Below are 111,774 nucleotides of genomic sequence, written 5' to 3' on the forward strand. Positions count from 1 at the left end.
ACGATGTGGCCACGCGCCTGCGCGTCGCCGGCGAAACCTTAGACCTGAACGAGCGCGAGACCATCGTCTTTCGGCTGCACGGCGAACGCTGGCTGGCCTGTCACGAACACTTGTCGGTCATCTCGCCGGCCTGATTCCCTTTCAAGCGGCCCTGCCGCACTGCCATCGCACCCACAACAAGGCCGCCCGACGGCCGACAACATTCGCGCTGGAGCATCACCATGAGCCACTCGACCGGTATCGAGACCAATGGCGTCGAACAGATCCCCGACGATCAACGCGACGCCACCCCGCTGGACCTGTTCCGCCTGATCTTCGGCGGCGCCAACACCTTCGCCACCGCCGTGCTGGGCAGCTTCCCCGTGCTGTTCGGGCTGTCGTTCCAGGCCGGCGTCTGGGCGATTTTGCTCGGCGTCGGCGTGGGCGCGTTGATCCTTGCGCCGATGGGCCTGTTCGGCGCGCTCAACGGCACCAACAACGCGGTATCGTCCGGCGCCCACTTCGGCGTGCACGGGCGTATCGTCGGCTCGTTCCTGTCGCTGCTGACCGCCGTGGCGTTCTTCTCGCTGTCGGTGTGGAGCTCGGGCGATGCCCTGGTCGGCGGCGCCAAGCGCCTGGTCGGCCTGCCGGAAACCGACCTGACCCTGGGCCTGGCCTACGGCCTGTTCGCGGTGCTGGTGCTGGTGGTGTGCATCTTTGGTTTTCGTTTCATGCTTTGGGTCAACAAGATCGCGGTGTGGGCCTCGAGCCTGCTGTTCCTGCTGGGCATCTTCGCCTTCGCCGGGCCCTTCGACGCGGGCTACGCCGGCAGCGTCAACCTCGGCCAGGCCGGTTTCTGGGCGGCGTTCGTCGGCGCGGCGATCCTGGCCATGAGCAACCCGGTGTCGTTCGGCGCCTTCCTTGGCGACTGGTCGCGCTATATCCCGCGCGAGACCGCCAAGTCGCGCATCATGCTGGCAGTGATCCTCGCCCAGGCCGCCACGCTGATTCCGTTCCTGTTCGGCCTGTGCACCGCCACCCTGGTGGCCAGCCAGGCACCGGACTACATCGCCGCCAACAACTACGTCGGCGGCCTGCTGGCGATCTCGCCGGGCTGGTTCTTCCTGCCGGTGTGCCTGATCGCGGTGATCGGCGGCATGTCCACCGGCACCACGGCGCTGTACGGCACCGGCCTGGACATGTCCAGCGTGTTCCCGCGCCTGCTCAGCCGCGCCGCCGCCACCCTGCTGATCGGCGTGCTGGCCATCGGTTTCATCTTCGTCGGCCGCTTCACCTTCAACCTGGTGCAGAGCGTGTCGACCTTCGCCGTGCTGATCATCACCTGCACAAGCCCCTGGATGGTGATCATGATCCTCGGCCTGATCACCCGCCGCGGCTTCTACCACGCCGATGACCTGCAGGTGTTCACCCGCGGCCAGCAGGGCGGCCACTACTGGTTCGACCATGGCTGGAACTGGCGCGGCATGGGCGCGTGGATCCCCAGCGCTGTGGTCGGCCTGTGCTTCGTCAACCTGCCGGGGCAGTTCGTCGGCCCGCTGGGCGAGCTGGCCGGCGGCATCGACCTGAGCCTGCCGGTGACCCTCGGCATCGCCGCCGTGCTGTACCTGATCCTGCTCAACCTGTTCCCTGAACCCGCTGGCGTGTATGGCCCACAAGGCCCGCGCTGGGTGCGCTGCAAAAGCACACCCGTAAAGCCTGTGACCACCGCCGAAATGGCCTGACCGGAATCCGACCATGACCACACCTCACTACATCGACGGCCGCTGGGTCGAAGGCCTGGGCAGCGACTGCATCGTTGTCCACAACCCGTCCGACGGCCAGCCGTTCAGCGAACTGATGGCCGCCAGCAGCGCCCAGGTCGACCAGGCCGTGGCCGCCGCGCGTCGTGCCCTGGCGTCCTGGAAAACGGTCAGCGCCGCCGAGCGCGCCACCTACCTGCGCGGCTTCGCCGAACAGTTGGGCCAGCGCCGCGACGAGCTGATTGCCCTGCAGATGCGCAACAACGGCAAGCCGCGCCACGAGGCCGAGATCGACCTGGACGACGCCATCGCCACCTTCGCCTACTACGCAGACCTCGCCGAGCAACTGCCGGCGAAGAACCGTGACGTGCCCCTGGCCGCGCCCGGCTTCAGCGCCCGCACCCGCCTGGAGCCGGTGGGCGTGGTCGGCCTGATCGTGCCGTGGAACTTCCCGCTGGTGACCAGCGCCTGGAAGCTCGCCCCGGCCCTGGCGGCCGGCTGCACCGTGGTGCTCAAGCCTTCCGAAGTCACCCCGCTGATCGAGCAGGCCTACGGCCAGATCGCCGAGGTGCTGGGCCTGCCGGCCGGCGTGCTGAACATCGTGGGCGGCAAGGCCGAGACCGGCGCCGCCCTGAGCGGCCACAACGGCCTGGACAAGCTGTCGTTCACCGGCAGCAACGGCGTCGGCAGCCAAGTGATGCGCGCCGCCGCGGCCCAGTGTCGGCCGGTGACGCTGGAGCTGGGCGGCAAGTCGGCCATCGTGGTGTTCGACGATTGCGATGTCGACCAGGCGGTGGAGTGGATCGTCGCCGGCATCACCTGGAACGCCGGGCAGATGTGCTCGGCCACCTCGCGCCTGCTGGTGCAGGACGGCATCGCCGATGCCCTGTTGCCGCGCTTGCAGGCGGCGCTGGAGGCATTGCGCGTGGGCAACCCGCTGGCGGAAGAAGTGGACATGGGGCCGCTGACCAGCCAGGCGCAGTGGCTCAAGGTCGCCGGCTATTTCGCCACCGCCCGCGAAGAGGGCCTGACGTGCCTGGCCGGCGGCAAGGCGCTGGACCATGACGGCTGGTTCGTCAGCCCGACGCTGTACGTGGACGTACCAGTGAGCAGCCGCCTGTGGAGCGAGGAGATCTTCGGCCCGGTGCTCTGCGCACGACGCTTCGGCACCGAGGCCGAGGCCATCGCCCAGGCCAACGACAGCCGCTTCGGGCTAGTGGCCACTGTCTGCTCCGCCGACCTGGAACGCGCCGAGCGCGTGGCCGATGCGCTGGAGGTCGGGCATGTGTGGATCAACTCGGTGCAGGCGGTGTTCGTCGAGACCTCGTGGGGCGGGACCAAGGGCAGTGGGATTGGGCGAGAGCTTGGGCCTTGGGGGCTTTCGGGGTATCAGTCGGTGAAGCATGTGACGCGGTGTTTGGGGTGAGTAGCTGAGCCCTTTCACAGGGCGCGTGAGGCTGGCAGGTGTTCGACGGCAGCCTTGCAGCGCCTGCGAGATCGAGCGCCGCCCGCGCGACGCAAGGCCGCTCCCACATTTGTTGCAACGTACCGAACCTGTCAGGCCATGGTTGCCCGCCTTGGTGCCTGTCTTGAGACAGGTGAGGCGCCAGTGGTACCTACACTGAAACCGCGTCGTACCAGCAAGGCGGATCCGGTAATGGCACAGGTTTGACTGGCCCGAAACAGATGCAGGAGCGGCCTTGTGTCGCGAAAGGGCTGCGAAGCGGCCCCAGGGTCTGCGCCACAAGACAGATCGCCGGGGCCGCTTTGTGGCCCTTTCGCGGCACAAGGCCGATCCTACAAGAGCCGAGATAGCCTCACGCCGGCTCGTCGGCCGGTCGCCCATTCTCCTGCACCAACACCATGCTCTGCGGCGACGACAGGGCGATGCCCTCGTCACGCAAGCGCCCGAGGATGGTGAACAGCAGGTCGCTGCGCGTGCTCGACACCTGCCGCGGCGAGGCCACGTAACCGCTCACACCGATCACCATGCCACTGCTGGTCAGGTCCTTGAAGGTCACCGACGTGGCCGGCGCATCGAGGATCGACTCATGCTCCTTGTACGCCGCCAGCAACACCTCGCGCACCTTCGCCGGGTCAGTCTCCAGCGGCAGCGTCAAGGTAATGCCAACCACGCCCAAGGCATTGGCCATGGTCACGTTGCGCACGTTCTGCGAGATGAACTGCGAGTTGGGCACGATCACCGTCGAGCGGTCGGACATCTGGATCTCGGTGGCGCGCACGTTGATCCGGCGAATGTCACCCTCGACACCGGCCAGGCTCACCCAGTCACCCACCTTCACCGGGCGCTCGGTAAGCAAAATCAGGCCGGAGATGAAGTTCTGCACGATCTGCTGCAGGCCGAAACCGATACCCACCGACAGCGCACTGACCACCCAGGTCAGGCTGGTCAGGTTGATGTGCAGGGTGGACATCACCAGCATGGCCAGGAACAGGAAGCCCAGGTAGCCGACCAGGGTCACCAGCGAGGCGCGCATGCCGGCGTCCATGTCGGTCTCCGGCAGCAGGCGCTCGCTCAGCCAGCGCTTGACCACGCGGATGGCGAACCAGCCACCGATGAAGATCGCCACGGCCAGGAAGATGTCCTGGGGCACGATGTTCAGGTTGCCCAGCACCTTGCCGCCGGTGCCGTCCCAGTCCGCCAGGCTCAGCAGTAGCTCGCCTGGGCTGGTGCCCGAAGGCATGAACACCAGCAGCGCGGCGGCGAACAGCAACAGCGTGCGGCCGATGCCCGCCAGCACCGTGCTGGCCTGGGCCTGGTGGCGTTGCTGCAGGCCAAGCGCCGAGGCCAGCGCCAGGCCACCGGGCTGACGGGGCGACAGCAGGGTTTCGCACAAGTCGCCGAACACCGTCACCAGCAGGTAGGCACAGACCACCACCACGCTGATCCACAGCAGCTTGGCGGTAAGGAAGTAGGCCAGCGTCAGGTAGCCGGCCAGCAAGGTCAGCAGGATCGCCAGCACCCACACCACGATCACGAACGGGATCAGCCCGGCCAGGCCCTTGGGCCGCTCCAGGTCATGCTGGCGACGGGCGCGGCGGTAGCGCAGCAGGGCCACGACAAACAGCAGTGACACCACCAGCGCGGTCAGGCCGTTGGTGGCCAGGGTCAGCGCCAGGCTGGTGCCGATCACGCTGTTGATGCGCTCCTGGGTGAGCAGCACCATCAGCGCCAGGGCCAGGACCTTTGGGAACCAGCCCAGGGCGCTGGCCACTTCGTCGGGGATCGGCGGCAGGCGCCAGGACGGGCGCTGCAACATCAGCATGGCGCGGCCCAGGCCCGAGATGAAGGCGCTGAAGATCACCAGGGCGAGGATATGGTTGGTCAGGCTGGCGAGGTCCGTGCCCAGCTCCGCGCTGCTCTCCAGGCCCCAGCGCAGCAGCGACACCGAGCCGGAAATGGTGCCCAAGGTCGCCAGGCTGACGCTCAGCGCCAGGGCGCTGCGGCGCAGGCGGCCTTCGGGCAGCCAACGGATCATGGCGTCGGCCAGCAGGCGCTCCAGTACCCGGCGCACCAGGGTCCAGACCAGTACCGCCGCGACCAGCGCGGTAATGAACAGCCAGCGGTGCTCGGCGCTGAAAGCGCTGGCCATGGCGTCCGAGACCTCGCCCCGCAGGTCGCGCAGGCGCGCCACGTCGTCGTCGGTGGGGCGGATCAGGCTCGACCAGAACGCCGGGCTCAACGGGCTGGCGGCGCGGCTGGTGATCTGCGAGTTGAACAGGCTGCGGCGCAGGTTGACGATCTGTGTCGACAGGTCACGGGCCGACTGGGTCAGCGTGGTGGCGTCCTTCTGCTCGGCGACCAGCTTGTTCTTTTCGTCGTTAAGCTGCTTGCGCTGGCGGGTCAGGCTCTCGGCCTCCTCCTCCAGCGGCGGGCCAAGCACGTTGAGCTGGTCGTCCAGGCGCTGCACGTCGGCGGTGCGCTGGGTGGCCAGCACATCGGCCTGGCGTTGCACCTGCAGGGCCGACTGGCGCAGTTGCGCGAGCAGGTCGTCGTTGGCATTGCTGGTGACGCCCTGGCGGATCTGGTCGAGCCGTTCGCTCAACGCCTCCAGGCTGGCGTTCTCGTCCAGCACCTGCTGCTCGGCCACGGCCAGGCGCGATACCGGCGTGGCCGGCTGGGCCCATGCCGGCATGGCCAGGCACAACAGCAGGGCGAAAATCCCCGCATAGAATCGGTCAAGGCTGACACGCCTCATCGAAGGTTCCTCTACACAACTCGACAGGGCGTGGATTCTACGCGGTCTGGAGGCTCAGGAGAGTGCCGTCTCTCGGTCCAGCAGCTGGCGCTTGCGTTCGATGCCCCAACGGTAGCCGCTGAGGTCGCCGTCGCGGCGTACCACCCGGTGGCAGGGAATGGCCACGGCGATCGCGTTGGCCGCGCAGGCCTGGGCGACGGCCCGCACGGCCTTGGGCGCGCCGATGCGCTCGGCGATGTCGGTGTAGCTGACCGTGGTCCCCGCCGGCACCTCGCGCAGCGCCTGCCAGACCCGCTCCTGGAACGCCGTGCCCTGCACATCCAGAGGCAGCGCCAGACCCAGGGCCGGCGCCTCGACGAAGCCGATCACCTCGGCCACCAGCCGCTCGAAAGCGTCATCGCCGCCGATCAGCTGGGCCTTGGGAAATTTGTCCTGCAGGTCCTTGAGCAAGGGTTCGGGCTCGTCACCGAGCAGGATCGCGCAGATGCCCCGTTCGCTCTGGGCCACCAGGATCGCCCCAAGTGAGCATTGGGCCAGGGCGAAACGGATGGTCGCACCCTGCCCGCCAGCTCGGTATTCCCTCGGCCGCATGCCCAGGCGCTCGCCGGCGCTTTCGTAGAAGCGGCTGTTGGAGTTGTAGCCGGCGTCGAAGATGGCTTCGGTGACACTGCCGGCGGCGTCCAAGCGCTCGCGCAGGCGCTGGGCGCGGAAGGCCGAGGCGTAGGCCTTGGGGGTCAGGCCGGTCTCGGCCTTGAACAGGCGGTGCAGGTGGAACGGGCTGACGTTGAGCTTGCTGCCGAGCTGGTCGAGGTTGGGGGCGGTCTGGCTGGCCTCGATCAGGCGACAGGCGCGGGCCACCAGCTCGGTACGGCGGCTGCCCTGCCCGCCCTTGCAGCGCTTGCACGGGCGATAACCGGCGGCCTCGGCCTGGGCAGCGGCGCTGAAAAATTCGACGTTCTCGCGCTTGGCCAAGCGCGACTTGCAGGCGGGCTGGCAATACACGCCGGTGGTGCGCACGGCGTAGACAAAGTGGCCTGTGGCGGCCGTGTCGCGAGCCTGCACGGCGTGCCAGCGTTCGGCGTCGGTGGTGTAGGTGGTCGGGGCGGGCTTCATCAGGGGCCTCTCCTGGGAATCGATAACGTCAGCCTGGCAGGGTAATTGATGCGTGGAACTCCGATTCTTGCGGTGTTTTCACGGGGCCCACGACACTTCAAGCCCGCCACAGGTACCAGGCCGCCACGGTGCGATGAGGGCTCCACGCCCCGCCCAATGCCCGCATCTGCGCAGGCGTCGGCGCCTTGTCCAAGCCTTTCATGCGCCGATACCCCTCGCGCACGCCAAAATCATCCACCGGCAGGATATCCGATCGCTCCAGGCTGTAGATCAGCAGCATCTCCACCGTCCAGCGCCCGACCCCACGCAGCGCCACCAGACGCTCGACCAGCGCGGCGTCCGGCAGGCTCAGCGCCTCTTCCCGGCTGGGCACCACACCCTCCAATCGCGCCTGGGCGATCCCATGAACCGTGGCAATCTTGCTCGCGGAGAACCCACAGGCGCGCATCGCCTCAGGCGTCACCGCCAGCAGCTGTTCGGGCGCGGGAAACGCCCCATCCGGGAACAGCGCCAGCAACCGCCCGAGGATCGCCTCGGCCGCCCGTGCATGCAATTGCTGATAGGCGATGGCCCGCACCAGCGCCTCGTACGGCTCGCGCCCGGGCGTGGCACGGTGCAGGCAAGGCCCCACGGCGGCAATATGCCGCGCCCAGTCCGGGTCCTGCCCGGCCAGCCAGGCAGCGGCATCGTCAAAGGCCTGCGGGGATAGGTCTGCAAGGATCATCAAAGGCGTTCGCACAAGTCACGATCCCCTAGCCTAGCCCAACCGTTCATCGGTGAAACGCTCAATCTTGCTCATCGAGTCAGAGGCCTACCATTGATCCGCCCGCATTGCCCCGCATAGAATTGAGAACTATTAACAATCACATTATCCAGGCAGGCTCTCCAGACGATGCAGATCGAAGACACGCTGAAACCGGCCGAGGTCGATCTGCTCTATCAGGCACACCACCGCTGGCTACGCGGCTGGCTCGGCGCCCGGGTCGGCTGCCGGGAGCACGCCGCGGACCTGGCCCAGGACACCTTCGTGCGCCTGCTCAAGGCGCGCCAGGTTTCACCGCTCAAGGAGCCACGGGCCTACCTGAGCAGCATCGCCCGCGGCCTGATGATCGACCAGTTCCGTCGCCGCGCCCTGGAAAAAGCCTACCTCGAGAGCCTGGCCAACCTGCCCGAGCAAGAAGCCCCCAGCGAGGAACAGCGCCTGCTGATCCTCGACACCCTCGAACGCCTCGACCGCGCCCTGCAACGCCTTAAGCCACGGGTGCGCCAGGCGTTCCTGCTGGCACAGCTTGACGGCCTTACCCTCACCCAGGTCGCGCAGCGCCTGGACGTTTCCCGGGCCACCGTCGAGCGCGACCTGGCCAAGGCCTTGGGTGTCTGCTACCGGATCCGCTACGCCGATGCCTGACCAGAACCCGAGCCAGGCCCAGGTCGACCAAGCCATCGAATGGCTGGTGAAACTGCGCTACGACAGCCCCGGCCCACACACCGAACAGCAGTTCCAGCGCTGGCTGGCTGGCCACCCGCAGCATGCCCAGGCCTGGCAGCGGGTCAGTAGCCTCGGCGACGAACTGGCCAGCCTGCCCGCCGAGCTGAGCCGCCAGACCCTGGCCGGCAGCGAACGCCGCCGCATGAGCCGGCGCGACCACCTCAAGCTACTGTCGCTGCTCGCGCTCGGCGCCAGTGTCGGCTGGGCCGCGCGCGAGCCCCTGAGCCTGCCGGCGCTGATGGCCGACAGCCGCACCGCCACCGGCGAGCGTCGTGAGCTGCTGGGCAGCGACGGCAGCCTTATCCGCCTGAACACCGCCAGCGCCATCGACCTGCGCTACAGCGACGAGCAGCGCCAACTGACCCTGTTGCGCGGCGAGGTCAGCCTGGACGGCAACACCAACGACAACCGCCCGTTCACCATCGACACCCGCGTCGGCGCCCTGAGCACCCAGGGCGGTCAACTGCTGCTGCGGGAGAATGCCCAGGGCCTGCTGCTGGCCGTGCGCCGCGGCGAGGTGACGCTGTTCCCCGCTTCTGCCGCCGCGCATCGGGTCAAGCCCGGCGAAGTGCTGCAGGTGTTCGCCCAGGGCGACTTCCAGCCCGCCACCCTGCACGGTGACCCCTGGGGCTGGACCGATGGCGTACTCAGCGTGCAGCAGATGCCCCTGGGCGAGTTCACCGACGAACTGTCGCGCTACCGCCCCGGCCTGCTGCGTTGCGCGCCGGAAGTTGCCGGGCTCAAGGTTTCCGGCACCTTCCAGCTGGCCGACACCGACCAGATCCTGCTGCTGGTCGCCCGCAGCCTGCCGGTGCGCGTCGACTACCGCACGCGCTTCTGGGTGAGCATCGGCGCCGCCTGAAAACATCAAAAAATAAATGAGGTGGAATCTCATTCTCGTCCGGCCTGAAGGAAACAAGCCCGAACAGTGGTCTGCCAACCTTCAGGAGCGCTTCATGATCCGCCCGTGTTCCCCCCGCAACGCCCCCCTGCGCCATGCCATCCGCGCCGCCGCCCTGGGCCTGGGCGTGGCCTGCGCCGGCCTGCCGCCGACCCTCGCCCTTGCCGCGCCCACCAGCCAGAGCCAGCCGCGCGACTGGAACATCGCGGCCGGCCCGCTGGCCGCCGCGCTGGACCAGCTGGCGCGCCAGGGCGGGCTGAACCTGTCGTTCGACGCCGGCAGCCTGCGGGGCAAGACCACCCAGGGCGTCCAAGGCCGGCATGACAGCGCCCAGGCCCTGCAGATCCTGCTGCGGGGCAGCGATGTGCAGGTCCAGCAGGAAAGCGACAAGAGCTTCCTGCTGCTCCCTGCCCTGGACGTCGGCGACGCCCTGCAACTGGGCGCCACCAGCATCTCCAGCAACCGCCTGGGCGAGACCACCGAGCACAGCGGCTCCTACACCACCGGTGCGGTGACCATCGGCAAGACCCCGCAAAGCATCCGCCACACCCCGCAGTCGGTGACCGTGGTCACCCGCCAGCGGATCGACGACCAGAACATCACCAACCTCACCAACCTGCTCGAACAGACCCCCGGCGTGGTGGTCAACCTCACCGACAGCGAGCGGGTGCAGTACTTCTCGCGCGGCTACCAGATCGATGCCATCCAGTACGACGGCGCCACCGTGGTACAGAGCAGCGGCGGCGGCTCGTTCATCCAGAGCGACTCGGCGATCCTCGACCGCGCCGAGGTCCTGCGCGGCGCCACCGGCATGCTGCGCGGCGCCGGCAACCCCTCGGGCACCGTCAACCTGGTGCGCAAGCGGCCCACCTATGAGTTCCAGGGCGAAGGCAGCGTCACCCTCGGCACCTGGGACGCCCAGCGCTACGTCGCCGACCTCTCCGGGCCGTTGACCGAGACAGGCAACGTGCGTGGCCGGGTGATCGCGGTACACGACGAGAAGGACCACTTCCAGCAATCGCGTCAGGAGCGCAAGGACGTGCTGTACGGGGTGATGGCCTTCGACCTCGACGACAGCACCACCCTCACCACCGGCCTGGAATGGACCCAGCTCGACGCCACCGGTGCCTGGGGCAACCTGCCGGCCGACTACGACGGCTCGCCGCTGCCGTTCGGCCGCAGCACCTACCTGGGCGCCGACTGGAACCGCTGGAACCGCAGCAACCTGCAGACTTTCGCCGAGCTCGAACACCGTTTCGACAACGACTGGACGCTCAAGCTGATGGCCCAGCGCACCCACTTCGAGTTGGACGACAACGGCTTCAAGCAGACCTACTTCAGCCGTGCCACCGGCACCGCCAACCCGACCCGCAACCCTTACCTGATGAGCTACCAGGTGACCGAAGGCGATGGCGGCGAGAGCCTGCAGAACAACCTCAGCGCCACCCTCAATGGCCCGTTCGATTTGCTCGGCCGCACCCACGAGCTGATGCTGGGTGTCGAGCGCATCCGCAACGACTCCTACGCCTCGGCCACCAACAACGTGCAATCGGGCGTGTTCGACATCCGCACCTGGGACCCGAAAACCAGCCTGTCCAACCCGCACATCAACATCACCGCCCACCCGGTGCGCACCCGCACCACCCAGGAAGGCGCCTACGCCACCTGGCGCATCTCCCTGGCCGACCCGCTGACCGCGATCATCGGCGCACGCGCCAACGGGTACGACTACGAGCAGGAGAACAACACCAAGGCCAGCGGCAAGTTCAGCGTCGACAACGAGATCGTGCCGTACGCCGCGCTGATCTACGACCTCAACGAGAACTTCAGCACCTACGCCAGCTACACCGAGATCTTCAACCCGCAGACCAACACCGATGCCGCCGGCTCCGTGCTCGAACCGGTCACCGGCGAAGCCTACGAGACGGGGATCAAGGGCGAGTTCTACGAGGGCCGGCTGAACACCTCGCTGGCGTTCTTCCGCATCTACCAGGTGGGCAACGCGCTGGACGACCTCAGCGGGCCGAACCCGTGCCTGCCCAACTACACCAGCGGCTATTGCAAGGTCGCCGCGGGCAAGAACCGCAGCCAGGGCTTCGAACTGGAGATCTCTGGCGAAGTGCTGCCGGGCTGGAACGTGACCGGTGGCTACACCTACAACACCACCGAATACCTCAAGGACACCACCGGCAACAACGGCAACCCGATCCGCACCACCGACCCCAAGCGCATGCTGCGCCTGTTCACCAGCTATCGCCTGCCGGGCGAGCTGCAGGCCTGGACCGTGGGCGGCGGCGTGCAGGCGCAGAGCGACATCTACAACCGCAGCGGCAGCGCCGAAGCCTCGCAGTCGGGGTATGCGGTGTACAACGCGATGGTGAACTACCGCTTCAACGACAACTACTCGCTGCAGCTGAACGCCAACAACCTGTTCGACAAGCAGTACTACCGCCAGGTGGCGCCGACGCCGACCGGCTACTACTGGGGCGACCCGCGCAACGTGTCGGTGACCTTGCGCGGAACGTTCTGACCTGCCCCGCGATGGCTGGGGGTCAGTCCGCCACCGCCTGAAGCTTGCCCGCCCGGCGATAGGCCTGGCGGGCGAAGCACACGAAGAGTCCCGCCATCAGCGCCAGCGCCATGGGCAGGCCATGGGGCGCCACATCCATCGCCGCGCCGCTGACCAGCGGCCCGACCAGGCTGCCGACACCCCACAGCAGGCCAACACTGGCGTTGGCCGTCACCAGGTCCTGCCCCCTGAAGCGCTGCCCGATCAGCACCAGCGCCAGTGTGTAGATGCCGCCCGCCACCGCCCCGAGCACCACCAGCAACGGCCACAGCAGCCAGGTCATCTGCAGCAGCCAGGGCAAGGCGATGCCGATGCTCATCGCCACCAGCCCGCACACCAGGTGCAGCCCGGTGCGCTCGACCCGGTCGGCAAGCCAGCCCAGCGGCAGCTGGAAGATCATGTCGCCGGCGAACACCACGGTCACCATCAGCGCCGCCACGCCCACGGCAAAGCCGTGACTGCTGGCATACACCGGCAGCAGCGACAGCACCACGGCATCGAAGAACGAGAAGAACAGCACCGCCACGCACAGCGCCGGGGCGACGCGGAAGAAGCCGGCCAGGCCGAAGCTCTTCTCGCCTTCGTCGCCATGCTCGACATGGTCATTGGGCACGGTGAACAGGATGCACAGCAGCGCCAGGCCGTAACAGACCGTGACCACGCCGGTCAGCCACGGACTGTCGGCGCCGAGCAGCGCCAGCAACGCCGGGCCGAGCACCTGGAAGCCGGTGAAGCTGGTGGCGTACAGGGCCATGATCTTGCCGCGGTTATGCTCCGGGCACAGTTCGTTGACCCACGACTCGCCGAGGATGATCGCGATGCCCATGCCGATGCCGAGCCCCAGGCGCAGCAGCGCCAGCCACAGCATCGAGTCGAAGGCCCATTCCAGCAGGGCGATGCTCAGGGTGCACAGGCTGAAGCTGAGCAGGTAGATGACCCGGCGGGTCAGGTGCCGGCAGCAGGCGTCGACCATGAACGCCGAAAGCATCATGCCCGCCGCCGGGATCGCCGAAATGATGCCGATCTCCAGCGTCCCCGCCCCCGCTTCGTGCAGGCGCAACGACACCAGCGGCAGGCTCGCCCCGAGGCTGAAACCGACCACCGACACGGCGAACAACAGGCCCGCCAGCAAACGCATGTTCATGTACCACTCCTTGCAAGCCGGCGCGCAGGGGCTCTGGCCCTGGCCGACTGGAAAATCCGCTGAAAGATGTTCGAACGCAGGCGCCCGCGATCACGCCGCAAAGGCGCGGGATGCAGGGGCGCGGATCAGTTCAGGGCAAGGTGTGGCGAGAAAGTGAAGGCGAACAGCACGCTGCGCCGACGCTTGAGCACCGTGTCGCTTGGCCACGCGCGGCGCGCTGTCGGGGCGACAGGCTGGCGGTGTGGGCGGAGACTACGGGTACGGCGCATTGCATCGACTACGCAGAGATTGAGGAGGCGGCACTCTAGGCCAGGGGAGACGAGGTCGTCAATTAGATCGTTTACACACCGGTCGACTTAAGTCCGACCATCACAAAGACGCTATGGCGGAACTGGCATTTCTACCAGTTGCTCCTGTCCCGCCCTGAAAGCATAGTTATGTGCATGCAATTCCTCCGAGGAAAAGCCTGTGACACAGATACTCAAAGCACGTTCTGCGACTAAGCTGCTAGTCACTGACAGGCTCGGATCAATCCTTCGGCAACACTCCGAACAAGGAGCACTAAATTTCATCTACACCCCGTTCGGATACGACCAACTCAAAAAACCCTTGACATCAGTACTTGGGTTCAACGCTCAGCCTCGAGATTGCTCACGTTGGTATCTACTCGGTAATGGATATCGCGCCTATAATCCGGCACTAATGGTATTCATGGGTGCCGACCAACATTCGCCGTTTGGCAAAGGTGGGCTCAATGGCTACGCATATTGCAATGGGGATCCAGTAAACCAGCAGGATCCAACTGGAGAGGCTGGGGCCCCAATAATGAAGTTTCAAATCACACCCGAAACTATTCGTTATATTCCTGAGCTTGAGCAACCGTTACAAATAGGGCCGGTAGCTCTGCAACCTGCCCACCTGCAGATAAATCCTCCCGAGCAATTACCAGCAAATCGACCTTTGGCTCAAAATCGTTCCTCTATCAATCATCGTCAACAAGAACTGGCCGTTGCTCCCGCAAACATAGAGGAAAGCAATAATTCAACTTTAGCGACGCAGAGGATGGTCCGAAGCCCTTCTCGAAGAGAGCGATTTATAGAAGTATTTCGCTCCGGGTTCAGGAGAGTGACTCAGCGTGTTATTCCGAGGTTGCGTCCGTCCGCACAGATACCGACCGCTCCCCCCCATTTAGCATCACACTCGGCAGCACGTATGCACGCCCTTTTGCGACAGGCTCGGTCAGGCAATAACCGCAACATTTCGTGGTCAACACAAGGCGTGAACGGAGGGGTACGTACAGAAAACTGACGGCACTGCAGTGTTCATCGTTCAAAATACTACCACCTCAATCGCTCCTGAAACGTGCCCCCACTGTACACAGTGGGGGAATACTGCTTCAGCGCTTGCCAGTAGATGGCAAAAACACCGCCAGCAGCCCAAACAACGGCAGGAACGAGCAAACCCCATACACATACTCGATCCCACGTAGATCAGCCACATACCCCAACAGCGCCGCGCCGATGCCGCCGAAGCCGAACATCAGCCCGAAGAAGATCCCGGCGATCATCCCGACATTGCCCGGCACCAGTTCCTGGGCATACACCACGATGGCCGAGAACGCCGACGCCAGGACGAAACCGATCACCACGCTGAGCACGGTGGTCCAGAACAGGTCGGCATACGGCAGCGCCAGGGTGAACGGCGCCACCCCGAGGATCGAGAACCAGATCACCGCCTTGCGCCCGATGCGATCACCGATCGGTCCGCCGAAGAAGGTGCCCGCCGCCACCGCGCCGAGGAACAGGAACAGGTGCAACTGCGAACTGGCTACCGACAGCTGGAACTTCTCGATCAGGTAGAAGGTGAAGTAGCTGGTGAAGCTGGACATATAGAAGTACTTGGAGAACACCAGCAGGCCCAGCACCACCAGCGCCAGGATCACCCGCTGGCGCGAGATGCCGTGGGTGGCCGGCACCGCCTTGCGCGCCTTGGCCTGGTTGAGGTGCTCCTTGTACCAGCGGCGCAGCATCAGGGTCACGGCGAAGAAGAACAGCCCGGCCAGGCCGAACCAGGCGACATGGGTCTGGCCGAAGGGAATCACGATCGCCGCCGCGAGCAGCGGGCCGAGGGCGGAGCCGGCATTGCCGCCGACCTGGAAGCTCGACTGGGCCAGGCCGAAGCGCCCGCCGGAGGCCAGCCGGGCGATGCGCGAGGTCTCGGGGTGAAAGGTCGACGAACCGATGCCGACCAGCGCCGAGGCCAGCAGGATCATCGGGAAGCTGCCGACGAAGGCCAGCATCACGATACCCACCAGGGTGCACAGGGTGCCTAGCGGCAACAGGTTCGGTGTAGGCCGCTTGTCGGTGAAAAAGCCCACCCACGGCTGCAATAACGAGGCAGTGATCTGGAAGGTCAGGGTGATCAGGCCGATCTGGGCGAAGCTCAGGTCGTAGTTGGCCTTGAGCATCGGGTAGATCGCCGGCAGCACCGACTGGATCAGGTCGTTGATCAGGTGCGCCAGGGCGCAGAAACCGATGATGCGCATCACCAGCGGCGAGGCCTGGTTGGCCGGGTTGCCGGCGCTGGAGGTCGTGGTACTGCTGATGGCCATGGGCTGGATGTCCGTCCGCGGATTGGGATCCGATTATCGTGAAACAAATAGATACGAAGCTACCTTTTTATTTCGGCGAGCCTTCCATCCGACACGTACTTGTAAATAATTCTCAATATATTTAGCATCCTTTCTCCTCTTCCCTGTAAATGCGGGGCGAAACCGCCCTCCCCCTGCGAGCAGACCGATCCCATGAGCCCGATGCCCGCCTTGCAGCCAACGCCCGACCCCGAGCGGGAAGCCCTGGACTGGTTCTCGCGCCTGCGCCAGCCCGGCTGCGACGAGCCCCTGCGCCAGGCATTCGCCAGTTGGTGCCAGGACCCGCTCAACGCAAGGGCTTATGCCCAGCTCGAAGCCTACTGGCAGCAATTGCAGGTGCCGGCGGCGCGCCCGCGCCCACGCATCGCCAAAGTCCGCCGCAGCCGGGCCGGGTTGTGCCTGGCGCTGCTGTTTCTGCTGCTGGTGGGCGCATTGGCCTGGCTCTACTGGCCCGTGATGCAGCGCCTGGGCAGCGAACTGCACACCGACAGCGGCGAGCGCCGCAGCGTGCGCCTGGCCGATGGCTCGACCCTGCACCTGGACAGCGCCAGCGCGATGAATGTCGACCTGCGTGGCCGCACCCGCCAGCTGCACCTGGTGCAGGGGCAGGTCTACCTGGAGGTGATGCTCGATGGCCGTGCCCTGGAGGTGCAGGTCGATGACACCCGGATCCAGGTGTTCGGCACCCGCCTGCAGATCGCCCGCCATGCCGACTACGACGAGCTGGTGGTGTTCGCCGGCAAGGCTGCGGTGTTGCAGGGTGGCGACCAGCGCCTGGTCAATGCCGGCGAGCGGGTGACGTTCAGCGCACGCCGCATCAATCCGGTCGAGAAGATCGACGCCAAATTGGCCGATGCCTGGCGCAACGGCCAGTTGAAGGCCAGGAACCTGCCGTTGAGCGAAGTGCTCGAACGCCTGGCCGATTACCGAGGCCAGCGTGTCTTGATGCTGAACGAGCAGGCCACCTACCAGCGGGTCAGCGGCGATTTCGACCTCGACCACCCGGCGCAGAGCCTCGAGCGCCTGGCTGCCGATCAGCAACTGCGCCTGCACAACCTGCTCGGCCACTGGCTGGTCGTGCGCTGAAGCGCCCTGCCCGGCTAAGTTTTTGAAAGGTTGGAAATTTTTTTTGAAAACGTTGTTGACAGGATCGCGATTCGAGCTAATAATGCGCGCCAAGTTGGCTACATAGCTCAGTTGGTTAGAGCATAGCATTCATAATGCTGGGGTCCGGGGTTCAAGTCCCTGTGTAGCCACCACCTTTTAAAAGGGCTTATCGAAAGATAAGCCCTTTTTCTTTGCCTGCGAAAAATCTACTTCACACCCGCCACCACCACGGCCAGCCCCAGCCCGATCAACGCCACGCCGATGACCCGATCGACCACCACCTGTCGCTCGATCATCGCCCGACGCAACAGGTGATTGGAGAAAAACACCGCCACCAGGCTGAACCACACCCAATGGGCGAACGACATGAACGCGCCATAGGCGAAGTCCAGTGCCAGTGGGCTGCCGGGCTGCACCACCTGGGTGTAGGCACTGACCACGAAGAGCATGGTCTTGGGGTTCAGCGCATTGGTCAGAAAGCCCGTGCGTAATGCACTGGCCACACTGGCCTCGCTGTGCGCCAGACCTTCGAGGCTTATGCGCGTGGTGTTGGTCAGCGACTTGTAGCCCAGATACACCAGGTAGCCCGCCCCCACCACCTTCATGGCCAGGAACAGTGCCGGGCTCTGGCTGATGATCACGGCGATGCCGAACACGGTGTACAGCACATGCACCTGCACGCCCAGGGCAATGCCTACCGCCGCGGCGAGGCCGGCCTTGCGGCCCTGTGCATAACTGCTGCGGGTGACCATGGCGAAGTCGGCGCCGGGGCTGATGACGGCCAGGAGGGTGAAGAGGGCGACGGCGATGAGTTCGTTCACGAACAGGTATCCTCGATGAAAATTCACGGAAGATGGGATTATCCTGTTGCTTTGAACGAGTAAAAATCGATTTATAGTGAGGCTAATCTGCTAGTTTTCCTGACATATCATCATCACATCCAACGGTGCCCGCGATAGCGCCGGAACAGGCCAGCACATGAAACTGCCTCCCCTCACCGCCTTTCGCTACTTCGACATCGCTGCCCGAACCGAAAGCTTCGTACGCGCCGCCGAGCACCTGCATGTGACCCACGGCGCCGTCAGCCGCCAGGTGCGCCTGCTCGAGGAAAACCTCGGCGTGGAGCTGTTCGAACGGCGCAACCGGGCGATCTTCCTCACCCGCGCCGGGCGCGACCTGCAGGCCACCACCCAGGCGATCTTCGAGCAGTTGGAAGGCGCCGTGCAGCGCCTGCACCAGCAAGCCCACGATAACGTACTGGTGGTGTCCTGCGAGCCGACCATCGCCATGCGCTGGCTGATCCCTCGCCTGCCGCGCTTCCATACCCGGCACCCGGACCTGCAACTGCATTTGGTGGCCGCCGGCGGCCCGGTGGACTTCGCCCGCAGCGGCATCGACCTGGCCCTGCGCCGCGATGACTTCCACTGGGACCGCCAACTGCACAGCCTGAAGATCTGCGATGAATGGATCGGCCCGGTCGCCACGCCGGATCCCAAGGGCCAACGCCTGCTGCACAGCGCCACCCGCCCCGATGCCTGGGCCACTTGGCTGCGCCTGAGCGGCCAGGCTATCCGGCACCCGGCGCGCAGCGACTTCGAGCACTTCTACCTGTCGATCCAGGCCGCCAGCGCGGGCATGGGGCTGGCCATCGCCTCGGCGCTGATGGTCCGCGACGAACTGGACAATGGCCAGTTACAGGCGCCGTACGGCTTCCTGCGCGACGGCTCCGGCTACCACCTGCTCAGCCCGCAGCCACTGGATGACGGCAGCAAGCGCCAGCGCTTCGCGCAGTGGGTCGGCGACGAGTGCCGGGCCTGCCTGGCTCACCTGGGCTTGCTGCAGAACGACGAGCCGGCCCCACCGTCACCGCCCCAGGTGCGATAGCCGGCCGTATCGATATGGATGCGCCCCGATGGGTAACGGCCAAGGCCCATGTTCCAGGCCTGGCCGTGCTGCTGCCAGAAGCGGCACAGCGGGCTCGGGTCGACCCCGCGCGGTAGCAGCAGGTCGACGGCGAAGGCGCGCATGTGCGCACTGCTCGGCGCGCCGCCGGCACAGGCATTGAGCCGGGGATCGCGGTAGGCCGACACCACTTCGAACTGACGCAGGATGCCCTGGCGGTCCAGGGTCTGGATCAAGGCCAGCGTCGAGCGCACCGCCGGCCAGTGGCTCGCCGGTGGCACCGCGAAGGGCGAGGCCTTGCACAGGCGCCAGTCCGAGGCCGAGCGCAGCAACTGATGGATCGGCACCACGCCATATAGCCGGGCCTCCACCAGCATTTCACGAAACTTGCGGTTCTCGTGATCCCCGGCCCATTGGGCGAACATCCACACATCGCGCTCATCGGCCTGGACCGCACCCAGCCCGATCAGCGCGCTAGCCAATAGCCATGTCCTGGCGCTTTTCATTGCCCCACCTCTTCATCCACCATGGGCGCGCCCGCCATCCCGGCGGCCACTGACAAGGAGTTAAGCATGCACAAGATTGCTGTATCGGGCCTGGCCGCCCTCACCTTCAGCGGCCTGGCCATGGCCGACGCGCAGATCGACCTGGGCGATGCCCAACGGGTCACCCGCTTGTTCGCCTACCCCAACAACTGCAACGTGATCTGCTACCGCGACTGGACACTCGAACAGACGGTCGAGCACTACCTCACCCAGAGCGTGCAACGCGATGGCTACGCCAACGCCAAGGTCACGGTGAACCGCGACAACGACAAGCTGCACGCCAGCATCACCGGCGTGCCGGCCAGCTACACCGCCCCCTTGCGCAAGCTGCTCGACAGCGGCGAACTGGCCTACCAGGGCGCCACCCGCCTCAACCAGAAAGGCGGCTGGGACTACAGCTGGTACCTGTTCCTGCCCCTGGGCATGGCCCTGGAAAACCGCCGCAGCGTCGAGTTGCTGCACTTCCCGCCGGACTACTCGCTGACCCGCTACCAGGACTACCTGAAGTCCAACACCACCGACCGCTGGGCGCAGCTGCTGACCTTCAACGGCGTCGAGGCCACCCAGACCCCGGCCTACCAGACCATCGTCGACATCGCCCCGATCGCCGCGCCGGCCAGCGCGGGCAAGGATCTGGAAGGGGTCTACAGCTACTTCAACGACTACCAGGTGCGGATGGTCAAGGAAGTGGCCCTCACCCACGACGGCAAGGCCGCCTTGCCGATGGTCGCCTTCGGCGCGCCGGTGCGTGCGTGGATCCAGCAGCAGTACGGGCCAAAGGTCAACGTGCTGGGGCTGGTCAGCATCGCACCGGAGCCGGACAGCGCCAAGGTACCGGTGCTCGGCGCCAACCATCCGAGCGCGATCTGGTACGCGGCCGATCCGAAAAGCTACGACGGCGATCAGGACAAGGCCGACGCCGCCGGCTTGAAGATGATGGGCCAGGACCTCTCCGCCGCCTGCTGGCAGGCCGGCATGGGGCGCAACCCGCAGGCCGACGCCCAGCTCACCCTGCAGGCCTGCACCAGCAAGTGGCAGGTGACCCAGAAGAAGCAGACCTGCGAGCTGTTCTACCGCACCATCCGCGACATGACGCCGGAACAGGCGGCGGCCAAGTGCAATACCGGGACGGTGACGCGCAGCTTGCGAGATCTGCGCAAGCCGATCGAAGTGGAACCCCCGCAGATCTGAGCCGACTGCTCACGCGATCCCTGCAGGAGCGGCCCTTTCACGGCACAAGGCTGCTCCCACAGGGGATAGTTCCCTGCGCGACAGCGCATCCTGAAGGGCTGGTTTATCCCCTACAGGGCATAGCGCTCAGTCTTCGAGCAACGTACAGGCCATCACCAGCGCGTCTTCCCGCCCACCCGCCACCGGGTAGTAGTCACGGCGCCGGCCAATCTCGTTGAACCCATAGCGCTCATACAGGCGATAGGCCGACTGGTTGCTGGCGCGCACTTCGAGGAAACACTCGCGGCCATTGAGCTGGTAGGCCCGCGCCATCAGGTGCTCGAGCAGGCGCAAGCCCAGCCCGCAGCCCTGGTTTTCCGGCTTGACGGTGATGTTGAGCAGGTGCGCCTCATCGATGATCACGTTGATCACGCCATGGCCGACCTGCTGCTGGCCAACGAACATCAGCCACACTTCGTAGGACTTCAGCGCATCCTGGAAGATGCCGCGGGTCCAGGGGTGGCTGAAGGCGGCATATTCGATCTTAAGCAGGGCATCCAGATCCGCCTCGGTTGCCGGGCGGAAACTGATCGAGTCACTCATTCAACGCTCTTCCAGCGCGCCATCAGCTGGCGCATGGCTTTCCAGACGTCCGCCTTGCGTTGCGGTTCGTCCATCAACAGTTCAAGGCCGGGCAAGGCCCAGGCGCTGCCGAGCAGGTCGACCTCGAGTTCTTGGTAGTAGGCTTGGGCATCGGCCTGGCCGGCGAAGCGGATGGCCGGCAGACCGAGCAGCCACAGGCAGGTGCACGGTGCCTCTTCCAGGCGCGCGGCGATGAAACCCTGGACGAAGTCGCGAGCGGCGTCCGGGCCCTGGTCCATGTTGCCGCGCATCAGCAACGGCCAGCGCACCGGCTCGCCGATGATCTGGGGCGCATCCGGCAGGCCGGCGGCGCGCAGCATGTCCTTGAGCAGCAGGTACGACGGATCGCGGCTCTGGAACGGCTGGCCGGTGGCCAGCTCCACCAGCAGCAGGCAACTGCCGGCGCGCAGCAATTGCAGGGCAAAGCGTGGTGGCGGTACCGGCGCCGGGCGTGGCGCGGGGGCCTCCTGCTCGGCCTCGACCGGCTTGGCGGCCGGTTTCGGCACGCTGCCCGGGCGCGGGATTTCGATCTTCGGCCGCTCGGCGCGCGCCTGGGGAGCAGCCGGGGTGGCGCTCGGCGCAGGCGTGGGGGCGGCTGGACGCACCTCGAAGTCGACGTCCTCAACCGGCGCCACCGGCAACAGCAGCTCCGGCCGCGACGGGGCGGCGAACGGCAGTTCGGCGCGCGGCAGCCAGTGCACCACTTGCATGGCGGACAGGTAGGCGCGGCGGCGGGACTCGATCAGCAAGGCGCGGGTATCCGGTGGACGAAATCAGGCGGGCATTCTAACGCCGTTGCCCAGGATGCGCCGCAACAGATTGTCAGCCAGCGCGGGCCAAGCCCGCTCCGACGGGGTGAATCCCCCTTTGAGCATCAGGGTTATCCCCATAACAGACCAAGGGGTGAAATCCTCCCCCTTGGATGCAGTACAATCGCCCCTTTTATTTGGCAACGAGTCGACCCGCCAATGATCGAACCCAAGCGCGTCCTGCGCGCCCTAGCCGAACACTGGGCCCTGATCGAGCCGCTGTGCGAGCGCTTCGACCAGGGCACCCTGAGCCTGGTCGAGCTGCGCCAGCAGCTGGCCCGCCAGCAGGTGGAAAGCACCCCGCAGGACATCACCCAGCTGCTCGACGTGTGGATCCGCCTGGACATCCTGGTCCCGGTGGCCAAGAGCCCGAACCGATTCGAGCTCAACGCGCAGATCCACGACTTCCTCGCCTACCTGCGCCGCGAACACCGGCTGGGCCTGTGCCTGGAGATCGAGGCCTACCTGCGCCACCTGGAACGCCTGGCCGGGCATATCCAGGACGCCTTCGACAACCGCGACAGCGACGACCTGGCGCGCCAGTTGCGCCTGCTCGACATGCGCGTGCGCGACGTGCTGAAGAAGCTCGACAACGACGAGCAGGCGCTGGTGGCCGTGGCCGAGCGGGCCAAGACCAGCAACCGGCAGATCCCCCTGCGCCAGCGCTACGCCGAAGTACTGGCGACCTGGGACGAGTACGTCGAGCCGATGATCCAGCTGGTCAATGCCGACGGCGCCTTCGAGCAGGGCGTGCGCAAGGTCGAGACCGTGCTGCTGCGCCTTTTGGGCGAGCAGGCGCGCCTCGGCCACCTGGTCGACGACGACATGCTGCTGCGCACCCATGCGCGCATTCTCGAAATGCAGACCAGCGCCCAGCTGACCCTGCGTCACGCCCGCGAACTGCTGCTGCCGCTGCGTGAAGAAGCGCGCCGGCACAATGCCGTGACCCGTGGCGCTGCCCTGGCCTTGTCGGTGATCCGCAAGAAGGGTATCGACGCCGTGCCGCAGGCCGCCATGCCGCTGTTCACCCGTCCGCAGAGCACCTTCCTCGGCAGCGCCAGCCAGGTCGAGGCGTACGTCTACGCCCTGGCCCGCTTCGAGCCCAAGCCTGCGCGCTTCCCCAAGGCGCACAAGACGCAAAAGGGCCCGCTGCCCCGTGCCCCGCGCACGGTCAAAGAGATGCTCGAACGCTGCGAGGACGCCCTGCCGCTGCCGGACCTGATGGTCTGGCTGCTGGAGCAGGAGCCCGAGGGCGCCACCGACGAGTTGCTGTACTGGTTCTCGCGCCTGTCGCGCGAGAAGCGCTTCAGCCGCGAGCGCCTCGATCGCCAGCAATACCTTACCCGCGAACACTTGGTCAGCCTGCGCTCCTTCGCCCTGACCTCCAACCGCGACAACAAGCCGGCGACCCCGACCGAATCCACCGCGAGCCCCGTCCATGCATCTTGATCTTTCCGAACTCTCCCAGCTCGCGCCGATCTTCCGCGAGCTGTTCAAGGGCTTTCATATCAGCCGCCGCGATCCGGAGCTGTACGCCCAGCTGTCGAACTTCCAGGACCAGTACCGCACCCTGTTCAAGGCCCTGGGCTTCGAGCTGGTCTGCGACACCCGCGGCTTCTACTACTTCGTCCCCGAGCAGGCCGCCGCGCAGGTCAACAAGACCGCCCAGCGCCTGTCGCTGTTCACCTTCATCCTGGTCGAGCACCTGGCCGACCAGGGCCGCGACCCGATGGCCGTGCTCGACGGTGGCAGCATCGGCCGCGACGAACTGCCGTCGCTGCTCGACAAATACCGCGACCTGTTCCTGCAGGCCGAAGTGCAGACCGTCGACGAGCTCGAAGAAAAGATCATGCGCCGCATGACCCAATTGGGCTTCGCCTTCGAAGAGGGCGGCATCTACCGCTTCATGCCGCCGATGCACCGTTTCCTCGACGTGTGCCTGTCGGTCCAGCAGGACCGCGACCTGGCCGCCACCCTGCACAGCGACCTGCCGCTGCCGGTGCCCGTGCTGGTGGTGGAAGAAACCCCCGAGGAACTCAACCGCACCGACGACCCGCTCGACCTCACCCCGTTCGATGGCGAGGAAAGCGAAGAGGACGCCCTGGCCCGGGCGATCCGCGAAGAGCAACAGGAGATTGACGCATGAGCCAGGAACGCTACGGCATCCGCCGCTTCGCACTGCTCAACACCGCCGGCTACAGTCTCGGCCTGTTCCCCCTGGAACACCCGCTGTCGGTCTATGGCGCCAACAACCTGGGTAAATCGGCGTCGATCAACGCCCTGCAGTTCCCGATCCTGGCGCGCATGTCCGACATGAGCTTCGGCAAGTACAGCCTGGAACAGTCGCGCCGCTTCTACTTCGCCAGCGACACCAGCTACATCCTCACCGAGCTGAACCTGCCCCACGGCCCGCATGTGATCGGCGTGGTTGGCCGCGGCCCGGGCGGCGGCTTCGGCCACCAGTTCTTCGCCTACCAGGGCGAGCTGGACCTGGCCCACTACCAGAAAGACGACACCTGCCTGCGCCAGAAAGAGCTGTTCACCAACCTCGAGCGCCATGGCCTGAAAGCCTACGAGCTCAAGCCGGATGAACTGCGCCGGCTGCTGGTCGGCGGCCACACCTCGGTGCCGCTGGACCTGACCCTGATCCCGCTGCGCTCGACCAGCGAGCAGAGCCTTAAGACCTTCCGCGCACTGTTCATCAACCTGCTGCACATGCGCGAGATCACCGCCGCCAAGCTCAAGCAGCTGTTCCTCGATGCCTTCGAGCACAGCTTGCGCTCGGGCAGCGTCGACTACATCGCCGCCTGCGAAGAGGCCTTCCGCGACGTGCGCCGCATGGAGGGCGACTACAACGCCCTGGTGGCCGCAGGCCCCCTGGTCGAGGCCCTGGCCGGCGGCGTGGCCCAGCGCGACATCCTGCGCGGCAAGCTGCACCGCATCTCGCCCTTGCTCGACAACCTGCTGGGCACCTGGCAGGAATACGCCATGACGCGCAAGGAAGAGCTGACCATCCAGGCCGAGCACTACCGTGGCGAACAGGACCGCCTGCAGAACGACCAGCGCGGCGGCACCCAGGAACTGATGCGCCTGGAACGGGAGATCACCGGTATCCAGCGCTGGCTGGGTGAGCTGTCGGTGCTCAAGCACCGCTTCGCCCTGGTCACCGACGTCAAGGTGCTGGAACAGCAGCTGCTGGCCGCCAAGGACGCCCACGACGAACTGGCCGGTGCTCTGGCCCAGTCGCGTCAGTTCTCCGCCGAAGACCTCGACGAGCGCGTGCGCGACCTGGAAAAACGCGTCAAGGCGGTCAAGCAGCAACTCGACCACGCCGACAACAACAGCTATGCCCGCCTGCGCGAAGAGTTCTCGCAGCAGGACGTCGACCGCCTGATGCGCCTGTTCAACGGCGCGCTGTTCAGCCTGCCGCTGGGCGACCGTGGCATCGAGCTGGACGACAGCGATGTGTGGGTGAAGACCCTCGAAGGCGTGCTCGACCGCTTCAAGGGCGAACGCTTCGAAGTGCCGGGCCTGTCCATCGACATCTCGCACATCGACCCACCCGCGCTGCAGGCCCTGGCCGACCGCGCCGCCCTGCGCGACCAGAAGGAGCGCCTGGAAAAAGAGCTCAAGCAGCTCAAGACCCAGCAGGCCGTGGCCCTCGACCGCGCCGCCAGCAAGGCGCAGACCGAGGCCCTGTACCAGCAGGTGCTGGATGCGCAGAAGGCCCTGGAAGACTTCCGCCGTACCGAGACCCTGGCCGCCGAAGAGCCGGAGAAGATGGAGCAACTGGGCCAGCTGGAAGCCGCCCAGGATGAGCTCAAGCGCTCCAGCGACGCCTTCACCGAGCGCGTCCAGCAGCTGTCGGCCAAGCTGCAGCTGGTGGGTCGGCAGATCGCCGACCTCGAAGCCAAGCAGCGCACCCTCGAAGACGCCCTGCGCCGCCGCCAACTGCTGCCGGCCGACCTGCCGTTCGGCACGCCGTTCATGGAAGCCATCGACGACTCCATGGACAACCTGCTGCCGCTGCTCAACGACTACCAGGACAGCTGGCAGGCGCTGCAGCGCGTGGACAACCAGATCGAGGCGCTGTACGCCCAGGTGCGCCTCAAAGGCGTGGCCAAGTTCGACAGCGAGGACGACATGGAGCGCCGCCTGCAGCTGTTGATCAACGCCTACTCGCACCGCACCGAGGAAGCGCTGACCCTGGCCAAGGCCCGCCGCGCCGCGGTCACCGACATCGCCCGGACCCTGCGCAACATCCGCAGCGACTACGACAGCCTCGAGCACCAGCTGGCGCTGTTCAACCGCGAGATCAACAAGCGCCAGGTGTCCAACCTGGAGAGCTTCCGCGTGGTGCTGGCACCGAACAAGGAAGCGCTCCGGCACATCGACCAGATCATCCACAGCGCCGGCCAGTACGAAGAAGGCGAAACGCTGTCGGTGTTCGACCTGACGCAAAGCGCCGAACAGGATCACAAGAACGAAGAGGCCAAGGAGTACCTGGCGCGGCTGGTGGCGGCCAACCACAACCAGCTGGGTCTGAAGGACCTGTTCGAACTGGCCTTCGAGATCACCAAGATCAACAGCCAGCCGGTGATCCACGCCGACATCGACGGCGCCGCGTCCAACGGCACCACCATGACCATCAAGGCGCTGACCAACATGTACCTGTTGCTGCACCTGATGGACCGCGACCTGGCCGGGCGCATTCGCCTGCCGTACTACCTCGACGAGGCGGCGGACATCGACGAACGCAACCAGGCAGCATTGCTGGAGACCAGCCAGCAGCTGGGCTTCGTGCCGATCCTGGCGAGCGTGAAGCCGCAGGTGTCGGCACGGGTGGCGATCGACCTGGAAGGCGGCAGCGGGCCGAATGGCATCTACATCGACGAAGCGGACTGGAAGTACATCAGCCGTCGCGATGAGGTGAAGGCGATCGTGCGTGAGGATGAGGCCGAGGAACTGGCCTGACATCTGTGCACTGGGGCCGCGTTGCGGCCCTTGTGTCGCGAAAGGAGGCCGAAGGCCTCCCTGCTATCTATCGGGTTATTGCTGTGCCCAAGGCACGATCGGAATCGCCGTCACCGCATTTTGCGGGCTGCCTTCGATCAGGCGATCGCTATACACCAGGTACACCAGCGTATTGCGCTTCTTGTCGAGAAAACGCACCACCTGCATGGTCTTGAACACCAGCGAGGTGCGCTCCTTGAACACTTCCTCGCCATCCTTCAAGTCACCCTTGAAGTGGATCGGCCCGACCTGACGGCAGGCGATCGACGCCTCGGCACGGTCCTCGGCCAACCCCAAGCCCCCCTTGATACCGCCAGTCTTGGCCCGCGACAGGTAGCAGGTCACGCCGTCGACCTTCGGATCATCGAACGCCTCGACCACGATACGGTCGTTGGGCCCGACGAACTTGAACACGGTGGACACCTGGCCGATCTCCTCGGCCCCGGCCAGCATCGGCAGCAGCATCGCCGCCACGGCAAACATCCTTTTCAGCACGGTGATCTCCTTCAGACCAGGACCAGGTTGTCGCGGTGCACCAGCTCAGGCTCGGCGCTGTAGCCCAGCAGGCTCTCGATGGCGTCGGACGGCTGGCCGATGATCTTCTGCGCCTCCAGGGCGCTGTAGTTGGCCAGGCCACGGGCCACTTCCAGGCCGTCGGGACCGACGCAGACCACCATCTCGCCGCGACGGAAGCTGCCCTGCACGGTCTTCACGCCCACCGGCAGCAGGCTCTTGTTCGATTCGCGCAAGGCCTTCACGGCGCCGTCGTCGAGCACCAGTGTGCCACGGGTCTGCAGGTGGCCGGCCAGCCACTGCTTGCGCGCGGCGAGCATGCCGCGCTCGGGCGACAGCAGGGTGCCCAGGCGCTCGCCGGCCTTGAGGCGATCCAGCACGCGCTCGATACGGCCACCGATGATGATGGTATGGGCACCGGAACGGGCGGCCAGGCGCGCGGCGCGCAGCTTGGTCTGCATGCCGCCGCGGCCCAGGGCGCCGCCGGTGCCGCCGGCCACGGCATCCAGCGAGGGGTCGTCGGCACGGGCTTCGTAGATCAGCTGGGCTTCGGGGTTGTTGCGCGGGTCGGCGTCGAACATGCCGTCGCGGTCGGTGAGGATCACCAGCAGGTCGGCTTCCACCAGGTTGGCCACCAGCGCGGCCAGGGTGTCGTTGTCGCCGAAGCGGATCTCGTCGGTGACCACGGTGTCGTTCTCGTTGATCACCGGCACCACGCCCAAGTCGACCAGGGTGCGCAGGGTGCTGCGGGCGTTGAGGTAACGCTTGCGGTCGGAAAGGTCGTCGTGGGTCAGCAAGATCTGCGCGGTGTGCTTGCCGTGCTCGCCGAAGCTCGACTCCCAGGCCTGCACCAGGCGCATCTGGCCGATCGAGGCGGCGGCCTGCAGCTCGTTCATCGCGCTCGGTCGCGAGGTCCAGCCCAGCTGGCTCATGCCGGCGGCCACGGCTCCGGAGGAGACCAGCACCAGTTCCACGCCCGCTTCGCGCAGGGCCACCATCTGCTCGACCCATACCGCCATGGCGCCGCGGTCGAGGCCCTTGCCATCGGCGGTCAGCAGCGCGCTACCGATCTTCACGACCCAGCGCCTGGCGCCAGTCACCTTGCTTCGCATCTTCTCTTCCAACCTATGTCGAATCTGTAGATACCGTGGATACAAAAACGCCGCTCCAGAGAGCGGCGTTTAGTGTACTGCAACCGATCAGTCGCGCACGTAAATGATTTCCGGGCCGTCTTCGTCGTCCTCGAAATCATCCCAGTCGTCATCGTCGCCGATGTCGTGCACGCTCTTGACACCGGTGCGGCGCAGGGTGCGGGCATCGTCCAGGGCCTGCAGCTGGGCGCGGGCCTCGTCCTCAATGCGCTGGTCGAGCTCGGCCAGTTCCTCGGCGTAGGCCGGGTCGTTGGCCAGGCGGTCGGCGCGGTCCTCGAGGTAGCGCATCAGGTCGTGGCTGAGCTTCTCGGTGCCCTGCTTGGCGATAGCCGAGATCACATAGACCGGCCCCTCCCAGTTCAGACGCTCGACCACTTCCTTGACGCGCTCGTCACGCTCGTCGTCCATGATCATGTCGGCCTTGTTCAGCACCAGCCAGCGCTCACGGTCAACCAGTGCCGGGCTGAACTGCGCCAGCTCGTTGATGATGATCTCGGCGGCATCGGCCGGGTTGCTGCCGTCCAGCGGCGCCAGGTCGACCAGGTGCAGCAGCACGCGGGTACGCGCCAGGTGCTTGAGGAAGCGGATACCCAGGCCGGCGCCTTCGGAGGCGCCTTCGATCAGGCCGGGGATGTCGGCGATGACGAAACTCTTCCAGCGGTCGACGCTGACCACGCCCAGGTTCGGCACCAGGGTGGTGAACGGGTAGTCGGCGACTTTCGGCTTGGCGGCCGAGACCGAACGGATGAAGGTGCTCTTGCCGGCGTTCGGCAGGCCCAGCAGGCCGACGTCGGCCAGGACCTTCATTTCCATCTTCAGGTCGCGCTGATCGCCGGGCTTGCCCGGGGTGGTCTGGCGCGGCGCACGGTTGGTGCTGGACTTGAAGCGGGTGTTGCCCAGGCCGTGCCAGCCGCCCTGGGCGACCATCAGCTTCTGGCCCGGGGTAACCAGGTCACCGATGACTTCCTGGGTGGCTGCGTCGATCACGGTGGTGCCCACCGGCACCCGCAGGAACAGGTCGTCACCCTTCTTGCCGGTGCAGTCTGTGCTGCCGCCGTTGGAGCCGCGCTGGGCTTCGTGGTGACGGGTGTAGCGGTAGTCGACGAGGGTATTGAGGTTCTCGTCGGCCACCATGTACACCGAGCCGCCATCGCCACCGTCACCGCCGTTGGGACCGCCGTTCTCGATGAATTTCTCGCGGCGGAAGCTCATGCAACCGTTGCCGCCGTCACCGGCCTTAACCCGGATCGATACTTCGTCTACAAACTTCATTCAAAACCGCCTCTCGTCGGATGACGAGTCGAAAACCAGAAAACCATGAGGCTCTTGCGAAGATGAGCGCGGCGGCCCCGTACGAACCAGAAACCAACGCCGGCAGCCCATTCAAACAGCTTTGCAAGAGGCTCACCACAAACGAAAAAGCCCCGTCGCATGACGGGGCTTCTGGAGCGACGTCGCGATTAAGCGGCGACGATGCTCACGTAACGGCGCATGAACTCGCCTTTCTTCTCGAACTTGATCACGCCTTCGATCTTGGCGAACAGGGTGTGATCCTTGCCCATGCCAACGCCGTAGCCAGCGTGGAATTCGGTGCCGCGCTGACGGACGATGATGTTGCCCGGCTTGATCACCTGGCCGCCATACATCTTCACGCCAAGGCGTTTAGATTCTGAGTCGCGACCGTTACGAGTACTACCACCAGCCTTCTTGTGAGCCATGGTTCAATTCTCCAATAAATTCAGGGGATCGGGGCGATTAAGCCTGGATACCGGTGATTTTGATTTCGGTGAACCACTGGCGGTGGCCCATGCGCTTCATGTGGTGCTTACGACGACGGAACTTGATGATGCGAACCTTGTCGTGGCGGCCTTGCGAAACGACTTCGGCCACTACTTTAGCGCCAGCAACAACTGGAGCGCCGATGGTGACTTCTTCACCGTTGGCGACCAGCAGAACGCGATCGAAGGTCACGGATTCGCCAGTGGCGACTTCCAGTTTTTCGATCTTGAGGAATTCACCTTCAGCGACTTTGTACTGCTTGCCGCCGGTAACGATTACTGCGTAAGACATGGTATTTCTCCGATAATCCTGCTCACCCAGCGCTTTATATGATGAGTATTGGCTGGCATGGCTGCACAGGGCTGGAACGGCCCGGTGCAATTGCGTAAGGCAGGTGCTGCCCAGGAAAGTTAGGGTGCGCGATTGTACGCAACCCTATAAATGCTTGCAAGTGCCGGCCCGGGGCCACGGGCAGCGCGCCTTGACACACCGGTACCTGCGACCTAGCATGCCGCGCAACCTCAATGGAGCAGCCGATGCAACCCCAATCCTTCTACCGCGCGGTAGCTGACGATTTCAGCGCCGTCGACGAGATCATCAAGAAGCAGCTGACCTCGCGCGTCCCGCTGGTATCGAAGATCGGTGACTATATCACGTCCGCCGGCGGCAAGCGCCTGCGTCCCCTGCTGGTGCTGCTGTGCGGCAAGGCCCTGGGCCGCGAAGGCGACGACCTGCGTCTGCTGGCGGCGACCATCGAGTTCCTGCACACCGCCACCCTGCTGCACGACGACGTGGTCGACATGTCCGGCATGCGCCGTGGCCGCTCCACCGCCAACGCCCTGTGGGGCAACGCGCCGAGCGTGCTGGTGGGCGACTTCCTCTATTCGCGTTCGTTCGAGATGATGGTCGAGCTGGGCTCGATGCCGGTCATGCAGATCCTGTCCAAGGCCACCCGGGTGATCGCCGAGGGCGAGGTACTGCAACTGTCGCGGGTGCGCGACGCCAGCACCACCGAAGAGGTGTACATGGACGTCATCCGCGGCAAGACCGCCATGCTGTTCGAGGCCTCGACCCACAGCGCCGCCGCCCTCGCCCAGGCCAGCGACGAGCAGCGCGAAGCCCTGCGCACCTTTGGCGACCACTTGGGCGTGGCTTTCCAGCTGGTCGACGACCTGCTGGACTACAAGGGCGACTCCGAGACCCTGGGCAAGAACGTCGGTGACGACCTGGCCGAAGGCAAGCCGACCCTGCCGCTGATCTACACCATGCGCGAAGGCACCCAAGAGCAGGCCGCGCTGGTGCGCCAGGCGATCCAGAAAGGCGGCCTGGAAGACCTGGAGCAGATCCGCATCGCCGTCGAGGCGTCCGGTGCCCTGGACTACACCGCGCAGATGGCCCGCGACTACGTCGCCCGCGCCATCGCCTGCCTGGAAGTGCTGCCGGCCAGCGAGTACCGGGATGCCCTGGTCGAGTTGAGCGAGTTCGCGGTCGCGCGCACCCACTGATTCATCGCAACACCCTCATCGCGGGGCAAGCCCGCTCCCACGCCAGCACACATCATGGCGTGGGAGCGGGCTTGCCCCGCGATGCGTTTGTGCAGGAAATCACTAAACCCTATACAATGTGCGCCTTTACCCGCCTGTACTTGAAAGGAAAAGCCGTGAGCACTCTGCCACCCTGCCCCCAATGCAACTCCGAATACACCTATGAGGATGGCACTCAACTGATCTGCCCCGAATGCGCCCACGAGTGGTCGGCCAGCGGCGAAGCCGAAGCCGCCAGCGACGACGTGGTGAAGAAGGATTCGGTCGGCAACGTCCTGCAGGACGGCGACACTGTCACCGTGATCAAGGACCTCAAGGTCAAGGGGTCGTCCCTGGTGGTCAAGGTCGGCACCAAGGTCAAGAACATCCGCCTGTGCGACGGCGACCACGACATCGACTGCAAGATCGACGGCATCGGCGCGATGAAGCTCAAGTCCGAGTTCGTGCGCAAGGTCTGATCGCCAGCCCCTCGGGGCTGCCCAACGGGCGGCCCTGACAGATCCTGCAACAGGATCGGCTGCACCATTCGGAAGAATTCTTCCAATAGTCACTTGCTATTTTGATAATAAGAATTATTCTCATTGGAAACGCTATCCAAGGAGAATAGCCATGACCTATCTGATCGACGCCTGGCTCGACCGCCCCCACCCCTACCTGCGCATCCTGCATCGCGAGACCGGCGAAGTGTGCGCCGTGCTCGAAGAAGACGCGCTCGACGAACTGCGTGACCAGGGTGACCTGGACCTCACGGGGCTGAATTCGAGTGAACCCGGGGTGCTCAAGGAGCTGGTAAGAAATCTGTTTCTGTTCTGCTATGCGCGGGCGTTGCGCCCGGGGGGAACGGATTGGAACTGAAAGGCATCGCGGGGCAAGCCCGCTCCCACGAGGTAGCAGAGCACCAGTGGGAGCGGGCTTGCCCCGCGATCAGGCATTACAGAACGTCGAGCAGCTCGACGTCGAACACCAGGGTGCTGTGCGGCGGGATGCTGCCGACGCCTTGGGCGCCATAGGCCAGCTCGCTCGGCACGTACAGGCGCCATTTGCTGCCGGCGTTCATCAGTTGCAGGGCCTCGGTCCAGCCGGCGATCACGCCACCGACCGGGAATTCGGCCGGCTGGCCGCGATCGTAGGAGCTGTCGAACACGGTGCCGTCGATCAGGGTGCCGTGGTAGTGGGTGCGCACGTTGTCTTCGCGGGACGGCTTGGCGCCCTCACCTGCGGTCAGCACTTCGTACTGCAGGCCCGAGGCCAGGGTCACGATGCCTTCACGCTTGGCGTTTTCAGCCAGGAATTCCTTGCCGGCGGCAGCGGCGGCTTCGGCCTTGGCAGCGGCTTCGGCCTGCATCACTTCGCGGATGACCTTGAAAGCGGCCGACAGGTCTTCTTCGCTGACGCGGCTGTCGGCGCCGTTGAAGGCGTCGGTCAGGCCGGCAACGATGGCGTTCAGGTTGACGCCTGGTGGCGGGTTGTCACGCAGCTGGCCGCCCAGCTGGCGGCCGATGCCGTAGCTGACGCGGGATTCGTCGGTGGACAGGTTGAGTTCGGACATTGGCTTGCTCCGCTTAAGGGCGCACTGCATCCGCGCCCTAATGAAAAGGGCGAGCAGCCTAGCACACTGGTGCCGCGCGAAGCAGCTACCAGGCCGAACGCTGGGAAATCGGGACCTTGAGGTCTTCTTCCGGGTGCAGGCCCAGGCCACACATCTCATCCTGCACGGACCAGTGCACCAGGTTCATCGACAACAGGGGAATCGATTGCAGGAGCAAGCGGGCGTCCTCGACCGAGTGCACGCGCAAGCGCTTGCCACGCGTATCGTCCAGCGGATGGGCACGGCCCTTGACCCGGGCCTCGAGCAGGTAATCACCGCCTTCGATGGCGATCAGGTTGAGTTCGTCGACATGGCCAGCCCTGGCCTCGGTATTGAGCTGATGCAGGTTCATGGGCGCACCTCGCTGCGGGAACCAGGCATGAGTGCTCATTTTTTGTACGGCAACGGCGAAAGCACAAGCTGCCGCTGGTCAGAAAGATCGCGGGGCAAGCCCGCTCCCACGCAACCTTAAGGCCTGCGTGGGAGCGGGCTTGCCCCGCGATAGCGCCCAAACGAATCAGTGTTTGGTAATGCGATCCAGGTAACCCATGACGAATGCCGAGATGACGAAGGTCATGTGGATGATCACGTACCACATCAGGTAGTCGGTGGAGATGTTCTGGGCATCCATGAACACCCGCAGCAAGTGAATCGAGGAGATGGCGACGATGGACGCGGCGACCTTCATCTTCAGCGACGAGGAATCCATCTTGCCCAGCCAGTTGAGCTTTTCCTTGCTCTCGTCGATATCCAGTTGCGAGACGAAGTTCTCGTAGCCGGAGATCATCACCATCACCAGCAGGCCGCCGACCAGCGACATGTCGATCAGCGACAGGATCACCAGGATCAGGTCGGCCTCGGCGAGGGTGAAGACGTTGGGCAGGACATGGATGATTTCCTGGAAGAACTTCAGGGCCAGTGCCAGCAGGCCCAGCGAGAGGCCGAAGTAGATTGGGGCGAGCAGCCAGCGCGAGGCATACATCGCGTTTTCGAGGATACGTTCCATGGACAGTAGGGGGACTCGTGAAGTGACTGGAAAAGCGATCGCGAGTATAGCCAGCCACCTGTGACAGCAAAAGCCTGCGGCTGGTTGCCGCAGTGCATCGTGCGAGCAGACTTTGTGGAGGCGACTTCGTGGGAGCGGGCTTGCCGCGCGATGGCGCCAGCCGCCCTGTCACAATGGCCAGGCCGGGCCTTTATCGCGGGGCAAGCCCGCTCCCACGGGAACCTGGTTCCACAGGAAAAACGCTCAGGTTTCCGGATGGAACTGATAGTCCCCAAGATTGCGGCACCGCTCACCGTTGATTCGGCGCAACTGCGCCTGCAGGTGCAGGCACCAGATCTGCGGGTCTTCCGCGACCTGATAGCCATGAAGGGTGAGGCTGTCGACGATGGCGTTCATCACCGACTCGGCCACCATCGGCCCGTGGAACGGGCCCTGGGCCTTGATCGCCGAGGGTTGTTCACCGGCCATGCCGGCGGCGAACAGCAAGGTCCACATGCCGTTGTCCCCGGCCAGCGGACGGATGCTGCATTCGATGCGGGTCACCAGGCCCAGGCACTGGCGGGTGAGGCTGAGGTTGCGCATGGCGGCGTCCCCTCTGTAAAGCCCTGTTCAGCCTGAAACCCTCAGGCTGTTTCCATCCTGAACCCTGACAACGTCCTTAAGTTCCACTTTAGCCGACCTGAGTAAAAAGTTGGAAAACCGGCGCTGAACGGTAGCACATGGCCGCCAGCGCCGGTTTCTTGACTCAGGCAGGCTTGGCCTGGGCGATGACCTCCTCCATACGCTCCTTCTCGGCCTCCTTGATCTCTTCCTCGCTGATCATCTCGGCGATCACCCGCAGGCGCTCGACCACCCGGGCGTTGACGCTGCCCTCGGCAAACTCGCCCTTGTCGTCGACCGCGCCGGCTTCCTCGCCGACCAGCAGGCTCAGCGCCTCGTCGGCCTGGCTGACGGCGTAGACATGGAAGCGCCCGGCCTCGACCGCCTGCACTACCCGCTCGTCGAGCATCAACGTAGCGACGTTGGCCCGCGGGATGATCACGCCCTGCTCGCCGGTCAGGCCACGGGCCTCGCAGAGGCGGAAGAAGCCTTCGATCTTCTCGTTGACCCCGCCGACCGCCTGCACCTCGCCGAACTGGTTGATCGAGCCGGTGATGGCGAAGCACTGCTTGAGCGGGGTGCGCGACAGCGCCGAGATCAACGTGCAGGCCTCGCCCAGCGAGGCGCTGTCGCCGTCGACGTAGCCGTAGGACTGCTCCAGGGCGATGCTCGCCGAAATCGCCAGGGGAAACTCCTGGGCATAGCGGCTGCCCAGGTAGCCGGTGAGGATCATCACCCCCTTGGAGTGGATCGGCTGCCCGAGGTTGACCTCGCGCTCGATGTCGACGATGCCGCTGCCGCCCGGATAGACCGTGGCGGAAATCCGCGCGGGCATGCCGAACGCCGAATCACCGACCTCGAGCACGGTCAGGCCGTTGCACTTGCCGATTGCCGCGCCTTCGGTATCGATCAGGATGATCCCGGCGAGCATGTCGTCGAGCACCCGCTGCGAGACCCGCCCGGTGCGCTGGGCCTTGGCCTTGAGCGCCCGCTCGATATGGCCGGCGTCGGTCATGGCCTCGTTGGCCAGCTGGCGGATGAAGTCCGCCTCGCTGACCAGCTGGAACAGGTCGCCGATCCGCGCCGACAGCCGCGACTGGTTCTCGGCCAGGCGCGCGCTGTAGGTGGCCAGGCGCGCCACCGCGTCGCTGGTCAGCGGCGCCATGCCCTCTTCGTTGGTGCGGGTGCGCAACAGCTGGGCAAACTGCTCCAGGTTCTCGTCGACCATCGGCATGTCTTCGTCGAAGTCCACCAGCACCCGGAACATCTCCTGGAAGTCCGGGTCGTGGTCCTGCAGCGCGTAGTACAGCTGGCGCGAGCCGATGATCACCAGCTTGACGCTGAGCGGGATAACCTGCGGCGTCAGGCTGACGGTGGCGACGCGGCCCAGTTCGCCCAGCGGCGACTCCATCTTCAGCTTGCGCGATTGCAGCGCGCGCTTGAGGGCGTCCCAGACGAACGGCTCGCCGAGCATCTTCTCCGCTTCCAGGATCAGGAAACCGCCGTTGGCGCGGTGCAGCGCTCCCGCGCGCAGCTGGCGATAGGAGGTGTACAGCGCGCCCTGGTCGGTGCTGTATTCGATGCGGCCGAACAGGTTGTCGTAGGTCGGATGCGGCTCGAACACCACCGGCGCCCCGCCCTTGCCGGGATGGCCAACCACCAGGTTGGGCGCGTACTGCTCTTCGAGCATCTTGCGCGCCACGGCGTCGGTCTTGCTGTCGTCGACCAGCTGTTCGACCACGGTGCGCAGCAGGTTCAACTGCATCGATTGCAAGTAGGCGCACACCGCGGCGTTTTCCGCGTATTTCTCCGACAGCGGCGCCAGCAGCGGCTGCAGGGCGAGGGTGATGGTCTCTTCATTGAGCTGGCGCAACTGGTTGCTCGACTCGCGCTTCCACTGCGGCAGGCTGGACAGTTCCTCGTTCAGGCGGTCCTCGAGCGCGGCGATGTCTTCATGGAAGCGCTCGCGCACCTCCTCCGGCAGTTGGGCAAACTCGGCCTCGTCCAGCGCCTTGCCGTCGGCCATGGGGGTGAAGGCGACGTTGCTGCTGTCGCGGTACAGCGCCACGTCCTTTTCCAGCGAAGCCCGCTCGATCACGTCCAGCGCCCGGTCGTAGCGCTGGTTGAAGGCGCGGTCGATGGCGCTCTTCTTCTGCTGGTACGACGGGTGTTCGAACACTGCCGGGAAGGTAGCCAGCAGGTTGTCGATCAGCCCGTTCATGTCGTTGATGAACTCATGGGCGCTGCCGGACGGCAGCTCGAGGGCGCGCGGCTCGCGGGAGTCCTCGAAGTTGTTGACGTACAGCCAGTCGGCCGGGGTGTGCTGGCGCTTGCCTTCGGCCTTGAGGTAACGCTTGACGAACGAGAAGCGGCCCGTGCCGGGCTCGCCCATCACATACACGTTGTAACCGGGGCGCGGCATGGCCACGCCGAACTGCAGGGCCTCGACGGCACGCTCCTGGCCCAGGACGCCACGAAACGGCTCCAGGTCGTCGGTGTTGGAGAAAGCGAACTGTTCAGCGGAGAAACGCCGGGTCAGGGCTTCGGGCGCGAGACGCAGGCGCGAGGCGACAGGATCGGGCATTGGGTTTCCTTACTTCGGCGGGGCGGATGAAAGGCATTCTGGCGCTGCCAGCGCGCAGCGGCAAGGCTCCGTGGGACTTTATGTCACAGCCCAACATGACCGATCACGCAAGCAATTTTTCGCAATAAACAACGCAACCTTTGGATCGTGCCTAAACTCCAAGCTGCGCAGGGGGATGGAAATCCTCCCGCCCTGGCAACCGCGTTGCCAGAACCCTGACCATTGGTATGTCACTTGAGAAAGAGAACAACGCTATGAAACGGATTCTTCTGGGTACTCTGTTCGCCGCTGTCTCGATCAACGCCATGGCCGAAGCGCCGGGCGGCCCGAACTGCGGCTGGGGCAACTTGCTGTTCGAGGGCCAGCGCGGCACACCGGCCCACTTCCTGGCCTCCACCACCAACGGCACGTCCGGCAACGCAACCTTCGGCATGACCTCGGGCACCAACGGCTGCTCGACCAAGGCCGCGCTCACCTATGGCGGCAAATCCTGGTTTGCCATGAACGGCATGATGAACGAGCTCTCCGAAGACATGGCCCAGGGCCAGGGCGAAGCCCTGACCACCTACGCCGTGGTCCTCGGTGTGGCCCCTGAAGACCGCGCGCGCTTCGCCGCCGTCACCCACGAGCACTTCCAGCAGATCTTCAGCAGCGCCGACGTGACTGCCGAAACTGTCCACTCCAACACCCTGGCCGTGCTCAAGAGCGACCCACAACTGGCCAAGTACGCCACCGAGGCTTAAGTACCACGCCTCCCGCCCCGGCAGCGGGGCGGGCTTGGCGCTTCACCTTCCGGCATCATCAGGATGTAGTTGCCCGACATGTTCAAACGCCTCGCTCCCCTGGCGCTGCTCGTCAGCGCACCGATTCATGCCGCGCCACAGCTCGACCCGGCCCGCGTCCAGCAGTTGGCGGCCACGCCCTACTGGATCGCCCTCGGGCACTACGAAACCGCCAAGCTCGGCGGCTGGCGCAGCTATGTGGACGACAAACGCTTTTTCCTCGCCGAGGATGGCGCCCACCATCCCGACCAGGAGCTGCAGGCCACCGTCGCCGCCCTGTACGCCCCAGCCAGCCTGGGCGACAAGCATGCCCAATGCGTGTTCCCCGCGCGTACCCGCTGGCTGCGCGAACAGCTGAACCTCAGTGGCCTGCCGAGCCCGGACTGCCAGGAGTTCAAGACCTGGTACACATCCATCGACCCGCACAGCGCGACGCTGATCTTCCCGGCGGCCTATCTCAACAGCCCGTCGTCGATGTTCGGCCACACGCTGCTGCGTATCGACCAGTCCAACACCCGTCGCGACGACACCACGCTGCTGAGCTACGCGATCAACTTCGGCGCCTATATCGAAGGCAGCGACAACAGCATCCTCTACGCCTGGAAAGGCCTGATGGGCGGTTATCCCGGGCTGTTCGCGATGATGCCCTACCAGGAGAAGCTGTCCGAGTACCGCAGCCTGGAAAACCGCGACCTTTGGGAATACCAGTTGGACCTGACGCCCGAGGAGACCGGACGCATGGTCGAGCACGTGTGGGAGCTCAAGCAGATCAAGTTCGACTACTTCTTCTTCGACGAGAACTGCTCCTACCGCCTGCTGGAACTGCTGCAGGTGGCGCGCCCGAGCCTGGACCTGACCTCGCAGTTCCCGCTGACCGCCATTCCCACCGACACGGTCAAGGCGGTCAAGCAATCGGGGTTGGTCTCCGATGTGCGCTACCGTCCCTCCCGCGAGCGCGAACTGCTGGCCCGCGCCGAGCCGCTGGACCATGAGGAAAAACAGCAGGTGCTGGCCATCAGCGCCGATACCGCTCAGTTGCAGAGCCCCGACTTCACCGCCCTGCCCCGCGAACGCCAGGCGCTGGTGCAGGATGCCGCCTATCGCCTGGAGCGCTACCGGGCCAACGGCCAGGAACGCGACCCGGCCCAGGCCGCGCGCAGTTTCGAGCTGCTCAGGGCGATCAACCGCAACCCGCCGCCACCGCTGGTGATCGAGCGCCCAGGCCTGCCCGAGGACGGCCATCAGTCGCGCACCTGGCAACTGGGCGTCGGGACCCGCGAGGACCGCGCTTACGCCGAGTACGGCCTGCGCATGGCTTATCACGACCTCAACGACAACCTGTATGGCTTCCCGCTGGGCGCGCAGATCGAGATCCTTCAGCTCAAATTGCGCCAGTACGAGGGCAACGACTGGCAGGTGCAGCGCCTGGACCTGGCCACCATCCGCTCACTGACCCCGCGCAATGAGTTGCTCAAGCCCTGGTCGTGGCAGGTTGCCGGGGGCCTGGAGCGGGTGCCTGGCAAGCACGACGACGAGGTGCTGGTCAGCCACGTCAACGGCGGCGCCGGCGGAACCTGGCAGTTAAGCGACGACCTGCTTGGCTTCGCCCTGGGCACGGTGCGGGTCGAGCACCACAACGACTTCGCCGAGTTCATCTCGCCGGCAGCCGGGTTCAATGGCGGGCTGCTGTGGCGCAATCCGCTGGGCAACCTGACGCTGGAAGCCAAGGGTGATTACTTCACCAATGGCGAGGTACGCCGCAGCGTGAGCCTGAACCAGCAGTGGGAGATCAGCCGGGACCTTGGGCTGCGGTTGAGCGCCTCCCGGCAGTTCAGCCATCTGGCCACGGCGCAGAACGAGGTGATGCTGGAGCTGAAGTGGTACCAATACTGATCAATGTGGCCTTCCTCGTGGGAGCGCGTCGCGATCCTTCGACAGCGTTTTGACATCGCGCCGACAATTCACCACCTAGACTTTCCACCATTACGCTAAAGGTCTTGTGGATATGTCGCGGTATTGGTTGGGCGTGTGTGTCGTATTGCTGCTGGCCGGTTGTGAAACCACCCACGAACAGATGGTCAACCAGGGCTATCCCCCCGCCTACGCCGACGGCTTCCAGGACGGCTGCAGCAGCGGTCGCCAAGCCGCCGGGCTGATGGCCGGCGACTTTCGCAAGGATGTCCCGCGCTACCTGCACAACCGCCAGTACGAAAGCGGCTGGGACGATGGCTTTCGCCAGTGCCACGCGATGCAGTCCAACGAAGACCTGCGCGAGTACCGCGAGCGCTACTGGGACGAGCGCGACCGCGACTGGCAGCAGGAAAAGGACCAGGGCGCCGCCCGCGCCTATCGCCGCAAATGACGTCGCAATCGGACAATCATTGAAACCCGCGACCTGCCACCATGGTCTCCAGCACAAAGGAGGCCGCCCATGAGCCGAGCATTCGTCAACGAAGACCAGGCCGCCGCCCAGGCCAGCCAGCCGGTGGAGCGACGGGTCAGCGACCAGCCCAACTACGTCACTGCCACCGGCCTCGCCCAGTTGCAGCAGCGGCTGGCCATGCTCACTGCGCTGCGCAGCGAACTGCAGGCCCAGGGCGAGCGCGCCGACCGGCAGCGGCTGGCTGATACCGAGCGCGACCTGCGCTACTTCAGCGCCCGCGTGCAGAGTGCGCAGGTGGTACCGAGCGCCACGTCCACCGAAAAAGTTCAGATCGGCAGCCGAGTGCGGTTCGTCGATGAGGACAACCAGGAGCATCAGGTGCAACTGGTGGGCGAGGACCAGGCCGACGCGGTACACGGGCTGGTCAACTGGGGCTCGCCGCTGGGACGGGCGCTGCTGGGCGCCGGACCTGGGGATGAGGTGCTGTGGCGCAGGCCGGCGGGGGATCAGATGATCGAGGTGGTGGCCATTCTGGGGGAGGTCTGAAACCCTCGATTGGCGTTGCGGCCCTTTCGCCCCAGCAGGATTACTCGCTGACCTGAAACGCCACCCGCGCCGTCTCGCCACTTTCATCCAACGCACTCAACTCGATGCTGCCCGCCTGTTCGAAACGCACCGGCAAGCTGTCCTGCCCCTGGGTTTCGCCCAGCGGCTGACCATTAAGGAACCACCAGCGCCGCCCCGCGCCGCCCAGGGCCGACACCCGCAGTTGCAACGGCTCGTGACTGGTGGCCGGGCGGCGCAGGTTGTCGCCGGCGCGCACGCCGACGATCGACAGCGGCGGCGCGCTGACCACCTGCTGTGGCGGGCAGGCCGGGTCCACCGCGGGCAACCGCGCGGCGCGGCGCTCGGCCCTTGGCAGCCAGGGTTCCAGCGGGGCCGGCCACAAGGCGACGTCGTGGGCCTTGGCCCCGGGGCAAGCGGCATCGACGCGCAGTCCCTGGTCGTTGAGCCACACCGTCTCGCGCAAGCCCAGACCCAGGGGCTGGTCGGCCGCCAGCAAGGTCGGCGGGGTGGTGCCGTCCAGGGTCCAGGCAAAGCGCTGGCGGCGGCAGTTGGTGTCCTGGCGGTTCATCGGCTGGCCCAGGGGCCAACAGATGGCCGCCACGCCTACCGAGGCGGGCACAGGCTCGACCGGCACCTCGATGCCGCGCTGGCTGTCGCGATTGCTCAGCAGGTCGTGCACCTGCAGCATCAGCGGCGCCGCCGAGGCCAGGCCGAACTGGCCCGGCACCGGGGTGCCATCGGGACGGCCGATCCATACGCCGATCAAGTAGCGCGGACCGACCCCCACCGACCAGGCATCGCGAAAGCCGTAGCTGGTGCCAGTCTTCCAGGCCAGTTGCGGACGCTGCACCAGTTCGGCATGAGGGTCGCGGTCCGGCCGGGCCAGGCCGCTGAGGATACGCCGGGTGATCCAGGCCGAGCCCGGCGACAACAGGCGGCGCTCCACCAGCGGGTCCTGGGGCTGCAGGCGAATCTTCGCGCTGTTGCCGCCACGGCCGAGCGCGGCGTAGCCACCGACCAGATCCTCCAGCCGGCTGCCCGCGCCACCCAGAATCAACGACAGGTTCGGCTCGGCCAGCGGTGGCAGCACCAGCGGCATGCCGCCCATGCGCATCTGCGCGGCGAAACGTTTCGGCCCGTAGGCCTCGAGCAGTTGCACCGCCGGCAGGTTGAGCGACAGCGCCAGCGCCGAGCTGGCCGACACCGGGCCGCTGAAGCCCATGGAGAAGTTGCCGGGGCGGTAGTCACCATAGCGCCGGGGCACATCCTGCAGCAACGATTCGGAATGGATCAGGCCGTCGTCCATGGCCATGGCATAGAGGAATGGCTTGAGGGTCGAGCCGGGCGAGCGCAGGGCGTGGATCATGTCCACATGGCCGAAGCGACGCTCGTCACCCAGGTCGATGGAACCGAGATAGGCGCGCACCGCCATGCTCTGGGTTTCCACCACCAGCAGCGCCGCCGAGGTGCGCTCGGGCAGGCGCGCGCGCCAGCCCATCAGCAGGTCTTCGAGGCGTCGTTGCAGGGCGGCGTCGATAGTGGTGCGAATCAGCGGCGGGCTGTCCGGCGTGTTCAGCCGCCGGGCCAGCAAGGGCGCCAGTGCCGGTTCCTGGCGCGGCGCCAGCAGCAGCGGCTCTTCGCGGGCCTCATCGATGCGTTGGGCCGGCCACACCTGGTACTCGGCCAGGCGTTGTAGCACCTTGTCCCGGGCGCGCTGGGCACGCTCGGGATGACGGTCCGGACGCAGGCGGCTCGGCGCCTGGGGCAGCACGGCGAGCAGCGCGGCCTCGGCCGGGGTCAGGTGTTTCGGCGACTTGCCCAGGTAGGCCCAGCTGGCCGCGGCCACGCCCTGCAAGGTACCGCCGAACGGCGCCCGATTGAGATAGAGCTGCAGGATCTCGGCCTTGGACAGGTGCCACTCCAGCTGCGCCGTGCGCCACAACTGGCGCAGCTTGCCGGCCAGGGTGCGGTCGTGCGGATCGAGCAGGCGCGCCACCTGCATCGACAGGGTGCTGCCGCCGGACACCACCCGCCCGCCGCGCAGGTTGAGCCAGGCCGCCCGGGCCAAGGCCATGGGGTTGACCCCAGGGTGGTGATAGAACCAGCGGTCCTCGTAGGCGAGCAAGGCTTCAAGGTACAGCGGCGAGACTTCGTCCGGGCTGACCGGGTAGCGCCACACGCCGTCAGCATCGGCGAAGCGCCACAGCGGCGTGCCGTCCTCGGCCAGCACCACCCGCGCCAGGTCGTCGCCCGGCATGGGCAACGGCCAGATGCGGTCGGCCAGCCACAGCAGGACCATGACCGCCAGCACGGAGGCGGCGACACGCCGCAGCAGCTTGAGCAGACCTGGGCGCGCTAAGCTTGGCATCGGGAACCGACCGGGCCAGGTGATGGCCAAAGGCTGGGAATCGCCGATTCGTTGATCAGGAAGCGACTATGCATGTAGAAGGTTTTTTCGAGTGGCTGGGCCAGGTACTGGGTTCGGTGATCCGTTTCATCGTCGACGGCCTGAGCGGGTTGTTCAACCTGCTGGCCAACGCCGGCGGCAATTTCATCGATGGCCTGGCGCGCACGCTGGGCATGGACACCTCGCTGGTCAGCATCCTGGCGCTGATCGTCGGCCTGATGCTGCTGTACTCGGCGATACGCGCGTTCATGCGGGCGTCGATCATCCTCGGGATCATCTGGGCATTGCTGGGGTTGTGGGTGTTGAGTTGGGTCGTTCACTGAACCTCGTGGGAGCGGGCTTGCCCCGCGATGGCGTCCGTACGGTCGGCATTGCTGCCTGACCTGACGCTATCGCGGGGCAAGCCCGCTCCCACGAGTCGCTTCCTGCGTTGCCTAGCGGGCGCGTACCACCATTTCACCCTGGCTGTCGCCGATCGCCTGCAGGTTCGGCCGGTACATTGACTCCACCTGCGGCGGCGGGATGCGGTAGCTGCCCGGGGTCACGGCACGTGCCAGGTACAGCAGGTGGGTGGTGCCGTAGCTGTCGAGCTTGAGCGCAGCCACGTAGCGGTCGTCACGGTACTCCTGGTGCACCACGCTGGCATTCTGCATCGACTCGCGCCACTGCTTCACCGCGCTGCTGGCGTTGTCCAGGCTGGCGGCGCTCTGCGCCAGGTTCTGGTTCTCCAGCTCCAGGCCCGCCGGCAGCAGGTCGACCACCAGGGCATCCGGCACCTGATCCTGCGCCTTGAGCGCCAGGTGCACCAGCACCAGGTCACCGCTGCGCAGGTTGCGTACATCCAGCGCCTGGCCGTTCATGCCCAGGTACTCGCGGCGGATCTCCATGCCGTTGCCGCTGGCGGCCGGGGCCTGGCGCGGGTAGCCGGACAGGGTCAGCTGCTGGTACAGGGTGTCGCCGCCCTGGTTCTGCACGGTCAGCGGCGAGGCCAGCAGCGGGCCTTCGAGTTTCATGCCCGAGTCGTTGTTGTCGAACTCGCGCACTTCACCGGCGCTGTCCAGGCGAGCTTTCCAGTTGCCTTCCGGCTTGCCCAACAGGCCACGGCCGGCGAGGAACAGCGCGTTGCGCTCCTGGGTGGACAGCCAGCGATTGGCGGCCAGCTCGTCGGACAGGCCGAACAGACGCTGGTCGACCTGGTTGCCGGCGAGGTTGTTCTCCTGCAGCAGGGCGAGGATCAGCGCCTGGTCACGCAGGGCACTGCCGTAGTCGGCCATCCAGCCTTTGCTGCGAGTCACGGCCAGGCCTGCCTGCAATGCCTGCTGCGAACGCTGCTTGTCGCCCATCTTGTCCAGCGCCACCGCCAGTTGCACCAGCGGCAGGCCGGAGCGGGCGTCGGCGCGGCGTTCAAACAGGCTGCGCAGGGCGCCCAGCGGCGCCTGTTGGCTACGCGCCAGCACCAGGCCAGCGTAGGCCTGCACGGCGAACCGGGTGTGGTCGGCGTTCTGGCTGTAGTCGACTTCGATCAGGTTGCGCTCCTGCACATACCGCAGCAGGCGCTCGCTGGCCTTCTTCAGCACTTCGGCGGGTACACCGTAGCCTTGCTCACGGGCGCGCAGCAGGAAGTCGGTGACGTAGGCGGTCAGCCAGTACTCCTCCTCGCTGTCCGAGCTCCATAGGCCGAAGCTGCCGTTGTAGCGCTGCATGCCCAGCAGGTGCTCGATGCCCATCTCGATCTTGCGCTTGCGCACATCGGCCGGCTCGCCCTTGATGCCCAGGCGCTTGAGGCTGTCGGCATCGGCGTACAGCGACGGGTACAAGCCACTGGTGGTCTGCTCCAGGCAGCCGTAGGGGTAAGCTTCCAGGGCGCGGATCTGCTCGCCCAGGTTGAGCGGCGGGCGGCTCGACAGTGCAAGGCTGGCCTCGAGGCCCGCCGGTTCGAACTCGGCCAGGTCGCTCTCCGGCAGGCTCCAGGGCTGGTCCTTGAGGGCCACGCGGTAGTGCTTGAGCATCGCCGGGTAGGCCGGGCGCACACCGAGGGTCCACTCGCGCTCGAAGGTGTTGGCCGGCTCGCCCGGCAGCTGCAGGCCATTGACCTGCACCCGCACCTTGCCCTGCCCCAGGCCGCCCTGGGCCTGCACTGGGATCATCAGGGTGGTGCGCTGGCCTTCGGCCAGGGTGAAATTCTGCTGGGCACCACCGACCAGGCTCAGCTGGCCTTCGGCGATCAGTTGCACGCTCAGTTGCTGGTCGCGGCCGGACAGGTTGGCCAGGTCCAGCGCCAGCCGGGTGCGGTCACCACCGGCGAGGAAACGCGGCGCGGACAGCTCGGCGATCAGCGGCGCGGCGACCACGGTCTTGCCTTCGGCCATGCCGAAGTGTTCCTCGGTCCAGGCCTGGGCCATCAAGCGCAGTTCACCGTTGAAGTCGGGGATATCGACGGTGGCCTGGCCTTCGCCTTTCTCGTCGAGGTTCACTGGCAAGCTTTGCTGGGCAACGATGGTCACTGTGGTGTTCGGCCGCTTGCCGCCCTTGGCCATGGCGGCGTCACCACCGAAGGCGAGACTGGCCAGGCGGCCCTGGCCGGCCTCGATCAGCTGGCCGTAGATGTCCAGCTGGTCGGCGCCATAGGCCTTGCGGCCGAACAGGCTGGCGAACGGGTCGGGGGTCTTGAAGTCGGTGATATTGAGGATGCCCACATCCACGGCTGACAGCAGCACATGCACCTGCTTCGGCACGCTGCCGTCGGCGTTGACCGCCTTGAACTTCACGGTCAGCGGTTGCTTGGGTCGCATTTTCTCCGGCGCCTGCAGCGACACGGCCAGCTTGCGCTCGGCGCGGTCCAGCGGCAGGTGCAGCACACCCACGGCGCGTTTCGGCGTGGCATTGGCCTTGCGCTCGCCCGGGCGGATCACCAGGGCGCTGATGTACAGGTCGTGGCGCGCCCACTTCTTGTCCAGCTCGACGTCGAAGGTCTTGCCCTCGGCGGGCACGTCGATTTCCTGCCACCACAGCGGGCCGTCGGCGGATTCGATCATCAGGTAGCCGCTGCCGGCGGCCGGCGGGGTGACGGTGACCTTGGCGGTACCGCCGTCCTTGTAGGCCGGCTTGTCCAGGGCGATCTTGACCTGATCGGGGCGCACCGCGCCGCCTTCGGCGTTGTCCTGGGCACGGTAGCCGGCCCAGAAGCGCGCGCTGGAGACCAGGCCGGTCTGCGGATCTTCCACCTCGACGCGGTACGGGCCCCACTCCACCTGGAAATTCAGCTTGGCGGTGGAGCCGGCCTTCACGCTGACGGTCTCCTCGGCCTGGGTGAGGAATTTCTCGTTGTAGTTGTAGCTCCAGCCGTCGCTCTGCGAGTAGTTCCAGTAGTAGTCGCGGCGCTCGCGGATCAGGCGCACCTTCAGGTTGTCGGCGGCCAGCTTCTTGCCTTCGCGGTCGGCCACCAGGAACTCGAATTCCACCGGGCCGTCACCGTCGGTCTCTTCGCCGTCGAACAGGCCGCGCAGGCCCGGCAGGCGGTCGGCGGGCCAGATCGGCTGCTCCAGGCGCCGGGTGATCGGCCGGCCGCCGGACTCCTGCAGGCTGGCCTGCACAGTCAGTTGCAGTGGCGAGCGGGCTTCGGCCCAGCGGCTTTCTATATCGATGCGGGCCTTGCCGTTCTGGTCGAGGGTGACTTCGTCCAGCTCCAGGTCCTGGTTCAGGTCGGTCTCGGTGACCGCGCCGAACTGGTAGCCCGGCAGCGCCTTCACCGCTTCGCGCAGCGGGCGCACGTAAGCCTGGCCGCTGAGGCGGTTGCCGGCGGCCGGCGCGCCGTAGAGGTAACGGCCATTGACCTGGATGGTGGCAGTCTCATCCGGCGCCAGCGGCGTGCTGCTGCCCTTGAGCTCCAGCGCCAGGCGCTCGGGGAGGAAGTCCTCGACGAGGAATTCGTAGACCTGCTTGCGACCACCGCCCAGGTCCAGCAGCAGTTGCCAGCGGCCGGTCGGGGCCTCGGTGGCCAGTTGCAACTGGTACTGGAACAGGCCGTTCTTGTCGGCCTCCCAGACGAACTTGCGGCTGACCTGTTCGTCCGGACGGCGCACTTCCACATTCACCGGCTGGGCCTTGACCGGCTTGCCGTCCTGGTCACGCAGCAGGCCGTTGAGCAGCACAGTCTCGCCCGGGCGGTAGAGGTCGCGCGGACCGAAGATGAAGAACTGCAGCGGGTTGGCCTGGGGGCCGGTGATGTCGAACTCGGCCAGGTCCAGGGCCGCGGTGTTCAGGCGCAGGAGAGTGGTGTGCACGCCCTGGGTGGCGATCAGGGTGTCGGCCTTGGCGGTGATCGGCAGCTGGGCATGGCCGTCGCCGTCGGTCTTGGCCTGGGCCAGCAGCTTGCCCTTGTCGTCGTGCAGTTCGAGGGTGACGTCCTTGAGCGCCTTGCCACCTTCCAGTGCCTGGGCGAACACGTCCAGGCGGTCGCGGTAGCGGTGCGCGGAGACGCCGATGTCGCTCAGGGTGAACAGGGTCGCCGGCTGCGAATAGTCATAGGTGCCCGAGGCGCGCATCACCGCCAGGTACACGCCCGGCTCCTGCAGCGGCTTGATTCCGGCGATCGGCAGCAGCACGGTCTCGCGGGTGTTGCGCGCGGGGTTGAGGTCGAAGCGGCCGCTGTAGACCAGCTCGGCCATCTCCAGGGTTTCCTTGGACTGGTAGTAGTAGAGGCTGGAATTGCGGCCCCAGTTGACCAGGAAGCTGGAAAGCATGTCCGGCTTGATGCGGAAAAACTCGACATCGACCTTGTCGACGTTCAGGGCGATCACCGGCAGGCCTTCGGCCAGGCGCGTGGGCAGCAGCGAACCACGGCTGGCGAAGCCCACGGTTGGCTGCATGTCGCGGGTCTCGAAACGGCTGACCGATTCGGCTTCAAGCTGGTTGCCGTTGACCGAGAGCAGGCCCTTGTCGATGGTCAGGACCATCTTGCGCTGCGGCTCCAGATGGCGCAGGCGCAGTTCCATCTGGTTGTCGGAGAGTTCCCAGGCACCGTCGACCTTGCCCTTTACGGTGTCGACCAGGTGCAGCTTGGCGGCAAAGTCCTGGTTGGCGTCCAACGGCGCGGAGACGCTGACCGACAGGGTGCTGGCACCGTCGAGCTGGACTTCCGAGACGTCCAGCACAGTCAGCTCGCGGCCCGCGTAGCGCTTGGCGAGCAGCGCCGGGTCTTCGCGCTTGGCCGCCTTGGTTTCGGCGGGCGCAACGGCGGTGGCGGCATCGGCGGGGGCCGATGGCTTGTCCGGCGTGGAAGAATCACAGGCACTGAGCAGGGCCAGCGCGCAGGCCAGCAACAATCCTTTGTTAAGCATTTGAGAGGGGACTCTTCGGCAGCGTGTACGTGAGGGAGGCAACTATAGCGCAACGCCGCAGGGCTTACCTGGCGATGCGCGGCAAGTGAGACCCTGTTCGCGCCGATTGGTTGCCTGGTCGGTACAATGGCGTATTTGATCTTGCAAGGGGGCGCGAAGCGGCCCTGCAACGAAGGATTCGCATGTCTTCACTGTCCACCGCCTGGCGCGACCGCCCCACCCACCACAAGGTCTGGGCACTGGCCGCGCCGATGATCCTGTCCAACATCTCGGTGCCGCTGGTGGCGCTGGTCGACAGCACGGTGATCGGCCACCTGCCCCACGCCCACCAGCTGGGCGCGGTGGCCGTGGGCGCCACGCTGTTCACTTTCATGGTCGGCCTGATGGGCTTCCTGCGCATGGGCTCCACCGGCTTCGCCGCCCAGGCCGCCGGCCGCGCCGACGGCGCCGCGCTGCGTCAAGTGCTGGTGCAGGGGCTGCTGCTGGCACTGGCCTTCGCCCTGCTGATCGGCCTGCTCGCCCTGCCCTTCAGCCAGTTGGCGCTGCACGCGATGCAGCCCAGCGAGGCGCTGCATGCCTCCACCGAGGCATTCTTCCATACGCGCCTGCTCGGCCTGCCGGCGGCGCTGGCCAGCTACGCCCTGGTTGGCTGGTTCCTCGGCACGCAGAACGCCCGGGCGCCGCTGGCGATCCTGCTGACCACCAACCTGCTGAACATCGCCCTGAACCTGTGGTTCGTGCTCGGCCTGGACTGGGGCGTGGTCGGCTCGGCACGGGCCTCGGTGATCGCCGAGTGGTGCGCCGCCCTGCTCGGCCTGGCCCTCACCCGCCCGGCGCTGCGCGCCTACCCCGGGCATATCGCCTGGGCCGCGCTGAAGCGCTGGCAGGCCTGGCGGCCCTTGCTGGCGGTGAACCGCGATATCTTCCTGCGCAGCCTCGCGCTGCAGCTGGTTTTCCTGCTGTTGACCGTGCAGGGTGCACGGCTGGGTGAAGCGACGGTGGCGGCCAATGCCTTGCTGCTCAACGGGCTGATGCTCACCGCCTACGCCCTCGATGGCCTGGCCCATGCGGTCGAGGCGCTGTGTGGGCACGCCATCGGCGCCCGTGATCGCGATGCCCTGAAGCGGGCGCTTGCAGTGGCCTGCGGGTGGTCGTTGATCGTCAGCCTGGGGTTTGCGGTGCTGTTCCTGCTGGGCGGCCATCTGTTCATCGACCTGCAGACCGATATCGCCAGTGTGCGCGAGGCGGCGTATCCGTACTTGCCTTATCTGGCGGTGCTGCCGTTGGTGGCGGTGTGGAGTTATCTGCTGGATGGGCTGTTCATCGGCGCCACCCGGGCGCGAGAGATGCGCAATGCGATGCTGGTGTCGGTGGTGATCGCGTTGCCTGTGGCGGTTGTCATGCGTGGGTTCGGCAACCATGGGTTGTGGTTGGCCTTCTTGCTGTTCATGGCGCTGAGGGCGGTGACGCTGGGGTGGGTGGGGTGGCGGTTACAGCAACGGGATCGTTGGGTTCGGTGAAGCAGGGGGCGCTTTGCGCCCCTTTCGCGACACAAGGCCGCTTCCACAGGGGATCGCGGTCATCTGTAGGAGCGGCCTTGTGTCGCGAAATGAGGGCGAAGCCCTTACCTGCGGGGTTACAGCCACACACAATCCCAATGTGAATACTCGCCGGCACGCTTGGCCAACCCTGCACGAATGGGATTGGCAACAATGTACCGGGCAACCGCTTTGACATCCTCTTCCCGCCGCAAGGCCCGGTCGTGATAACCGGTCTGCCAGATGTGCCGCCGTTCGACACCCTCGCGGTATAGCGCATTGCTGCTGCGAGATTTGAACGCACACATCAGTGTGCTCAGGTGGATGTGCCCAAGCTCGACAAGCCAATGCACATGGTCAGGCATCAGGACCCAAGCCAAGGTGCGACAAGCATGTTTCTGATCACAAAGGCGCATCTGGTTGACCACGACTCGGGTGAGATTGAAATCAGCGAACAGCGGTTTGCGGTCGCGGGTAGTGGTTGTCAGCAAATAGTGGCGCCCAGGCTCGGAAACTCGTCCTCGACGTAGAAGATGGGAGTGTGGGCTATCCATGTCGTGCTCCTTTGAACATTGCATTCAAAGTTAGCCGTGGTGGCAAGGTGGACAGCTACTGGATCATTTCTCGATGTGACTTCGGTGAGGGCTTCGCCCTCATTTCGCGACACAAGGCCGCTCCCACAGGTACCGGGATTCCATAAGGAATTGCAATACCTGTGGGAGCGGCCTTGTGTCGCGAAAGGCCCGCAACGCGGGCCCCAGCTTACGAAGACAAGTACGAAGACCGGGTCAACCCAAGCCGCAACGCATCAAGGAACTGCGTGCGCTCGCGCGCGCTGATCCGTGCGCTGGCCACCTTGTCGCGGTAGTGGGTCATCAACTCCTCCGGCGACAGGTGCACGTAGCGCAGCATGTCCTCGATGGTGTCGTGGGTCTCGATGCCGGCGTGGTACACGCTACCGTCGGCGTTCTGGTAGATGTTCACCGAGTCGGTGTCACCAAACAGGTTGTGCATGTCGCCGAGGATTTCCTGGTACGCGCCCACCAGGAACACGCCCAGCAGGTAGTCCTCGCCTTCCTTGACCGCGTGCACCGGCATGCTGGTCTCGATGCTCTGCTCGTCGACGTACTGGTTGATCTTGCCGTCGGAGTCGCAGGTCAAATCCTGCAGCACGGCGCGGCGCAGCGGCTCTTCGTCCAGACGGTGCAGCGGGATGATCGGCAGCACCTGGCCGATGGCCCAGGTGTCCGGCAAGCTCTGGAACACCGAGAAGTTGCAGATGTACTTGTCGGCCAGCTTGTCGTTCAGCTCGTCCAGCACCTGGCGGTGCGAGCGCTGGCGGGCCTTGAGCGAGTTGTGCAGGCGGCGGCACACGGCGAAGTAGCACTGCTCGGCCAGGGCTTTTTCAGCCAGGGTCAGCTTGCCGTCGGCGTACTGCGCGGCCACGTCGCCCATGTAGTGGGTGGCACGCCAGTAGGTCTCGGTGACCATCTCGATGTCGGTGGGGCCGAGCAGGTCGGCCAGCCACTGCACGGTCTCGGGCAGCGACTCCTTGTTCTCGATGGTCGGCATCTCGTCGTTGTGGCTCTCGACGTCGGTCACCTGGATCACCAGCATGGCGTGGTGCGCGGTCAGCGAGCGGCCGCTCTCGGAGAAGATGTGCGGGTGCGGCAGGCCCTGCGCGTCGCAGAACTCCTTGAGCATCCCGACCACCACGCCGGCGTAGTCGTCCATGTCGTAGTTGATCGAGCTGGCGTTGCGCGAGTGGGTGCCGTCGTAGTCCACGCCCAGGCCGCCGCCAACGTCGATGTGATCGACCGGCAGGCCCAGGGCGCGCAGCTCGCCGTAGTAGCGGATGGCTTCCTTGAAGCCGTGCTGGTAGTCGGCCAGATTGGCGATCTGCGACCCCATGTGGAAGTGCAGCAGGCGGATGCCCTGGTCGAGCCCTGCGTCACGGAAGCGCTGCACCACCGAAATCAGCTGGGCGGCGGACAGGCCGAACTTGGACTTCTCGCCCCCGGTGTCGGCCCACTTGCTCGAGGCCAGCGACGACAGGCGCACGCGCAGGCCGACCTGCGGCTTGACCTTCAGCTCCGCGGCTTCCTCGATCACCAGGGCGACCTCGGATTCCTTCTCGATGACGATGAACACGTTGTGGCCGAGCTTCTGACCCATCAGCGCCAGGCGGATGAACTCGCGGTCCTTGTAGCCGTTGCAGACGATGGTGCCGCCCTTCGGCGCCAGCGCCAGCACCGCCAGCAGCTCGGGCTTGGAGCCAGCTTCCAGGCCGATGGAGACGTTCTGGGTGGCGATGATGTTCTCGACCACCGCTTCCTGCTGGTTGACCTTGATCGGGTACAGCGCGGTGTACTGGCTCTGGTACTCCAGGCGCGCGATGTTGGCGTCGAAGGCGCCGGTCAGCTGGCGCACGCGGTCCTGCAGGATGTCGGGGAAACGCACCAGCAGCGGCAGCGACAGACCGCTCTGGCGCAGCTCCTGGACCTGCTCGAACAGGTCGATCGGCGCGCTGTCCGGGCCGTTGGGGCGCACTTCGACGCGCCCGGCTTCATTGATGGCGAAATAACCAGCGCCCCAATGGCGGATGCCATAAACACTGCGGCTGTCGGCCACGGTCCACTGGCTACCATCGTCTTTGCGTGTGCGTCGTACGGACATTCAAGTCCCCTGTATGAAAAGTCGATAACACGGCCCCGCTAAGGGCGCAGGCAGTGTAGATACTGAAAATGACGATTCTTCCGTGTCCAGGCATAGACCCTGGCCACCGGAACGAGTTTAGAAAGCACTGGGCAAAAAATCGCGCGGCGGCACTTAGCCGCCGGATTTCTTCGCCTTGAAGCCCTGCTTGATCAGCTCGGCGAGCAACAGCTCGACGTGGTCGCCCTGGATTTCGATGACGCCGTCCTTGAGCGCGCCGCCGGTGCCACAGCGACGCTTGAGCGTGCTGGCAAGTTCCTTGAGCGGCTCCAGCGCCAGCGGCACACCGGTGATGGTGGTCACGGTCTTGCCGCCACGGCCTTTGCTTTCACGGCGCACACGGGCAATGCCGTCGCCTTCGGGGATGACCTGCTGCTTGCAGACACAAGCGTCCACCGGCTGGCCACAGTCGGGACAGTGCCGACCGGCATCGGTGGAATATACGAGACCGCCAAGGGCGGCGAGGGAAGAAGCTTTCTTGGCCACTTTTGTTCCTCGGTGCTGAGGACAAAAACTGGTCGGCGGGAGCCGACCGCGAAGCCCCACTCTGGCAGGGGCGGCGCTACTGCCGCAAGGTCATGCGACAGCCCGAAAAGGGCGCGCAGTGTAACGATAAATCTGGCTGTTGCTAAGTACAGGATTGCGCCATTTTACGAAAGTTTTGCGACCTTCCGGCCACTGGGGCCCTTTCGCGACTCCGGGCGCTCCCCAGGGGCAGCGCAGTCCATCAGATCAGGCCAGCCTGGTACCGCTGCAACGCCACCAGCGAGTCCGGGCAATACGGTCGCTGCGCGCTTTCGGCCTGGGCCTGCTCGACGCTGATGAACCGCGCCTCGATGACCTCCTCGGGCTGCAAGCGCAGCGCCCCGTCCCACACCGCCGAATACACCGCGCACCACAGGCGGTTGCCCGGCTGCTCGAAGTAGAACGTCTCGTGAAAACGCAACTCGACGCCGCTCACCCCCAGCTCCTCGGCCAGCTCCCGGGCCGCCGAGTCGGCGTAGGACTCTTGCCCCCCCACCATGCCGCCGGCCGCCACATCCCAGTACCCGGGATACAACGCCTTGCTCAGTGTGCGCCGGTGCACACACAGCTCGCCGGCACCGTTGAACAGCAGGATGAACGTGCAGCGCCCGATCAGGCCGCGCTCGCGCAGCTCGGCCCGTGGCAGGGCGCCGAGCAGTTGGTCATGCTCGTCCACCCACGCCACCAGCTCGGCGTCGGAGGCCGCGCGGTGCGCGACCTCGGCAGGATTGACCGGCATATCAGCCCTGGGACAGCAGTTGGCGCAGGTCGATGACCGCGGCGTTGGCCCGGGAGATGTAGTTGGCCATCACCAGCGAGTGGTTGGCCCACATGCCAAAGCCGCTGCCGTTGAGCACCATCGGGCTCCACAGCGCTTCCTGCGAGGCTTCCAGCTCGCGGATGATCTGCCGCACGCTGACCGTGGCGTTCTTCTTCGCCAGCACGTCGGCGAAGTCGACCTCGATGGCGCGCAGCAGGTGCGACAGCGCCCAGGCCTGGCCGCGGGCTTCGTAGAACACGTTGTCGATCTGCAGCCACGGGGTCTCGACCACTTCTTCGTCGACCTGCGGCGCCTGGCCAGGGGCCACGGCCTCGGTCTTCAGGGTGTTGTTCAGCTTGACCCGGCCGACGCTGGCCGACAGGCGCTGGGACAGCGAGCCCAGGCGGGTGGCCACGTCGCCCAGCCAGTTGTTCAGGTTGTCGGCGCGGGTGTAGAAGATCGCGCCCTGGTCACCCTTGGCCAGACGGGTCTGGTAACGGTTCAGCGACTTGATGCCCTCTTCGAACTCCGACTCGCTCGACGGCAGGATCCAGCTCTTGTTGTCGAAGTTGAAACGCGGCTCGGCCTTGGCCAGGTCGGCGTCCTCGGTCGACTGCGACTGGGAGCGGGCGAAGTCCTTGCGCAGGGCACGGGACAGGTCGCGCACCTGGACCAGCACGCCGTACTCCCAGCTCGGCATGTTGTCCATCCACAGCCCCGGCGGGAAGCGGTCGTTTGAAATATAGCCGCCCGGCTTGTCGAGCAAAGTGCCGGCGACGGTCTTGAGAGTCTCGACGGTGGTGTAGCCGATGACCATCTGCTGGCCGTTGCGCTCGGCGGCGGCCTGGGCGTTCTGCTGCACCGGGAACAGCTCGGGCTCCTGGCTCCAGTACCAGCCCAGGCCGATGCACACCAGCAGGTAGAGGCCGATCAGGGTCCCCAGGGCACGGCTCCAGAGGCCGCCAAGGTAGCTACGGGTGGCAGCGCCGCGGGTTTCGACCCGCTCACGGGGCTCGGCCTTGGCCTCGCGGTTTTTCCAATCCAGCATGGCATTGTCCTTAATCAGTCACGAACGGTTCAGGGCTTGGACCACAGGCCTCGGCCAGGGTGCCACGACAAGCCCGCATGCCAGCACTATAAAGCAGACGCCGCCATTCGTATAAGCGACCATCGGGTCGGCAACTGAATGACGGTCCTTGAACACTTTGTTGACCCCAGGCACTCGCTTGTCGGAAAAGGGGTGCTAGCATAGAGCCATCATTGAACCTGCGCCCTCCCACTCATAAGTAGTCAGGACATGACCCAGCCAGCCGAGCCGAGCCACGAACGCCTCAAGCAGCATTTTGCCCAGCGGGTGATCCACCAGGCCCGGCAGATCCTCGAGATCTGGCAGCGCCTGCAGCGTGGCGAGTGGTCCAGCGGCGACCTGGGCGAGCTGTGCGAGGCCAACCTGCGTCTGCAGCGCTACGCCGAACGCTTCGAGCAGCCTGAGCACGGCAGCCTGTCGACGGCCATCGGCCAGACCCTGCGCGCCATCGAGGCCAACAGCGCGCGGCTCAACTCCGAACTGATCAGCGAACTCAACCGCCTGATGCAGCGCCTGTCGCGCACCGGCCTGCGCAAGGGCGACCAGCTCGACAACGTGCCCCTGCCGCCACTGCGCAAGCCGGTGTACATCGTCCTGCAGGACCATGAACGCGCCGAGCGCCTGGCCCAGCAGCTGGAGTTCTTCGGCCTGAGCGTGCAGGCGCTGTGCAGCGCCGAGGCGTTCCAGGCGTCGATGAGCGAGCGCCTGCCCTCGGCCATCGTCATGGATGTGGACTTCACTGGCGCCGGCGTCGGCCTGCAGCTGGCGGCCCAAGCCCAGCAGGGGCTGGAGCAGCCGGTGCCGCTGCTGTTCTTCTGCTTGCACGAGACCGACACCCCGACCCGCCTGGCCGCCGTGCGCGCCGGCGGCCAGGAGTTCCTCACCGGCACCCTGGACGCCTCCAGCCTGCTGGAGAAGCTCGAGCTGTTGACCAGCGCCACCCAGTACGACCCGTTCCGCGTGCTGGTGATCGACGACTCCCGCGCCCAGGCCCTGCATACCGAGCGCCTGCTCAACAGCGCCGGGATCATCACCCGCACCCTGACCGAGCCGATCCGCACCATGAGCGAGCTGGCCGACTTCCAGCCCGACCTGATCATCCTCGATATGTACATGCCCGAGTGCACCGGCCCTGAGCTGGCCAAGGTGATCCGCCACAATGACCGCTACGTCAGCGTACCGATCATCTACCTGTCGGCCGAGGACGACCTGGACAAGCAGCTCGACGCCATGAGCGAAGGCGGCGACGACTTCCTCACCAAGCCGATCCGCTCGCGGCACCTGGTGACCACCGTGCGCAACCGTGCCGCCCGTGCTCGCCACCTCAAGGCGCGGATGGTCCGCGACAGCCTCACCGGGCTGTACAACCACACCCATATCCTGCAGCTGCTCGAGGACTGCAGCTTCCGCGCCCGCCGCGAAGCGCAGCCGCTGAGTTTCGCCATGCTCGATATCGACCACTTCAAGAAAATCAACGACCGCCACGGCCACCCCATGGGCGACCGGGTGATCAAGAGCCTGGCGCTGTTCCTCAAGCAGCGCCTGCGCAAGACCGACTTCATCGGCCGCTACGGCGGCGAGGAGTTCGCCATCGTCATGCCCAATACCGGACTGGACGCGGCGCACAAGGTGCTCGACGAAATCCGTCGACGTTTTGCCGAGATCCATTACCCGGCCCAGCCCCACGACCTGCAGTGCACCTTCAGCGCCGGGGTGGTGCAGCTGGACGAGCAGCTCGACGCGCTGACCATGGCCAGCGCCGCGGACGAAGCGCTGTACCGCGCCAAGCATGCCGGACGCAACTGCGTGGTGCGGGTCGAGCCTTAGCCCCCTGTGGGAGCCGGCTTGCCGGACAGAGGCCGACGCAGGAAAACCACAGCAGAAGCCAATACCGGCACTGTGCCACTTTTTTATGGCGCCAGCCCTCCGTCGTCATCACCTCGTCACAAAATCGCAATAACTTCAGGGCCGACTTCTCCACTCCCCTCCGCAGGAAGTTCGCGGCTATGCGCCTGAAGTGGCTGACCAATTTCAACACCCTGTTGCTGGTGACCGTGTGTATTGCCCTGGGCGCGACCCTGTGGTGGTCGCAACGCGCCCTGGAACGTCCCTATCAACTGATGGAGCGCTACCTGGGCCTGTCACAGCAGTTCCAGAACGATGCCGCGCGCAACATCCAGGCCTACCTGGGCAGCGGCGACGCCCTGCGCCACGCGGCGGCCATGGAGGCCAACACTCAGTTGCAGGCGGCCCTGGCCGACTGGCCAGAGCCTTTGTCGGCCAAGCTGCGCCCGAGCCTGGACAGCCTGCAGGGCTTCACCGCCAACGAACTGCTCGCCGCCGGCAAGTTGGCCGGCGATCCCCAGGCCCTGCTGCTGCAAGCCGAGCGGGAGCTGGGGGCGAACCTCGAACAACTGGCCAGCTACGCCCGCGATAGCGCCAGCAGCGACGCCGGCCGCTACCTGACGCCGCTGCTGGAGGCCTCTGTGCACCTGGGCCGGCTGTCCCTGGCCCGGGACAAGCTGGTCAGCAGCGGCCGCGCCGAACTGGCCGCCGAGGTGGAGCGCGAACTGCAACTGATCACCGCCCAGGCCCAGGCCATCGATGACCTGCCGCTGCTGGGGGTGACCCGCGCCGCCGAGTCCAACGCCGATGACTTCGCCGCGATGATGGGCCTGGAATCCCAGGCCAGCAGCCAGCAGGAAGACGTCGCCGTGGGCCTGAAGCGCGAGCTGCACAGCCTGCTCGGCCGCTACCCCGGCGAATTGCAGCGCACCCGCGAACAGATCGAGCGCCGCGCCGCCCTGGCCGCCAGCACCGGCGAGCGCCTGGAAGCGGTGCAGCAGGCCATCGCCGGCCTCGAGCCCGAGGTGCGCGGCCTGCACGCCGCCATCGCCGGCGAAGTGCGCCTGATCCAGGGCCTGATGATCGGCCTGATCCTGCTGATCGCCCTGCTGATCGACACCCTGCAGCGCCGCCTGGCACGCACCCTGACCAGCCTGGCCCCGGCATTGTCGCGCTGGGCCGAGGGCGATTTCGCCCAGGCCATCGCCCTGGGCCGCACCAACCGCGAGCTGCACGATATCCAGGAGTCGCTGAACCGCCTGCGCCAGTACCTGGTGGAACTGGTCGGTACCATCCGCCACAACGCCGAGCAGGTGGCCGGCAGCAGCCATGCCCTGGCCGGCATGAGCAGCGCCCTGCACGACGGCGCCGAGCGCCAGGCCGGCGACACGGCGCAGATCCGCGACGCCCTGGGCGAGCTGGAGGCGACCATCCAGCAGGTGGCCGGCGATGCCAGCGCCGCCGCCGAGGCCAGCCGCGATGCTGGCCGGGCCGTGGAGCAGGGCCAGACGGTGATCGGCCAGAGCCTGTCCGGCCTGCGTTCGCTGGTCGACGAGGTGCAGGGCAACGCGCGGATGATCGAGCAACTGGCGGAAGAGTCGGCGACCATCGGTGGCGTGCTCACGGTGATCCGGGCGATTGCCGAACAGACCAACCTGCTGGCCCTCAATGCCGCCATCGAAGCGGCCCGGGCCGGCGAGATGGGCCGTGGCTTCGCCGTGGTCGCGGATGAAGTGCGCTCGCTGGCCCAGCGCACCACCGGCGCCACCGGCGAGATCCAGGCGCTGATCGACCGCCTGCAGCAGGCCGCCCGCAGTTCGGTGGACGGCATGCGCACCCAGCTGGAACACGCCGAGGCCACGGCCAACCAGGCGCAGTCGGCCGATGGCGCGCTGGACGCGATCGTCAGTGCCATCCGCACCATTGCCGACACGGCGGTGCGGATCGCCGATGTGACCGCGCAGCAAACCGGGGCGGTGAGCGAGATCCGCGACCACAGCGAACGGATTCATGAGCTGGGCGAGGACAACCTGCAGCGCATTGGCGAAGGGCGTGAGCAGGGCGAGCAGTTGCTCAAGCTGGGGGGCGAGTTGAACACGGCGGTGCGGGCGTTCAGGCTCTAACCCCTGCTTGATGGCGCTGCTTCGCAGCCCATCGCGACACAAGGCCGCCCCTACAGAGGGACGCGAACCCTGTAGAGCGGCCTTGTGTCGCGATGGGACGCGCAGCGGCCCCAATTTCGGCCAACTCCGCTATCATGCCCGCCACGTTCCACCTCGCGAGTCCGCCATGCGCCGCCTGTTTTTCCTGCTGCTCCTGCTGCTGGCCAGCCCCGTCTTCGCCACGGGCCTGCTCGACAACCGCCCCAGCGCCACCCTCGGCGCCGCCTCCAACAGCGCTGACTTCCTGCCCGTGCACGAAGCCTTCAAGCTCAGCCTGGTCCAGGCCGACGCCCAGACCGTCAAACTGCGCTTCGTCGCCACCGACGGCTACTACCTCTACCGCCACCGCTTCCAGTTCCGCACCGAACCCGCGGACATCCGCCTGGGCGCGCCGAACATCCCCAAGGGCGAGGCCAAGCACGACGAGTTCTTCGGCGATGTCGAGGTGTACCACGGCGTGCTCGACATCGAGCTGCCGCGCAACGACCCGCGCGCCTTCACCCTGCTGGTGGGCTACCAGGGCTGCGCCGACAAGGGCCTGTGCTATCCGCCGGAAACCGCGCGGCTGAGCATCGACGGCCAAGGCGCCCCGCTGCCGGCAACCGCCGAGCAGGGCTGGACCTGGAAATCGCTGCTGCTGTTCTTCCTCGCCGGGGTCGGCCTGACCTTCACCCCGTGCGTGCTGCCGATGCTGCCGATCCTCTCCGGCGTGGTCCTGCGCGGCCAGGTCGGCGGCCTGCGTGGGCTGTCGCTGTCGCTGGCCTATGTGCTGCCGATGGCGGCGAGCTTCGCCGTGCTCGGTGCGCTGATGGGCCTGTTCGGCGCCGGCCTGAACCTGCAGGCACGTCTGCAGTCGGCCTGGGTGCTGGTGCCGTTCGCCGCGTTCTTCGTGCTGTTCGCCCTGGCCATGTTCGGCCTGTTCGACATCAAGCTGCCGCAGGCCCTGAGCAGCCGCCTGGACAACCTCGCCCACCGCACCAAGGGCGGTTCGCTGCTCGGCGCGGCGGTGCTCGGCGTGCTGTCCAGCCTGCTGGTCTCGCCCTGCGTGTCGGCACCGCTGGCCGGCGCCTTGCTGTATATCAGCGCCAGCGGCGACGCCCTGGGCGGCGCGCTGAAACTCTTCGCCCTGGGCCTGGGCATGGGCGCGCCGTTGCTGCTGGTGGCCACCGGCGGCGCGGCCTGGCTGCCAAAGAGCGGGCCGTGGATGAATACGGTGAAGAACGCCATCGGCGTATTGCTGCTGGGCCTGGCCATCGGCCTGCTCAGCCGCGTGCTGCCGGGGCCAGCCACCCTGCTGCTGGTCGGCCTGCTGGCCGCCGGCGTGGCGCTGTTCCTCGGCGCCCTGGAGTTCGTGGTCAAGACCCCGCGCCAGCGCCTGGCGCAACTGCTGGGCCTGGCGCTGCTGGTGTATGCCCTGGCCTGCTGGTATGGCGCCCTGAGTGGCCAGGGCGACCCGCTGCGTCCGCTGCCGCCACCCACCGTGGCCGGCAGCCCCGTAGCGGCCAAGGCCGACGCCTGGCAGACCATCACCAGCCCCGCTGCCCTCGACGCCGCCCTGGCCGAGGCCAAAGCCGCTGGCCAGCCAGTGCTGCTCGACTGGTACGCCGACTGGTGCATCAGCTGCAAGGTGATCGAGCACGAAGTGCTCAACGCGCCGCAGGTCCAGCCGCAACTTGACGCCTTCCGCCTACTGCGCTTCGACATCACCGAAAGCAACGCGCAACAACGCGCCCTGCTCGACCGCTACCGGTTGTTCGGCCCTCCCGCGCTGATGTTCTTTGCCGCGAACGGCAGCGAAATGACCACCGATCGGGTCATCGGCGAGATAAACGCCGGCGATTTCGCCCAGGTATTGACGCGCGTGCGCGGCCAACTCGGGCTATAACTTCCCGCGTCCAGTGAAAAAACCCCGCAGCAGTGACCAGACTTAACCATCTGGTCACATACTTTGCGCGAATCTCGGACATCGTGCTGGCTATTGCCGGGAACTGGACACTCAGCGCCGCTTGCGGCATAGTCGCCGCGCTATGTCGAATTGCCCTACAAAACCAAGGAATCGCAGATGGCAACCCTACTGGTGCTGCACGGCCCCAACCTGAACCTGCTCGGGACCCGCGAACCGGGCCACTACGGCGCCGCCACCCTGGCCCAGATCAATCAGGACCTGGAGCAACGCGCCCGCGCCGCCGGCCACCATCTGCAATACCTGCAGAGCAATGCCGAATACGAATTGATCGACCGCATCCATGCCGCGCGCAACGAAGGCGTGGACTTCATCCTGATCAATCCGGCCGCTTTCACCCACACAAGCGTCGCATTACGTGACGCATTGCTTGCGGTGAGCATCCCATTCATCGAAGTGCACCTCTCGAACGTGCACAAGCGTGAACCGTTCCGCCACCACTCCTACTTTTCCGATGTTGCCGTAGGGGTGATCTGCGGCCTCGGTGCCACCGGTTACCGGCTGGCCCTGGAGTCCGCGCTGGAACACCTGGCTGCCAACGCACAGCCCTGATGACACAAGGCCTTGGCCCTTCAGGCCGAGGCTCATGAAGAAACGTTTTAGACACGTTTTAAAAATACGTCCCCGACCGAACCTTGGGAGTTGATGATTAATGGATATCCGTAAAGTCAAGAAGCTGATCGAACTGCTGGAAGAGTCTGGCATCGACGAACTGGAGATCAAGGAAGGCGAAGAGTCCGTTCGCATCAGCCGCCACAGCAAGACCCCGGCCGGCGCCCAGTACTTCGCCGCTCCGGCACCGATGGCCGCTCCGGTTGCCGCCGCAGCACCTGTTGCCGCCGCCGCACCGGCCGCTGAAGCCGCCGCCGCCGCGCCTGCCCTGAAAGGCACCGTTGTTCGTTCGCCAATGGTCGGCACCTTCTATCGCAAGCCTTCGCCAACCTCGGCCAACTTCGCCGAAGTCGGCCAGGCCGTGAAGAAAGGCGACACCCTGTGCATCGTCGAAGCCATGAAAATGATGAACCACATCGAAGCCGAGATCGGCGGTGTGATCGACGCCATCCTGGTGGAAGACGGCCAGCCGGTTGAGTACGACCAGCCGCTGTTCACCATCGTTTGATTCGCGGAGAACCAACGATGTCTGGGAAGCTTGAAAAAGTCCTGATCGCCAACCGTGGGGAAATTGCCCTGCGGATCCTGCGTGCCTGCAAAGAGCTGGGCATCAAGACCGTCGCCGTGCACTCCACGGCCGACCGTGAACTGATGCACCTGGGCCTGGCAGACGAGTCGGTCTGCATCGGCCCTGCATCGTCCAAGGATTCGTACCTGCACATTCCGGCGATCATCGCCGCCGCCGAAGTGACAGGCGCCACCGCCATCCACCCGGGCTACGGCTTCCTCGCGGAAAACGCCGATTTCGCCGAGCAGGTGGAAAAATCCGGCTTCGCCTTCATCGGCCCGAAAGCCGATACCATCCGCCTGATGGGCGACAAGGTGTCGGCCAAGGACGCGATGATCAAGTCGGGCGTACCGACCGTGCCAGGTTCCGACGGCCCGCTGCCGGAAGACGAAGAGGTTGCCCTGGCAATCGCCCGTGACGTCGGCTACCCGGTGATCATCAAGGCCGCCGGTGGCGGTGGTGGTCGCGGCATGCGCGTGGTGCACAAGGAAGAGGACCTGATCGCCTCGGCCAAGCTGACCCGCACCGAAGCCGGTGCCGCGTTCGGCAACCCGATGGTCTACCTGGAGAAGTTCCTGACCAACCCACGTCACGTGGAAGTGCAGGTGCTGTCCGACGGCCAGGGCAACGCCGTGCACCTGGGCGACCGTGACTGCTCGCTGCAGCGCCGTCACCAGAAAGTCCTGGAAGAAGCCCCGGCACCGGGCATCGACGAGAAGGCCCGTCAGGAAGTCTTCAAGCGTTGCGTCGACGCCTGCATCGAGATCGGCTACCGCGGTGCCGGTACCTTCGAGTTCCTGTACGAGAACGGCCGCTTCTACTTCATCGAGATGAACACCCGCGTCCAGGTCGAGCACCCGGTCTCGGAGATGGTCACCGGCATCGACATCGTCAAGGAGATGCTGAGCATCGCCGCTGGCAACAAGCTGTCGTTCCGCCAGGAAGACGTGGTGATTCGCGGTCACTCGCTGGAGTGCCGGATCAACGCCGAAGACCCGAAGAAGTTCATCCCGAGCCCAGGCAAGGTGAAACACTTCCACGCCCCGGGCGGCAACGGCGTGCGCGTCGATTCGCACCTGTACAGCGGCTACTCGGTTCCGCCGAACTATGATTCGTTGATCGGCAAGCTGATCACCTACGGCAAGGACCGCGACGAAGCCATGGCGCGCATGCGCAATGCCCTGGACGAGATCGTCGTCGACGGCATCAAGACCAACATCCCGCTGCACCGTGACCTGGTGCGTGATGAAGGTTTCTGCAAAGGCGGCGTCAACATCCACTACCTCGAGCACAAACTGGCCAACCAGGAGTGATCGCGTTAGCGTGATGAAAAAGCCCCGGCCCCGTGCCGGGGTTTTTTATTTCTGCACATCTCAAAACCTTGGGACCGTGGGAGCGGGCTTGCCCCGCGATTCAACGGCACCAAACCCAATGGAACCCCGCCCAAACCCACGCAGTCCACCGATCAGGCCCACCTTCCCGAGGCCTCACAAGGAGACTCCCATGAAAGGCACTGCGCTATCCGCCCTGTTCGCGGCCGCCACCCTGCTGGCCTCGCCTGTGTTCGCCGCCGACGACCTGTGCGCCATGAACCTGCAGAAGATCGACGACAGCATGGCCACCGCTGGCGCCACTTCCGAAGGCCTGGACAAGGCCATCACCGAGCATGTAGACCAAGCCAAGGCCGCCCAGGCCAAAGGCGACACCAAGGAATGCATCGCCATCACCAGCAAGGTGCTCGAGCGCCTGGACAAGACCGAGAAAGGCAGCGGCTCGGCCGGTGGCAGCGGTACCTAGACCCTGCGCGCACGTGGGCGGCCGAACCTTCTGTCGACGCCGCCCGCGTAAGCGCGTATACTAGGCCTTGCGTGCTGAAAGGCACGTTCAGCTAGAGCTGAGTGTGGGGCCGATTAGGATTCGACGCCGGTAGCGAAACTCTAGGTGCATGCCGAGTTGGTAACAGAACTCGTAAATCCACTGTTGCAACTTTCTATAGTTGCCAATGACGACCACTACGGGGAAGTAAAGTTCGCTGCTTAATTGCAGCTGACCCTTCCTCCTGGTAGCTTCGGCTCCAGCAATCATCAGGGGATGCCTGTAAACCCGAAATGATTGTCATACAGAACAGGATCGTCGTGCAGCACGTTGGGGGCGAAGCGACTAAAACTTACCCAACTCATCCAAAGCACCCTGCCCGTCGGGCGGCTGCGGATTAAATCAGTAGACACGGCTAAGCATGTAGTACCGACAGCGGAGTACTGGCGGACGGGGGTTCAAATCCCCCCGGCTCCACCAAACATTCCTTACAAATCAGGCACTTAGCGAAATGCTCAAGTGCCTTTTTTGTGCCCAAATGGGCCGTTTTGGCTGGGTAATGCCAGCTTAATGACAGCTTGCTGCGAGCGTGAATTGCTCCTCCGCGATCTCTAGCCCCATTTGGGATGAAATTCTCCTTAAGCCTCGCGGAACGGCGCACCTAGAGCCATAGCCTGGTCCTGCACCCGAGCAGAAAACTTGTCTCGCAGCAGTGCACGACGGCATGGCCCTGCGCGATGCTTAGCAGCAGAGCTCGCTGCTATTACTAGGCCTCGTCGAGCGGCGGAAAGCTGGAGGAGGCGGTACGCAACAGATCGAACGCCTCAGCCCAGTTGGCCTGCCCGTAACAGCCTCATTCCGAAGATGAGTGGAATTGCAGGAGTATTGGGAAGGGGGATTTTAAAGGCTTGCAGGGACCATAACTTACCCTCATACCCCCAACTAGAACCCTGTTTTGGTACAAAAAGTGGTACGAGAATTAGGCGCCGTTTGGAGACCGTAACTCATAACGCTTCCGCGCTTTCTTTTCGCTAAAAGCAACGATCAATAAGCTAGTCCGTTAAAGCTTGACGGACTCTCTGGTCTTCCAAAGCGACAGCAATACACCGCCAATCAGAAGGCCAATTGTAACGCTTAGAGAAACTTCAGCTGGCACCTTGCCAACAATATCATGAAGGAAGATTTTCGTGCCTATGAAGACAAGCACCAGAGCCAATGCATACTTGAGATAAGCGAAGCGACTTATCATCGCAGCCAGCGCAAAATACAGAGCCCGCAATCCGAGTATGGCAAAAATGTTAGAGGTATAGACAATGAATGGATCCTGAGTGATAGCAAAGATTGCGGGAACGCTATCAACAGCGAAGACCAAGTCAGCACACTCAATAAGAATCAAAGCTAGAAATAGCGGAGTTACCCATAACACCTTTTTACCTGATGCATTGGGCAGCCGCACCAGGAAATTCTGCCCATGCAGTTCCTTTGTTATGGGTAAATGACTGCGGAGAAATTTGACGAACCGGTTATTCTCCAGATCAGGCGCATGATCCACACGGGCAAATAGCATCTTTATCCCAGTGAAAACCAAGAAAGCGCCGAAAAAGTAAAGTATCCAGCTGAACTGCGCAATGAGTGCGGCCCCCAAGCCTATCATAATTGCCCTCAAGACGATGACACCCATAATACCCCAGAACAGCACTCTGTGCTGAAACTCTCTAGGAATGGCCAGGAAGCTAAATATTAATGCGATAACGAATACGTTATCCATCGACAAGGACTTCTCAATCAGGAAGCCAGTCACGTAGTCCATACTGGCGTCGCTGCCTTTCTGGAAGTAAACCCAAACAGCGAATAGTAGGCCCATGCTGATGTAGCCAGCTGACAACAGCAAGCTCTCTTTGACGCCAATCTCTTGATTCCCTCGATGGAGAACCCCTAAGTCAAGCGCTAGCAGAGTTAAAACCACAGCAAAAAAGGAAAGCCAGAGCCACAGATCAGTGCCCAGGACATCCTGAGAGAGATACGCATTTAGGGCAGACATGAGCCCCTCCTATATAGTCGTAGTTTAACAACTATGACTCCGACATGGCGGCTGATGAACCGTCAGAGGGGCCCGGCGTCACACATCAAGATTTTATCTAATCAAACAACCTTGCAAGAGAAAAAATTTTACTAATTATTTCCCCAGCATACTCGGCATAGGATTATCCCGAGCTGCCGACTTATACATCAAAGGTTACTAAATTATGTGCTGTAAAACCCGCCAAGAGCCAGACCGATTAGTTAGCAAGCGCCTCTGGAAAGCCAAAGCCCTAAAAGCCGTCACTCACAGGGCTGACCTTGTCTAAATGGTACCGCCTCAATGGTTGCCCACCCGCTGACACAGAGATAACGAGCTCAATCTAAAAAACCAGGAAAAACGCACCAATTAGTAAACACAAACTTGCGACTATGGTTAAACGTACTCGCATAGGCCAGTACCACCCGGGCAAAATATTGACCAATTTACGATCTTGCCAAAGATGCCCAATGAAGCCACAGGCTAATACCAAGCAGCCCAATGACACAGGTAACAACATGCTAACCCAACCGATGAGGGCTGGAATAACACTCCACACGAGCCTCTCCTGTCGTCCATTTGCAGACAACTCCTGTAACGTCATAGCGAACCCCCAATGCAAGGCCCCGACAAAACTCAGTATCACAGCCCCATAGCCCACCAAAGCAACAGATAGAGAATCTCGGTAATCAGTCGTTAAACAAATCAGCAGTGCCATACCAACGAACGGCAGCAAGCCACTATAGCCCAGGACTTTAAAACGACTTGGAGATAACGTGTTGAAAACTGCACTCATGGGCGAGTCCTTCCTATGCGGCTAGGGGTCATATTTCAGGTATGTCGCCCAATGAGGTTGAGGAATTCGTGCCGGGTAGTCGGGGAGTCTCGGAACTCACCTAGCATTACCGATGAAATCATCACTGAGTTCTGCTTTTCTACACCTCGCATCATCATGCACATGTGCTTGGCCTCGATAACGACGCCAACACCTGCCGCATCAGTCACTTCCTGCATGGCACACGCAATCTGTCTAGTCAAATTCTCTTGAATCTGCAAACGGCGGGCAAACATATCCACTAAGCGCGCCACTTTGGAAAGCCCTAATACTCGTCCCGTTGGCAGGTAGGCGACATGCGCTTTCCCAATAAACGGCAACATGTGATGCTCGCACAATGAGTACAACTCAATATCCCGAACGACCACCATCTCATCATTTTGACTTTCGAACAAAGCGCCATTGACTAGCTCAGCTAGGCTCTGGGTATAGCCATTGCATAGATATTGCATCGCTTTGGCAGCACGTTGGGGGGTATCCAAGAGCCCTTCTCGCTGCGGGTTCTCACCAACGCCAACAAGGATTTCACGATAGTGCTCGGCTAGCGAATGTGACATTTGGATTCCTCACCTTTGCAACGTTGCCTACCCCCGGGATGGGGTAACCAGGCCAAACTTGGCCTCAAACGACAGAACAACCTGTACAGAACTGAAAGCAAAGGACGTAGCGGACGCCAAGCCAGTGGAGCGGCCCACATCCCAACACCGGCAGCACGCCAGCTCCAAAGGGTAGCGTCCAAGCCTGTTACCCAATAATCGTTCGCGAACCTTGCGTGCAAGCACGATCTCATTTGCTCAATCGACAGGCCAAGAGGTATGGGATCGAAGTCATCGCCATCGATATCGATCAGGATGAGCTTTGCTGCAGTTGAACGCCTGCGCAGGAAGGCAACCTCCCTGGCGCACAATGGGCAGGCACCGTCAAAATAAAGGGTCAAAGGCCACTGGCAATACATGTACAACACCTCAATCTTGTACAGGTTTTGTATAAGTTAGCGGAACCCGCGAAATTAGCAATGGCCGTGATGAGGGATCACCTCGTAAAGCGCCCACTCACTGGAGGCTGGTGGGTTCAGTAGCTTCGGGCGGATGACGGGCTCCGGCTAGAGACGCCAAGCCATAACCGGGATCGAAAGGTAGCTGCTCGGCTGACGGCGCGAGGAGCCTCGCTTTTGTGGCGTCGATTAGCTCAGTGAATTTCTCAAATGGCTGCACGCCCCGACAGTGATTGAGTTGGGCGGCTCGCAGTAACACTGGAGTAGCACATTTGGCGTGTGACGCTTATCGCCGAGCACCTATGAAAAGGTTTTACAGGTTGCGCTGATTCCGGCTTAATGCCGGCGCTCGCCAAGCGGAAAGGATCATGGTCTCGCGCTTCCGTAACCACCTGCTGTTGCTCGCCTGCTTTGCAGTGTTGTTCAACCTGCTGATGATGCCGCTCGACCGTAGTTTGCGTAACGCTCCAGTTGATGAGTCTCTGATCCTGGGCAGCTTCTGCAGCATTCATGGCCTGGAAAGCTTGCCTAAATCCTTGCTGGCACAGATTAAGGTTGACCAGACAGATCTGGCTGATAATGCTCTGGGCAAGGTGCAAAGTGGGGACTGCTGTTGCTGCCATGCCGGCCAGGCCGGTGTATCCGGCGACTACTTCAAGCATCTGTTTCCACGCTTCTGGCCTGATACTGTACTTCTAGGCGATACCCCGCTCCTTACCCTACCTCGCCATCAGCGTCCTAGTCTAAATCCTCGCGCCTCCCCCCTGGTTTAAGCAGTCACTCAATCCAGAACGTGCTCGCGTTTGAGCGAGTCCGGTCGTATTCGACTTTTACCAGGAACATACGTCATGCCTGCGTATTGCAATTCCGCACGCGCTATATTGCCCGTGCTCGCCATCACCAGCGCCTTTACCGTCAGTCCACTTTCGACTGCAACTGCCGATACCCTGCCGCCCGAAAGCTCCACCCTGACTCTGGGTGCCGTGAACATTTCAGGATCTAGCACTGGCCCCCTGGCCACCAGCAGCGTACTCAGTTCAGTCGACATTCTCGGTGGCGACATCCTTGAAAAAATGCCCGTTACCTACAGCTGGGAGCTGTTCAACCGGGCACCTGGCGTGATGCTCACCGAGTTCAACCAAGGCACCACCTCCGGAAAAATCTCGTTTCGGGGATTCAATGGAGAGGGTGAGGTTAACGCAGTGAAGCTGCTGATTGACGGCATCCCGAGCAACACGAATGACGGCAACATGCCCTTCATCGATTCGGTGTTCCCCATGGACATCGACAGCATAGAGATCGTCCGTGGCACCAGTGACGCTCGCTACGGGCTGAATAACATCGCTGGCAACGTCAACATCAATACTCGTATAGGCGGTAACTACAACAAGGCACGACTGCGCTATGGCAGCTTCAATACCCGTGAAGTCCAAATGGCCAAGGGCATCGAGACCAGCAACTGGACGCAGAACTACTTCTTCGCTCGACAACAGGTAGATGGCTATAGAGACCATGCTGACACCGAACGCTACAGCTTCGGTGGCAAGTGGTTTTACACCCCTGATGACAACGGCTATCGCTTGGGATTGATCGCTAGGCACTACGAGGCCGAAGCAGATGAGGCTGGATACCTGACAGAAGACAATGCCCGGCATCACCCTCGCATGAGCAACCCGTATAACGCCACGGATAAGGGTACGCGGCGTATGAATCAGGTCAGCCTGCACTTCGACACTGATCTGGCTGACACGCTGTCCTGGTCAGCCAAGACCTATGTGAACACCTTCGATGACCGCCGCTGGACGCAATACTGGAGCACCAGCTCGCAGCAAGAGCGTGACGCCTACGAGACCCAGTACGGCGCTATCACCTCTTTGACTTGGCGACCCGAGGTTGACTGGTTGCACGCCTTCGCCCTAGAGGGTGGTAGCGATGTGCAGAAACAGGAAAATCGCAGCGAGCGCTACAACACCATCAACCGGGTGCGGCAGAACCAGACTCGCGACCAGGATTTCGACTTCAATACCGTTGGGGCCTATATGCAGGCCGAAATCGAGCCCTTTGAGTCGCTGAAGATTGTCCCGGCCTACCGCGTCGACAAGATCAGCGGCGATTTCACCAACAAGCTCACCGACCAAGATTACGACATTAACGACTATGGCCTGATCAAACAGCCGAAGCTCAGTGTCGTATACTCCCCCTGGAAGTTTGCGAGTTTTTATGCGAACTGGGGCCGCACTTTCCAAGTAGGCACAGGTGCAGCTGCCTATAAGGTACCGCCGCGTAACGAAGACCTTGATCCATCGATCAACGAAGGCTGGGAGACCGGCATCAAGTTTACGCCAGTCAGCTGGATGGACGGTCGCGTTGCCTACTGGCAACAAGATGCATCGGGTGAAGTCAGCCGACGTCTGAACGACCCCAGTGGCGACTCCGATAATGTGGGGGAAACACGACGGTGGGGCTATGACCTGCAGGTCAACCTCCACCCGGACGAACGCACTGAAATGTGGATGTCCTACTCCTGGCAGTATTCAAAAATCCTTGAGCCCAGCAGTGCGTTACCACAGAGCAAAGGCAGGGAGATCGACCATGTGCCGCATCATCTGTGGAATACTGGTATCAGCTACCAGGCTACCCCGATGCTTCAACTATCTGCGTGGGCAAACGGACAAACCAATTACTACCTAGAGAGAGAGAACACTCAAGGCACTTATGGTGGTTACGTACTCATGAACATCGGGGCCACCTATAAGTTGAGTGAGTCGATGAGCGTGGATCTTCAGTTGAAAAATCTAACCAATCGCTACTACGAGTACGCTTGGTATGACCCCGATGGCGCTAAAAACTCGCTACACTCGCCAGGCGATGGCCGGGCCCTGTATGCAGGGGTGACGCTCGATTTTTAACAATCAAAAACCTTCGGCCTGTACGAGTGGAGACTCTGTTTGATCGGTCAGCCCTGCGGGGAAACGCTCCGCTGGCCTCCTGTCGAATCCACTCAAAGGAGGCAGCACGGCAACGACGTGAAGTGCTAAAAACTTTACAGGCACTGGCCATGACAGATGGACATTCGCAGTCCGTCTATCTGTGATGGCGCACCTCAATTCAGTACCGTAAGAGATACAGGTCTATTTCACCTCGTTAGCAAAACGCCCAACAGCTTCCACTACTTGCTTTGCTCCATTTTGAATCTCGAGGATAACCGTGCCCGCCTCGTTGGCGAGTACCAAACCCTCCTCGGCTTTCGCACGACTGCTGAAGATCTGGGCGACGGCCATATCAGCGAGCTCCTGGTTTTGCTGAACGACGTTCACAATCTCTTCGGTCGCCGAGCTGGTATGGCCTGCAAGCTTTCGGACTTCATCGGCAACCACAGCGAAGCCCCGTCCCTGCTCTCCGGCACGTGCCGCTTCAATCGCCGCATTCAAGGCAAGAAGGTTAGTCTGCGACGCAATACCGCCAATGGTTTGAACGATTGAGCTGATCAACGCAGATTGCTTACCGAGTGCCTCGATGCTGTCGGTTGCGAGCTTCATTTGCTCAGCGATACTTCGCATCGTGCCTACCGTTCGCGTTACCACGACAGCGCCGTGCTCGGCACTTGAATCCGTTCGTTGCGAGACATCAAAAGCAACGCCGGCAGCATCTTTAACCTCTTGTTCTCTAGCTACCTGGTCGGTAACCACACTCGCAAATTTCACGACCTTAGCTAGCTTGCCCTCGGTGTCATGCACAGGGTTGTAGGTTGCCTCCAGCCAAATATCGTTGCCACGCCCGTCGATTCGCTTGAAGCGATTCGCGACGTACTCTCCACGGTTGAGTGTCTTCCAGAAATTTACGTACTCATCGGATGCCGCTTCTCGCGCAGAACAGAACATGCGATGGTGTTTGCCTACGATCTGGCCCAGTGAGTAACCCATGGCATCGAGGAACTGTTTGTTCGCCGTGATCACGGTGCCATCCAATTTAAATTCAATGACAGCTGTTGACCTAACCAGCGCTTCAATCAGAGCCTGGTTCTCCTTGGCCTCCTCAACGGTACGAGTAATCTCACTGCCGTAGCCCTGGACATGAGCCAAGCTCCCATCTTGGTTTCGAATAGGAAGCCAGTAGATTTTCAACCATGCAAGAGTACCGTCAGCCCGGAGGTATCGATATTCGTCATTGACGGGTTCGAATCGCGCCACAGCTTGATTGAAGGCGTGGAAGCAAGGGAGATTTTTGACGTAAGGCGGAACGATCTCCGAAAGTGGACGGCCATGTAGATGGTCGCTTGAATACCCCAGAGTTTCTAAGAAAATTCGATTGACTGCACAGATCCGGAACTGAGCATCAAGTCTTATGGAAAGCATCCCTCTGTCCATTTGCTCGACCTGCTGACGTAGCAGATGTAGCTCCGCACTCTGCTCCTGCAGCGTTTTTTTGAGTTTGCGGTTGAACAATTTAAGGCTCCACACATGCTGAATCAGCAATTATCGACACAGACCACTTTTTCTTGAGCGGCTAGTCAGCTTTTGATGGGGTTGGGACGGGTGGTTCGCAAACAGCGCTATGACTTCTAGTCAAGACATAAGGAGGGACTCTAGCTCTGACACCAGCCAGAAGCTCTGGAAGCACAGTTGGCCTCAAGAGGAGAAAGAATGGTGTCACGTGGAACCGCTGAAAATCGAAGATCTCTCCACGATTGCAGATCAGGATGGCAACGAAGGCTGAGGATTTTGGCCTATAAAGATGGCCCAGGCGTCATATGAGTTTTGATGCCATTGGACAGCATCGTCCCAGAGGACACCGTTGATTTCGCCCCGAGAAACTAGGTGCCTGAGCCTGGAATTTGAAGCATCCAATTCAAGGAGGTGCCTATGAGCGGTGTACCGAAAATCGTCGTTGCTTAGCATTGGACTGATGCCCTGTAGGTCTGGCTCGAGGATACGTGCCGATGTCCCTGTGCATCATTATGACATCAAAACAAATGGGTAGTTCTGATCTCATCGCATACCTTACGCTCCCTGCCGTGAAAGCCGCCGACGAAGGCTATCTCTGGACGAAAGCTGGGCTACCTTGTAGGTGTTTAGCCTGAAGCATCCGGTCACGTAACCGCTAAGAAGCCTTGATTAGCTATCTCGGCGTGCCATCGAAATACACTATGACAGGCTACTAAGGCATACAGATACAAAATACTTAACAGATTCGCATATATCGAAATGAAATAAGAATTAACAAAATTATTATCTTTCGAATTAAAAATATGCTTTTGCGCCTTAGCAACCGTAGCCGAGCAACTCTCGGAGTGCGAACCGTGGTGAATCGGCCACCTTGACCATATAGTCAGGAATACATACACACGGGCTTGACCAGCGTCCCTGAAGATCAGTTGAATTTTTAGTCCTGTCCAAATGCCCCATGGATGACGAGTTCCCCGCGACACCTTGAAGCGGCAAGTAAAATCATATGCATTGTAAATGCATCTATATGTTCGAGTGCTAGCATGAAAGATTTTCCTCCAATTAAGGAGACACCCCAGCCTAAAGTCTTAGTTGTGGAGGACGAACCAACGCTTCGGGAGTTACTGGCACTACTGATAGAAAATTTTGGGGCTGCCGTTACCGCAGTAAGCACTCCAGATGAAGGCCGTGGCCAGCTAAGAAAAACAGGCTGGTGCCTAGTGCGCACTGATGTGCAGACGCCCGGTTCGCTCAGCGGAGTGGACATTGCCTGGATTATCAATGAGGAACACCCTGAGGCTAGAATTATAGTCATGAGTAGATACTACGAGTTTGAAATAAGGTCTCTACCTGATCACGCTATATTTCTGTCAAAGCCCTGGCAAGCGACAAAGTCAGAAGAATTATTCTGTCAAACCTTGGCGCCAAAAAAAAGCGCACAACTTGAATAATAACCACCAAATCAACATATGGCAACACGCAACAAAATAACAACCACAAACCGTACTTACACCCAAACCCCAACATACAATATTGTTAAAAAGTTTCCCTACCAAAATAAGTCAAAGAACAAATACGGACCTAGAGCTTAAAGCCTGAAGTCCTGTACTACACGATTGAGGCCGACAGCAAGATTGTACACTTCCCCGCTAGCACTCACCGTCTGACTCGCACCCGCTGCGCTTTGAGTAGAAAAATCACGGATATTGTGAGGATTCGATCAATCTCTCGTGCCACCTGTGCCTGCTCTTCTGAAGCAGTCGCAATCAAAATATTTCGTTCGTTGATCATAGTGATTGACTGGGATATTTCCTCTAGGGATTCTCCGATCTAGTCAGCACAGGCCGCCTGACCTGTGCTGAAATAGCTCTTGTCAAGAACTCCAAGGTGCAAGGAGCTCAGCATATGCGCAGCGTCTACTCCTCCCTCGTCCAGCAGGCATAGCGGGATGCCGCTCAAAGCTGGCTGCGGATCGGCCAGCCCCTCACCTATCAAGGCCAGCGGGCACGCAATCTCCATCTGCAACGACCGCAAGCGTTTAGCCAAGGTGGGGCTCACCGGCGCCTTGACTTTTATCACCAGTGCCGCAGGCTGCATGGCCGCACACACAATGGGGAGCTCTTCAAGTGGCTGCCCGCAACCGAGCACTTCGATACGCTGTAACTCGCTGCTCAAGAGTAGCCCGGCGCACAACACGCTGAGTTCGGCTAGCCCCTGGCTCCCGGCTAGCAAAACCTGCGGCGCATCGACTTGGTTCAACTGAAGACGCAACAGCAGGCGGGCGCGCAGGAAGGTGTCTAGAAACAACCACTGGCTACGCTGGCCTGGCGCTATGCCTGAAGCCAGGTCGTGCCAAACCGGCATTAGCACTTCACGCAGCACGGTGGCCTTCGGCAAGAGAGTGAACAACTGACCATGGATTCCCTCAAGTGCCGGCCCATCGAATGCCTTGGTTGCGCGCACCACGGCCGCACGCCAATCGTCAAAGGCCGAATGCTGCTGCTCAGACGCCTCAGGCTGCGCCGCGAGTAGATCGCCGACCTTGCTCAGGGACAGGCCGTTTGCCGTCCAGCGCAAGATATCGCGTATGCGCTGGACATCCCGGGCCGTGTACAAGCGATGGCCGCCCTCGGTGCGCTGCGGGCGTATCAACCGATGTCGCCGCTCCCAGGCACGCAATGTGACCGGATTGATGCCAGTCAAGCTGACAACATCACGCATGGGTAGCAAATCGGGGGGAAGGGTGTCATTCATAAAGAGGCATAATCCAATTGATACAGCATTCTAAATCCATATGCACTTTCTGCGGCGCCCCCATAAATTCATCATACGATGAACGGCGCCGAGGCCTTCTTAATAGAAGCTAATCTGCGAATCTGGCATAAAAAACGTACGCAGGCAGGACCTATGATCAACGCGAAACTCCTTCAAATGATGGTCGAGCATTCAAACGATGGCATCGTCGTTGCCGAGCAGGAAGGCACTGACAGCATCCTTATCTACGTCAACCCAGCTTTCGAGCGTCTGACCGGTTACTCCGCCGACGACACCCTCTATCAGGACTGCCGCTTTCTTCAAGGCGAAAATCATGACCAGGAGGCCCTCGCAACCATTCGTAATGCGATCCGAGATGGCCACCCCTGCCGCCAAGTGCTTCGCAACGTTCGCAAGGACGGAAGCCTGTTCTGGAACGAGTTATCCATCACGCCCGTGCGCAACGAAGCAGACCAACTGACGTACTACATCGGCATCCAGCGAGACGTCACCGCGACGGTTCTCGCCGAGGAAAAGGTGCGCGAGCTCGAGGCTGAAGTGGCTCTATTGCGCCGTCAGCTTAAGCAATACGAGCACTGACGAAATCTGTACAACACAGTCATCATGTATAGATTAATGCCTGCTCTTCAGCTATACCTGTACAACAGAATTTTTTTGTACAGGATTCCCTGGAGCCCGCATGTCAGGATACCTACAGCAATTCGCTGAGTGCTTCGCCAGCCTAGATAAGGCAAACCTCGGCAAGCTGGAAAAGCTGTACAGCGACGATGTTACCTTTCGCGACCCTCTGCATCACATACATGGCTTGCAGGCACTGCGCGCCTATTTCGAGCAGATGTACGCTAACGCCACAGATATCAGCTACACCTTCAACAGCGCCGACGAGGTAGGCCCCGACCAAGGCTACTTGCGTTGGACATTACTTTTTCGCCACCCTCGCCTGGCAGGCGGTCGTGAGATCACGTTGCAAGGGTGTAGCTACTTACGCTGGCGCGATCGCATGCATTTCCACCAGGACTATTTCGACGCCGGTGCCCTGCTTTATGAACACCTCCCCCTAATGGGTGGTGCAATCCGCTGGCTCAAAGGAAGACTGGCATGAGCCGCTGCTGGTTGACAGGCGCCAGTAGCGGTATCGGCGCCGCACTCGCACATATCCTTCTGGAGCAAGGCCACCAGGTTGCCTTAGGCGGGCGCCATGCCGATCGCTTTGCCCCTCTAGCCGAAAAGTTTCCCGGACAGGTATTACTGGCGATCGGCGATGTTGACAACCCGGAGCAGGTCGCCGGAATCGTCGCACGGATCGAGCAGGCATGGGGAGGGCTGGACATGGCCATTCTCAATGCCGGCACCTGCGAATACCTGGAACCGGGGCACTTCGATTCAGCGTTGGTAGAGCGTGTAATACGCACAAACCTGCTGGGTGTCAGCTACTGCCTGGGGGCTGCGCTGCCCTTGCTTCGCGCCGGCCAGCGCCCCCACCTGGTGGTAATTGGCAGTTCCGTGACCTGGCTGGCACTGCCCCGCGCCGGCGCCTATGGTGCCTCCAAAGCTGCGGTACGCTACTTGGTAGAGTCACAGCGAATCGACCTGACTCGCGAAGGAATCGCAGTCACCCTGGTCAGCCCTGGCTTCGTCGACACGCCACTGACCCGCCGCAACGATTTCCCCATGCCACAGCTGTGGAGTGCGCAGCGCGCCGCGCGACATATCGCCACGCGCCTGCCCCGGCGCCCCCTGGAAATCAACTTTCCCGGTCTTTTCACCTTGGTATTGCGCCTGCTAGGGGCGCTACCCGTGCGCCTGCGTTTGGCCCTCGGCCTACGCCTCGCCCGTCATGAACAGGAATGATGATCCATGCGTATCGCAATCATCGGCAGTGGCATCGCGGGGCTGACCTGCGCCCATCTGCTGTCACGCAAACATGATGTAACGGTTTTCGAAGCCGAGAAATGGATCGGAGGGCACACGCACACCCTCGACGTGGTCTGGAAGGGCCAGGCCCATGCAATAGATACTGGCTTCATCGTTTTCAACGACTGGACCTACCCCAACTTCATACGCTTGCTCGACCAGCTCAAGGTCACCTCGCAGCCGACTGAAATGAGTTTTTCCGTGCATGATCCGATCACTGGCCTGGAATACAACGGCCACGATCTGAACACACTGTTTGCCCAGCGCCGTAACCTGGTTTCCCCAGGTTTTTGGGGCATGATACGAGATATTCTGCGCTTCAACCGCCAGGCGCTGGCCGACCTAGACAACCAGCGAATCGATGCAGACACCACCCTGGGCGCCTACCTTCAGGCACAGCGATACGGGCAGCGCTTCATCGACCACTACATCGTGCCGATGGGATCGGCGATCTGGTCGATGTCACGGGCAGACATGCTCCACTTCCCGCTTGAGTTCTTTGTACGCTTCTGTCGCAACCACGGATTGCTGTCGGTCAACCAACGCCCGCAGTGGCGGGTGGTCAGAGGCGGCTCACGTAGCTATGTCGCGCCGCTGTGCCGACCGTTCGCTGAACGCATACGTCTCAACTGCAAAGTTTACCGGGTAAGCCGTGACGAAGGTGGCGTGACACTCCTGAGCGCGACCGGCACCGAGCGCTTCGACAATGTGGTGTTCGCCTGCCACAGCGACCAGGCTCTGGCGCTACTGGAAACCCCAACCATCCAGGAACGCACTGTACTCGGTGCCATCGGCTACGCCAGCAACGATGTGGTACTGCACACCGATACCCGTCTACTACCACGCCGCAGGAACGCATGGGCCAGCTGGAACTACCGCCTGGGCGGCCCAGAGCAAGCTCCTGCCGCATTGACTTACAACATGAACATTCTACAAGGCATCCAGGCGCAGACCACCTTCTGCGTGAGCCTTAATCAAACCGCGCTGATAGACCCAGCGCAGATAATCGCCCGCTTCCAGTATGCCCATCCGCAATACAGCATCGCGGCGTCCGCCGCACAGGCGTGCCAGGAGAAGCTGCAGGGCCAACAACACAGTTATTTCTGTGGCGCCTACTGGGGCAACGGCTTTCATGAGGACGGAGTAGTCAGCGCACTAAAGGTGGCTGCGCACTTCGGGGAGCAATTGTGAACAGCAGCCTGTGTGTGGGCTGGATCAGCCACCGTCGGCTTACACCGCGGCTCCACGCTTTCCGCTACCGGGTGGGCATGTTCTACCTGGATTTGGACGAACAGACCTGGCTGATGGGGTTGTCGCGCTGGCTGGGACGTTGGCGCCTGGCGCCGCTGTGCTGGCGTGAGGCCGACTACTTGCCAGCGCAGACCCGCAACGGCCAAGCCCTGGCCCAGGCTGCACGCTTGCTGGTCTTTCAGGCGACAGGACGCATGCCTGAAGGCCCGATCCGCCTGCTAACGCAGCTGCGTTGCTGGGGGCTTTCGTTCAACCCGGTGAGTTTCTATTTCTGCCATGACCGCGACGACCGCCTTACGGCGATCCTGCTGGAAGTACAAAACACTCCTTGGCGTGAACGCTTCCACTACGTGCTGCCCGTGCAAGACAACCTTGCCATGCCATTCACTGCCGCTAAGGCCTTCCATGTGTCGCCGTTCATGCCGCGGGACATGGAGTATCGCTTTCGCTTCTTCCTGGACACAGAGCATATACGTATCCACATGGAGAATCTGCAACACGGTCGCAAGGTTTTCGAGGCTGACCTGGCTTTGCAACGCCAGCCTCTGGATAGAGCCAGCCTGCACCGATACGTTCTGGCCTTCCCATGGATGAGCCTGCGCACCCTCTCGGCTATTTACAGACAAGCGCTGCAACTGCTTTTCAAACGCATCCCAATCCATGACCACACCACCAGCCAGAATGACCTGGCGCTCGGCCAACCTTGCGAGGACCCTGAAGATGTCAAATCCCACACTGAGCGTTAGCAAGTTCGCAGGCATTGCACCCTTACTCGGCGGGCTGGCACGAAGCGCCGTGCTCGCCCAACTGGGCAAGCTGCGCCACGGCCACCTGCGCCTGCTCTGCCACGGGCAACAGTGGAGTTTCGGTGATAGCGACAGCCCGTTGCAGGCCGAGGTGGAGATCCTTGATGACGCCTCCTGGAGCCTGATCGCAGGCAATGGCTCGATCGGTGCTGGCGAGGCCTACATCCACGGCTATTGGCGAAGCCCAGACCTAGCGTTGGTGACCCGCCTGTTCGTCGCCAACCTTGAAGTGCTCGACGCGCTCGAGGGTGGCCTGGCCCGTTTCGGCCGCCCCGCCCTGCGGCTTCTGCACCGCCTCAACCGCAACAACAAACGCGGTGCCCGGCGCAATATTCTGGCGCATTACGACCTGGGCAATGCCCTGTTCGAGCGGCTGCTGGACCCCACCATGATGTATTCGGCGGCCCAATTCGAACATCCTGGGCAAACATTGGAGGAAGCCCAGTTGCACAAGCTGGAGCGCATCTGCCAGAAGCTTGAACTACACCCTGACGATCACCTGCTAGAAATTGGTAGCGGCTGGGGCAGCCTGGCAATCCACGCGGCCACCCGATACGGCTGCAGGGTCACCACCACGACGCTTTCCGAGGCGCAGTACAGCCATACCCTGGCCCGCGTTCAGGCCCTGGGGCTGGAGCAGCGCGTCAAAGTACTTCGCGAGGACTACCGCGACCTCCAAGGCACATTCGACAAGCTAGTTTCGATCGAAATGATCGAGGCAGTCGGTCATCGCTACCTGCCCGTGTATTTCCGCCAGTGTGCATCTCTACTCAAGCCCGACGGGCTGATGCTGCTGCAGGCGATCACCATCCGCGACCAGCGCTACGCCCAGGCTCGGCGCTCGGTCGACTTCATCCAGCGCTACATTTTCCCCGGTGGCGCCCTGCCTTCGCTGAGCGTCTTGCTCGACACCGCCAGCCGGCATACCGCACTCAACCTTGTGCATATGGAAGACTTCGGGCGGGACTATGCCCACACCCTGCAGCACTGGCGTGAAAACCTGCGCCAGGCGCGCACAGCACTGACGGACTTGGGCTACGACGACATGTTCCAGCGCCTGTGGGAGTTCTACCTGTGTTACTGCCAGGGCGGTTTCGAGGAGCGCACCATTGGCGTTGCGCACCTGCTGTGGGCAGCGCCACTGGCACGGCGCGCCCCCCTGCCTGACGGTGCCTGATGCCCAGGTGCTGGCTGGTTGCCAATGCTGTCTGGTTACAGGCTGGGTGGTGGATCTGCGTGCTGGGCGCCGAACGCCCCTGGCTGTTACTGCTTGTGATTGCAGGTGTGGTTGTGCACCTGCGCCTTTGCCCGGACGTTAACGCCGAGGTCAAGGCGATGTTGCGTGTCACCTTGGCCGGGTGTTTGCTCGATAGCGCGCTGGCGGCGCTGAACGTGTTCGGTTTCGAGGCCTGGCCGCTGCCTCTGTGGCTGGCACTGCTGTGGCTGGTGCTGTCCACAGGCATGCGCCACAGCCTGTCATGGGCCGGCAAGCACTGGCTGCTCGGTGCGCTGCTGGGTGCACTGGGTGGCCCCTTGGCCTACGTAGGCGGCGCAAGGTTTGCGGATGTCGCGCTACCGCTTGGCACGCTGCAAACCGGCCTGCTGCTGATGCCGATATGGGCCTTGGCGATGCCACTGCTCGCGCGCCTCGCGGCGCGGCGCTGACCTGCGGCATCGCTCTGAACAGTAGCGCACTTGGTCCCAACAGCGGGCCCAGCGCTTGCGCCAGTTGAAAGGCCGATCACATGCCACGCAGACCTTGCTGGGCAAAAGACTCTTTTTCATAACGGCTGCTGCGCATCAAGCTGCGCTAACAGTGCTTGGCCACGCTGCCACACGGCATCGCGCCGAAAGCCGCCAGGCCAAAATCCAGAAAGTGCTTCCACAGCTGCTTTGCCTCGGCATGGGTCACGGGGTAGTCAAAGCCGTCGATGTCCCCGTAGTGGTCGCTGAAGCGTTGTCGTACCAAGGCGACCACCGCTGCTGTGATCCCGTCCTGCGCGAAATGCGCAGCGAACGGCCCACGCAACTGGCGAGGCAGGGGCTTGCGGTTGTCACCATCAAAACTCCAGGCCCCACCTGCCGGGCTGCCGTCGGGCTGCATAAGCAGGACGCTTCGCTTGCGCATGCCACGGTAGAAGTGCTCCATACGCAGCTGACGACGCTCATGGGCCCAGCGCGCAAAGGCTTCGCGGGAGCACAGAAACGCGTGTCGCGATGCCACACGAGGGGCAATCCGGCATCACGCAGAGCCTGCTCCAGGCGCCATTACCCGCACTCGGTCAGGTGAATTTGCGTGGCGCCCAGGGCTTCTTGCCAGCGATGCAACTCGCCAACGATGCTGCCGCTGTTGCCGTCAGCATCGAGCTCGACATAATGCACCTGCCAACCCCGCTAACGCAGGGTCTGGGCAAAGTGCCGCATGGCACTGAAGATGAGCACGATCTTGAGCGGATGATGCGGCACATAGCGAGCCTCACCCTCCACTTCCGCCATCAGAACAGCATCGCGGGCGGGGTCAAGGGCAGCCAGGCTCGCCAGGTCAAACGACAGCTGGTCACCCAGCACAAGGCCCAGGCGCATCGTTCAGGCTACCATTGGCTGGTGAGCGTGACCGGTACGCGAAGCGGCGCAATGGGGCCGTCTCGTTGCCCGCACATCTCATCATGCACCACCTGCTGTACCAGCATGCAAGGCACGGGTGGCAGGTCGGCCAACAGCTGCCGCAGCTCGGTAGTGGAACGCACGCGAACGGGCTGCCCATGGGCGTCGCTCAGTGTCACGGGGCCGGCGTCGGTCAAGGCGCGCAGAAGGTAGAAGCCACCCTCCAGCGACAGCAGTTCAAGCTCCTTTGCTTCGCCAGTCGAGACCAGCTGGGTAAGCGCTATCAGGTTCATTGTGTGCCCTCTGGCTGGCGGCGGAAAAACAGGGTGATCTGGCCGATTTCGATGCCCAGCTTGCTCATGCTTGAACGGTTGATCAGGGTGTCGTCATCCATCAGATACATCCAGTCGTCCAGGTCTACCTGCCAGTGCCGCCCGTCAACTGGCAGGTCCAGCTGGTAACGCCATCGCAACGCGTTACCCGCCACTTCACCGCGCGCCTCGCCGATCACATCTCCTGCCGTTCCGCGCCAGCGACCAGGACCGTCTGGCACCAGTGTCCAGGTACGCTGCTGGCGAGTGCCATCGCTATAGAGAAAATGTTCGTCGAGAATCAGCCGCTCACCATCGCGGCGGCTGTCGATACGCACGTGGAAGCGCTTGACCACTTCCCCGGAACGCTTCTGGAACATCCCCCAGGCCTGCACTGGTCGCGAGAAGAATGCAGCCAGGTCCAGTTTCGGTTGCTCCTGGGCATAGTCCTCGACAACGACATTGCTGCAGCTGCCCAGAAGCATGCAGGAAACCAGCAGCAGTACTTTGTACATATTCATGTTCCTCAGTCGTTGCCAGCCAGCCCAAGCAGGCTCTGGCGCAGTTGCGGGTCCCTGGAGCGTGGGTCTAGCCAGATGGAGAAGAACAGCCGAGCAAAAACTGGATCGGCGATTTCGCGGCGGAACTCACCGTCGACGTAAAAGCGGCAGCCTTGCCCCGGCAGGTACAAGCCGGTAATGCGCATACCAGGGCGCACGTCCACAAATGCCTCCTCAACTGCGTTGGCCCATCCCGTGCGTTGCTCCGGCGTCATGCTGCCAGCGTAGAGGCGGCGCATTTCCTCCAGGCTAGCCTGTACCAGCGTGTCTTTGGATAAAGACCGGTGGTAAATAAGCTCAAGTGCGAAAGGCTGGTTCCAGTCAAGAGATGGGCCCACTGTCCATAAATGGCCTGTGTAAAGGCGCAGGCCAAACCAATTGAACTCACCGACACCCAACCGCTGCGCCCCGGGCAACTCTGGTCGCCAATCCGCCTCCGCCGACAACGCAGCAATCAATAGGTAAAGGCAAGTCCAACGAGTAGACAGCGCCATAACGACTCCAAGCACAACTGAATTACTGTACAACAATAGCATCATGTACAGATATTGTATGATTTTGTATAGTTTTTCGCCCAGCCACCCATCCGGCACGAAGCACCGCTGGACTAAGCGCCAGTGGGTCCCAATCATTATCTATTCAACTGGGTATCTGATCAGCGCCCCTCATCCACTTGGCAGGTCCTAGCCTGCGTTTTCCGCAAAAAATCAGTCATGTAGCAGTTGCTGACGCGTGATTACATCAACGATGTTTTCACGGTCTCGAGCTGGACAACCTCTGAAATGCGATTTTTTTTAATTTCGCGGGTGTGTGAAAACGGCTGGGCGATCGGTGGAGAAAGGCCGAGCCTGCAGCGATTTTGCCCCGCCCCCCTATTTGGTGATTTTTCGACCACTTTTCGGCGCCTGATCGGCTCACGATCGCCACCGCGCCTCTTTCGCTTCGCGCTGCGTTTTGCGGCGGTGGCAGTCGGTATTGATCGCCTGCAGGTTGTCGAAGTCGTCCGTTCCGCCGCGACTTTTCGGTGTTTTGTGGTCAACTTCTATCGCTGGTAGGCGCTTTCCGTTGCAGTCTTCGCACTGGCACAGGTGTCGATCACGCTTAAGCACAGCCTTGGCCAGCTTGCGCCACCGCCAGCCATACCCAATCTGCTCAGCCGTGCCGCGTACCTGGTTGTTCCACCCCACAGCCAGCGGCGCATGAGCGTCACAGTAGCCGTGGCTATGGCTGGTCTTACCCGGGCACAACGGTGCTCGGCACGGGCGCTTGGCCTTCGGCGGCATGCATCAGCCCTCCACCTTGCGGCTCATGAAGCGGTCGGAGTACTCGCGCAGCTTATCGACCCCGATGAAGCCGACCATGCAGTCTGCAAACACTCACAGATTGGCTGGCAGTGCGAAGTACTCCAGCACTGGCAGCAAGCTGATCGCGATGAGGCCGCAGAGCGCGCCCCTCAAGTACAGCCTTGCGACCTCGGCCGCCGCCATAGATGACGCGGCACATGGTCACAGCAGCAGCTATGCCACCGGTAGCCAACTGCGACTGATGTGCAATCAGCCACGCGAACACAGCGGCCCACAGACCAGGATCCTTCTCGGGAATGAAGGTCTTTCCCCTCGGTCCGTCAAAGCCGCCCGCTATGCACACGTGAGGTGCGAGCTCATCAACTGCCGGTGTTCTTTGTCACGCCGGACTACCGGCTACGCCGCATCCAGGCCCCGCTCGAAGGCACACCCTGGCTATGGTGAAAATATAATCAACACAAATGTTTATTCTAAACACTTGTGTTGATACAATAGACCCATCAACAGACATACAAGGAGAGTTGATGAAGTACAGCGAATTCCGGCGATGGCTGGAGGCTCAAGGGGTCGAGTTCTCAAAGGCGGCAAGCGGTAGCCACTTCAAGATCAGATACCAAGGCAAACAGACAATCTTCCCCTTCCACAGCTCCAAAGAGATCGGCGAAGGACTCAGGAAGGAAATCATCAAGCAACTGGGCCTCAAGTGAGGCCCCACTTGCCGGAACGCGACTCAGATCAACTCCCAATGGAGGAAACCATGTACGACTACAAAATCGTGGCCCACGAAGAAAACGGGCATTACTGGTCGTCCTGCCCGGACGTGCCAGAGGCGCACAGCGTCGGGGATACCCTGGAGGAACTGCTGGAAAACGCAGTTGAAGGGATCACCCTGGCGCTGTCGATCTATGTTGAGCGGAAACAGCTACTACCCGAGGCTACCGGCCGGGGCGACCATGCCGTGCGCCTCCCGGTTATCACCGTGGCTAAGGGCCTGCTCTGGGACATGATGCTTCGAACCAACATGACCCGCACCGATCTTGCCGAGCGCCTGGGGATCTCACCTACCGCGGCTGGCCGCCTAGTTGACTTCGAGCACACCTCGAAAATTGAGAGCCTGGAGAACGCCCTGCAGCTGTTCAGCCTTCGCCTCCAAGTCACCCCCGTGGGGCCTTACGCGGTCGGCACTACCCCTCATGCCCGCATGGGCGTAGAGCCATAACGCAACAGGCCCGGTCGGCTGCTGTAGGCACAAAAACAGAAAGCCCCGCACAGTGTCGGGGCTCGATAAACATAAGTCCCGGCGCTACGGCCGGGCAAACCTCACGCCTTACTCAAAGCAGGCTCCGGTAGTCGACAAAGCCCTCTGGCCGATGAGCATCTAAGAAGTCATGCCCAGCCCACGTAAGGTCGAAGTCATCATGGGCCATGCCTTCACTCGATTCAGTTTCAATGACGAACCCTGCGGTAACCAGGATCCGCAGGTGATAGTCCAGGGCGTCCCAGAGCTCTTCGCTTGACATCGAAGCAGAAAATTCCGTCTGCCCCAGGAGCACTTTCAACTCATGCCGGGTAAGACTGCCACCATCGGCAACTTCCTCCAGAGACAACAGCAACACTAACGCCAAAGCTTTGTTTCTCTTCACGCCTAATCCCTCAGTAAGTGGCAGCAATTGGCCATCTTTCGAGTCTACATCGAGGCGGATAGTAATAAGAAGAGATCCACAAAAAACCCCAACGCAATGGCCGGGGTTTCTCTGTGTCGCGGTGCGTTGCAAGCTGGACACGCTGCTATGAAAACAGGTGTTTATCCGCCCGGAAAGAACTTTTTCACGCGGCCTCCCGGATGTGTTCCAGCGCGGAGTCACCCCATGCGACACCCTGCTTGATGATCTCGAACGCCTTGCGCTCGGCCATCCTATTTGCCTCACCGATCCGCAGCGAAGGCCACTTGGCGCCGTAGTACAAGCCAGACGAAGTCGCCCATCTGCTGGTTGCGCTTCGACAGCCTGGCCGCGACTGAGTCGGTCATCAGGGCCGCGTCGTCAGTCAGCGAGTACTCCAAACCGCCACCTGGCGCCGCTGCTCCGATGGATGGAGACACGTACCGCCCCCCCATTCCATCCATCCGCCAGCTGCCCCACTGCTCCAGCAACCACTCGGTATCCCCCAAGGGCTTGCCCACATAAGTCCGTTTCTTCATGCAGCCCTCCGGGGCATCGGGTCGGTGTCCAGGCCGAACAGCTCGCACAGGAGCTTGTAGGCGCGCTTGTTCTTGGCGTCGCCCTGGATGATCCAGGCCTTGGCGAACTGCTCGAACCCCTCAGTCAGCCACGATATCCATCAGCGCCACCGAAGCGATCCGGCCACTGGTCTGGTCCAGCAGGATGCGGTTGCCCTGCTTGAGGAACTCCCGCTCGACGGCGGTCAGGTTCTTGCGCGGCAGGGCCGCAGTTACGTTACTCATGGTCTTCTCTCGGCGCGGATTCTCGAATGTGCATCCTCCCTTGGGATGGATCCTGAAAACCGCCACAGCCCGCGTCGGCACTGGCGTTGGCGGGCGATGACGGGGTTTTCTGTCTCGGCTATGTCTCGGTGTGCAGCACAGTGAAACCGTGCTGGTCGAGCTGCTGATGCCAGGCCTCCAGGGCGCGGCGTTTCAGCGCCTCGGCGGTGGTGTGGATGTAGGTGGCGTCCAGGTCCTTCATGGCGTGGTTGAGCAGCAGCTCACCGACCAGGTAGTCCACCCCAAGGTCAGTCCAGGCGGTGCGGGCCACCTTCCTGAGGTCATGGCTCGACCATGCGCCCTGGGCCAGGTCGCTGAACAAGGTGCTGGCCTTGCTCGGGCTCAGCGGCGCACCGTGGCTGCCAGGGAACAGCAACGGCCCCGTGTAGCCCTGGGCCGTCTGCAGGCGCTGGTAGCGGCGCAGCAGCGCACAGACCTGGGCGGTCAGCGGCAGTGTGTGCTCGGCCTTGGTCTTGGTGTCGCCCGCCGGGATGAACCAGCGCCCCGCGTCGAGATTGAAGTGGCGCCAGCGCGCCAGCCGGGTCTCCCCCAAGCGCGAGCCGTGGCACAGCATCATCAGCGCCAACATGCTGCCCGCCGGCTCGACCTCGAAGCGTTCGGCCAGCCGCACCAGCACGCTCGGCACATCGTCTCCGCGCAGCCGCGCCGGCTTAGGCCGGATCCGGGTGCGCACGAAGTCGGTGAACTTAAGCGCCGCCAGCGGGTTGGCCGCCAGCAGCTCCAGTCGCAGGGCCTGACGGAACGCCACCGCGAGCACGCCATAGACCGAACGCACGAAGGACAGGGCGTACCGCTCCTGCAGCGGCCACATCAGCTGCTGATCGATCAGTAGCTTGCTGACCGCGTCCAGGCGCTGCTCCCCCAGGCGCGGCAGCAGGTGACGATCCAAGGCCGACCGGACGCTAGCCTTGCGCTTGGCCGACAGCCCCCGGTCCCGGTTCATCCGGTCGCGGTACCACGTCAGCACCTCGCCCACCGTCGTCCAGCTGGTGGTGGTGGACTTGGCGCTGGCATCGGCCGCCCGGCGCGCCAGGATCGCCGGTAGCGTGGCCAACATGGTCTTGGTGTTGATCCCCGGGTAATCCCCGGCCTTGCCCCAGCGCTGGCGAAACACCACGTGCCAGGCGCCCCGGGAACGGTCGGTGGTCGAGTAACGGAAGCGCAGTTCGCGGTGGCGGGTATCGCGCAATTGACTTGCATCCCCAGCGGCGTGCCGGCGGATCTCGGCATCGCTGAGGGTGACGGTCAGGGTTTTAGAAGCGTTCATGGGCCCCTCCCTTGTAGCGCTGGGCATAGCTGGCCCGCCCCGCCTCGATCTCGTCGTCGCAGGGCAGCGTGCCCGCGAAATCAGCGAAGCGCCCGTATTGCCCCTCCTGCTGGACGATGCAGCTGCCGACGCGGGCGTGCCGGCACTTGGTCATGAGGATCTCGGTCAAGCCGTTCTGGCCCTCCTCGCTGTCCATGTCGCGATGGACCATCAGGATGCAGCTGGCGTCGGCCTCGATCTCGCCGGAGTCGCGCAGGTCGCTGGACTGCGGTTTCTTGCCGACCCGCTTGGTGGATTCGCGGTTCAGCTGCGCCAGCTCGATCACCGGGATGGCCAGTTCCTTGGCCAGTTGCAGCAAGGCCTTGCTGATCTGCCCCACCTCCTCGTTGCGGCTGCGGCCGGCGCGGTCGCCGCGCACCAGCGTCAGGTAGTCGACCACGATCCCGGCCAGGCCGTGCTCACGCTGACACTGGCGCGCCGTGGCGCGGATGCTCGCCGGGGTCTGCACCGGGTCATCACAGACGAACAACGGCGCCTGCTGGGCCTGAGCCACCGCACTGACCATCCGCGCCCAGTCGTCGTCCTGCATCCGGTCCGGGTTGTCCAGCCGCTGCAGGGACACCCCACCCAGCGAGGCAATGGCGCGCAGGCCCAGCTCCTCGCCCGGCATTTCGATGGAGAACACCAGCCATGGCTGTCTTTCTTTGACGGCGTTGTGCTGGGCGATCTGCAGGGCCAAGGTGGTCTTGCCGCTGCCGGGCAAGCCAGCGATCACTGTCACCTTTTTCGGGCGGATGCCCTGGACCAGCTCGTCCAGGGTGTGGAGGCCGGTACCGGGCCAGGCCTGTGCGTTGCCGTTCAACTTGTCATCGACCAGTTGCGCCGCCGCCCCCATCCACGCGTCCAAGCGCTTGAAGCCCTTGGTCTCGCCATCCAGGTCACGCAGTTCGGCCATGGCCTGTTGCGCGGTGGCGATCACCTCGGCGGTGGGCGCGCCCGCCGCCACCATGGTCTCGGCCTGGCCAGCAATGTCGAGAATGTAGCGGATAACGCCCCACTCCTTCACGTGCTTGGCGTAGGCCTTCCAGTTGGCCACCGAGGGCACGTTGCGGGCCAGCTCGGCAGCGTAGGCCATGACCGAGTCGCTGCTGGGCAGGTGGCGCCGCACCATGCCCACGGTCACCGGGTCGATGGGCAAGTTGCGGTCGCGGCATTCCTGCATCGCCTCGAACAACGCCGCGTTATCGTCCCGGTAGAAATCGCTGGCCCGCACTTGGCCGAGGATGTCCTCGACCAGGCCAGTGTCCTGCTGCAGGCCAGCCTGTAGCACCGCGCCGAGCACGCCATGTTCGGCTTCGTCGCTGAACAGCGCCCTCATGCCACCGCCCTCATCGAGGACCAGGTGAAGCCAACGGCCATGCCACCGTTCTGCCGCAGGCGGTCCAGGGCGCGGTCACCGATGTAGGCCTTCAATCCGTCGACACCCAGGTTGCTGATCAGCACCGTGGGCAGAACCGCCTGATACCGACGGTCGATGATGGCGTGCAGCAGCGCCAGCTCGTACTCACTGCCCTTCTGACAGCCAACCTCATCAATCACCAACAGGTCCAGGCCCCCCAGGTGCAGCACCACGTCCCGGTCGGTGTAACCCGCTCCCGGGACCATCGAGGCGCGGGCAAGGCTGATGATGTCGCTGGCCGGAATGATCAGCGCCCGGCACTGGTCAGCCACAACGGTGCGCACAATCGCGCTGGCCAGGTGGGTTTTGCCGCAGCCGACGTTGCCGGTCAGCAGCAGCGAGCGGCCAGCACGGAAGTGGCTCGGGAACTGCTCGGCGTAGTCGCGGCACTTGCTCAGGGCCTTGCGCTGCTGCTCGGTCTCGGCGACATAGCCGTCGAACGTAGCGCCAGCGAAGCGCGGCGTGATGCCGGCCCCGATCAGCGCCGCAGTGGTGCGCTCAGCGCGCGCCTGATGCTGGGCCAGCGCGTAGATCTCGGAATCACGCGCAGCCAGGTGCAGCGCCTCCCACTGGCAGCGTTTGCAGCCGCGCACCAGCATCGAGCCATCCAGCTGCTCGACTTCGCTCATATCGACCTCGCCGTGCACCGGGCACTGGCCAGCGAACGCGCGTTTGGCCGGTACGCGGTGGAACAGATCAGAAATTTGCACGGCCATCGTCGCTCTCCAGGTACATGTCGGGGGTGTGTTGCGGCAGGTCGTTGAATGACCCAGGAGGGGCGGCGTAGCCGGCGGGTTCAACAACGTCGTGCCAGCGCTCGCCATTGAGCCAGCTGGAGGCCAGTGGAATGTACTGGCCGCCAGCTTTGGTCCAGTCCCGAGAGACGCAGTGCTTAGCGAGCGCGGCGAGCAGGACGGCCTGCAGGTCGGCAGACGGGTGTAGTTTGTTCCAGGCCTTCAGCGCCTGCTTGCGACTCCGCTTTTTCGGGTACAGCTTCCAGAATTGGTCGAACCCAGCAGCATCGGAAATGCACACAGGCATAGGTTCCTTGACTGGTTCAAAAGAGTGACTGGTTCTGGTGCTTTCTGGGCCTACACCCCCTCTAGGCTGTGGGCCTACATCTGTGCTTTCTGGGCCTACAGGGGGGCTGTTTCGGCCTACACCTGAAAGTGTCAGGGTATACAGGTTGGTGGAGTTCCCTTTCGGACCATCCCGATTCTCAATTCGAAGCAGACCTTGGGCCTCCAACTGCTTGATGTGCTTGCGCACGGTACTGCGGTCGATCTCGCATTGATCAGCGATATGTTGATACGACGGCCAGCACTCGCCCTGATCGCTGGCGTTGTCCGCTAGCTTGATCAGCACCAGCTTGCGCAACGGATTGCCGACTGCGGTGTTCATAGCCTTGACCATTAAATCCATGCTCACGGGCTCAAATCTCCAATACAGCGGTGATCCGCTGGACAAACTGGTCATAGGGTTCAGCCAGGGCGATGCCCTGGTCTTCCAGGTCGGCGCGTCGACGCTTTGCGGCCTCGTAGATCAGCCGGCGATCACGCTCACACAGACGGCTTGCCCTGGTCCCCACTGAAGCTGCGCTTGCGAGCGGGTCATCCAACAGCGGCTCGAAATACGCCTCGCTGATCACAACCGAGTCAGTCGGGCGAGGGGCGCAAAATGGAATGGCGTTGTTGGTCATCGCGCGGCCCTCGGCTTGATCTTGAAACGGTCCTGAGGAATTTCCGGGTGGGTGGCACGCTCCGCCGTGACGTAAGTGCACTGCCCAACGAACTGGTCGAAGCGGCGCGTGATTGCTGCCTTGGGCCAAATGGCGAAGGGCTGCCCGCCCTCGCCTGCGTGCCGGCTGCGCACCATGGCGAATGGCAGCGGCGCGCCGGACACCTCGCGCATCACCGCGTTGACCACCCAGGCGGGCAGGCCGTGACGGTGGTTGATGCGGTCGCGGATCGTGGTGATGGTCTCGAAGCCGCTGGGCACCGTATCGAGGTAGCGGACCTGCTCCAGCCTGCTAGTGCGGTCTTCCACCTGCGCCAGCGCCTGCTGCTGTTCCGCCTGCTTGCGCTCGATAGCCACCAGTTGGTTTGCACTAGCCGCGATGAGCTCAGCCTGGGTCATGGGTCGCGGATACGCGCCTGTGCGGCGGATGGCAGGCAACACTTCATCGAACACCCAGGATTCGAATTGCTGAGCCACGGGCATTGTGCTGTTGACGATGAGGCGCAAGGTGTCGCCTTCAGAAAGAAGCCGAACCTCCTGTATCCCTCCACCGGTTTGAAGGGGGTAGCGTTTCACGACCCCCTTGCAGTGACGACCGATGGCATCGCTTGGATTGGCGTAACGCAGGAGGCTGCACACGTCTTTTGCGACAAACCACGGATCTCCGCTTTCGTCAGTCACCACACGCACCTGCACGCCTTGAAAGTTGAAGGGGCTCAAGTTCATGCAGCGCCTCCAACGCATTGAGATGGAAATGGCTTCTCTTCGACGGCGCTGCAAGAGCCATCAGCATGCCGAGTAACGAAAATGGCTCGCCCGACACGAAGGGCCTTACTGATCGCCGCCTGCCGAACTCCCAGATCCTTCGCGGCGGCATCCTGCCGGCCGCGGGCAAACTCAGCCAATGGCAAGCGGTTTGAATCGGCAGCACCAGACTCCACTGAGGTCATTTTTTGTGGCGCGGCGAGCGCAGCCTCGATGCGTTTCATCAGGCTCTCGTGCTGATCGCCCAGGTAGTTATGCCAGTCGTCCGCGTTGTGAATGGCCAGGTTCGCCACCAGCGCTCCGTGCTTGTCACCCTGGCCCCTGAGCCGCTCCTCAAGTACATGTAAAACTGATCGCAACCAGTTCAGTTGCTCCCTTGCACAGTCGATCAGGGGCGTTACGTCCTCAGCGATCATGGGCTGCTCGCTCATACAGCACCTCCACGCGAAGGTGCGACACCAGCATGCGCAGCAATCACCAGCGCTAACGCGCTCTCAGCGGCGAAATAGACAAGAGTGGCTTTGTTGGATACCGCAGTTTCCTGCATCAGTTCACGAATGCCTCCAAGCATCGCCTCCAGGCGGTAGATCGCGGCATCGAGTGATTCGTGAACTGGGATTTGGGCAGCCGCCTCCAATACTTCATGCAAGCCATTGAGCGCGAAAGAGTGGGCGATGGTTTGAGGCTGATTGCTCATCTCTGATCCTCCGCCCGCTCTACAGCGACAACGCTCGAATCAATCAGGGCTTTGGCTTCGCGCACCAGAGTCCTGATTGCATAGACATGATGCACACTGTCACTGTCAGCAACTAAGTCACCAAGCAGGGCCTCTGCTGAAGAGAGATTGGTGCTCGCAGCATTCATCGCATCACCACAACTAAGACCCGCTAGGACGGAAAATAAGCTTCCGCCAACGACAGGGCCGAACTCAGAGACACTGGTTACCAAGAGACAGGCATCACGGCTTACTTGCGTGAGCGGTGTCACGGTGCTATTTTTTGGGTGCATGAAATCGTCTCCCAACGACGAAGATTAAAAGTCCCTTGCAGGGGATGGTTGAGAAACCCGGCCGGCCAGCCGGGTTTTTTGTTGCCCGGTGAAAGCTATCCGGACAGCAGAAGCTGAAATTCGAGGGAGGTCATGACAGTCCCTGACGATGACTGTATGCACATACAGAGCCATTCGACGTAGATGCTTTCGCAGGTTCAACGAGGCATGATTCGCTAGCGACCACGGGATAGACCTGATCCACCTTCAAACCACCACCTGTGACGGCCTGGATTTGATACTGCCTCAGTAGGGGTATGACGTTTTTCCAGAGCGTCACGGCCCCTGCGGTGATGCCAAGCGCGTCCGCTAACTTTTTCTTGCTTCCAAAATGCGCGACGGCTTGATCTGTATTCACTAAGCATTCCTCCGACTAGGAGAGGAATTAAAGCAAGCTAAACAATCGACGGCAACCATTTTTTTAGCTTGCTGCATGCTTAACACGGGAGTGCTTAAGGTTTCATCATGGAAAGATATGAACGCATCGCCAAAGCCATTGCGGCTAGCGGCAAGAGAAAAATAGAGATCGCTGCAGCCTGCGGCATATCAGCTTCTGCTGTTACGCAGTGGGTGTCCGGCGAAAGCAAAAGCATGAAGCCAGAAAACATCTATGCCCTGGCTAAAGCCACTGGTTTCAGCGCCAAGTGGCTAGCGATTGGTGAAGGGCCAGAACGTGAAAGCACTGATGAGCCAAACATCCGCCCAGTGGTTCAACCCAATCTGATGTACCGCTATCCCGTGATCAGCTGGGTTGCTGCCGGGGCCTGGGCTGAGGCGATCGAACCCTTTCCGCCGGGGTTCTCCGACCGCTACGAGATCTCCGATTATGAAGCCAAAGGCCCTGCTTTTTGGCTTGAAGTCAAAGGTGACTCAATGACCTCCCCGGTCGGGCAAACTATCGCCGAGGGTGCCCTCATTCTGGTCGACACCGAGGCTGATGCGTTCCATGGCAAGCTCGTGGTTGCCAAACTCGGTAACAGCAATGAGGCCACTTTTAAAAAGCTAGTGGAGGATGGTGGCCGAAAATACTTGAAGCCGCTCAATCCTGCTTACCCCACCGAAATCTGCACCGAAGATTGCCGGATTGTAGGAGTGGTAGTGCGAGCCTTACAGAAGCTCTAGCTCAAGCATCCTGCGCCCAGAAAGCATCGAAGCGATCTACGTTTCGGGGATTTTAGCAAGGGCATCTTGTCATGCATCCCCCTTCCAAATACTGTATGCACATACAGCATTTTGCAGGAAATAGTATGCAGTCTCTTCCCTCATTCACCTCCACCTCGCCTCGAACTTACGAACGTATTGGCCACCGACTACGGGATCTCATCTCCGACCCCAAGGTCCAGCGCTTGCAGTGCGTGACTGTTCGCCGACTGGCAAACGAAGACTCAGGGGATTGGTGTAGGGTGATTAGCGAAATTTCTGGGACAGCGGGGGTAAAGGTTGAGGATCTAGGCGATGACGCGATTCGAATCGCCTGGAGCGAGTATTACGATTCTTAAAAGCAGCCCGCCAAACGCGGGCTTTTTTTTGCCCATCGGTTGCAGTCTGCTAAATTTTTAATTCAGCATGCTTGACACAAAATGTTTAGCTAGCTTAAATTTGGCTCATCAGAAATCACCTTGAGCGCTTCGTATGAACGGAATCATTCAGTTTGGCAACCTGCAGGGATCCACCGGTTTGCTCGCAGAGAAAGAGCTAAAAACGGCCTTGGCTATCTGCTCCGGTATGTCGGGAAAGGAAACGGCTCGCGCGTTAGGCTGCGCTCCTGGAACAGTAAAAAAATCTGTTGAGCGTCTTTTTTACAAGCTGGGAGTCTCCAATCGCGCCAGCATGGTTGCAGAGGCCTTTCGGCGTGGCCTTATCTCCCCCGCCAGCGTGCTTGTAATATTTCTGGCAGCGCATAGCGCTCTGGGTACCGACCCCATGAAGAAGACTCGTCGCTCAGGCGTGCCAGAAACGAGAATAGAAACCCGCATAGCTGCTAAGCGCAACGAATTACCTCTGGCGGCCTAAACCCCCTTCACTTGCGAATGCCATCAATCGCGGCAGGCCCTCGGCTTGCCTGGAAAAAGGAGCATCACCATGTTGTGTCTATCCCGAAAAGAAGGCCAGTCGATTGTCATCGGCGACGGCATCACCGTGAGAGTGCTGGAGGTGAACGGCTCCATCGTACGCATCGGCGTCGAAGCTCCAAAAGGCGTGCCGATCGACCGAATAGAAGTTCGGCAGCGCAAGCTGCAGGAGGCTGGTCATGGCCTTTGAATACGGTTCCCGGGAGGCTGACAAGTTCGTGGTCCGACTGCCGGATGGCCTGCGCGACCAAGTGGCCCACGCAGCAGATGCAGATGATCGCTCGATGAATTCGCTGATTGTGAAGGCGATCCGCGAATACCTGGATCGAGCTGCGCGCGCGAATGTTCTTCTCGATGCGCTCACCCAAGCGGCAGAAATCAGAGACGCGCAGCCATGACCCAGCACAAGCCCACTCGAAACGAGTTCGAAGATTTGGGTGAGCGCCTGGTGCGTTTTGGCAAAGCACTGCAAGACAGTACCACCAGCGTGGGCCGTCTCGATCAGTTGGCAAAGGAGTGCGGTATCACGCTGCGTCTACGCACAGTTACCGACTCGGAGGGCGTTCATGGCCAGCATCGCTAAAAAAGCGCTACAGGAAGCTCGCTTGCGCTTGTCGGGGAAGAACAAGCCGAGCAAGACGACTACACAGGTAGCTGCGGGTCCAGTTGCGAATCAAAAGCCCAAGAACATGGAGGTGGTCATCACTGGTCCGATCAACCATTTCATGCTTTTAGAGGGGCGCAATTGGGCGCTCGAAATCGTTACATCGCTCCAGGCAGCGCCGCTGACCGTCATTATCGAACGCTTGTCGGGCGCAGCAACAGGCCGGCCAGGCAGCTATGCGGCCGGCATCCAGTCAGTGATTAAGGAGCTGCTGGGGGCAGACGTGACAGGCCGTGACGGCGACGACCTGACGCATCAGGTGGAGTAAGGCAATGCGCTACATGACCGTCAGAAAGTTCGCCAGCGAGTCTGGCTACACCGAGGATGCGATCCGCTCAAAGATCCGCGACGGGATCTGGCGGCTTGGCGAAATCTGGCACAAGGCGCCGGACGGCCGGACGTTGATTGATATGGAAGGATACGAGACATGGGTAGAGGCGGGAGCGGTGTTAGGGCAGTCTCAGATTCGAGCATCGAGATCACGTTCATGTACCGGGGTGTTAGGTGCCGTGAGCGCGTCTCGCTCAAGCCCACCGCCACTAACCTGAAAAAGGCCCAACAGCACAAAGCAGCAATCGAGCACGCTATTGCCCAGGGAACGTTCGACTACTCCGTCACGTTCCCGGGATCACCGCGTGCCGCCAAGTTTGCGCCAGAGACGAGCCAAGAGACAGTTGGTGGCTTTCTGACCAGGTGGCTTGCTGCGAAGCAGAAACACGTCTCCAGCAGCACCTTCGAGGGATATCGGAAAATCGTCAAGCTTCGGCTCGTTCCCGCGCTGGGGCACCACCTGGTGGTGGACCTCAAGCGCAAGGCGGTCCGTGATTGGCTTGATGGGCTGGAGATCAGTAACAAGACCCTGAGCAATATCCAGAGCTGTCTGCGTTCTGCGCTCAACGATGCTGTGGACGAGGAACTGCTGGATACAAACCCGCTGGCTGGTTGGACTTACGCACGCAAGGAAGCACCACCAAAAGACGATGACGTAGATCCATTCACGCCAGAGGAGCAGCAGGCAATTTTGGCGGCGCTGAGCGGCCAGGCCAGGAACATGGTGCAGTTTGCTTTATGGACAGGGCTTCGGACCAGCGAACTGGTCGCGCTAAATTGGGGGGATGTGGACTGGGTGCGAGGGGAAGTGATGATCAGCAGGGCAATAACCCAGGCTGCAGGTGGTGAGGCTGAAGTAACGAAGACTGCCGCTGGCCGGCGGTCAGTGAAGCTTTTGCGCCCCGCTCTTGAAGCGCTGACGGCGCAGAAGGCACACACGTTCTTAGCTGATGCGGAGGTCTTCCAGAACCCGCGGACACTTGAGCGCTGGGCAGGGGATCAACCGATCCGCAAGACTATGTGGCACCCGGCAACGAAGAAGGCTGGCGTTCGGTACCGCCGCCCCTATCAAACGCGTCACACCTACGCTTCGATGATGCTCTCGGCAGGAGAACACCCGATGTGGGTAGCCAAGCAAATGGGGCACAGCGATTGGACGATGATTGCCCGAGTTTACGGACGCTGGATGCCATCGACAGACGACGCATCAGGGCGGCGCGCCGAGGCTTTATGGGGGGACCAACCGCAGCATGAGAGCATTAATAATGATCAAATCAAAGACCTTTAAGTTGAGCTTGAATTTCCATCGCCCTGTTAATCACCCTAAAAATTTTAAAAAACCCTTCCGCCCCGTCATATGTACTGTCGCCCTCATAACGATCAAGCATGTATTTGGCAAAAGCTTTTTTTGAGGAGTCTCGGATTTTAAAACTTATTAATTTATCGTTAGCATCAACAACTGGCGAAATTTCGAACCAAGCTCGCTCATGGGTATAGGCATCAACAATCCAACCATCAGGGAAAAGGCCCTCTATTTCTCGTCCATCCGGCAACAAGACATACTCTCTATTGGAGTTGAAGTCATATTGTTTATTCGAGCAAAAATGGGCCATATTTTTTGACGCATCGACACCGGCCTTGTCACCGTCAAATAGTGACACCAAGCATATCTCTTGATGTAGAAGCCCGAAATTTGCTTTTAGAAAGCCCAGTAAATCCGGTACACCGGTGAAATCCTTGATGAGAAAATCATGAGATTTTAGATAAGGGTAGTTTGCCTGTTGGAAATCAAGCATAGAATTCCAAATATGCTCAATATATAACTTATCCGTCTCTCCCTCAACGAAAAGCGTAAACCTCCCCAATGCAAAATAGTCACTAAACTTCACACCGAGAGATTCCCTAATTGAATGCGTCGCATCTCTATGGTTTGAAAATTGGCGTATCCATGTAGACTGTGCTTTTCCTTGACGCGTGACACCTTGAACAACATTGATATCTGTAGGCACAAAATTAATGGCATGCGTTGTTTTAACAACAGTAGAAATAGTCGATAAATCATTCAAAATTTTAGACGACTGAAAAGCCAGCGATGGATGCATATAGGTTTCTGGCTCTTCAATCAGCCATATTACATGTTTATCGTCCTGCTGTTGGGTGATCCATTTGAATGATGATAGCAAAACTGCTGCTTGAACGCCCATACCTTTTGAATATATAGAACTCGTATCAGGATCCGAGACATGCAGGTCAAATCCAGAAACCAATTCATTTATTGCCCCATTTGGAATATCAAATCCAACCGTAATTTTATCTAGGCCATTGACAGACAGAACAGAGTTCATACTTTCAGCTACAGCAGCAACGCTCTGTCTAATTCTAGACAAGTGCTGAGCAAGTGCTTGACCGACCTTCATTTTAATGAATGGCGAGACAAACTGACTGTAAAGTTCGTCAATGGACTTTTTGGAAGGAATGTAATAACACTGAAAGGAGTCAAGAACCAACTGTATAAAGCTTTTCTGGGCAGCTGAATATTGGGAAGCTTTGCCTTCCGGCCGCTTCACACCTGGATAAACCTGATAAACCGGGTTGAATCCATTAAAATAGACATTAATGGAAAAGCCATCTTGCGGATCACTAATCCCAAGATAAGACCGAAGTCTTTCTAGTTTTTCGAAGGCCTCCGCATCGACGTCATCTGGATCACCACTAAAATGGCATGTCAAACTAGTCTTTACTGATTTATCAGCAAATGATAGGTCAGTATTAGGATTATACCCGTGCCTATTATCGTACCCTGTGAAGAACATATAAAGAGCCATCAATGCGTTCGTCTTTCCCGCATTATTGGGACCAACGAGAGTCAATCCTCCTGACAGAGTTAGCAACTGCTCAGTTGTGATAGTCCTAAAGTTTTTGATCCGGAGGCTTTCTAATTTCACAGGGGCATTCCATTGCACGTCACAGTGGCACCATGATGTCACAAGGACTAACCCCCTTCAATCGGCCCCGCTAAAAGGGCAGCCTCTGCACTTAAATGACAGCAAAATGGCAGCTCTTGCTCTGTAAGCCACGGAATCAGAGGACTAGACGCGGGTTCAAATCCCCCCGGCTCCACCAAATCCTAAAAAGAAGACGCCCAATGGGCGTCTTTTTTTGTGCCTGGCATTCAGTGCCTCAGCGGCACCTACACCACCCCGTCACCTCTCCCCTCCTCCTTCATCGCCTCCAGCTTGCCGAACTGCTCGCTGGCCAAACGGCTGATGATCCGGATCGCCTGGTGAATCCCCGCTGTGTTGCGAAAGCTCAGTTGTGGGTTGTGCTCACACTCCAGCACCTCGTCATGCTGGACCAGCGCCTCGCCAAGCAGTTCGAGGGTCCAGACGTAGCTCTGGAGGGTAGACAGGCGTTCCTGGTCAGGCATGGGGCACCTCCCGGTTGGCGCGGGTGGCGAGGGAGTGGCTGTCGATCGGGTAGAAGGTTGGGGATGGGATGGCCGCGGGGGCTGGGCGGCGGAGAGCGGATGCGAGGATCCTGCTCAGAATGCGAATAAGCATGCATGAGACTCCAAGTTTGAGATTGGAGCTACCACGATCCTTCCTACGGGATTGGGTGGCAGCTATGTGTGGGGTAGGAATACCGGGAAACTTGGAACCCGGCCAGGCCGAAGCCTGCCCACACACAGCCGCCATGACATCGCAGCAGACGCAAAAAAAGGCGCCAGCCGTTGTGATGGGGCGCCTAGTGCGAGCGCCAAGTTTACCAGCAGGTTCCTACACCTGGTCGCGGAATTTGCTGCGACTTGGGGACTGTAGCCTTAGGGCGGATCTGTTCGCAACAGATAGCGCGGTGGGACATTTCCTAAAAGCTTGGAGGAAAGGAAACGCCCGGGTGGCGCTGAGGCACTGCTTGATGCATGGGGCTGTGCCCATGGCAACAACTCAGTCGAGAACCAGATCAGGCCATGGGCGCTTGGGCGTTCCAATTGGTTGTTCGCTGGATCCCTACACAGCGATAAGCGAGCGGTGGCGATCATGACTTTGGTCCAATCGGCACGCATAACGTGGATTTCGTCGGAGAGCAAACCAGTCTTGTGGCCGAACCATGGTCAAGGACAGTAGCAAAGTGCCACAATCAGACTCAGGTCGGCTGCCTGAGCCATTCGGTCGATCCTAGGTGCGCCCCTCATGTTTTCGGAAGACCATTCCCGATCACGCTGATCAGAAAATCATCGCCAACACATACAATTCGTAGAGCACAGACCATGTCAGACAAGGCATTTGAAAAGGATTATTCAGACGAGTCGTTCTGGGACAAAGTTAAAGGCTATGCGAAGGCTGCAGGTGAGTCCGCGCTGGAGCCGGCGCTGAAGATGTACTACTCCGCCACGGACTCGGGAACGCCCAAATGGGCCAAGACCACCATCTACGGTGCGCTCGGCTACTTCATTTCGCCGATCGACGCCATACCCGACATCACCCCAATCGTTGGCTATTCCGATGATATCGGCGTGCTGTGCGCGGCCTTGGCAGCGACTGCTGCCTACATCAAGCCTGAGCATGTCGCTAAGGCGAAGGAAACGCTGAAGCAGTGGTTTTCCTGATTTGATTGGCAGCCTTGGGTAAGGCCCTTACTTTGAAGAACTGAATGCTACGACGTTTTCCGGGGTTTACCATGGAGTCCCACCGGTAAATAGCCGCCCTTCAGCCCAAAGTAGCGCTGAATTTCGCCCTTTGCGCAGGTTTGTTCACTGCCGCTGAACTGGCCGTGCAAGCGCTGTCTATGACAGCACCCCAGGTGGCCCGATCCTTCAAGGTCACGCCGCTCCCGCAGTGGTTCTCCCCAAGGGCGATTCGCATCCCGCAGCTCGTCCGGTCACTACCCATGTGATGGATGCTCTTACACATATGGCGCCCGTGCGCCAGATACTCCGTACCTCGCTGCCCTGCAGCAACCTATCCGCTTGGCCGACTATTGCGCCAACCTGTGCCCGTCTCTTTCTTCTGGAAAGAGACGGGCACTTCTACCACTGCTGCAGCCCTGATCACACAAGGCTTTGCGGCATTCCCCCTCGTGACAATCGGCGTGACAAACGCCGATGTCACCAGCAACAGCGCTGTAGATGATGGTGCCGCAGACCACGGAATGGACTGCACCTGACTGACAGTCAGGCATGCCCCGATCATCGCATTGCTACTTGCACATGGCTCAGGATCTTCAGGCGCTAGTCTCGTCAGCCAGTGCTGCCTCCACCCGCCCACCGGTAACGGTGTACAGGAGGCCAGATCATGAGATGCCCTTGCTCCCGGACGTAAGGAGCCGTCAGTCCCACGTTAGAGGACATCCCCACAGGTCGCAGGGGCCTTGATCCCTGATAACACTCAGCATTCTTGGCGGGATGACGTGGGGCGAGGATCGGAGATCGGAAGATGAGGTGACCGGCATGGCATTGGTGGGTAGACGCGATGGCCGAAATTTCGGCTACGGCAGGCAACTGAGCTATGCAGGGCCGCAGGCGTTGAAAGACATGTTCGGCGGCGGCCACTACGGCACGGTGAAGGCACACTGTGATCGGTGGCAGGCATTCGTCAGATGGTGCCGCTCCGAACAAGGGCCCGGTATCAATGATGCGCGGCAAATTGATCGGAAGGTATTGGCCGACTATGCGGCGTATCTGCGCGATGCGGTTGAGTGCGGTAGCTTCGCCATCAGCACCGCACAAAACCGCCTATCCAGCGTTAACAGGACCATGGCGGCGCTGCGCGGTGATCATTGTGTGAAATTGCCCAGTCCGAGCAAGGCGCTGGGAATGCAGCGCACCGGAGTTCGCCAATCGGCTCCGCAAGGCCAAGACCGCGAACAGGTTAAGCAGATCGTCGATGCGCTTTGTCGCCATCATCAGCAACGGGCCGCCGCGATTGTTCTGTTGGCGCGAGCCACCGGCATGCGCCTGCGTGAGGCCATCCTGGCTGACCTGCCACGGCTGAGCCGTGAGGCTGAAGACCTAGGCAGGATCAACATCCAGGATGGCACCAAAGGCGGTCGCGCTGGCGCCTCAGCGCCACGATGGATTGCGGTGGACGAACATGTTCAAGACGCACTTGGGTTTGCACGGCAGGTGTCGCCTGCGAGTAGCCGCAACCTGATTGCGCCAGACGAAAGCTATCTAAATGTTCTGCAGGAAATCATCCGCCCAGCGCGGGACGTCCTGCATGCACACAACCTCAAAGGCTTCCACGAATTGCGGGCGGCCTATGCATGCGAACGCTACGAGCAAATCACCCAACATCTCGCGCCCATTAATGATGGTAGCTACTACCAAATCAACCGGCACCTCGACCAGCGGGCCCGAGACCTAATCAGCTTTGAACTAGGGCATGGCCGTATCGACGTCGTATCTGCTTATATTGGCGCCCGAGCATGAGCAAGCCATTCGATATGGAGCTGTTCCTTGCAGGCAGCCTGACCGGATCGCACGCCACCCACCAACGCCACCTTCGCCAAGCGAAGGCTATTCAAGCGGCGATTTCTAATCGCTGGCACATCGATAACCCATGGACTTGGCAGAGAAAGCATCTCGTATGGGTTCTAAATCGCCACTTGGACCAGGCCGCTGAATCGACGCGCTATTACTATCTGCTGACCATGCGCTTACTCGCTCTTCGCCTAGGAAAATCTTGGGAGCTCCTCTAGAGCGACGAGCCTCGGGGATGACGAGCGTACGCAAGGCATTTGGCGCCAACACACCATGGTTTCTTACCCGGACCCATACCCCAAGAGGTTTCGATGACGATTTTCCCAAAAAGGGAGGATTGACAGTTCAAGAGAAAGGCAGAATACTTATCCCAAATTGGGAAGAAAAATACGACGTATGCGACTCATTGGATGTGAAAAGCTAGCTAGCGCCAAGAGCATTGGCTTGGACCTACAGAGATGGGTCCTCAGCTGGACCGCTGAGGTGAAGAGTGCGCATTGGAAGCAACCCAGCGACGTGTGCCACCAGTTCCCCAATGTACTCCACGAAGGCGATAGCTTGTTTCTATTTCCAATCAGCCAGTGTGGTTTTGCAGTTCAAGTTCTCATTGCTTTCCCACAAGGCATTGCTCTAATCCAAGATTTAAAATCTAGCGAAGACTCAAATGAACATTAAGGTTATCCGGACAGAAGACCAATACCGAGCATACCTTGAAGAAGTTCAAGTGCTGATGGCTAAAGCTCCAGCGCTCTATACCGACGACAGCGAGCGCTTAGAAGTTCTTACCGTTCTTCTAGAATCGTACGAAAATGAGAAATTCCCCGTCGAGCCACCTGATCCAATCGACGCGATTCTCTTTCGAATGCAGGAAAAAGGTCTTAAGCAGGCAGATTTGGTGCCTTATTTTGGCACCAGCAGCAGAGTTTCCGAAATACTCAACAGAAAAAGACCTCTAACTGTCCAAATGATTCGGGCGATATCTATTGGTCTCGGAATTTCAGCCGACACGCTCATAGGTCTTTCTAGCCCCGACGTTGAGCAGCCCAAGTCGGATATAGACTGGGGAAAATTCCCAATTAAAGAAATGACTAAACGCGGCTGGCTAAAGGCACTGTCCGGGCAAGCTAAAACCTCAGTCGAAGATGTAGTTAAAAATTTTATCTTCGACTCCGGCTTGCAATTTGGAGCAGCCTCGTTCAGACGAACACTTTCAGGAGAAGCGACGTCTCCGACAACTCAGTATGCGCTATATGCTTGGCTTGCCAGAATCATACAAAGAGCAAGAGAAAATAAAGACAGACTAGGAAGTTTTGAGCAAGAAAAATTGTCAAGCCAATTCCTCAAGGAACTGGCGCAGTTGAGCTGGTCGGAAAAGGGCCCGCTGCTCGCTATTGAGTTCCTTGAAAAACGTGGCATTGCAGTCATAATTGAGCCCCATTTAAAAGGCACGCTACTTGACGGCGCCGCACTAAAAGATATTGATGGAACGCCAATAGTTGCACTCACCCTTAGATTTGACAGAATCGACAACTTCTGGTTTACGCTACTCCACGAGGTAGCGCATTTATGGAAACATGTTGGAAAGGAAGAAGCATTTCTAGATAATCTCAGCACAGACTCTGAGGATAGGCGTGAAGCTGAGGCCAATAGATTAGCAAGAGAAGCGTTTATACCTAGGCTCATATGGAAGAGATGCAACGCCCATATAGCGCCTAGCAAAGAGAGTATCGAAGAGCTTGCTAGAGAGCTGAAGATTCACCCAGCGATAATCGTCGGAAGGATCAGACGAGAGCTAGACAACTACAGCTTATTTGCCGACCTGGTTGGTCAAGATGAAGTAAGAAGTCTACTAATCCCATAGATAGCTGCGAGGCTTGAGATGATCCCAACGTACGTTCCGCTTCTAAAGGCACTAAAGAGCGAGTTTCTAGCTGTCGCAGAGATGGCAAGAGATGATGCGCGAAAAACCCTTCCTCTTTTTGAGATTTCCCGAATAGGGAAAAATATTATTGAGGCGAAGCGATTTGAAAGCTGCACAGAAATCAAAACAGCGTACTTGAACGAGGTCATGTCAGGAATCGCTAGTGTTTGGGCCGGTAGGATTGCCATGGTAGACGCTTATCATTGGGCAGCAGACGCCACAATCGAGAATGGCGAACATATTATTCCCTATATTTATTCAACGCTTAACACCCTTGGAGTTGAGATTGTTCCCGTAATTGGATATGACCGCTGGGAAGACGAGTCCTATAGCTTAGCACTCCGGTCATTTGACGTCCCTCATGATAGAAACTATTGCTTGAGACTAGACAGTACGGCCATCGAGGACTCGGCCGAGCCCGATTTCTTCCAAGAAAATATCGAGACTATTCTCGATGATCTTAGCTTGGACGCTGGCCGCTGTTCAGTACTCATCGACTTCGGGGATGTCACAAACACTTCTATCGAAATTTTGACCACCAAGGCAACCGATATCGTAGATCAACTCAAGAGCTTTGGTTTCAAATATTTTATAACGTCTGGGTGCTCGCTTCCAAAAACGATTGATGCAGCCGTCAAAAAAGTTGACTCTGTTGGCTTCGTCCTGCGGCGTGAAATGCAGCTTTGGCAAAACCTCAGACAAAGTGCTCCAGCGACTCCAATAATTTATGGAGATTATGGTGTACGGGGCCCAAACACTAACGAGGGCGTAAGAAGCAAGCATACTAATGGAAAGATTCGCTACACAATCGACAAGCAGTTTTTCGTAGTCCGCGGACACTCCATGAGCCTTCCAGGCAAAGGAGAACAAATGTATACGCTTGCCGAAACCTTAGTTAACTCATCCCACTACATGGGGGAGCCGTTTAGTTGGGGTGATAAGCGTATCGCTGACTGTAGTCGAAAGAAAATCAAAGGGGGTGCCCCACAATGGATAACTATCGACACCAGCCACCACTTAGCATATGTGGTTTCAGAAGTAGAAGAATTCGAGCGTAGCGCGGTTATGGCGGCCACTAAACGGGCGCTCAATTAGTGATCAGCTGCTATGTGAGCATATCCCCTTAATAAAAAATGGGGCATCCCATACGGGTGCCCCTTCCTACACGCTGCGAACAGCCTCTACACAGAGCAGACCCGCCGGCGCTTAAATCAGAGAGGCAAGATGAGATTGGCCCGCCCCAACCGATCCGCCCGCTATTTCAGGAACGGCTCATGTAAAGGTCAAGCAAGTCGTAATGTCGCACGAAGCTAGAACCCGAAGGACAACTATGAAGCTCAAAAAACTTTTAACGCTCGATTTCATACAAGAATTTGAGTCGTTGTTAGAAACAAATTTTGAGAAAAAGCTCTTCGTCGCCAGTTTAAGAAACTACGCGACTCATGGAAACCCCTTAAGATTTCACAACTTTGCTTTTTCGATGCGCGAGCTTGTACTGCATGTCATCCAGCGAAAAGCTCCGCCGCAAAAAGTCAAAAATGCTACTTGGTACGTTCGCGAGAGTGACAATCATGAAGTCACCCGCCGCCAGCAACTCAAATACTGCGCTCAATCGAATTTGTCGGACGCATACCTTGGAAACGAGGTAATTGATCACCTAAACGAGTGCATAAAAGAATTTTTGAGCGAGTTTCAGTTCTTCAACAAATACACACACATTACAGAAAAATACTTCGATGTATCTTCAGAAAAATTCTTTTTGGGTGTAAAGGACATAATATCCATATCGCGTGACTCTTTAAATGGGCTTCAAGATCTTGAGATGCTCGTTATCGAGTGCCTAGAGAAGAAAGTCAACAATGCAGTAGTCTCAACGGCAGTCAGCGCAATACCTGAGAGCTTATCCCTGCTTGCCAACCACGTGTATATCGAGTATACACAAGTGGAAGAGATTGCGTGTTTAGGGATTGATGATGAGTTTATTCATATAGAGGCCAGCGGCGAGGTTCATGTAACTCAGGAGTATGGTCCCAAGCATGACCTCTGCGAGATAAACGAAAGCTACCCATTCAGTTTGTGCATGAAATCAAGTGTAAGCGACCCGGAACAATTCGTCATCCTTTCCGAGGAGCTAGATGTAGACACCTCCTCTTGGTATGAATGAAGTCCTCCACACGCACTTCAGCTTCTTGGAGCTCTACCTCAGGGGGTAAAAATAGTGAGCCCCCTATTGATAAGACCAATTAACAGACGTAAAGTCTCCACTTGAAAAGTCAATGAAAGGATGAGGCAATGAAAGAGACTTACTACGTTCGCACCCAGTACGATGGCAGGGATTACAGATCCGTACAAGAAATATATTACTACGACAAAGAGGGTGAGGAGCAAGTAGACTGGAAAATCACTAACATCTGCTTGAATATTAGCACTTGTGCAGACCAAGGCAGCGACACTTGGGACTATATAAAACACAAAGTAAAGGAACACCTTGACAGTAATGGCATTCCTTACGATGACGTTGAGTGCGGCCTTGATTATGAATAAATGTAGCAAACCCAAGAGAAGGTAGCTCTTTTTAGTTTCCTTTTTCAGCAGCAGCTAGTAAAAACTTTCTTTATAGGGATAGCGCTGCGCAAACATTTGTAATAATAGCTCCCACCTTTCCGATTCATTACTTGCAAACCGTCTAATTTGATCTGGCTTGAATCTCCCCAAAACCATTTGCAACTCCATGACTGTGAACTCGTGTACGATGCCACTCATTTTAATTGAGCCGATTATAGATTCCAGGTTAAGATTATCAGCCTTGTGACCTAAAAGGATACTCTTTACTGGTTCCCGCTCCATCGAGAACTCTGCGCCCTCTGGCACATCCACATACTCTCGGAGCGTCAATGTCTCTGACGGTATCTCTCGTTGATCAGATATCTGTCCAACCTTGGAGATCTTGTAAAATTCGTTAATGGCCGATGCGCTTTTTTTATCAATTTTATAGTTTCGCAGCGAGTAAGATGAAAAGCGTGTAGATGTCGCTGGAGGGTGCATAACCACTGACGGCATGTGAATCTGAAGTAAGCACTCAATTATATCCGGACGCCCTGAAAAGACTGGGAGTCCTAATACTTTCTCTCCAATCATTTTCAGCTTATCTTGAATTATATCTCTCGCATGATCCGTGGTCATCGCCATAGTCAATCCATTATGTGAAAATCCTAATTTGGTGACATCAGCCGCAATAATTCCGTATGTACGCCGCCCCTCATACTTTTTTGGCATTCGACAAATTATTTGCTCCTTAGCCTTCATAAAATTGTCCTTAAGGTTTCTAATTCCCGCAATTCTTTTGCATTCAACAAAAAATGAATGCTTATCAGTTATGGCAATAATGTCAGTCTCGGTACTGAGATCAACAATGCATCCAGACTGACAAAAATAGCTTGCCACTCTTAGTTCAAACTGAGTATCTCTAGACTCAGTGTTTTTATCCAGCGCGGCAAAATCGCTTCCGCCAACTATTTTCTCAACCTTTACTTCAATACCTTTCGGTGCATGTTTTTCTAGCCCTCGGAGAATCCACATGAGCTCATGAGCCTCCCTCAGCAAATAAAGCTGCCAGTCAATGGAGCTCTGAAATCTACTATCATTCACATTTTTAAATATTTTCTTCTCATCAGTTGTTTTCCCGCTTGCCAAATCCTCAAAATACTGTACGTATCGCGATATCCTTGTGTTATGGGTCTTAACACCAAGCCTTTGAGCAAAAATTTCAAACTTTCGTAAATCGCCCGCATGGTCTTTAAAGCTTATTGCTGGCAACGTATGGTTTGGCAGCTTATACAAACGTTCCTCTTCCATTTTTTCCTCTCTTCCTTTGAGTAATATTTTACCGTACTGAGTTTCTCTATCCCAGCGGCCTCAATCTCCAGAACTACTTCAGCATTAATGCACATCGATGTTCCTGAAAAATCGGAGCATAGCCGACGATATGCCTCATTTTGAAAACTTACCAGCAGATCCGATGGTTCAGTGCCTGCTTTGGATTCACTTGGCGTCACGGCAGCTTTGTCGGATGCCTGCCAGTTTCTATGGCGGGGGCTGCTCGACAAAATTCGACATCAGGACGTTTACCAACAAACGAACTGGGTGAAGAAATGGCTGCTGGTCAGTGGGCACGGTCGCCATGGCCAACTGGACTACGCCCGCTGAGAGGCACAGGGAGACATTTTTGTCGCCAGCCCACTCGCCACGCTCGAAGGATATAGCGAGCGCTGGAAAGCAATACTGCAGACAGTGAGTGAGAGAAAAACACAAAAAACCTGCGCAAAGAGCGTAAAGTCTTACAATCCAAGGCCGGATTTCCTACACATTTTTTGCCCCCACTGATACCCAAGAGATAGCCACGTGAGTGATTCAGACAGTTCATCCGAACCACTGATTGATGTAATGAAGCTTGCTGCATCCCTCCAGCATTTCGCAGATGCTCGCGACTGGCAGCAGTTCCACTCCCCAAAGAATCTCATCTTGGCGCTCACTGGCGAGGTAGGCGAGCTGTGCGAGATTTTCCAATGGATGAGCGATGCCGACTCGATCTCCGCCGCAACAGATCCCGAAATCGGCCAAGCCGTGAAGGACGAACTGGCGGACGTACTGATGTACCTGGTTCGCCTGAGCAGCGTACTCGGCATTGACCTCAACGAGGCCGTGACACAGAAACTCGCCTCGAATGGCCAGAAGTACCCCGTAGATAAAGCCAGAAGCAACAGCAAAAAGTACGACCGACTCTGACCAACACGCACCTAAGGACAACCCGTGATCGTTTACGCTGCGACCAAACAGCAATTTCTCAAAGACAACGATAACGATGACATTGAGGAGGTGATCCTCAGGCATTACAAGGAAGCTACCGGCAAGAACGTTGGCTCCTCGGAAATTAGGTCGTGGCAAGGGTCTCTGACGTACATGGCCAAGGTCCTTAGAGATGAGGGCCTCCCGAGCGATGCAGGCCTGGCCATCGAATTGCACATTCCACAGTCGTCGAAGCGAATCGACTTTCTACTCACCGGTCGCGACGAAAACCAGGCAAAAAAGGCCGTACTGATCGAGCTAAAGCAATGGAGCAAGGCCAACGCCACAACCAAAGACGCAATCGTCAAAACGGCATTGGGTGGCGGCCTCATTGAGACCATTCACCCGTCCTATCAGGTATGGTCCTATGCAGCGCTGCTGGAAGGCTTCAACGAGGCGGTGTATGACAAAAGCATCGAAATCCGTCCCTGTGCCTACCTCCATAACTACGTCAGCGACGGGGTCATAGATTCAGCCCACTATGAGCCCCACATCAGCAAGGCTCCGCTGTTTCTGAAAGGCCCGGAAGAGCTCAGTAAACTCAGAGCCTTTCTGAAAAAGCACATAAGTCATGGCGACAACAAAGAGGTTCTTTACGAGCTGTCCGAAGGAAAAATTCGCCCGTCCAAGGCGCTAGCCGAAGCCCTTGGAGGGTTGATGAAAGGCAAACCCGAGTTCGTATTAATTGACGATCAGAAAGCAATTTTTGAGTCGGCGCTGGCGGCGGCAAGCGAGGCCTCGGACCAAGCACCCAAGGTGATGATCATCGAAGGTGGACCGGGCACCGGAAAAACTGTTCTGGCTATCAATCTGCTGGTGAAACTCACCGAATTGAAGCTGATGAGCAAATACGTCTCCAAGAATGCCGCCCCTCGCAAGGTCTACGAAAGCAAACTGGTTGGGACCATCAAGCGCAGCCATTTCTCGAATTTCTTTTCAGGCTCTGGGGCATTCATCGACACTGAGCCCAACACATTCGATGCGCTTATCGTGGACGAAGCTCACCGGTTGAATGAGAAAAGCGGGCTTTATGGAAACCTTGGGGAGAACCAAATCAAGGAGCTGATTGACTCAGCGAAATGCTCCATTTTCTTTATTGATGAGGACCAGCGTGTAACCTTGAGCGATATCGGCAGCAAGCAGGCGATTCGCGCCTTTGCGAACGCCAAGGGTGCTGTGGTTGAAGAACACGTGCTGTCTTCGCAGTTTCGCTGCAGTGGTTCTGACGGTTACCTGGCATGGCTGGATGACACGCTAGGTATTCGCTCGACGGCAAATCCGACGCTTGAGACCCAAGAGTACGAGTTTAAGGTGTTCGACTCACCTCAGGCGATGCATGACGCAATCAACGAGAAAAACCACGGAAACAAAGCTCGTGTGGTCGCGGGCTATTGCTGGCCTTGGTTGAGCAAGAAAGACCCCACCGCTGCTGATATCGTGATTGGTGACTACAAACGCCAATGGAACCTGGATCAGGATGGCAGCCTATGGATCATCGCTGAAAACTCCATCGAGCAGGTTGGCTGCATTCATACCTGCCAAGGTTTGGAAGTCGACTACATCGGGGTGATTATCGGACCAGATCTGATCGTACGTGACGGTCAGGTAGTGACATCCCCGGATGAGCGCGACAAGCAAGATAAATCGATTCGCGGCTGGAAAAAAATGATGAAAGAGCAACCTGCCCTCACGAAAAATGAAACAGACCTGATCATCAAAAATACATACCGAACCCTGATGACACGCGGGATGAAGGGTTGCTACCTGTATTGTACCGACAAAGAGACTGCGCAATACTTCGAGAGCCGGCTTAGCCAACAAAGCAATCGTTGACGCTAGCGTTTGCTAGAAGCCCCTGTTCATGCGAGTGGGGACATCGTACGTACAGGGGCGACAATCGTAAGCGTCCACCCAACTCGCCTTAAGTAAGTAAGGTCGGCACCCACTGATGCATCAGCAAT

General features: G+C 61.3%; 109 protein-coding genes, 1 tRNA gene, 1 other RNA gene and 7 pseudogenes (1 of these 118 only partly in view). 61 read left to right on the plus strand and 57 right to left on the minus strand.

The genetic code is table 11. The annotated features are described in order from the left end of the window. The 3 genes from AC25ND_RS11690 to AC25ND_RS11700 form a co-directional block, all read left to right on the plus strand. A protein-coding gene (locus tag AC25ND_RS11690; protein ID WP_062364680.1) for a YybH family protein crosses the window boundary here: on the plus strand, positions 1–134 show its 3' portion. It extends 256 nt beyond the left edge of the window; the window shows 134 of its 390 coding nt (coding positions 257–390); the start codon falls outside the window, past its left edge; it ends in the stop codon at positions 132–134. An 87-nt stretch (positions 135–221) separates the two neighbouring features. Then, complete coding sequence (locus AC25ND_RS11695) at positions 222–1,721, plus strand: purine-cytosine permease family protein (protein WP_062364681.1); 1,500 nt, start codon at positions 222–224, stop codon at positions 1,719–1,721. A gap of 13 nt (positions 1,722–1,734) precedes the next feature. Beyond that, positions 1,735–3,165 carry an aldehyde dehydrogenase family protein gene (locus AC25ND_RS11700; protein WP_186596452.1) on the plus strand — a complete coding sequence of 477 codons (1,431 nt, stop codon included), beginning with the start codon at positions 1,735–1,737 and terminating at the stop codon, positions 3,163–3,165. Between the two features lie 391 nt (positions 3,166–3,556). On the opposite strand, the gene AC25ND_RS11705 is transcribed toward AC25ND_RS11700, so the two are convergent. From AC25ND_RS11705 to AC25ND_RS11715, 3 genes are all read right to left on the minus strand, one after another. After that, the gene (locus AC25ND_RS11705; protein ID WP_062364683.1) at positions 3,557–5,959 is read right to left on the minus strand and encodes a DUF3772 domain-containing protein; all 2,403 of its coding nucleotides are present in this window, start codon (positions 5,957–5,959) and stop codon (positions 3,557–3,559) included. Between the two features lie 54 nt (positions 5,960–6,013). Next, positions 6,014–7,072: a bifunctional DNA-binding transcriptional regulator/O6-methylguanine-DNA methyltransferase Ada gene (ada, locus tag AC25ND_RS11710; RefSeq protein WP_186596455.1), complete on the minus strand. Its 1,059-nt coding sequence runs from the start codon at positions 7,070–7,072 to the stop codon at positions 6,014–6,016. A gap of 97 nt (positions 7,073–7,169) precedes the next feature. Beyond that, positions 7,170–7,796 (minus strand): DNA-3-methyladenine glycosylase family protein, encoded by a 627-nt coding sequence (locus AC25ND_RS11715; protein ID WP_028691159.1) that lies wholly within the window; start codon positions 7,794–7,796, stop codon positions 7,170–7,172. 168 nt (positions 7,797–7,964) lie between these two features. On the opposite strand from AC25ND_RS11715, the gene AC25ND_RS11720 reads away from it, so the two are divergent. The 3 genes from AC25ND_RS11720 (at position 7,965) to AC25ND_RS11730 (ending at position 11,992) form a co-directional block, all read left to right on the plus strand. Further along, positions 7,965–8,480: a sigma-70 family RNA polymerase sigma factor gene (locus AC25ND_RS11720; RefSeq protein ID WP_028691160.1), complete on the plus strand. Its 516-nt coding sequence runs from the start codon at positions 7,965–7,967 to the stop codon at positions 8,478–8,480. Beyond that, positions 8,473–9,423 (plus strand): FecR domain-containing protein, encoded by a 951-nt coding sequence (locus tag AC25ND_RS11725; RefSeq protein ID WP_186596457.1) that lies wholly within the window; start codon positions 8,473–8,475, stop codon positions 9,421–9,423. Before AC25ND_RS11720 ends, AC25ND_RS11725 begins: the two co-directional genes overlap by 8 nt. A 94-nt stretch (positions 9,424–9,517) precedes the next feature. Beyond that, entirely contained in the window at positions 9,518–11,992 is a 2,475-nt protein-coding gene (locus tag AC25ND_RS11730; RefSeq protein WP_186596459.1) for a TonB-dependent siderophore receptor, read from the plus strand. A gap of 22 nt (positions 11,993–12,014) precedes the next feature. Here the strand turns inward: AC25ND_RS11730 and AC25ND_RS11735 are convergent, their stop codons facing one another. Beyond that, positions 12,015–13,175 (minus strand): MFS transporter, encoded by a 1,161-nt coding sequence (locus AC25ND_RS11735; RefSeq protein ID WP_028691163.1) that lies wholly within the window; start codon positions 13,173–13,175, stop codon positions 12,015–12,017. Between the two features lie 468 nt (positions 13,176–13,643). Between AC25ND_RS11735 and AC25ND_RS11740 the strand changes: the two genes are divergently transcribed. After that, entirely contained in the window at positions 13,644–14,483 is an 840-nt protein-coding gene (locus tag AC25ND_RS11740; RefSeq protein WP_082750517.1) for an RHS repeat-associated core domain-containing protein, read from the plus strand. An 88-nt stretch (positions 14,484–14,571) separates the two neighbouring features. Here the strand turns inward: AC25ND_RS11740 and AC25ND_RS11745 are convergent, their stop codons facing one another. After that, positions 14,572–15,786 (minus strand): MFS transporter, encoded by a 1,215-nt coding sequence (locus tag AC25ND_RS11745; RefSeq protein WP_182322410.1) that lies wholly within the window; start codon positions 15,784–15,786, stop codon positions 14,572–14,574. Between the two features lie 201 nt (positions 15,787–15,987). Here AC25ND_RS11745 and AC25ND_RS11750 point away from each other — a divergent pair, with 201 nt between their 5' ends. After that, positions 15,988–16,911: a FecR family protein gene (locus tag AC25ND_RS11750; protein ID WP_182322528.1), complete on the plus strand. Its 924-nt coding sequence runs from the start codon at positions 15,988–15,990 to the stop codon at positions 16,909–16,911. Positions 16,912–17,007: 96 nt separating this feature from the next. Next, positions 17,008–17,084: transfer RNA gene (locus AC25ND_RS11755), tRNA-Met, on the plus strand. Positions 17,085–17,138: 54 nt separating this feature from the next. Here the strand turns inward: AC25ND_RS11755 and AC25ND_RS11760 are convergent. Then, positions 17,139–17,753 (minus strand): LysE family translocator, encoded by a 615-nt coding sequence (locus AC25ND_RS11760; RefSeq protein ID WP_182322408.1) that lies wholly within the window; start codon positions 17,751–17,753, stop codon positions 17,139–17,141. A 157-nt stretch (positions 17,754–17,910) separates the two neighbouring features. Here AC25ND_RS11760 and AC25ND_RS11765 point away from each other — a divergent pair, with 157 nt between their 5' ends. Next, entirely contained in the window at positions 17,911–18,816 is a 906-nt protein-coding gene (locus AC25ND_RS11765; RefSeq protein ID WP_186596461.1) for a LysR substrate-binding domain-containing protein, read from the plus strand. Here the strand turns inward: AC25ND_RS11765 and AC25ND_RS11770 are convergent. Further along, a complete protein-coding gene (locus tag AC25ND_RS11770) occupies positions 18,756–19,340 on the minus strand; it encodes a YcbK family protein (protein ID WP_028691168.1) in 585 nt (194 codons plus the stop codon). The genes AC25ND_RS11765 and AC25ND_RS11770 overlap by 61 nt on opposite strands. A gap of 66 nt (positions 19,341–19,406) precedes the next feature. Between AC25ND_RS11770 and AC25ND_RS11775 the strand changes: the two genes are divergently transcribed. After that, positions 19,407–20,570, plus strand: coding sequence for a hypothetical protein (locus AC25ND_RS11775; protein WP_062364701.1), 1,164 nt, complete (start codon positions 19,407–19,409; stop codon positions 20,568–20,570). 126 nt (positions 20,571–20,696) lie between these two features. On the opposite strand, the gene rimI is transcribed toward AC25ND_RS11775, so the two are convergent. Then, positions 20,697–21,152, minus strand: a complete 456-nt coding sequence (gene rimI / locus AC25ND_RS11780; RefSeq protein ID WP_028691170.1) for a ribosomal protein S18-alanine N-acetyltransferase — start codon at positions 21,150–21,152, stop codon at positions 20,697–20,699. After that, positions 21,149–21,940 (minus strand): energy transducer TonB, encoded by a 792-nt coding sequence (locus AC25ND_RS11785; protein ID WP_069017847.1) that lies wholly within the window; start codon positions 21,938–21,940, stop codon positions 21,149–21,151. Before AC25ND_RS11785 ends, rimI begins: the two co-directional genes overlap by 4 nt. Positions 21,941–22,159: 219 nt before the next feature. Here AC25ND_RS11785 and mksB point away from each other — a divergent pair, with 219 nt between their 5' ends. The 3 genes from mksB to mksF are packed head-to-tail and all read left to right on the plus strand — an operon-like array spanning position 22,160 to position 26,974. Next, positions 22,160–23,449, plus strand: a complete 1,290-nt coding sequence (gene mksB, locus AC25ND_RS11790) for an Mks condensin complex protein MksB (RefSeq protein WP_028691172.1) — start codon at positions 22,160–22,162, stop codon at positions 23,447–23,449. Then, a complete protein-coding gene (mksE, locus tag AC25ND_RS11795; RefSeq protein WP_011532174.1) occupies positions 23,439–24,146 on the plus strand; it encodes an Mks condensin complex protein MksE in 708 nt (235 codons plus the stop codon). The genes mksB and mksE overlap by 11 nt, the downstream gene beginning before the upstream one ends. After that, complete coding sequence (gene mksF, locus AC25ND_RS11800; protein ID WP_486976315.1) at positions 24,143–26,974, plus strand: Mks condensin complex protein MksF; 2,832 nt, start codon at positions 24,143–24,145, stop codon at positions 26,972–26,974. The genes mksE and mksF overlap by 4 nt, the downstream gene beginning before the upstream one ends. A 75-nt stretch (positions 26,975–27,049) precedes the next feature. On the opposite strand, the gene AC25ND_RS11805 is transcribed toward mksF, so the two are convergent. The 5 genes from AC25ND_RS11805 to rplU form a co-directional block, all read right to left on the minus strand. Then, on the minus strand, positions 27,050–27,496 hold the full coding sequence (locus AC25ND_RS11805) for a CreA family protein (RefSeq protein WP_162175267.1): 447 nt from the start codon (positions 27,494–27,496) through the stop codon (positions 27,050–27,052). A gap of 23 nt (positions 27,497–27,519) precedes the next feature. Continuing rightward, entirely contained in the window at positions 27,520–28,638 is a 1,119-nt protein-coding gene (proB, locus tag AC25ND_RS11810; RefSeq protein WP_028691175.1) for a glutamate 5-kinase, read from the minus strand. Between the two features lie 87 nt (positions 28,639–28,725). Continuing rightward, positions 28,726–29,949, minus strand: a complete 1,224-nt coding sequence (gene cgtA / locus AC25ND_RS11815) for an Obg family GTPase CgtA (protein WP_486976316.1) — start codon at positions 29,947–29,949, stop codon at positions 28,726–28,728. 188 nt (positions 29,950–30,137) lie between these two features. Then, positions 30,138–30,395: a 50S ribosomal protein L27 gene (rpmA, locus tag AC25ND_RS11820; RefSeq protein ID WP_003247464.1), complete on the minus strand. Its 258-nt coding sequence runs from the start codon at positions 30,393–30,395 to the stop codon at positions 30,138–30,140. 37 nt (positions 30,396–30,432) lie between these two features. Next, positions 30,433–30,747, minus strand: coding sequence for a 50S ribosomal protein L21 (rplU, locus tag AC25ND_RS11825; protein WP_003247466.1), 315 nt, complete (start codon positions 30,745–30,747; stop codon positions 30,433–30,435). Positions 30,748–30,992: 245 nt separating this feature from the next. Here rplU and AC25ND_RS11830 point away from each other — a divergent pair, with 245 nt between their 5' ends. From AC25ND_RS11830 to AC25ND_RS11840, 3 genes are all read left to right on the plus strand, one after another. Beyond that, positions 30,993–31,961: a polyprenyl synthetase family protein gene (locus AC25ND_RS11830; protein WP_069017846.1), complete on the plus strand. Its 969-nt coding sequence runs from the start codon at positions 30,993–30,995 to the stop codon at positions 31,959–31,961. 155 nt (positions 31,962–32,116) lie between these two features. Continuing rightward, on the plus strand, positions 32,117–32,458 hold the full coding sequence (locus tag AC25ND_RS11835) for a zinc ribbon domain-containing protein YjdM (RefSeq protein ID WP_028691178.1): 342 nt from the start codon (positions 32,117–32,119) through the stop codon (positions 32,456–32,458). Between the two features lie 151 nt (positions 32,459–32,609). Further along, positions 32,610–32,855 carry a PA4570 family protein gene (locus AC25ND_RS11840; protein WP_028691179.1) on the plus strand — a complete coding sequence of 82 codons (246 nt, stop codon included), beginning with the start codon at positions 32,610–32,612 and terminating at the stop codon, positions 32,853–32,855. A gap of 76 nt (positions 32,856–32,931) precedes the next feature. On the opposite strand, the gene bamJ is transcribed toward AC25ND_RS11840, so the two are convergent. The 5 genes from bamJ to AC25ND_RS11865 all read right to left on the minus strand — a co-directional run bounded on the left by bamJ (position 32,932) and on the right by AC25ND_RS11865 (position 37,778). Then, the gene (gene bamJ / locus AC25ND_RS11845) at positions 32,932–33,549 is read right to left on the minus strand and encodes a BamJ family beta-barrel-assembly machinery protein (RefSeq protein WP_062364710.1); all 618 of its coding nucleotides are present in this window, start codon (positions 33,547–33,549) and stop codon (positions 32,932–32,934) included. A gap of 85 nt (positions 33,550–33,634) precedes the next feature. Next, positions 33,635–33,940, minus strand: coding sequence for a DUF6482 family protein (locus AC25ND_RS11850; RefSeq protein ID WP_028691181.1), 306 nt, complete (start codon positions 33,938–33,940; stop codon positions 33,635–33,637). A 165-nt stretch (positions 33,941–34,105) separates the two neighbouring features. Next, positions 34,106–34,594, minus strand: coding sequence for a TIGR00645 family protein (locus AC25ND_RS11855; RefSeq protein ID WP_023631146.1), 489 nt, complete (start codon positions 34,592–34,594; stop codon positions 34,106–34,108). 243 nt (positions 34,595–34,837) lie between these two features. After that, positions 34,838–35,176: a PA4575 family protein gene (locus tag AC25ND_RS11860; RefSeq protein WP_023631147.1), complete on the minus strand. Its 339-nt coding sequence runs from the start codon at positions 35,174–35,176 to the stop codon at positions 34,838–34,840. 163 nt (positions 35,177–35,339) lie between these two features. Then, positions 35,340–37,778, minus strand: a complete 2,439-nt coding sequence (locus AC25ND_RS11865) for a Lon protease family protein (protein WP_028691182.1) — start codon at positions 37,776–37,778, stop codon at positions 35,340–35,342. A gap of 254 nt (positions 37,779–38,032) precedes the next feature. Between AC25ND_RS11865 and AC25ND_RS11870 the strand changes: the two genes are divergently transcribed. The 4 genes from AC25ND_RS11870 (at position 38,033) to AC25ND_RS11885 (ending at position 41,489) form a co-directional block, all read left to right on the plus strand. Further along, complete coding sequence (locus AC25ND_RS11870; protein WP_028691183.1) at positions 38,033–38,521, plus strand: DUF3015 domain-containing protein; 489 nt, start codon at positions 38,033–38,035, stop codon at positions 38,519–38,521. 78 nt (positions 38,522–38,599) lie between these two features. Beyond that, complete coding sequence (locus tag AC25ND_RS11875; RefSeq protein WP_486976317.1) at positions 38,600–40,453, plus strand: Lnb N-terminal periplasmic domain-containing protein; 1,854 nt, start codon at positions 38,600–38,602, stop codon at positions 40,451–40,453. Between the two features lie 112 nt (positions 40,454–40,565). After that, on the plus strand, positions 40,566–40,922 hold the full coding sequence (locus AC25ND_RS11880) for a hypothetical protein (RefSeq protein ID WP_028691185.1): 357 nt from the start codon (positions 40,566–40,568) through the stop codon (positions 40,920–40,922). A 69-nt stretch (positions 40,923–40,991) separates the two neighbouring features. Then, positions 40,992–41,489: a GreA/GreB family elongation factor gene (locus AC25ND_RS11885; protein WP_207851204.1), complete on the plus strand. Its 498-nt coding sequence runs from the start codon at positions 40,992–40,994 to the stop codon at positions 41,487–41,489. A 40-nt stretch (positions 41,490–41,529) separates the two neighbouring features. Here the strand turns inward: AC25ND_RS11885 and pbpC are convergent, their stop codons facing one another. After that, entirely contained in the window at positions 41,530–43,878 is a 2,349-nt protein-coding gene (gene pbpC, locus AC25ND_RS11890) for a peptidoglycan glycosyltransferase PbpC (protein WP_486976318.1), read from the minus strand. Between the two features lie 68 nt (positions 43,879–43,946). Here pbpC and AC25ND_RS11895 point away from each other — a divergent pair, with 68 nt between their 5' ends. Next, on the plus strand, positions 43,947–44,240 hold the full coding sequence (locus tag AC25ND_RS11895; protein WP_028691188.1) for a hypothetical protein: 294 nt from the start codon (positions 43,947–43,949) through the stop codon (positions 44,238–44,240). A gap of 111 nt (positions 44,241–44,351) precedes the next feature. Here AC25ND_RS11895 and AC25ND_RS11900 read toward each other — a convergent pair whose 3' ends face one another. After that, the gene (locus AC25ND_RS11900; protein ID WP_486976319.1) at positions 44,352–49,256 is read right to left on the minus strand and encodes an alpha-2-macroglobulin family protein; all 4,905 of its coding nucleotides are present in this window, start codon (positions 49,254–49,256) and stop codon (positions 44,352–44,354) included. Positions 49,257–49,438: 182 nt separating this feature from the next. Here AC25ND_RS11900 and AC25ND_RS11905 point away from each other — a divergent pair, with 182 nt between their 5' ends. After that, positions 49,439–50,776 carry an MATE family efflux transporter gene (locus AC25ND_RS11905; RefSeq protein WP_062364714.1) on the plus strand — a complete coding sequence of 446 codons (1,338 nt, stop codon included), beginning with the start codon at positions 49,439–49,441 and terminating at the stop codon, positions 50,774–50,776. 116 nt (positions 50,777–50,892) lie between these two features. Here the strand turns inward: AC25ND_RS11905 and AC25ND_RS11910 are convergent, their stop codons facing one another. The 5 genes from AC25ND_RS11910 to AC25ND_RS11930 form a co-directional block, all read right to left on the minus strand. Beyond that, positions 50,893–51,348 carry an REP-associated tyrosine transposase gene (locus AC25ND_RS11910; RefSeq protein ID WP_486976320.1) on the minus strand — a complete coding sequence of 152 codons (456 nt, stop codon included), beginning with the start codon at positions 51,346–51,348 and terminating at the stop codon, positions 50,893–50,895. Between the two features lie 208 nt (positions 51,349–51,556). Next, complete coding sequence (speA, locus tag AC25ND_RS11915; RefSeq protein ID WP_050703606.1) at positions 51,557–53,470, minus strand: arginine decarboxylase; 1,914 nt, start codon at positions 53,468–53,470, stop codon at positions 51,557–51,559. Positions 53,471–53,623: 153 nt separating this feature from the next. After that, a complete protein-coding gene (locus AC25ND_RS11920; RefSeq protein WP_062572770.1) occupies positions 53,624–53,995 on the minus strand; it encodes a translation initiation factor Sui1 in 372 nt (123 codons plus the stop codon). Between the two features lie 241 nt (positions 53,996–54,236). Continuing rightward, positions 54,237–54,773 carry an NUDIX hydrolase gene (locus AC25ND_RS11925; RefSeq protein ID WP_028691193.1) on the minus strand — a complete coding sequence of 179 codons (537 nt, stop codon included), beginning with the start codon at positions 54,771–54,773 and terminating at the stop codon, positions 54,237–54,239. A 1-nt stretch (position 54,774) separates the two neighbouring features. After that, positions 54,775–55,842: a DUF2333 family protein gene (locus AC25ND_RS11930; RefSeq protein WP_062364716.1), complete on the minus strand. Its 1,068-nt coding sequence runs from the start codon at positions 55,840–55,842 to the stop codon at positions 54,775–54,777. Positions 55,843–56,091: 249 nt separating this feature from the next. On the opposite strand from AC25ND_RS11930, the gene AC25ND_RS11935 reads away from it, so the two are divergent. From AC25ND_RS11935 to ssrA, 8 genes are all read left to right on the plus strand, one after another. Beyond that, complete coding sequence (locus tag AC25ND_RS11935) at positions 56,092–57,708, plus strand: diguanylate cyclase (RefSeq protein WP_028691195.1); 1,617 nt, start codon at positions 56,092–56,094, stop codon at positions 57,706–57,708. A 395-nt stretch (positions 57,709–58,103) separates the two neighbouring features. Continuing rightward, positions 58,104–59,849, plus strand: a complete 1,746-nt coding sequence (locus tag AC25ND_RS11940; RefSeq protein ID WP_486976356.1) for a methyl-accepting chemotaxis protein — start codon at positions 58,104–58,106, stop codon at positions 59,847–59,849. A gap of 166 nt (positions 59,850–60,015) precedes the next feature. Continuing rightward, positions 60,016–61,773, plus strand: coding sequence for a protein-disulfide reductase DsbD (locus AC25ND_RS11945; protein ID WP_486976321.1), 1,758 nt, complete (start codon positions 60,016–60,018; stop codon positions 61,771–61,773). Positions 61,774–61,950: 177 nt separating this feature from the next. Continuing rightward, entirely contained in the window at positions 61,951–62,403 is a 453-nt protein-coding gene (gene aroQ / locus AC25ND_RS11950; RefSeq protein WP_011535870.1) for a type II 3-dehydroquinate dehydratase, read from the plus strand. Between the two features lie 100 nt (positions 62,404–62,503). Then, the gene (gene accB, locus AC25ND_RS11955) at positions 62,504–62,971 is read left to right on the plus strand and encodes an acetyl-CoA carboxylase biotin carboxyl carrier protein (RefSeq protein WP_028691198.1); all 468 of its coding nucleotides are present in this window, start codon (positions 62,504–62,506) and stop codon (positions 62,969–62,971) included. Between the two features lie 17 nt (positions 62,972–62,988). Next, positions 62,989–64,344, plus strand: a complete 1,356-nt coding sequence (accC, locus tag AC25ND_RS11960) for an acetyl-CoA carboxylase biotin carboxylase subunit (RefSeq protein ID WP_028691199.1) — start codon at positions 62,989–62,991, stop codon at positions 64,342–64,344. Positions 64,345–64,534: 190 nt separating this feature from the next. Further along, on the plus strand, positions 64,535–64,828 hold the full coding sequence (locus tag AC25ND_RS11965; RefSeq protein WP_028691200.1) for a hypothetical protein: 294 nt from the start codon (positions 64,535–64,537) through the stop codon (positions 64,826–64,828). A gap of 105 nt (positions 64,829–64,933) precedes the next feature. Continuing rightward, positions 64,934–65,326: a transfer-messenger RNA gene (gene ssrA, locus AC25ND_RS11970) on the plus strand. Positions 65,327–65,906: 580 nt separating this feature from the next. On the opposite strand, the gene AC25ND_RS11975 is transcribed toward ssrA, so the two are convergent. From AC25ND_RS11975 to AC25ND_RS11990, 4 genes are all read right to left on the minus strand, one after another. Further along, complete coding sequence (locus AC25ND_RS11975) at positions 65,907–66,887, minus strand: TerC family protein (RefSeq protein ID WP_096048449.1); 981 nt, start codon at positions 66,885–66,887, stop codon at positions 65,907–65,909. A 361-nt stretch (positions 66,888–67,248) separates the two neighbouring features. Further along, a complete protein-coding gene (locus tag AC25ND_RS11980; RefSeq protein WP_096048450.1) occupies positions 67,249–67,701 on the minus strand; it encodes a DUF3429 domain-containing protein in 453 nt (150 codons plus the stop codon). 35 nt (positions 67,702–67,736) lie between these two features. Further along, positions 67,737–68,297, minus strand: a complete 561-nt coding sequence (folE, locus tag AC25ND_RS11985; protein ID WP_028614330.1) for a GTP cyclohydrolase I FolE — start codon at positions 68,295–68,297, stop codon at positions 67,737–67,739. Further along, the gene (locus AC25ND_RS11990) at positions 68,282–68,695 is read right to left on the minus strand and encodes a thiol-disulfide oxidoreductase DCC family protein (RefSeq protein WP_096048451.1); all 414 of its coding nucleotides are present in this window, start codon (positions 68,693–68,695) and stop codon (positions 68,282–68,284) included. The genes folE and AC25ND_RS11990 overlap by 16 nt, the downstream gene beginning before the upstream one ends. Positions 68,696–69,171: 476 nt before the next feature. On the opposite strand from AC25ND_RS11990, the gene AC25ND_RS11995 reads away from it, so the two are divergent. Beyond that, positions 69,172–69,507 carry a hypothetical protein gene (locus AC25ND_RS11995; protein ID WP_338109923.1) on the plus strand — a complete coding sequence of 112 codons (336 nt, stop codon included), beginning with the start codon at positions 69,172–69,174 and terminating at the stop codon, positions 69,505–69,507. 75 nt (positions 69,508–69,582) lie between these two features. Further along, on the plus strand, positions 69,583–71,643 hold the full coding sequence (locus AC25ND_RS12000; RefSeq protein WP_191472444.1) for a TonB-dependent receptor: 2,061 nt from the start codon (positions 69,583–69,585) through the stop codon (positions 71,641–71,643). Positions 71,644–71,865: 222 nt separating this feature from the next. Here the strand turns inward: AC25ND_RS12000 and AC25ND_RS12005 are convergent, their stop codons facing one another. Next, complete coding sequence (locus tag AC25ND_RS12005; protein WP_486976357.1) at positions 71,866–72,423, minus strand: methyl-accepting chemotaxis protein; 558 nt, start codon at positions 72,421–72,423, stop codon at positions 71,866–71,868. Continuing rightward, positions 72,403–73,194, minus strand: a pseudogene (locus AC25ND_RS12010) (PAS domain-containing protein); the annotation flags it as partial. The gene AC25ND_RS12005 and the pseudogene AC25ND_RS12010, both read right to left, overlap by 21 nt. A gap of 1,028 nt (positions 73,195–74,222) precedes the next feature. Between AC25ND_RS12010 and AC25ND_RS12015 the strand changes: the two are divergent. Then, positions 74,223–74,630, plus strand: coding sequence for a response regulator (locus tag AC25ND_RS12015; protein ID WP_096048456.1), 408 nt, complete (start codon positions 74,223–74,225; stop codon positions 74,628–74,630). A 137-nt stretch (positions 74,631–74,767) separates the two neighbouring features. Here the strand turns inward: AC25ND_RS12015 and AC25ND_RS12020 are convergent. Both AC25ND_RS12020 and AC25ND_RS12025 read right to left on the minus strand, forming a co-directional pair. After that, positions 74,768–75,006, minus strand: a pseudogene (locus AC25ND_RS12020) (methyl-accepting chemotaxis protein); the annotation flags it as partial. A 3-nt stretch (positions 75,007–75,009) separates the two neighbouring features. After that, positions 75,010–75,933: a MerR family transcriptional regulator gene (locus AC25ND_RS12025; RefSeq protein WP_096048457.1), complete on the minus strand. Its 924-nt coding sequence runs from the start codon at positions 75,931–75,933 to the stop codon at positions 75,010–75,012. Between the two features lie 153 nt (positions 75,934–76,086). Here AC25ND_RS12025 and AC25ND_RS12030 point away from each other — a divergent pair, with 153 nt between their 5' ends. From AC25ND_RS12030 to AC25ND_RS12060, 7 genes are all read left to right on the plus strand, one after another. Next, a complete protein-coding gene (locus tag AC25ND_RS12030) occupies positions 76,087–76,533 on the plus strand; it encodes a PAS domain S-box protein (RefSeq protein WP_096048458.1) in 447 nt (148 codons plus the stop codon). A 100-nt stretch (positions 76,534–76,633) separates the two neighbouring features. Further along, positions 76,634–77,056: a nuclear transport factor 2 family protein gene (locus AC25ND_RS12035; protein WP_486976322.1), complete on the plus strand. Its 423-nt coding sequence runs from the start codon at positions 76,634–76,636 to the stop codon at positions 77,054–77,056. Beyond that, entirely contained in the window at positions 77,053–77,805 is a 753-nt protein-coding gene (locus AC25ND_RS12040) for an SDR family NAD(P)-dependent oxidoreductase (protein WP_096048460.1), read from the plus strand. Before AC25ND_RS12035 ends, AC25ND_RS12040 begins: the two co-directional genes overlap by 4 nt. Positions 77,806–77,811: 6 nt before the next feature. Next, positions 77,812–79,059 (plus strand): NAD(P)/FAD-dependent oxidoreductase, encoded by a 1,248-nt coding sequence (locus tag AC25ND_RS12045; protein ID WP_096048461.1) that lies wholly within the window; start codon positions 77,812–77,814, stop codon positions 79,057–79,059. Further along, positions 79,056–79,865 carry a DUF1365 domain-containing protein gene (locus AC25ND_RS12050; protein WP_096048462.1) on the plus strand — a complete coding sequence of 270 codons (810 nt, stop codon included), beginning with the start codon at positions 79,056–79,058 and terminating at the stop codon, positions 79,863–79,865. Before AC25ND_RS12045 ends, AC25ND_RS12050 begins: the two co-directional genes overlap by 4 nt. Continuing rightward, positions 79,840–81,102, plus strand: coding sequence for an SAM-dependent methyltransferase (locus tag AC25ND_RS12055; RefSeq protein WP_096048463.1), 1,263 nt, complete (start codon positions 79,840–79,842; stop codon positions 81,100–81,102). Before AC25ND_RS12050 ends, AC25ND_RS12055 begins: the two co-directional genes overlap by 26 nt. Beyond that, entirely contained in the window at positions 81,102–81,590 is a 489-nt protein-coding gene (locus AC25ND_RS12060) for a DUF2878 domain-containing protein (protein WP_096048464.1), read from the plus strand. Before AC25ND_RS12055 ends, AC25ND_RS12060 begins: the two co-directional genes overlap by 1 nt. On the opposite strand, the pseudogene AC25ND_RS12065 reads toward AC25ND_RS12060, so the two are convergent. The 8 genes and pseudogenes from AC25ND_RS12065 to AC25ND_RS12100 form a co-directional block, all read right to left on the minus strand. After that, positions 81,588–81,710, minus strand: a pseudogene (locus AC25ND_RS12065) (DUF2256 domain-containing protein); the annotation flags it as partial. The gene AC25ND_RS12060 and the pseudogene AC25ND_RS12065 sit on opposite strands and share 3 nt — an antisense overlap. Before the next feature lie 61 nt (positions 81,711–81,771). Further along, a pseudogene (locus AC25ND_RS12070) lies at positions 81,772–82,508 on the minus strand (cryptochrome/photolyase family protein); the annotation flags it as partial. An 8-nt stretch (positions 82,509–82,516) separates the two neighbouring features. Continuing rightward, on the minus strand, positions 82,517–82,822 hold the full coding sequence (locus tag AC25ND_RS12075; RefSeq protein WP_016486281.1) for a DUF6482 family protein: 306 nt from the start codon (positions 82,820–82,822) through the stop codon (positions 82,517–82,519). Beyond that, on the minus strand, positions 82,819–83,355 hold the full coding sequence (locus AC25ND_RS12080; RefSeq protein ID WP_096048466.1) for a DUF3833 domain-containing protein: 537 nt from the start codon (positions 83,353–83,355) through the stop codon (positions 82,819–82,821). Before AC25ND_RS12080 ends, AC25ND_RS12075 begins: the two co-directional genes overlap by 4 nt. A gap of 11 nt (positions 83,356–83,366) precedes the next feature. Then, positions 83,367–83,894 carry a chalcone isomerase family protein gene (locus AC25ND_RS12085; protein WP_096050243.1) on the minus strand — a complete coding sequence of 176 codons (528 nt, stop codon included), beginning with the start codon at positions 83,892–83,894 and terminating at the stop codon, positions 83,367–83,369. Positions 83,895–84,314: 420 nt separating this feature from the next. After that, positions 84,315–84,683 carry an HNH endonuclease gene (locus tag AC25ND_RS12090; protein WP_486976323.1) on the minus strand — a complete coding sequence of 123 codons (369 nt, stop codon included), beginning with the start codon at positions 84,681–84,683 and terminating at the stop codon, positions 84,315–84,317. A gap of 3 nt (positions 84,684–84,686) precedes the next feature. Then, complete coding sequence (locus AC25ND_RS12095; RefSeq protein WP_486976358.1) at positions 84,687–84,761, minus strand: hypothetical protein; 75 nt, start codon at positions 84,759–84,761, stop codon at positions 84,687–84,689. Beyond that, positions 84,736–85,047, minus strand: coding sequence for a phage holin family protein (locus tag AC25ND_RS12100; protein WP_486976324.1), 312 nt, complete (start codon positions 85,045–85,047; stop codon positions 84,736–84,738). The genes AC25ND_RS12095 and AC25ND_RS12100 overlap by 26 nt, the downstream gene beginning before the upstream one ends. A gap of 181 nt (positions 85,048–85,228) precedes the next feature. Between AC25ND_RS12100 and AC25ND_RS12105 the strand changes: the two genes are divergently transcribed. Both AC25ND_RS12105 and AC25ND_RS12110 read left to right on the plus strand, forming a co-directional pair. Beyond that, complete coding sequence (locus AC25ND_RS12105; RefSeq protein ID WP_486976325.1) at positions 85,229–85,411, plus strand: type II toxin-antitoxin system HicA family toxin; 183 nt, start codon at positions 85,229–85,231, stop codon at positions 85,409–85,411. A gap of 50 nt (positions 85,412–85,461) precedes the next feature. Further along, positions 85,462–85,923 (plus strand): type II toxin-antitoxin system HicB family antitoxin, encoded by a 462-nt coding sequence (locus AC25ND_RS12110; protein ID WP_486976326.1) that lies wholly within the window; start codon positions 85,462–85,464, stop codon positions 85,921–85,923. 112 nt (positions 85,924–86,035) lie between these two features. On the opposite strand, the gene AC25ND_RS12115 is transcribed toward AC25ND_RS12110, so the two are convergent. The 12 genes and pseudogenes from AC25ND_RS12115 to AC25ND_RS12170 form a co-directional block, all read right to left on the minus strand. Further along, positions 86,036–86,347 (minus strand): DUF2513 domain-containing protein, encoded by a 312-nt coding sequence (locus AC25ND_RS12115; RefSeq protein WP_486976327.1) that lies wholly within the window; start codon positions 86,345–86,347, stop codon positions 86,036–86,038. 184 nt (positions 86,348–86,531) lie between these two features. Next, positions 86,532–86,904: pseudogene (locus tag AC25ND_RS12120) on the minus strand (antitermination protein Q). Next, positions 86,901–87,168, minus strand: a pseudogene (locus AC25ND_RS12125) (hypothetical protein). Before AC25ND_RS12125 ends, AC25ND_RS12120 begins: the two co-directional pseudogenes overlap by 4 nt. A gap of 118 nt (positions 87,169–87,286) precedes the next feature. After that, entirely contained in the window at positions 87,287–88,495 is a 1,209-nt protein-coding gene (locus tag AC25ND_RS12130) for a tyrosine-type recombinase/integrase (RefSeq protein ID WP_486976328.1), read from the minus strand. After that, positions 88,482–89,873 carry a replicative DNA helicase gene (locus AC25ND_RS12135; protein ID WP_486976329.1) on the minus strand — a complete coding sequence of 464 codons (1,392 nt, stop codon included), beginning with the start codon at positions 89,871–89,873 and terminating at the stop codon, positions 88,482–88,484. The genes AC25ND_RS12130 and AC25ND_RS12135 overlap by 14 nt, the downstream gene beginning before the upstream one ends. Beyond that, positions 89,870–90,670: an ATP-binding protein gene (locus AC25ND_RS12140; RefSeq protein ID WP_486976330.1), complete on the minus strand. Its 801-nt coding sequence runs from the start codon at positions 90,668–90,670 to the stop codon at positions 89,870–89,872. The genes AC25ND_RS12135 and AC25ND_RS12140 overlap by 4 nt, the downstream gene beginning before the upstream one ends. Then, entirely contained in the window at positions 90,651–91,382 is a 732-nt protein-coding gene (locus AC25ND_RS12145; protein WP_486976331.1) for a helix-turn-helix domain-containing protein, read from the minus strand. Before AC25ND_RS12145 ends, AC25ND_RS12140 begins: the two co-directional genes overlap by 20 nt. Positions 91,383–91,386: 4 nt before the next feature. Further along, a complete protein-coding gene (locus AC25ND_RS12150) occupies positions 91,387–91,653 on the minus strand; it encodes a hypothetical protein (RefSeq protein WP_486976332.1) in 267 nt (88 codons plus the stop codon). Then, positions 91,650–92,417, minus strand: a complete 768-nt coding sequence (locus AC25ND_RS12155) for a BRO-N domain-containing protein (RefSeq protein WP_414536646.1) — start codon at positions 92,415–92,417, stop codon at positions 91,650–91,652. Before AC25ND_RS12155 ends, AC25ND_RS12150 begins: the two co-directional genes overlap by 4 nt. Then, complete coding sequence (locus tag AC25ND_RS12160; RefSeq protein ID WP_486976333.1) at positions 92,414–92,887, minus strand: Cro/CI family transcriptional regulator; 474 nt, start codon at positions 92,885–92,887, stop codon at positions 92,414–92,416. Before AC25ND_RS12160 ends, AC25ND_RS12155 begins: the two co-directional genes overlap by 4 nt. Then, the gene (locus tag AC25ND_RS12165; protein WP_088852295.1) at positions 92,884–93,153 is read right to left on the minus strand and encodes a hypothetical protein; all 270 of its coding nucleotides are present in this window, start codon (positions 93,151–93,153) and stop codon (positions 92,884–92,886) included. The genes AC25ND_RS12160 and AC25ND_RS12165 overlap by 4 nt, the downstream gene beginning before the upstream one ends. A gap of 441 nt (positions 93,154–93,594) precedes the next feature. Beyond that, positions 93,595–93,861, minus strand: coding sequence for a Cro/CI family transcriptional regulator (locus tag AC25ND_RS12170; protein WP_486976334.1), 267 nt, complete (start codon positions 93,859–93,861; stop codon positions 93,595–93,597). Between the two features lie 107 nt (positions 93,862–93,968). Between AC25ND_RS12170 and AC25ND_RS12175 the strand changes: the two genes are divergently transcribed. The 8 genes from AC25ND_RS12175 (at position 93,969) to AC25ND_RS12210 (ending at position 97,857) form a co-directional block, all read left to right on the plus strand. Next, complete coding sequence (locus AC25ND_RS12175) at positions 93,969–94,625, plus strand: LexA family protein (RefSeq protein WP_486976335.1); 657 nt, start codon at positions 93,969–93,971, stop codon at positions 94,623–94,625. Positions 94,626–94,750: 125 nt separating this feature from the next. Further along, a complete protein-coding gene (locus AC25ND_RS12180; protein WP_486976336.1) occupies positions 94,751–95,002 on the plus strand; it encodes a DUF1654 domain-containing protein in 252 nt (83 codons plus the stop codon). 133 nt (positions 95,003–95,135) lie between these two features. Next, entirely contained in the window at positions 95,136–95,516 is a 381-nt protein-coding gene (locus tag AC25ND_RS12185) for a response regulator transcription factor (RefSeq protein WP_486976337.1), read from the plus strand. A 69-nt stretch (positions 95,517–95,585) separates the two neighbouring features. Continuing rightward, entirely contained in the window at positions 95,586–95,765 is a 180-nt protein-coding gene (locus AC25ND_RS12190) for a carbon storage regulator (protein WP_486976338.1), read from the plus strand. Continuing rightward, positions 95,755–95,973 carry a YlcI/YnfO family protein gene (locus AC25ND_RS12195; protein WP_486976339.1) on the plus strand — a complete coding sequence of 73 codons (219 nt, stop codon included), beginning with the start codon at positions 95,755–95,757 and terminating at the stop codon, positions 95,971–95,973. Before AC25ND_RS12190 ends, AC25ND_RS12195 begins: the two co-directional genes overlap by 11 nt. Further along, positions 95,970–96,158, plus strand: a complete 189-nt coding sequence (locus AC25ND_RS12200) for a hypothetical protein (RefSeq protein ID WP_486976340.1) — start codon at positions 95,970–95,972, stop codon at positions 96,156–96,158. Before AC25ND_RS12195 ends, AC25ND_RS12200 begins: the two co-directional genes overlap by 4 nt. Then, positions 96,142–96,507 carry a hypothetical protein gene (locus AC25ND_RS12205; protein ID WP_486976341.1) on the plus strand — a complete coding sequence of 122 codons (366 nt, stop codon included), beginning with the start codon at positions 96,142–96,144 and terminating at the stop codon, positions 96,505–96,507. Before AC25ND_RS12200 ends, AC25ND_RS12205 begins: the two co-directional genes overlap by 17 nt. A 159-nt stretch (positions 96,508–96,666) precedes the next feature. Then, positions 96,667–97,857 (plus strand): Arm DNA-binding domain-containing protein, encoded by a 1,191-nt coding sequence (locus tag AC25ND_RS12210; protein ID WP_486976342.1) that lies wholly within the window; start codon positions 96,667–96,669, stop codon positions 97,855–97,857. Here the strand turns inward: AC25ND_RS12210 and AC25ND_RS12215 are convergent. Both AC25ND_RS12215 and AC25ND_RS12220 read right to left on the minus strand, forming a co-directional pair. Then, positions 97,844–99,514, minus strand: a complete 1,671-nt coding sequence (locus tag AC25ND_RS12215; RefSeq protein ID WP_486976343.1) for an ATP-dependent nuclease — start codon at positions 99,512–99,514, stop codon at positions 97,844–97,846. The genes AC25ND_RS12210 and AC25ND_RS12215 overlap by 14 nt on opposite strands. 245 nt (positions 99,515–99,759) lie before the next feature. After that, positions 99,760–99,996 carry a hypothetical protein gene (locus tag AC25ND_RS12220; RefSeq protein WP_241412260.1) on the minus strand — a complete coding sequence of 79 codons (237 nt, stop codon included), beginning with the start codon at positions 99,994–99,996 and terminating at the stop codon, positions 99,760–99,762. A gap of 410 nt (positions 99,997–100,406) precedes the next feature. On the opposite strand from AC25ND_RS12220, the pseudogene AC25ND_RS12225 reads away from it, so the two are divergent. The 8 genes and pseudogenes from AC25ND_RS12225 to AC25ND_RS12260 all read left to right on the plus strand — a co-directional run. Continuing rightward, positions 100,407–100,633 (plus strand): annotated as a pseudogene (locus AC25ND_RS12225) (IS66 family transposase); the annotation flags it as partial. Positions 100,634–100,836: 203 nt separating this feature from the next. Next, positions 100,837–101,175: a YkvA family protein gene (locus tag AC25ND_RS12230; RefSeq protein ID WP_236180924.1), complete on the plus strand. Its 339-nt coding sequence runs from the start codon at positions 100,837–100,839 to the stop codon at positions 101,173–101,175. Positions 101,176–102,015: 840 nt separating this feature from the next. After that, complete coding sequence (locus AC25ND_RS12235) at positions 102,016–102,996, plus strand: integrase domain-containing protein (RefSeq protein ID WP_486976344.1); 981 nt, start codon at positions 102,016–102,018, stop codon at positions 102,994–102,996. Beyond that, positions 102,993–103,265, plus strand: coding sequence for a hypothetical protein (locus tag AC25ND_RS12240; protein ID WP_486976345.1), 273 nt, complete (start codon positions 102,993–102,995; stop codon positions 103,263–103,265). The genes AC25ND_RS12235 and AC25ND_RS12240 overlap by 4 nt, the downstream gene beginning before the upstream one ends. A 446-nt stretch (positions 103,266–103,711) precedes the next feature. Beyond that, entirely contained in the window at positions 103,712–104,908 is a 1,197-nt protein-coding gene (locus AC25ND_RS12245) for an ImmA/IrrE family metallo-endopeptidase (protein ID WP_486976346.1), read from the plus strand. Between the two features lie 18 nt (positions 104,909–104,926). Then, positions 104,927–106,063, plus strand: a complete 1,137-nt coding sequence (locus AC25ND_RS12250) for a beta family protein (RefSeq protein WP_204919611.1) — start codon at positions 104,927–104,929, stop codon at positions 106,061–106,063. Between the two features lie 235 nt (positions 106,064–106,298). Beyond that, a complete protein-coding gene (locus AC25ND_RS12255; protein ID WP_204919608.1) occupies positions 106,299–107,132 on the plus strand; it encodes a pPIWI-associating nuclease domain-containing protein in 834 nt (277 codons plus the stop codon). A gap of 128 nt (positions 107,133–107,260) precedes the next feature. Then, entirely contained in the window at positions 107,261–107,512 is a 252-nt protein-coding gene (locus tag AC25ND_RS12260) for a hypothetical protein (protein ID WP_204919605.1), read from the plus strand. 54 nt (positions 107,513–107,566) lie between these two features. On the opposite strand, the gene AC25ND_RS12265 is transcribed toward AC25ND_RS12260, so the two are convergent. After that, entirely contained in the window at positions 107,567–108,823 is a 1,257-nt protein-coding gene (locus tag AC25ND_RS12265) for a hypothetical protein (protein ID WP_204919603.1), read from the minus strand. A 546-nt stretch (positions 108,824–109,369) separates the two neighbouring features. On the opposite strand from AC25ND_RS12265, the gene AC25ND_RS12270 reads away from it, so the two are divergent. Both AC25ND_RS12270 and AC25ND_RS12275 read left to right on the plus strand, forming a co-directional pair. Next, on the plus strand, positions 109,370–109,753 hold the full coding sequence (locus AC25ND_RS12270; RefSeq protein ID WP_486976347.1) for a nucleotide pyrophosphohydrolase: 384 nt from the start codon (positions 109,370–109,372) through the stop codon (positions 109,751–109,753). 24 nt (positions 109,754–109,777) lie between these two features. Continuing rightward, on the plus strand, positions 109,778–111,646 hold the full coding sequence (locus AC25ND_RS12275; protein ID WP_486976348.1) for a DNA/RNA helicase domain-containing protein: 1,869 nt from the start codon (positions 109,778–109,780) through the stop codon (positions 111,644–111,646). The last annotated feature ends 128 nt before the right edge of the window (positions 111,647–111,774 follow it).

It is taken from the genome of Pseudomonas sp. P110(2024) (assembly GCF_057480795.1).

Bases quoted from the DNA above. Each gene is read 5' to 3' on its own strand.
- AC25ND_RS11695 (WP_062364681.1), top strand. From the start codon at position 222: ATGAGCCACTCGACCGGTATCGAGACCAATGGCGTCGAACAGATCCCC.
- AC25ND_RS11700 (WP_186596452.1), top strand. From the start codon at position 1,735: ATGACCACACCTCACTACATCGACGGCCGCTGGGTCGAAGGCCTGGGC.
- AC25ND_RS11705 (WP_062364683.1), bottom strand. From the start codon at position 5,959: ATGAGGCGTGTCAGCCTTGACCGATTCTATGCGGGGATTTTCGCCCTG.
- ada (WP_186596455.1), bottom strand. From the start codon at position 7,072: ATGAAGCCCGCCCCGACCACCTACACCACCGACGCCGAACGCTGGCAC.
- AC25ND_RS11715 (WP_028691159.1), bottom strand. From the start codon at position 7,796: ATGATCCTTGCAGACCTATCCCCGCAGGCCTTTGACGATGCCGCTGCC.
- AC25ND_RS11720 (WP_028691160.1), top strand. From the start codon at position 7,965: ATGCAGATCGAAGACACGCTGAAACCGGCCGAGGTCGATCTGCTCTAT.
- AC25ND_RS11725 (WP_186596457.1), top strand. From the start codon at position 8,473: ATGCCTGACCAGAACCCGAGCCAGGCCCAGGTCGACCAAGCCATCGAA.
- AC25ND_RS11730 (WP_186596459.1), top strand. From the start codon at position 9,518: ATGATCCGCCCGTGTTCCCCCCGCAACGCCCCCCTGCGCCATGCCATC.
- AC25ND_RS11735 (WP_028691163.1), bottom strand. From the start codon at position 13,175: ATGAACATGCGTTTGCTGGCGGGCCTGTTGTTCGCCGTGTCGGTGGTC.
- AC25ND_RS11745 (WP_182322410.1), bottom strand. From the start codon at position 15,786: ATGGCCATCAGCAGTACCACGACCTCCAGCGCCGGCAACCCGGCCAAC.
- AC25ND_RS11750 (WP_182322528.1), top strand. From the start codon at position 15,988: ATGCCCGCCTTGCAGCCAACGCCCGACCCCGAGCGGGAAGCCCTGGAC.
- AC25ND_RS11765 (WP_186596461.1), top strand. From the start codon at position 17,911: ATGAAACTGCCTCCCCTCACCGCCTTTCGCTACTTCGACATCGCTGCC.
- AC25ND_RS11770 (WP_028691168.1), bottom strand. From the start codon at position 19,340: ATGAAAAGCGCCAGGACATGGCTATTGGCTAGCGCGCTGATCGGGCTG.
- AC25ND_RS11775 (WP_062364701.1), top strand. From the start codon at position 19,407: ATGCACAAGATTGCTGTATCGGGCCTGGCCGCCCTCACCTTCAGCGGC.
- rimI (WP_028691170.1), bottom strand. From the start codon at position 21,152: ATGAGTGACTCGATCAGTTTCCGCCCGGCAACCGAGGCGGATCTGGAT.
- mksB (WP_028691172.1), top strand. From the start codon at position 22,160: ATGATCGAACCCAAGCGCGTCCTGCGCGCCCTAGCCGAACACTGGGCC.
- mksE (WP_011532174.1), top strand. From the start codon at position 23,439: ATGCATCTTGATCTTTCCGAACTCTCCCAGCTCGCGCCGATCTTCCGC.
- mksF (WP_486976315.1), top strand. From the start codon at position 24,143: ATGAGCCAGGAACGCTACGGCATCCGCCGCTTCGCACTGCTCAACACC.
- AC25ND_RS11805 (WP_162175267.1), bottom strand. From the start codon at position 27,496: ATGTTTGCCGTGGCGGCGATGCTGCTGCCGATGCTGGCCGGGGCCGAG.
- proB (WP_028691175.1), bottom strand. From the start codon at position 28,638: ATGCGAAGCAAGGTGACTGGCGCCAGGCGCTGGGTCGTGAAGATCGGT.
- cgtA (WP_486976316.1), bottom strand. From the start codon at position 29,949: ATGAAGTTTGTAGACGAAGTATCGATCCGGGTTAAGGCCGGTGACGGC.
- rpmA (WP_003247464.1), bottom strand. From the start codon at position 30,395: ATGGCTCACAAGAAGGCTGGTGGTAGTACTCGTAACGGTCGCGACTCA.
- rplU (WP_003247466.1), bottom strand. From the start codon at position 30,747: ATGTCTTACGCAGTAATCGTTACCGGCGGCAAGCAGTACAAAGTCGCT.
- AC25ND_RS11830 (WP_069017846.1), top strand. From the start codon at position 30,993: ATGCAACCCCAATCCTTCTACCGCGCGGTAGCTGACGATTTCAGCGCC.
- AC25ND_RS11840 (WP_028691179.1), top strand. From the start codon at position 32,610: ATGACCTATCTGATCGACGCCTGGCTCGACCGCCCCCACCCCTACCTG.
- bamJ (WP_062364710.1), bottom strand. From the start codon at position 33,549: ATGTCCGAACTCAACCTGTCCACCGACGAATCCCGCGTCAGCTACGGC.
- AC25ND_RS11850 (WP_028691181.1), bottom strand. From the start codon at position 33,940: ATGAACCTGCATCAGCTCAATACCGAGGCCAGGGCTGGCCATGTCGAC.
- AC25ND_RS11855 (WP_023631146.1), bottom strand. From the start codon at position 34,594: ATGGAACGTATCCTCGAAAACGCGATGTATGCCTCGCGCTGGCTGCTC.
- AC25ND_RS11860 (WP_023631147.1), bottom strand. From the start codon at position 35,176: ATGCGCAACCTCAGCCTCACCCGCCAGTGCCTGGGCCTGGTGACCCGC.
- AC25ND_RS11865 (WP_028691182.1), bottom strand. From the start codon at position 37,778: ATGCCCGATCCTGTCGCCTCGCGCCTGCGTCTCGCGCCCGAAGCCCTG.
- AC25ND_RS11870 (WP_028691183.1), top strand. From the start codon at position 38,033: ATGAAACGGATTCTTCTGGGTACTCTGTTCGCCGCTGTCTCGATCAAC.
- AC25ND_RS11875 (WP_486976317.1), top strand. From the start codon at position 38,600: ATGTTCAAACGCCTCGCTCCCCTGGCGCTGCTCGTCAGCGCACCGATT.
- AC25ND_RS11880 (WP_028691185.1), top strand. From the start codon at position 40,566: ATGTCGCGGTATTGGTTGGGCGTGTGTGTCGTATTGCTGCTGGCCGGT.
- AC25ND_RS11885 (WP_207851204.1), top strand. From the start codon at position 40,992: ATGAGCCGAGCATTCGTCAACGAAGACCAGGCCGCCGCCCAGGCCAGC.
- pbpC (WP_486976318.1), bottom strand. From the start codon at position 43,878: ATGCCAAGCTTAGCGCGCCCAGGTCTGCTCAAGCTGCTGCGGCGTGTC.
- AC25ND_RS11895 (WP_028691188.1), top strand. From the start codon at position 43,947: ATGCATGTAGAAGGTTTTTTCGAGTGGCTGGGCCAGGTACTGGGTTCG.
- AC25ND_RS11900 (WP_486976319.1), bottom strand. From the start codon at position 49,256: ATGCTTAACAAAGGATTGTTGCTGGCCTGCGCGCTGGCCCTGCTCAGT.
- AC25ND_RS11905 (WP_062364714.1), top strand. From the start codon at position 49,439: ATGTCTTCACTGTCCACCGCCTGGCGCGACCGCCCCACCCACCACAAG.
- AC25ND_RS11910 (WP_486976320.1), bottom strand. From the start codon at position 51,348: ATGGATAGCCCACACTCCCATCTTCTACGTCGAGGACGAGTTTCCGAG.
- speA (WP_050703606.1), bottom strand. From the start codon at position 53,470: ATGTCCGTACGACGCACACGCAAAGACGATGGTAGCCAGTGGACCGTG.
- AC25ND_RS11925 (WP_028691193.1), bottom strand. From the start codon at position 54,773: ATGCCGGTCAATCCTGCCGAGGTCGCGCACCGCGCGGCCTCCGACGCC.
- AC25ND_RS11930 (WP_062364716.1), bottom strand. From the start codon at position 55,842: ATGCTGGATTGGAAAAACCGCGAGGCCAAGGCCGAGCCCCGTGAGCGG.
- AC25ND_RS11935 (WP_028691195.1), top strand. From the start codon at position 56,092: ATGACCCAGCCAGCCGAGCCGAGCCACGAACGCCTCAAGCAGCATTTT.
- AC25ND_RS11940 (WP_486976356.1), top strand. From the start codon at position 58,104: ATGGAGGCCAACACTCAGTTGCAGGCGGCCCTGGCCGACTGGCCAGAG.
- AC25ND_RS11945 (WP_486976321.1), top strand. From the start codon at position 60,016: ATGCGCCGCCTGTTTTTCCTGCTGCTCCTGCTGCTGGCCAGCCCCGTC.
- aroQ (WP_011535870.1), top strand. From the start codon at position 61,951: ATGGCAACCCTACTGGTGCTGCACGGCCCCAACCTGAACCTGCTCGGG.
- accB (WP_028691198.1), top strand. From the start codon at position 62,504: ATGGATATCCGTAAAGTCAAGAAGCTGATCGAACTGCTGGAAGAGTCT.
- accC (WP_028691199.1), top strand. From the start codon at position 62,989: ATGTCTGGGAAGCTTGAAAAAGTCCTGATCGCCAACCGTGGGGAAATT.
- AC25ND_RS11965 (WP_028691200.1), top strand. From the start codon at position 64,535: ATGAAAGGCACTGCGCTATCCGCCCTGTTCGCGGCCGCCACCCTGCTG.
- AC25ND_RS11975 (WP_096048449.1), bottom strand. From the start codon at position 66,887: ATGTCTGCCCTAAATGCGTATCTCTCTCAGGATGTCCTGGGCACTGAT.
- AC25ND_RS11980 (WP_096048450.1), bottom strand. From the start codon at position 67,701: ATGAGTGCAGTTTTCAACACGTTATCTCCAAGTCGTTTTAAAGTCCTG.
- folE (WP_028614330.1), bottom strand. From the start codon at position 68,297: ATGTCACATTCGCTAGCCGAGCACTATCGTGAAATCCTTGTTGGCGTT.
- AC25ND_RS11990 (WP_096048451.1), bottom strand. From the start codon at position 68,695: ATGTATTGCCAGTGGCCTTTGACCCTTTATTTTGACGGTGCCTGCCCA.
- AC25ND_RS11995 (WP_338109923.1), top strand. From the start codon at position 69,172: ATGCCGCTCGACCGTAGTTTGCGTAACGCTCCAGTTGATGAGTCTCTG.
- AC25ND_RS12000 (WP_191472444.1), top strand. From the start codon at position 69,583: ATGCCTGCGTATTGCAATTCCGCACGCGCTATATTGCCCGTGCTCGCC.
- AC25ND_RS12015 (WP_096048456.1), top strand. From the start codon at position 74,223: ATGAAAGATTTTCCTCCAATTAAGGAGACACCCCAGCCTAAAGTCTTA.
- AC25ND_RS12025 (WP_096048457.1), bottom strand. From the start codon at position 75,933: ATGAATGACACCCTTCCCCCCGATTTGCTACCCATGCGTGATGTTGTC.
- AC25ND_RS12030 (WP_096048458.1), top strand. From the start codon at position 76,087: ATGATCAACGCGAAACTCCTTCAAATGATGGTCGAGCATTCAAACGAT.
- AC25ND_RS12035 (WP_486976322.1), top strand. From the start codon at position 76,634: ATGTCAGGATACCTACAGCAATTCGCTGAGTGCTTCGCCAGCCTAGAT.
- AC25ND_RS12040 (WP_096048460.1), top strand. From the start codon at position 77,053: ATGAGCCGCTGCTGGTTGACAGGCGCCAGTAGCGGTATCGGCGCCGCA.
- AC25ND_RS12045 (WP_096048461.1), top strand. From the start codon at position 77,812: ATGCGTATCGCAATCATCGGCAGTGGCATCGCGGGGCTGACCTGCGCC.
- AC25ND_RS12055 (WP_096048463.1), top strand. From the start codon at position 79,840: ATGTCAAATCCCACACTGAGCGTTAGCAAGTTCGCAGGCATTGCACCC.
- AC25ND_RS12060 (WP_096048464.1), top strand. From the start codon at position 81,102: ATGCCCAGGTGCTGGCTGGTTGCCAATGCTGTCTGGTTACAGGCTGGG.
- AC25ND_RS12075 (WP_016486281.1), bottom strand. From the start codon at position 82,822: ATGAACCTGATAGCGCTTACCCAGCTGGTCTCGACTGGCGAAGCAAAG.
- AC25ND_RS12080 (WP_096048466.1), bottom strand. From the start codon at position 83,355: ATGTACAAAGTACTGCTGCTGGTTTCCTGCATGCTTCTGGGCAGCTGC.
- AC25ND_RS12085 (WP_096050243.1), bottom strand. From the start codon at position 83,894: ATGGCGCTGTCTACTCGTTGGACTTGCCTTTACCTATTGATTGCTGCG.
- AC25ND_RS12090 (WP_486976323.1), bottom strand. From the start codon at position 84,683: ATGCCGCCGAAGGCCAAGCGCCCGTGCCGAGCACCGTTGTGCCCGGGT.
- AC25ND_RS12105 (WP_486976325.1), top strand. From the start codon at position 85,229: ATGAAGTACAGCGAATTCCGGCGATGGCTGGAGGCTCAAGGGGTCGAG.
- AC25ND_RS12110 (WP_486976326.1), top strand. From the start codon at position 85,462: ATGTACGACTACAAAATCGTGGCCCACGAAGAAAACGGGCATTACTGG.
- AC25ND_RS12130 (WP_486976328.1), bottom strand. From the start codon at position 88,495: ATGAACGCTTCTAAAACCCTGACCGTCACCCTCAGCGATGCCGAGATC.
- AC25ND_RS12135 (WP_486976329.1), bottom strand. From the start codon at position 89,873: ATGAGGGCGCTGTTCAGCGACGAAGCCGAACATGGCGTGCTCGGCGCG.
- AC25ND_RS12140 (WP_486976330.1), bottom strand. From the start codon at position 90,670: ATGGCCGTGCAAATTTCTGATCTGTTCCACCGCGTACCGGCCAAACGC.
- AC25ND_RS12150 (WP_486976332.1), bottom strand. From the start codon at position 91,653: ATGACCAACAACGCCATTCCATTTTGCGCCCCTCGCCCGACTGACTCG.
- AC25ND_RS12155 (WP_414536646.1), bottom strand. From the start codon at position 92,417: ATGAACTTGAGCCCCTTCAACTTTCAAGGCGTGCAGGTGCGTGTGGTG.
- AC25ND_RS12160 (WP_486976333.1), bottom strand. From the start codon at position 92,887: ATGAGCGAGCAGCCCATGATCGCTGAGGACGTAACGCCCCTGATCGAC.
- AC25ND_RS12165 (WP_088852295.1), bottom strand. From the start codon at position 93,153: ATGAGCAATCAGCCTCAAACCATCGCCCACTCTTTCGCGCTCAATGGC.
- AC25ND_RS12175 (WP_486976335.1), top strand. From the start codon at position 93,969: ATGGAAAGATATGAACGCATCGCCAAAGCCATTGCGGCTAGCGGCAAG.
- AC25ND_RS12180 (WP_486976336.1), top strand. From the start codon at position 94,751: ATGCAGTCTCTTCCCTCATTCACCTCCACCTCGCCTCGAACTTACGAA.
- AC25ND_RS12185 (WP_486976337.1), top strand. From the start codon at position 95,136: ATGAACGGAATCATTCAGTTTGGCAACCTGCAGGGATCCACCGGTTTG.
- AC25ND_RS12190 (WP_486976338.1), top strand. From the start codon at position 95,586: ATGTTGTGTCTATCCCGAAAAGAAGGCCAGTCGATTGTCATCGGCGAC.
- AC25ND_RS12195 (WP_486976339.1), top strand. From the start codon at position 95,755: ATGGCCTTTGAATACGGTTCCCGGGAGGCTGACAAGTTCGTGGTCCGA.
- AC25ND_RS12200 (WP_486976340.1), top strand. From the start codon at position 95,970: ATGACCCAGCACAAGCCCACTCGAAACGAGTTCGAAGATTTGGGTGAG.
- AC25ND_RS12205 (WP_486976341.1), top strand. From the start codon at position 96,142: ATGGCCAGCATCGCTAAAAAAGCGCTACAGGAAGCTCGCTTGCGCTTG.
- AC25ND_RS12210 (WP_486976342.1), top strand. From the start codon at position 96,667: ATGGGTAGAGGCGGGAGCGGTGTTAGGGCAGTCTCAGATTCGAGCATC.
- AC25ND_RS12220 (WP_241412260.1), bottom strand. From the start codon at position 99,996: ATGCCTGACCAGGAACGCCTGTCTACCCTCCAGAGCTACGTCTGGACC.
- AC25ND_RS12230 (WP_236180924.1), top strand. From the start codon at position 100,837: ATGTCAGACAAGGCATTTGAAAAGGATTATTCAGACGAGTCGTTCTGG.
- AC25ND_RS12235 (WP_486976344.1), top strand. From the start codon at position 102,016: ATGGCATTGGTGGGTAGACGCGATGGCCGAAATTTCGGCTACGGCAGG.
- AC25ND_RS12240 (WP_486976345.1), top strand. From the start codon at position 102,993: ATGAGCAAGCCATTCGATATGGAGCTGTTCCTTGCAGGCAGCCTGACC.
- AC25ND_RS12245 (WP_486976346.1), top strand. From the start codon at position 103,712: ATGAACATTAAGGTTATCCGGACAGAAGACCAATACCGAGCATACCTT.
- AC25ND_RS12250 (WP_204919611.1), top strand. From the start codon at position 104,927: ATGATCCCAACGTACGTTCCGCTTCTAAAGGCACTAAAGAGCGAGTTT.
- AC25ND_RS12255 (WP_204919608.1), top strand. From the start codon at position 106,299: ATGAAGCTCAAAAAACTTTTAACGCTCGATTTCATACAAGAATTTGAG.
- AC25ND_RS12260 (WP_204919605.1), top strand. From the start codon at position 107,261: ATGAAAGAGACTTACTACGTTCGCACCCAGTACGATGGCAGGGATTAC.
- AC25ND_RS12265 (WP_204919603.1), bottom strand. From the start codon at position 108,823: ATGGAAGAGGAACGTTTGTATAAGCTGCCAAACCATACGTTGCCAGCA.